Here is a 106076-nt window from a genome sequence, read left to right on the forward strand (position 1 = left end):
GAGCTGGTCATGCTGCCCCTTGGCGATCCGCATGGCGAGCAGTTCGAGGCCGCCCGTCACCGCCGTCAGCAGATTGTTGAAATCATGCGCCAGACCGCCGGTCAGCTGGCCCACCGCCTCCATCTTCTGCGCCTGGCGAAGCTGTTCCTCGGCCTGTGCCAGCGCAAGCGCCTGTTCCTTCTGCGCGGTCACGTCGCGGCCGGTGGCATAGGTCATGTCGCCGGCAGGCGCTGCGTTCCAGGAAATCCAGCGGATCGAGCCGTCCTTGTGGCGATACCGGTTCTGCACCACCGGCTTGCCGCCGTTCGCCGCCAACTCATAGGCATAGACCGTGTCGTCATGGTCCTCGGACACGACGAATTCGTTGACGTGACGGCCGACCAGTTCGGCCTGATCATAGCCCAGAAGGCTGGTCCAGGCCGGATTGACCCGCCGGACCACGCCGTAAAAGTCGATGACCAGCATCAGGTCGGGCGAGGTATCCCACATGCGGTCGCGCTCGGCGGTGCGTTCGGCGACCTCGTCCTCCAGCGTCTCGTTCATCCGCTGCAGCGCTTGCTCGGCCCGCTTTCGCTCGGTGATGTCGATCGACGAACCGACCAGTCCGACGACATGGCCCGCCGCATCGCGGAATGGCGCCTTGGTCGACAGCCATGTCGCGTGCGTCCCGTCCGGGAAGTCGACCTGTTCCTCCAGCACTTCGGTCCGGCCTTCGGTCATGACCCGCCGGTCATTGGCCATGACGATTTCCGCCTGCGCCCGGTCGTCCAGGAATTCCAGGTCGGTCCGCCCGATGATCGCCTCGATCGGCTTGCCGACCAGTTCGACCGTCCCGCGATTGGCGGCGAGCATCCGGCCGCTGCTGTCCTTGGCATAGACGACGCCAGGCACCGCCTCCATGACCGCCGCGAGCATGGCATTGGCGTGACGCAGGGCATCCTCGGCCGCGCGCCGGTCGGCGATGTCGATGACCGAGCCGATATAGCCCAGAAACTCGCCATCCGGGCCGAAACGCGGCGAGGCGGCATCGATCGCCCAGCCATAAGACCCGTCCGCCCGGCGCAGGCGATAGTCGATGCGGAACGAGGTATGCGTCGTATTGGCCTGGCCGAAGATGCGATCCGCCTCGGCCCGGTCGTCGGGGTGGGTGGCGTTGAGCCAGCCATAGCCCAGCGCTTCGTCACATGTCTGACCGGTATATTCGTACCAGCGGCGGTTGAGATAGGTGCAGACACCGTCCGCATCGGTCATCCACATCATGACCGGCGCATGGTCCGCCATGTTGCGGAACCGGTCCTCGCTGTCGACCAGCTCGACACGCGCCCGGGCCAGTTCGGCATCCCGCGCCCGGTCCTCAGTCTCGTTCCGGCCGATCTTCAGATAGCCGATGATCCGGTCGGCGCCGTCCCTGATCGGATGGGTCGTGCCGTTGAGCAGCACGAGCGCGCCGTCCGGCTTGCGATGCCAGCGAAGGTCCGGCGCGCAACCCTCCGCGGCGGCGCGGGCCATGTGCCGGGCCGGAATGCCTTCGGCACGGTCCTGGGGCACGAAAATTTCGTCGATGGGGCGGCCGAGCGCATCCCCGTCGCGCCAGTCGAAGATCGCCTGCGCGCCCGCCGACCAGCTGGTGATCCGCCGGTCGGTATCGGTCGCGATGATCGCATAATCCCGTGCGCTGTCGAGGATCAGACGCATCCGTTCCTCACTGGCCCGCAGCGCCTCATTCTGTCGGTCGAGTTCCTCGACGGAGCGGCGCAGATCGAGTTGCGCCATCACCTGCCGCGCCAGCACGCGCAGCGTTTCCTGCTGCACATCGGTGAATGCGCGCGGGCGATAGTCGAGGACGCAGAGCGTGCCGATCGCCAATCCGTCCCCGGTCTTCAGCAAGGCGCCCGCATAGGCCCGGATATGCGGGGACCCGGTGACCAGCGGATTGCAGGCGAACCGCGCATCCTCGCGCAGGTCGGGCACGATCAGGAAATCCTCCTCCAGCAAGGCATGCGCGCAGAAGGAGCTGTGCAGCGGCGTCTCGCGCACCCCCAGGCCGACCTCCGCCTTGAAGAACTGGCGTCCTTCGCCGACCAGGTTCACGACCGCGATCTGCGTATCGCACAGCCTGGCAGTCAGCGCGGCGAGTTCGTCGAAAGTCGGCTCGCGCGGCGTGTCCATCACGCCATAGCGATCCAACGCCGCAAGCCTGCGTCTCTCGGGCGCGTCGCTGTCGTTATGGTCCATCGATGATCCGGCCATGGCGTTGAGGTGGAACGGGGCGCAAAAATACCGACTTGTGACGCCCGCGCAACTGTAGGCGCGGCGCAACCCTTCGATATCCTTTACGTCAGGCATGATCCCTTTTCGGCGGATCGTGCCCGGCGCACCGCATATGGCGGGGCAGCGGTTACCTTTGGGAAGCCTGTGAGTTACACGGCACCATGGAACAACAAGCACTCGTTTTCGCGCTGATCGGTGTTCTGGGCATCGGCGCGCAGTGGATTGCGTGGCGGACGGGGTGGCCCGCCATCGCCCTGATGCTGGCCGCCGGTGTCATCGCCGGACCGATCACCGGTCTTATCATTCCCGAACACACCTTTGGCGATCTGCTGGAACCGATGATCTCGGTGGCGGTCGCGCTGATCCTGTTCGAGGGCGGGCTAAGCCTCAATTTTCGGGAGCTTCGCAAGACCGAAGGGGCGGTCACGCGGTTGATGATGATCGGCATCCCGCTGGGCTGGGTGCTGGGGTCGCTGGCCTGTTACTATGTCGCGGGGCTGGTCTGGCCGGTGGCGATCCTGTTTGCCGGCATATTGGTGGTGACGGGGCCGACTGTCGTCATCCCCCTGCTGCGCCAGAGCAATATCGCGGCGCGCCCGCGTGCGATCCTGAAATGGGAAGCGATCGTCAACGATCCGTTCGGCGCGCTGTGCGCCGTCATCACCTATGAATATCTGCGCCGCGTCGACGAGGGGGGCACGCTGGCGTCGGTCGTCATCGCGCTGCTGGGCGCGGCGGTGGTGTCGGGGCTGATCGGCTATGGCATGGCGCGGGCCATCGCCTGGGCCTTTCCGCGCGGCCATGTGCCCGAATATCTCAAGGCCCCGGTCCTACTCGTCGCGGTGATCGGCACCTTCGTCCTGTCCAACCTGATCCAGCAGGAAACCGGGCTGCTGGCAGTGACCGTCATGGGCATCGCGATCGCCAATATGCGGCTGGACTCGCTGCGCGACATTCATCCGTTCAAGGAGAATGTGACCGTCCTGCTGATCTCCGGCGTGTTCGTGCTGCTGTCCGCGTCGCTGGATTTCGAGGTGCTGCGCCTGTTCGAGTGGCGCTTCGCCGCCTTCCTGTTCGCGCTGCTGTTCCTGGTCCGCCCGGCGACCGTGCTGATCGCGCTGGCCTTCAGCAAGCTGCCCTGGAACGAGCGGTTGCTGATCGCCTGGATCGCGCCGCGCGGCGTCGTCGCGGTGGCGGTGTCGGGTCTGTTCGCGCTGCGGCTCGACCAGCTGGGCTATGGCAACGGCAATATCCTCGTCACCCTGTCCTTTGCGGTGGTGGTCGCGACGATCGTCGCCCACGGTTTCAGCATCCGCCATGTCGCGCGCTGGCTGAAGGTGACGGGGGCGACGCAGAAGGGGCTGCTGGTCGTGGGCAGCACGCCGTGGAGCATTTCGCTCGCCCGCCAGATCCAGTCGCTGGGCCTGCCCGTGATGATCGTCGACACCAGCTGGCAGCGCCTGTCGGCTGCGCGTCAGGCGGGGATCGAGACCTATCATGGCGAGATCCTGGCCGAGACGACCGAGGAACGGCTCGACCTCACCCAGTTCCAGGTGCTGGTCGCAACCACCGAGAACGAGGCGTATAACGCGCTGGTCTGTAGCGAGTTCGCGCACGATATCGGTCGGGACTCGGTCTATCAGCTGGGCGGCAGCGGCGACCATGAGGATCATCGCCGCCTGCCCGAAGCCCTTCGGGGCCGCGCGATGTTCACCGCCGGGCACGGCGTCGAGGACATCCTGCGGCGCGAAGCGGCGGGCTGGACCTTCCGCAAGACGCGGATCAGCGAGCAGTTCAAGTTCGACCATGCCCGGTCGATCCTGCCGGACGAGGCCGACATGCTGCTCGTGCTGCGCAAGGACGGTCTCATCCGCTTCTTCACCCATGCCGCCCGGCCGGCCCCGCAAAATGGCGACATCGTCATATCCTACGGCCCCTCGCGTCACGGCGATCCGGACGCTAATCAGGTCTTCGAAACGGGAGAGGTAGTCGCATGACGATACCGACAGGGAACATCCGGGCCGCACGCGCCGTCGCGACGGCCCTGGTCGCGCTGGGCATCGCCGCCTGTCAGCCGAGCCGCGAATCGGCCGCGAACGAAGCCGCCGAAACCCCGGCCAATGTCGAGGCCGAAAGCAATATGGCCATGCCGGGCAATGCGGTGGCGGCGGAGGAACCGGAAGAGGCCAAGAAGTCGATCATCCGCCCGGATGTCGAACCTTCGCCCACCCCGACGCCGCCCGCCGAGCCGGTCGAACTGACCGTCCCATTCCCGGCCAAGGGCGCCCAGCCCGATGCGGCCGGGATCGCCCTGCTCGACACGCTGGCCGCCGATCCCGTGCTCGCGCTGGGCGGGCCGATCACCATCTGGGGGCATAGCGACTCCTCCGGCTCGGACGCCTCCAACCTGATCGCCTCGCGCAAGCGGGCCGAGGCGGCGCGGGACTATCTGGTCAAGAAGGGCGTCGCGGCGGAGCGGATCACCGTCATCGCGCTGGGCGAGGCACGGCCGATCGCCCCCAACCGCAAGCTCGACGGCTCAGACGATCCCGAGGGGCGCGACAAGAACCGCCGGGTCGAGATCAAGGTGGACCTGCCCAAGGCCGCACCGGCGGCCGAGGGCAGTGATCCGTCCTGATCATCCGGTCCTTTTGGTGTTCCGATCGATCAGCACGGTCGCCTCGGCCGTTCCGGCCTCGCTGGTCATCTTGCCCGACCGGATGTCGTCGGCGATGGTCAGCAGGCGACCGCTGATGACCGTCCCGGTTTCCGCCTGCTCCTGAACCGCGATGCCGCCCTTCGTATCGGCCACCCGGCTCCAGGCCGCCCGCACGGCGGCCCAGTAATCCTTGGTCTTTGCCCAGTAATCGTCGGCCGCCTTCCCATCAAAGCCGTCGAAGCGTTCATAGGTGTTCAGCACCGATTCCTGAACGATGGGGACGAGTTTGCCGTCCTTGAGGCCCATCTTCATATTGTCCTGCCAATGCACCCAGCCGGTCGGCGTCGGCTGATGCCGGTTGATCGCATAATAGCGGTCATAGACCGGATGGCGGACGGCATCGCGGCGGGCCAGCGGGCGCCAGGTCCAGTTGGATCGCCAGCGGCGGACACCTCCTTGCGTCTCGAACTGGCCCCATCCGGCATAGCGCGGGCTGTCATCGACCTGATAGACGGTCTGCGACCAGCGCCCGGCGCGCATCCGTTCGGGCACGGCTTCCCACATCCATTGGCCCTGACCGGCATAGACCAGCACGCGCGAGGGCTGGTAATCCCAGTCCTGCCGCCAATGCTTGATGACATGGGTCTCGCCGTCATGCTCGACGACCAGCAGATGCTGGAGCGCGATATGGTCGGGCCTGTCCTCGATCACGCGAACCACCTCGTTCCCGCCCGAAATCTTGCGGTCCAGCGGCGTGTAGCCCGCCACCCAGGGTGTCGTTTCCTGCATGTCGAAGCGGACCTTATAGGTTCCGGCCATCGCCAGGATGTCGGCGCGGTCGGCGGCCTTGGCGGCCTGTGCCTCGACGGCGGTCTGCCGCAGCGGACCATCGGCCAGGGCGGGGACGGGCAGCAGCGCGAGCGCCGCGACGATCAGCATCGAACGGTTCTTCATCGGATAGACCCTTTTCAGAAACGGAGGGTGAGCGAGGCGCTGGCGTTGCGGCCCGGCTGGGTGAAGGCGATGGGCGGCACATCGGCGGCGCCCGCGGGCAGGGGGCGCGGCACGCCGAGGCCGCGGACGTCGGACCACCAGGCATAAGTGGCATTGGTCAGGTTGAAGATACCCGCACGCAGCGTCAGCGCGTCCGTCACCCGGGCGAACAGCGTCGCGTCCAGGATCGTGAAGGCGGCGGGCCGGAAACATTCCGTACTGCACAGGCCGGTGGTGTCCCGAGCCGCCTTGCGCGCGCTGTGCGTCATGATGACCTGACCGCCAAAACGCCCATGGTCCGGTTCGCGCCAGCCGATGCCCATCACCAGTTTGAGCGGATCGACGGTGGCGAGCGGCCTGCGGGCGTCGTTGGCGGCAATCTGTTCGCCCTCGGCATAGGACAGGGCGAGTTGCCCGGTCAGGCCATTGCGCGCCCGCCCCTCGAGGCGGGCCTCCGCGCCCTTCACCTTGGCCCGGTCGAGATTGACGAACTGGTACAAGGCGGGGTCGGCGGGCGTGAAGGTGCCGCCCACGACCTCCTGACTGATGAAGTCGCGATAATCGGCCCGGAAGACGCTGGCCGACAGATCGACGACCTCGCTGTTCAGGCGCAGCCCCGCCTCGATCGCCTCGCTGGTTTCCGGGCGCAGGTTCGGGTTGGGGATCGAGGTATAGCCAAAGGCCAGGTTCGAGAAGAACTGGTTGATCTGCCCCGGCTCGGGCGCCCGGAAGCCGCGCGCATAGCTGGCGAACAGCCGCAAGGCGGGGGCGAGGGTCAGGACCGCGCCGATGCGCGGGCTCAGCCGGTCCGCCGATTGGGCGGCGCCGACAAATTGGGGCAGCAGTGGATCGCGGTCGGGCGACAGACGATACCAGTCGTAGCGCAGGGCGGGATGCAGGGTCAGCGGCCCGATGCCGATCTCATCCCCGACAAAGGCCCCGGCCAGGGTGAAGTCGGTCGTCGGAAAGGCGCGCGTCGGGAAGGTCTCGCCCGCAGGCGGAACCGTGCCGTCGCGCAACCCGCGCTGACGCAGCACGCTGATATCGGCGCCCGTCACCAGCCGGTGGGTGATCGGACCGGTCGAAAAGCCCAGCCGTATCTCGCCCGATCCGCCATAGACCCGGTTTTCCAGCGTGTTGAGCCGGGTGCGGTCCGCCAGCGTCACCCGATCCTCGGCGCTGAACTGGCGGTTGTCCGCGTCCTGGACATAGGCTGCCGCACGCGCGAACTGGACGAGCCCGGCCCCGTCATAGGTCCAGTCGAGCCCGGCGCGCCATCGCTTGCCCGTGTCGCGCGCCTGCAACCCCGCGACATTGCGGTTGATCCCGGTCAGCACCTCGGTTTCGATGCGGTTGTCGAGATACTCGCCGGTGGCGCGAAGGCGATGCCCGGGTGCGACGTCCCAGACCAGCTTGCCGAGCAGCGCATTGGCCCGCCCGTCCTGCGGATTGGGTGCGGTCCGGGTGACGCCGGTGCCCTCGACATCGCCCTTGTTCTTCAGTTCGGAAAAGTCGCGCCGCGTATAGGCCAGCATCGCCGATACCGCGCCCGAGCGGCCCGCGACGACCCCCGACTGAGTGAACTCCTCGTCCGCCGAATTATACTGTGTCCGCAGCGAGCCGCCGAACGTCTTGCCGCCCAATATGTCGGCGGGGTCGCTGGTGGTGAAACTCACCGCCCCCGCCAGACCGTCGCTGCCGTACAGGGCGGAGGCGGGCCCCCGCAGAAACTCGACCGACTTGATCAGGCCCAGATCGACATAGTCGCCGCGCCCGACATCCTGCGCGCCGAAGCTGAAGCCATAGGGGACACGGACGCCGTCGACCTGGATCAGGACGCGGTTGCCGCCGATGCCGCGAACGACGAAGCCCTCATTCCCCGCGCGGCCCGTCGTGCCAAGCGCCGCGCCGAAGCGGGTGGGCGCACGCCGTACGCTGATCCCCGGTTCGAAGCGAACCAGATCCTTGATATCGGTCGCCAGTTCGTCCGCAATCTCATCGGCATTCTTGACCGAAACGGTCACCGGCGCATCCTGTGCCTTGATCGGTGCGCGGGTTGCGGTGACGACGACATCACGCTGCTCCGTCGCGTCTTCCTCGCGCACAGGCTGTCCGAGCGCTGCCATCGCGGCCAGCGTCAAAAGCATGAATCACCCCTTTAGATATTAACAATCATTCTCATTAATCAGCGCGGAATAACGTGCGCAACCAAAATATGAGAATGAGTCGCATTACTTATTGTGGGGTTGTGCGTTTCAGTGCTGGGTTGAGGCAGACATCGCATCGCTACGGCCGCGTCTCGCGTGCGGCCATCCCATGGATAAACCGAATTGGTCCATGGACCGTTATCGCAGTTCGCCCGCGCATGGGAGCGCAGCTCACCGCAACTACAGTCATTCAGAACGTGATTTTTGAGAACGGCGTCGAAATGCCGCGGCGATCTGGCGTCGCCCCGTCATTGAGGAGATTGGCAAGTTCGCCGCGCCTTGCCGTGCCCCCTTCGGACCGTGTCCGGATCGAAGGGGGCGACACAATCACGCCAAGGTGAACATGCCTGCAAGCCCTTCGGCCTCGGCCGATGGGGCGACCCAGAGGCGGAAAGCGCCGGGTTCGGTGGTCGGCTTCAGGTCGCGGCCGGTGAAGGACAGGTCGGCGCGGGTGAGGGTGAAGGTCACCTCCTGTGTCGCGCCGGGTGCCAGGGTGACGCGGGTAAAGGCCTTCATCACGCGCACCGGCTGGGTCACGCTGGCCACGACGTCGTGGATATAGAGCTGGACCACTTCGGTCGCCGTCATGCGACCGCTATTGGTGACGGTCGCCCGGATCGTCAGCGGGGTGTCGCCCATCGTCGGGCTGCTCAGGCGCAGGTTCGAATAGACCATCTCGCCATAGGTCAGGCCGTGCCCGAACGGGAACAAGGCACTGTTCGGATGGTCGCGGAAATGCGTCTTGTAGGGCTGGAGTGGCCCCGACGGATTGGGGCGGCCCGTGCTGCGATGCGCATAATAATAGGGCACCTGTCCGCTGGCGCGCGGGAAGGACACGGGCAGTCGTGCCGAGGGCGACACCGTTCCGAACAGTACATCGGCGATGGCGGGCCCATCCTGCGAGCCCAGGAACCACGTCACCAGCAGGGCAGGAGCCTTCGCCACCGCGCCGGTCAGGGCCAGCGCGCGCCCGGTGCGCAGCAGCACGACATAGGGTTTGCCGGTCGCGGCGATCGCTTCGGCCAGCGCCTGTTGTTCGGCGGGCACGGTGATTTCGGTGCGCGACTGCGCCTCGCCCGACATATTCTGCGTCTCGCCGATCGCGAGAACCACGATGTCGGCGTTGCGCGCCGTGGCGACGGCACGCGCCACATCGCTGCCATCGTCCAGGGTCGCATCGGCGAGCGTCTCACGCACTGCCGTGACCAGATCGACGGCCTCGCGGTCGGTGCCATAGACGTTCCATGGCCCGATCAGGTCATGCCCGCCACCCGCAAAGGGTCCGATCAGCGCGATCTTCTTGCCCGAGCGGGGCAGGGGGAGCAGGTCGCCCTCGTTGCGAAGCATGACGATGCTGCGCGCGCCCGCCTCGCGCGCCAGCGCCAGCGTCTCGGGCGTGCGAATCCGTGCCTTTTCGCGCGCCGGGTCGATGCGGCGGAACGGATCGTCGAACAGACCGAGCGCGACCTTGAGCGCGAGCACGCGGCGCACCGCCTCGTCCAGCCGGGCCAGCGGCACCTCGCCCTTTTCGACCAGATCGGGGAGATATTTGAGATACAGGCCGCTCTGCATCGACATGTCGACCCCGGCCAGAAAGGCCAGCCGCGCCGCATCGCGTCCGTCCTTGGCGAAACCGTGCGCGATCAGTTCCTCGTCGCCGGTATAGTCGGAGACGACCAATCCGCCAAACCCCCATTCCTTGCGCAGGACGGTATCGAGCAGCCATGGGTTGCCGGTGGCGGGTATCCCCGACAGATCGTTGAACGACGCCATGACGGTCGGCGCTCCGGCCGCGAACGCCGCCTGGAAGGGCGGGAAATAAATGTCGCGCAACGTCCGTTCCGACACGTCGACGCTGTTATAATCGAGCCCCGCCTCGCCCGCGCCGTAAGCCACGAAATGCTTGGCGCAGGCCGCGACTGCATCCGGTGCGGCGAGGCCGCTGCCCTGAAACCCCTGGACGCGCGCCGCCGCCATCAACCGGCCGAGCAGCACATCCTCGCCCGAACCCTCGACGCCGCGACCCCAGCGTGCGTCGCGGGCGATGTCGACCATCGGCGCGAAGGTCCAGTCGATCCCCGAGGCCGCCGCCTCGACCGCCGCCGCGCGGGCGGTTCGGCGCGCCAGATCGGGATCGAAGCTGGCCGCCTCGGCCAGCGGCACCGGAAAGACGGTGCGCAGGCCGTGGATGACGTCGGCGGCGAACAGCAGCGGGATCTTCAGCCGCGATCGGCGCACCGCCTCGGTCTGCATCCGGCGCGCCATTTCCGCGCCATTGCCGTTGAACACGCCGGTCAGCTCGCCCCGGCGCACCATGCGCAATTGCGTGTCGAAGCTCGACGCCGCGCCCGCCGGATTGAGCGAGGTCGCCGCGCCCCCCGCCCAGGCGGCGGCGAGCAGGTTGAGCTGCCCGGCCTTTTCGGCCAGCGTCATGCGCGGGATCAGCGCCTCGACCGTCGCGGGAAGCGGTCGTTCGGCAACGAGGGAAAGCAGGGCACGTGCCGGACTGGCCGACCATGCCAGCGCCGCACCCGCTCCGGCCAGCCATGCGCGCCGTGAAATCCGCCGATCCTGCCCGTCCATCCTGCTCCCTTTCCACGTCATTTCGATGCCGTCTACGCCGTTGCCCGGATCATATTCCAGGCCGCCGTCCGGATTTCGTTACGCCGACCAATCGACCGATTGATTGTCATGTCGGCTTCATGTAAGCGGTTTCTGTAAGCGGTTACAAGCCCGCGATACAGAGAGGATGCTTCAGCCGGCCATGTCGCCTGCCCGACCCACATCTCCTGCCGCCACTCCGGCGGCGCGCGGTGCCCCTGTCGCCGCTCCGGCGGCGCAAAGGGCCCATGCGACGATCCATGACGTCGCGCGGGTGGCGGGCGTCTCGGTCGCGTCGGTGTCGCGGGTATTCAACGGGCGCGACCACGTCCGCGCGGAGATGCGTACACGCGTCGAGGAAGCGGCCGCGCAACTGGGCTATGTCCCCCATGCTGGCGCGCGAAGCCTGAGCATGGCACGGACCGGCGCGATCGGGGTGGTGCTGCCCGACCTGCACGGAGAATTTTTCTCCGAATTGCTGCGCGGCATGGACCGCGAGGCGAGCACGCGCCGACTGGGACTGCTGCTGACCGTGCTTCACGACGGGCGCGGTCTCGACACGCTGACGGCGCTGCGCGGGCAGGTCGACGGGCTGGTGGTGATGGCGCCGGAACTCGACCCCGATGTCCTCGCCCGGCACATGCCGCGCGGGCTGGCGGCCGTGTTCCTGGCCTGCGCGCCACAGGTCGGCAGCCCGAACCTGCGGATCGACAATCGCGCCGGGGCGGCCGCCGCCGTCACGCATCTGGCGGCGGGCGGGGCGAAGCGGATCGTCCATATCTCCGGCCCCGCGGGCAATCTCGACGCGCAGGAGCGGCGCGCGGGCGCGGAGGCCGCCGCCGCCGAGGCGGGCGTGGCCCTGAGCGTGATCGAGGGCGACTTTCTGGAGGCCAGCGGCACCAAGGTCGGTGAACGCGTCGCGGCGGGAACGCTGGCGGCGGATGCGATCTTCGCCGCGAACGACATGATGGCGATCGGCGCGCTGATGGCGCTGAAGCGCCACGGCATTGCGGTGCCGGAACAGGTGGCGGTCGCCGGGTTCGACGACATTCCATTGGCACGGCTGGTGAGCCCGGCACTGACCAGCGTCGCGATCGATATCGCGGCGATGGGCGTGCGGGCCGTGGCGCAGCTTGCCGCGCAGATCGCGGGCGCGCGCGAAGAATCTTCGGGAGACGCATCCACCGGGGCGGACGAGGTCATCGTCCCGCATCTGATGGTGCGCGAGACAACAAGAGAAACGGACAGGGGATAGGTTTATGACACGGAACGCTTTCAGGCTGGCGCTCGCCGGGGCGACGATGCTGGCGGGGCTGGGCACCGCGACGATGTGGAGCGCGCCCGCCATGGCGCAGGCCGGGCAGGCGGCGCTGCGCGGCGTGATCCGCACCGCGCCCGACAATCCGCTGCAGGACGTGACGCTGGTCGAGGTCGACACCGGCTTTCGCCGTACGGTCGTGCCCGGCGCGGACGGCAGCTATAATTTCCCGTCGCTGCGGGCTGGCGCCTATCGGCTGGAGATCCGCCTTCAGAACGGCACGCGCAATTCGGACCAGTTCACCTTGCGTGTCGGGCAGAATGCCGGGCTCGACCTCGACCTGACCACCGCCCCGGCACCGGCCCAGCCCGAGCCGGGCGACAATACCGCCGGTGAGACCGCGCCGCCGCCCGCCGAGGCGCAGCAGGGCGACATCATCGTCACCGGCAGCCGCATCCGCTCGCTGTCCGGCGGGCAGGTCGGCATCAACATCACGCCGCGCCTGATCGAGCAGTTGCCGCAGAACAGCCGCAACTTCCTGGCCTTCGCCGATCTCGCACCCGGCGTGCGCTTCATCGAAAGCTCGGACGGCAGCTCGCGCATCCAGGGCGGGGCGCAAGGGAGCAACTCGGTCAACGTCTTCATCGACGGCGTCAGCCAGAAGGATTACGTGCTGCGCGGCGGTCTGACCGGCCAGGACAGCTCGCCCGGCAACCCGTTCCCGCAGCTCGCGATCGGCGAGTATCAGGTTCTGTCGTCCAACTACAAGGCGGAGCTGGACCAGGTCAGCTCGGTCGCCATCATCGCGGGCACCAAGTCGGGCACCAATGAATTCCATGGCGAGGGCTTTTTCGACTTCACCAATCAGAATCTGCGCGACCGTCGCCCGACCGAAATCTATCCCGCCAAGATCGCCAAGATTCCCTCGGAGGACAAGCAGTTCGGCGTCGCGCTGGGCGGCCCGATCGTCAAGGACGTCGCGCATTTCTTCGTCAGCTATGAGGGCAAGCGGCGGCAGGTGCCGATCGACATCCTGCCGACCAACGGCGTCGCGGTGTCGAGCCTGCCCGCCCAGTATCGCGACATTTTCGGGTCGTTCAACTCGAGCTTCCGGCAGGACCTGTATTTCGGCAAGATCGACCTCGAGCCGACTGACAAGGACCTGGTCGAACTGACCGGCAAATATCGCAACGAGACCGGCGTGCAGATCGGCAACGGCAATGCCGCCTTCTCCACGCGCACGCTGAGCAAGGTGAACGAGAAGCGCGGCATGCTGCGCTGGCAGCATAGCGAGGACTCGTGGATCAACGACGTGCGCGTCTCCTATGAGGATGTGGCCTGGTCGCCCCAGCCCGCCGAGAACGGCATCGGCCAGCAGTTCCGCACCACGACACGCAACGGCAGCAGCGTGTCGACCTTCGACCTGTTCCGCACCGGGGCCGGGCTCGGCTTCCAGGACAAGGGGCAGAAGGGCTGGACCGTTCAGGACGACTTCACCTGGACCGGGGTCGAGAACCACACGTTCAAGGTCGGCGCGAAGGCGAAATGGGTGACGCTCAACTCGCTGGAGCAGAACCTCATCAATCCGCTCTATCTCTATGACACCACCTTGCCCTCGGCGAGCGGGTTCAACGACCAGATTCCCTATAGCCTGCAATTCGGCGCGAACGGCAGCCTGGGCGATCCGCGCATCCGTTCGAAGAACTTCCAGCTTGGCCTGTATGCGCAGGACGATTGGGACGTGACCGACCGGCTGACGCTGAACCTCGGGCTGCGCTGGGATTATGAGCGGACCCCGGCGTTCCTCAACTATGTGACCTCCGCCGAGAACGTCAACGCGGTGTCGCCCGCCAACTATCCGAACCTGGTCAACGCGGATTACAAGATCGGCGACTATATCTCGACCGGCAGCAACCGGAAGGCGTTCAAGGGCGCATGGCAGCCGCGTGTCGGCTTCACCTATCGCCTGGATGAGCAGGGCCGGTTCGCGGTGTTCGGCGGCTATGGCCGGTCGTACGACCGCAACCAGTTCGACTTCCTGCAGCAGGAACTGGCCAATGGCCGTTTCCAGCGCCGCGAGTTCCTGTTCCAGGGTGCCGACACGATCAATCCGTGCACGCCCGGACCGAACTGCATCCCCTGGAACCCGATCTATCTGACCGACGCCGGTCGCCAGCAGCTGATCGGCAATGGCAGCCCGGGCGGGCGCGAGTTCCGCTTCATCAACAACGACCTGAAGGTCCCCTATTCGGACCAGTTCAGCCTGGGCGTTCGCGGGCGGTTCAACCCGGTCGAGCTGGAGGTCGGTTATACCCGGATCGTCAGCAAGGACGGCTTCGTCTATCTGCTCGGCACGCGCCGTCCCGACGGGTCGTTCTTCGCGCCGTCGCCGACCACGGGCGCGCCGCAGGGACCGAACACCAGCTTCGCGCCCAGCGGTTACGGCGCGATCATCCTGGGCGACAATGGGCTCGAGACGCGCGCGGACTCGGCCTATGCCAAGCTGACCAAGGCCTATTCGGCGGCCTCGCCGTGGAGCATCGACGCCACCTATACCTTCACCGCGGCGGTGGATAACCGGCCGAACAACGACCAGTCGTCCTACTTCCTGCTCGATTTCCCCAAGGCGTCGGATTACCCGATGCTGCGTTCGGGCGTGGTGCCGCGTCACCGCTTCGTGGTGGCGGGCAGTGTCGACACGCCGCTGGGCGTGACGATGTCGGCGAAGTTCCAGATCGAGAGCCCGACCTTCCAGCGCGCGCTGCTCGACACGGCGACGCCTTATCAGCGGACGCTGGTCGGATCGGAAGTGTTCGGACTGGGCGATCGCTGGGGCCGTCGCCAGCTCGACCTGGCGTTCACCAAATATGTGCCATTGAAGTTCATCAGCGATGCGACGCGCATCCGCTTCCGCGTCGACATCATCAATGCGATGAACGATCGCAATTACGTCGACTATAACAACGACCCGAGCGACACGACGCGCACGCCCGGCTCGCCGAGCCTCTATCGCGAGGTGTCGACCTACAGCATCGGCGGCAATCCGCCGCGCACGGTGAAGCTGTCGGCCGGCTTCAACTTCTGATGCGTCCTCCACCGTCACCCCGGCCGGTGCCGGGGTGACGGTACAGAATCGAGAATGACCGCATGACGTTCGATCGACGCGATATCCTGCGCGCCACGGCGCTGGGCGGGGCGGGGTGGCTGGCGGGGTGCACCGCCGGGCCGCTCGCGCCGAAGCGGGCGCCGCTGCTGGCCTTCCCCGGCACGCTGCCCAGGGTCGGCACCACCCCGGCGAGCGCCAGCGATCCGCTGATGGACGATATCCAGCGCCGGACCGTCAGCTATTTCTGGAACACCACCGATCAGGCGACCGGGCTGGCCCCCGATCGCTGGCCGACCCCCAGTTTCGCCTCGATCGCGGCGGTCGGCTTCGCGCTGACCACCTATCCGATCGCGGCGACGCGCGGCTGGATTACCCGAGCCGCCGCCGCGCAGCGCACGCTGGCCACGCTGCGCTTCTTCGCGAACGCCCCGCAAGGGCCGGACAAGGAGGGGATGACCGGCTATAAGGGGTTTTTCTACCATTTCCTCGGCGTCACCAAGGGGCATCGCTTCGCCAGGACCGAGCTGTCGACGATCGACACCGCGCTGTTGCTGGGCGGCGTCCTCTTCGTCCAGACCTGGTTCGACGACGAGGCCGACCCCGCCGAGCGGGAAATCCGCGCGCTCGCCGACCAGCTTTACCGCGCGGTCGAATGGGACTGGATCACGCCGCGCAAGCCCTTCGTCTCAATGGGCTGGCATCCCGAGAGCGGGTTCATCGGCTCCGATTGGAACATCTATAACGAAAGCCTGATCCTGTACGTCCTGGCGCTGGGATCGCCGACCCATGCGTTGCCGCCCACGACCTGGGACGCGTGGACGGCCAAGTTCGACCCGTCCTGGGACGAGAAATACGACAATCCCTTCACCGCCTTCCCGCCGCTGTTCGGGCATCAGTACAGCCAGGTCTGGATCGACTTTCGCGGGCTGATGGATACCTATTCCAAGCGGCGCGGCTTCGATTATTTCGAGAATAGCCGCCGCGCGACCTATGCGCAGCGCCGCTATGCAATCAACAACCCGGCGGGCTGGCGCGGCTATAGCGAGAATGTCTGGGGGCTGACCGCGTGCGATGGGCCGGGGGATTTCGTGCGCGAGATCAACGGGCGCAAGCGCGAGTTCTTCTCCTATTCGGCGCGCGGCCCCGGCGACCGCGACGACGGCACGATCGCACCCACCGCTGCACTGGGCTCGGTGGCCTTCGCGCCCGAGATCGTGCTGCCCGCAGCGCGGGCCATGTACTCGACCTATGGCACCGCCATCTATGACCGCTACGGCTTTCGCGACAGCTTCAACCCGACGCTGACCCTGACCGACGTCAAGCTGCAGCATGGCAAGGTGGTGCCCTATATCGGCTGGGTCGCGGACGATTTCCTCGGCATCGACCAGGGGCCGATCGCGTGCATGATCGAAAACTGGCGCAGCGGCCTGATCTGGAAGACGATGCAGAAAAACCCCTATATCCGCGCCGGGCTGGAACGTGCCGGGTTCAAGGGCGGCTGGCTTTCCCCGGCATAGCCGGTGTCTTTTTAGCGACCCCGGGCCCCCGTGGAGGCATCGGCGTGCCTGGCGGGTCGGTCGGGTTGCTTTATCTCTGGCCTGGGTTGGGTTAGTCCGTTCCCCCATAGGGTGGCAGCAAGCGCATGACGGCTTTCTGATCAACAGCCGGGGGCGGACGACATATGGATTTTGGCAAGGACGAAGGCAGACCGCCCGAGCATGGCCCGATGATGATGGAGCGGGTGCGCGCCCATGACTGGGCCGCCTCGTCGGTCGGTGCCATGGCGGACTGGCCGCAGAGCCTGTGCACCGCTGTCGACATCATGCTCCATGCCGGTCAGGCGATGTGTCTGATCTGGGGGGCGGATCGGATTCAGATCTATAATGATGAATATGCACGGATTTTGGGCGACCGCCATCCTGCCGCCCTGGGGCGGCCCGCCAGCGAGACATGGCCCGAGCGATGGGACGTCCTCCCCCCGTTGATCGACCGCGCCCTTTGTGGCGAGCGTGTCGCCGTCCGCGATCAGCCGGTCACCATGACCCGGGACGGCGTCGACGAGCAAAGCTGGTGGGATTTCGCCTATTCGCCGGTTCACGATGAAAGCGGGCGAATCGCGGGGCTGTTGAACATCTGTTCGGACGCCACCGAGCGGGTTCGCGCCTTGCGCGACCGAGACATGGCGTTCGAGAATCTGCGGGAACGCGAATCTTTCACCGGCAGCGTCCTTGCCAGCTCGACCGATTGCATCAAGGTCCTCGATCTGGAGGGCAGGCTGGCCTTCATGAGCGATGGCGGGCAGCGGGTGATGGAGGTCAGCGACTTCAACGCCATCGTCGGCTGTCCGTGGCCCGATTTCTGGACGGGTAACGGCAATCGGGATGCCAAGGCTGCCCTGAAGGCTGCGCGCGCGGGCCAGTCCTCCAGCTTCATCGGTCGCGCCAGCACCATGAAAGGCAATTGGAAATGGTGGCATGTTGCGGTCAGCCCCATTTTCGACGCCGATGGGCGTTGGGACCGTATCCTGTCGGTCTCGCGCGACATCACCGAATTGCGCGAGAGCGAGGAAGAGCGCGACCGCTTCGTCCGGCTGGTGGAGAACAGCACCGATTTCGTGGCGATGGCCCATCTCGACGGGCGCATATTCTACATGAACGACGCCGCCCGCGGCATCGTCGGGCTGGAGGACGTGGACTATACCTCGCTCTCGATCGCCGATTTCTTCCTGCCTGACGCCCTCGAAATCGTGATGCACGAAGCGCTCCCGGCCGTGGCCGAGCGGGGAAGCTGGTCGGGTGACGTGCTCTTCCGGCATTTCGGAACCGGCGAGCTGATCCCGATGCTCTATTCGGTTTTCCCCATCACCGATGCGAGCGGCGAAATGGTCGGATACGGGACGGTCACCCGCGACATTCGCGAGCGCAAGCAGGCCGAGGAGGATATGCGGTACCTCAACGGCGAACTGGCCCATCGCCTGAAGAACGTGCTCACCGTCATCCAGTCGATCGCGCAGCAGACGTTGCGCAATTCGCCCGATACCCAAACCGCCGGAAAGGCCCTGTCGGCGCGCCTCGTCGCGTTGGGCGGCGCGACGGACATCCTGACCGGCAAGTCGTGGCGATCCGCCGACCTCCGAGAATTGGCGGAGCGCACGCTGGCCCCGCATGGCGGCATCGGCGAGCGGATCGTCATCGACGGTCCGCCGATCGTTTTGCAACCGGAAGCCAGCATGGCCTTTGCCCTGGCGCTGCACGAGCTGGCGACGAACGCCGCCAAATATGGGGCCTTGTCGAACGATTCGGGTATCGCGACGCTGCATTGGTCGGTGGAAGGTGTTGGCGGCGACGCGCGGCTGTCCGTGCAGTGGTCGGAGCGCGGCGGTCCGCCCGTCATTCCGCCACGATGCAAAGGCTTTGGTTCCGTCCTGATCGAACGATCGCTCCGTTCCTATTTCAGGGAATTGTCCGCGACGGATTACCGTCCCGAGGGATTGATGCTGAAGCTGAGGGGGCGCCTGGCGGACGCCGCCCTCTGAAGCGGGTTGCAATCTAGGCCGGTCGCGCGAATGCCGATCCGCCCCCCAGCGCGCGGGCCAGGGCGACGGTAGCGGTCAGGCGTTGGGTCTGCAGGGACAGCGCGCTTTGCTGGTCGCGAAGCAGGTTCTCCTGGGCGGTGGCGACGTCCAGATAGGTCGCGGCGCCCTTGATATAGCGGTCCAGCGCGATCGCGCTGGTGCTGGCGGCGGATCGTACCGCCTGGTCCTGCGCGGCCTGGGCCTCGTCGAGGTGACGCAGCGTGGCGAGGGCGTCCTCGACATCCTGAAATGCCCCCAGGGCACGCGCCCGATAGTCGGCAGCGGCGGCGTTCCAGTCCGCCCGCGCGGCGGCGATATCGGCGCGACGCTTGCCGCCATCGAACAGGTTCAGGATCGCGCCCGGTCCGATCGCCCAGAAGATGTTGGGGGCCGCGACCAGTCCCGCCAGCGCCGTGCTCTGAAATCCCCCCGTGCCGCCCAGCGTGATCTGGGGAAAGAAGGCCGCCTTGGCGACGCCGATCCGCGCATTGGCCGCCGCCATGCGCCGCTCGGCCGCTGCGACATCAGGACGCTTGGCGAGCAGCGCGGAGGGAACGCCGACCGGAACGCTCGGCAGATGGAGCGGGATATCGCGACGCGGGATGGAGAAGATCGAGGCGGGCTGGCCGACCAGGCTGGCGATCGCATGTTCGGTCACGGCGCGATCCGCCTGCAACGCGGCATATTGGGCGCGCGCTTCGCCGAGCAGCGCACCGGCTCGGCCGACATCCATGCCCGTCGCGATGCCGCCGCGAAAGCGGTTGCGGGTCAGCGCATCGGCCCTGGCAAAGGCATCGATCGTCTGGCTGAGCAGCGCCAATTGCTGGTCCTGCCCCCGCAAACGCACGAAGTCGGCCGCCAATTGCCCCTGAAGGGCGAGCTTGACCGCCGCCAGATCGTCGCGGCTGGCCTCGGCGAGCGCACGACCGGAGGCGACCGAGTTGCGCACACGCCCCCACAGATCGGCCTCATAGGATATGTCGCCCCCCAGCGTCGCGGCGGTATAGAAATCCGGCTGAGAGCCGCCACGCAAAGGACGCTCGTCCGACTGCCTGTTGCGCAAGAGGCTGGGCGTCAGTTCGACACGGGGAAACAGCCCCGAACGCGCGCCTGCGAGCGTGGCTCTCGCCATGTCATAGCGGGCCAGCGCCCCGGCCAGCGTGGGATTGTCGCTGTCGATCCGCGCCTCCAGCCGGTCGAGCAGCGGATCGCCGAAGCCGGTCCACCAGTCGGCGGTCAGGGCGGTGGCCGCGGTATCCACCGGCTTCCATATCGCGTCCCCGGCGGTCGGCATCTCCTTATACGCGACGGGTGCGGGCAGGACCGGCGGGTAATAGGCCGGGGCCATCGAACAACCGCCCAGCAGCGCGAGCGTCGCGCCTGCGACCCAGCGGCGGAGCGGTTTAGCCATGACGCGTCTGCCCCACCCGGACCAACTCGCCCTGCGCCAGCGAGTCCGGCGGGTTGTCGACGATCTGTTCGCCGGGGGTGATGCCCGACAGGATCTGAACGGTCGGGCCATTGTCCTGCCCGATATGAACCTGATGCATCACGACATGGCCGCGCGGGTCGACTGTCGCGACCTGGGGTCCGCCGGCACCGAACAGGATCGCGCTGGACGGCACCTGCGCCGCACCCGGCTGTCCGGGCAGGGCGAACCGGGCCTGGGCATAGCCGCCGGGCTTCAACAGCCCTTCAGGATTGTCGGCGAACAGCTGGACACGGAAGGCGCCCGATTGCGGATCGACCGCGCTCGACAGGCCCGCGACCGTCGCGGCGAATGGGCGGCCCGGACAGGCGGGGACGGCCAGCGTCGCGGTCATGCCCGGCCTGATCGTGGCAGAGAGCGATTGCGGCACGCTGACATAGACGCGGATGCGGTGCGTATCGGCGACGCCGAACATCGGCGCCTGCGTGGCGGCACCGGGCCCGACGAGATCGCCGACCTCGGCATTGCGCGCGGTCACGACCCCGGCAAAGGGGGCGCGGACCACGGCGTAGCGCTTCATCGCCTCCAGCCGCGACAGGGCGGCGCGCGTCTCGGCGACCCCGGCCGTCTTGACCGCGAGATCGCCGTTCTTCTCGTCGACTTCCTGCCTGGACACCGACGAAGTGGTCAGCAGATCACTCCAGCGGGCGGCCGTACTGCGCGCCAGCTTCTCATGCGCGACGGCACTGGCCAGCGCGGCACGCGCTTGGCCGATCTGCTGGTCGAGTTCGGGGGTGTCGATCACGCCCAGGGCCTGTCCGGCCGCGACATGGGCGCCGATATCCTGCGACCAGCTGCGCACATAGCCGCCGACACGGGGGAACAGCCGTGCGGCTTCCCAGGCCTCCAGCGTGGCGGGCAGGTCGAGCATGTCGGTCGCCGCACCGCCCTTGACGGGGATCAGGTGGACGGTCGGAATGGCATTGGTCGTGGACCAGCTGGCCGCCGCCGCAACGTCATGGCTTCGGGCCAGGGTTCCCACACTCACGGTGCCGATCGCCAGGACGGCGGCGGCAAGACCTGCGATCTTCAGGCCCTTGGGGCTGGGGGTGTCGGCCGACACAGCGGGGGCCGGGGCGGCGTCATGCATGGATGGCTTCTCCGATGGGCATCAGGGGGGAGGGCGCGGTCGCCTTCCGGCGGCGGTGCGCGATGGCGAAGACGACGGGAACGAAGACCAGGGTGGCGAGCGTGGCGCACAGCAGGCCGCCGATGACGGCCCGGCCGAGCGGCGCATTCTGCTCGCCGCCTTCGCCCAGACCCAGCGCCATCGGGGCCATGCCGATCATCATCGACAAGGCGGTCATCAGCACCGGGCGGAAGCGGGTGGCGCCCGCCTCCATCGCCGCCTGGATCGCATCGCCGCAGTCGGCCAGCCGTTCGCGGGCGAAGCTGACCACCAGCACACTGTTCGCGGTCGCCACGCCCATGCACATGATGGCGCCGGTCAGGGCAGGCACGCTGAGCGGCGTGTGCGTCGCGAACAGCATCCACACGATCCCAGCGAGCGCGGCGGGCAGGGCCGAGACGATCACCAGCGGATCGATCCAGCTCTGGAAGTTCACGACGATCAGCAGATAGATCAGGATGACCGCGCCGGCGAGGCCGAGGATCAGGCCGGTGAAGGCGGTGTTCATCGTCTCCACCTGTCCGCGCATGGCGACCGTGGCGCCCTTGGGCAGCTGGCCTTTGGTCTGGGCCAGAACCCGGTCGATGTCGGCGGCGACCGCGCCCAGATCGCGACCCTGCGGCGTCGCATAGACGTCGAATACCGGCTGCACCGCATAATGCGAGACGAGCGCGGGGCTGGGTTCGCGGTGCAGCGTGCCCAGCGCCTGAAGCGTCTGGAAGCTGCCCGGCGCACTGCCGGTGATCGGCAGATTGTCGAGCTGTTCGATGGTGCTGGCGCGATATTGCGGCGACTGCACCACGATCGGATAGGACACGCCGTTCTTCGGGTTGAGCCAGAAGGTCGGCGCGACCTGCGCGCTGCCCGCCAGATTGACCGACAGGCTGCGGGTCACGTCGTTTTCGGTGATGCCCAGGCGGCTGGCCTGCGCGCGGTCCACGTCGACCGCATATTCGGGATAGTTGGACGCCTGTTGCAGGCGGACATCGGCCAGCCCCGGCACCTTCGACAGCCGGGCGACGAGCATCCGGGCATAGGCCTCGTTGCCCTTGGTATCGGGCCCGGCGACCTGCACGTCGATGGGGGCGGGCGAGCCGAAGTTCAGGATTTGGCTGACGATGTCGGCGGGCAGGAAGGCGAAGGACGAGCCGGGGAAATCCCGGGGCAGCTGTTCGCGCAGCGCCTTGACGAACTCGGCGGTGGGGCGGTGGTCTTCCTTCAGCGTGACCAGGATGTCGCCGTCCTGCGGACCCACGCCCCCGGTATTGGAATAGGCGCGGTTGATGCCGCTGACCGGCAGGCCGATATTGTCGACGATGGTGTCGAGCTGGTCGGCGGGAATGACCTGGCGGATGCGGTTCTCGATATGGTCGAACAGCGCCGCCGTCTCCTCGATCCGGGTGCCGACGGGGGCGCGGACGTGGAGGCTGATCTGGCCCGCATCGACCGCGGGGAAGAAGTTGCGGCCCAGCATCGGCACCAGCGCGAACGACATCAGCACCACGATCAGGAAGCCGATGACGAAGGGCCGCCGCCGGGCGAGCGCGAAGGCGAGCAGGCCGGTATAATAGCCTCGCACCGCCTCGAACCGGCGTTCGAAGCCATGCTGGAACCGGCGCAGCGGGTTGCGGCTTTGCGGGCGTCCGGCCTGTGCGTCGTGGCTGACCATCACCTGGGCGGTGTGCGCCCCGGCATGATCGCGCAGCAGGTAGTTGCCCATGGTCGGCACCAGCGTGCGCGACAGGATGAACGAGGCGATCATCGCGAAGACCACCGCCATCGCCATCGGCGCGAACAGGAAGCCCGCGACGCCCGGCAGGAAGAACATCGGCACGAAGGCGATACAGATGCACAGCAGCGAGACGAAGGCGGGGCCGACGATCTGTTTGGCGCCGTCCAGAATCGCGTCGCGCACCGACTTGCCTTGTTCGAGATGCCAGTTGATATTCTCGATCGTGACGGTCGCATCGTCGACCAGGATGCCGACCGCCAGCGCCAGCCCGCCCAGCGTCATGATGTTAAGTGTCTGCCCGGCCAGCGCCAGTCCGGCGATGGCGGCCAGGATGGCGAGCGGGATCGAGGCGGCGATGATGACGGTCGACCGCCACGAGCCGAGGAACAGCAGGATCATCAGGCTGGTCAGCGCGGCGGCGATCACGCCTTCGCGCATCACGCCCGACACCGCCGCCTTCACGAACACCGACTGGTCGGAAAGCGGCTTGACGCTCAATCCCGGCGGCAGCGTCGCCGCCAGCCTGGGCATCAGCGCCTTGACCTGATCGACGATGGCGATGGTCGAGGCCGACCCGCTCTTCAGCACGGTCATCAGGACCGATCGCGCGCCATCGACGCGCACCTCGTTACGCTGCGGCGGCGAACCGTCGCGGACATGCGCCACGTCGCGCATCATGACGGTGGTCCCGTCGATCGTCTTGATCGGCAGGTCGTTGAGCGCGTCGATCGCGTCGGGACTGTTGTTCAGGCGGAGATTATATTCGTACTGGCCGATCCTGGCGGTCCCGGCGGGCACGATCTGGTTCTGCTGCGCCAGTGCGTTCGCAACGTCGGTCGCCGACAGCCGATGCGCCTGAAGCGCGGCAGGATCGAGGTCGATCTGGATCTGGCGTTCCTTGCCGCCATAGGGGGAGGGGATCGCCGCACCCTGTACCGAGGCCAGCGCCGGGCGGATCATGTTCTGGCCCAGGTCGTAGATCTTCTGTTCGGACAGCCCCTTGCCCGACAAAGCGAGTTGCAGGATCGGCACGGTCGAGGCGTTGTAGTTCAGGATCAGCGGCGGGGTAATGCCCGGCGGCATCTGCTTCAGCACGGTCTGCGAGGCGGACGTCACCTGTGCAGTGGCGGTGCGGATGTCGACGCCGGGGCGGAAGAAGATCTTGACGATGCCGACGCCGGACAGCGACTGGCTCTCGATATGGTCGATGTCGCCGACCGTGGAGGACAGGGAGCGCTCGTAATAATAGATGACGCGCCCCGACATGTCGCGCGGCGGCAGGCCGCGATAGCTCCACACCGCCGCGATCACGGGAATGCGGATGTCGGGAAAGATGTCGGTCGGTGTCTCGACCGCCGCGATCCCGCCCCCCAACACGATCAGGATCGCGAGGACGACGAAGGTATAGGGCTTGCTGAGGGCGAGCTTGACGAGCTGAAGCATGGGCGTCCCGGTAACCGTCAGGGATGGGCGGTGTCGGCGACGGCGCGGGGATCGAGGGGGGTGGGGAACCCGCTGTCCGTCGTCGACGGGGGCTCCATCGCGCCAATCGCGGGCGCAGGCGACTTAAATGAATTTCACGCCGACGCCGGGGGCAACGAGATGCGCACGCACAGGCCCGGTGCCGCATCGGACAGGCTGAGGCGGAAGCCGTGCAGGTGCAGGATCGCCACGACCAGGCTGAGGCCCAGGCCGCTGCCGGGAATGTCCTGCATATCCTGCCCCCGGTGGAACCGGCGCAGCACCGCATCGCGTTCGCCGGTCGCGATGCCGGGGCCGTCGTCCCGAACCTCGATCGCGCGTCCTTGCGCGTCCTCGACCAGGGCAATTACGACACGACCGCCGGGGCGACCGAACTTGATGCCATTGTCGAGCAGGTTGCTCAGCGCCTCGAACAACAGCTTGTCGTCGCCATCCACCGACCATGGCCGGGTCGCGACCGACAGGGTGATGCCGCGATCCTCGGCCAGCGGTTCGTAGAGTTCGGCCACCTGTGCGACGAGGATGCCCAGATCGATCGTGCGGAACCCGGCACGGCGTCGCCCCGCCTCCAGCTCGGAAATGCGCAGCAAGGCGGCGAACCGCTCCAGCACCAGATCGAGATCGGCGGTCGCCTGTCGGATGCCCGCCGTCACCTCCACGGCATCATGCGGCCGGTGATGCAGCGCGTTCAGGGTGGCGCGGACGCGGGTGAGGGGGGTGCGCAGATCATGGGCGATGGCGTCGGTCGCGCCCTTGACCTGGGCGACGACGCGGCCAACCTCCTCGACCGTCGCATTCACCGTCGTCGCAAACTGGTCCAGTTCGTCATGCCGCCCCGCGATCGGCATGCGGACCGAGAAGTCGCCTGCCGCAATCTCCCGGCTGGCGCGTTGCAGGGCCCGGACCCGGCGGAGCGGCGCCCGGCTGAACCAGATGGCGGCGGTGGTGACGCATAACAGGGTCAGCAGGCCGCTGACGATCAATGTTTCCAGGATCGTCCGGCGCAGGTCGCGCAGCAGGCTGATGTCGCGCCCGACCAGCAACGTCTCTCCCTCGCGGGTGCGCAGCGCGACCAGTCGCAAGGGGCCGCGCGATCCGCCCTCGACATCGACGGGCAGGCCGGGCGGCAGGGGGCGCAACAGGCGGATATTGCCGACGACCGGCGTGCCGTCGGCGGCGATCAGCGACAGATAGTTGAAACCGGCGCGATCGCGGCGCAGCTCGTAGCGGATACGGTCGGGCAGCTGGTCGGCCGGGACCTGCAACAGGCGCTGCGCGGCGGCGTGAAGGATCCGATCGCTGCGCGCGGTCAGGTCGCGGGCGGTCGCGGCATAGACGACGCCCAGCATCGCGATCAGCCCGATGACGAACACCGCCCCCAGCGTGGCCGAAAGCCGGAACGTGCTGATCCGGATGACATCGCGCCAGCGCAGCGGCGCGTCAGCCTTCAAAGAGATATCCCTCTCCCTTCACCGTCAGGATCGGGGACGGTCGGTCCGGCCGGTCGATCTTCTTGCGCAGCCGGGCGATATGGACGCTGATGAGATTGGCCCCCGGATCGAAATAATAGCCCCAGACGCGTTCGAAGATGATCCGCCGGGTCATGACCTCGCCGCGATTGCGCATCAGGAATTCGAGAAGGCGGAACTCCATGTGGAGCAGCCGGACCGGCTCGCCATCCACCTTGACCGTGCGGCGGACCAGGTCGCATTCGATCCCGCCTCCGCGCAGCACCACCGCCTCGGCCTGTTCGCGCCGCCGGAGCAGCACCTCGACCCGCATCGCCATTTCGGCGAAATCGAACGGCTTGGTCAGATAGTCGTCGCCGCCCGCGCGAAGCCCCGCAATCCGTTCGTCGACATCGCTCAGGGCGCTGAGCATCAGGACGGGAATGGTGACGTGCCGTTCGCGAAGCCGGGCGACCAGGGTCAGGCCGTCCAGTCCGGGCAGCATCCGGTCCAGCGTGATCGCGTCGAACGCCTCACGGGTGGCCAGGTCCAGCCCGCTATCGCCATCGGCAGCCCGGCTGGCGTCGTGCCCGTGCCGATCCAGTTCCGCCATGATCGCCGCAGCGGTGGCGTCGTCGTCTTCGATGACCAATATGGCTGCCATGGCGCATGGCATAACGCCACAGCCGTGGCGTGGCCAAGGCGCATCGGCGCAGGTGAAATTCATTTAAGTCGGCAGTCGCGACCTTCGGGACGACAGAGGCGCTCTCACGGACTCGGTTCAAAAGGGTTTCGCATGCGCCGTTCCCGCACATGGATGATCGTTATCCCGCTCGGCCTGATCGCCTCTCCTGCCATGGCCTCGCGAAACGAGAGGGACATGAGCAACGACTGTTTCGACGTGGCCGCCCCCATGGCGGAGGCGACACCCTGTTTTGAACCCGGCCGTCACCCCCGCCCCCATCGCCCCCACCATGATCGAAACGCAACCAGCTCGGCTTCGAAAAGACGCGATACGGCAAGCGACGGCGTGCGGCGGAACCCGGCCGAATAGCCGTCGAACGGGCACATGCCCCCGGCGGACGGTCGCCCGTCGAAAGCGAAATAGGGCAGTTGATAGAGGGGCTTAGCGCCCCTTTTCATAAACCTGCCCTTTACGTTATGCCGATAGGGCGAACGGATGGATTGTCGGTTCCCCTGTCATGGAATGTCTCGACCACGGCGTCGCCCGTCCCGTTTTCCGGCATCCGGCCTTCTCGCCAGGATTGCCGCCGATCGGCGCGGAAACGTCATGCTGCTATGGGCGTTTTTCCTGATCCCGCTCGTGGCCCTCGTCGGATCGGCGATCGACCTCGGCACCGAATATGTGGCGCGCAAGCAGATGCAGATCGCATGCGATGCGGCGGTGCTGGCCGGTCGGCGCGCGATGACCAACGGGACCGTCGATGACGGCGTGCGGGCCGAGGCGGCCAAGTTCTTCAACTTCAATTTCCAGCAGGGCATGTTCGGATCGAAGCCGTTCACGCCCTCCATCTCCAGTGCCTCGACGGCGAAGACGACCGTCGTCATCAATGCCGCCACCACGATCCCGACGTCGCTGATGCGGATATTCGGCTTCGTCGAATTGCCGGTAAGCGTCAGTTGCAACGCCTCCCAGGATTTCGTGAATACCGACATCGTCTTCGTGCTGGATACGACCGGCTCGATGCGGGACAAGGCGACGTCCAGCGACTCCCAGACCAAGATCGAGGCGCTGCGTTCGGCCGTCCTGGCGCTGTACGATCAGCTTGCACCGGTGCAGAAGCAGTTGACGGCTTCCGGCATGCGTCTTCGCTACGGCGTCGTTCCCTATGCCAGTGCCGTGAATATCGGAAAGGCGATCCGCGCGGCCAACCCCAATTACATGTTGTCCGGCCCGTGGACCTATCAATCCCGGCAGGTCGTGACCGCGAGGATGAGTTCCAGCGATTGCGATTATTACTACGGCAGCTACAATTCATGGTCCGGAGTCTGCACCTATTTCCGGTATCTGCCCCGGACTTTCGACACGTCGCAATACGTGTCGGGAGCAAGCGTCGATGTGGCACAACTTGTCGGCACTGCCGATTATAGTGGCGATACGCCGGTCAAGGCTACGCCCAAGAACGTCACTTGGGCGGGATGCGTCGAAGAGCGTCAGACGGTGCGTATGGGATCAAGCGCCGCGGCGATCCCGTCGGGCGCCACGGATCTGAATATCGATCTGATACCGAACAGCGATGCGACGAAGTGGAAACCCTATTGGCCGGAAGTGGAATATACGAGTTATATGCTACGGTACAATAGTAATCGCTTCAAACCGCAAGTTGCTTGCCCATCGCCCGCTGCATCTATGCAGGGGTGGACACGGGATGATCTGAATAATTATCTCAATACTCTAGTCCCGGACGGCGGCACCTATCATGATAACGGGATGATATGGGGTGTGCGCTGGGCTTCGTCAGGGGGTATTTTCGGCAGCAATAACCCGGAAAAGTACAATATGATGCCGGTCAAGAAATACATCATCTTCATGACGGACGGACTGTTCGATACCGGCTATACTGGCCTCTATTCGTCTTACGGCGTGGAGCGGCTCGATGGTCGCGTCACGCCCGGTGGCGACTATTCCGACGAAGCCGATCAGCTTGCCCGTCACAAGCAGCGCTTCAACCTGCTGTGCTCGCAGGCCAAGTCCATGGGATATTCCATCTGGGTGATCGGCTTCGCCACGTCGCTTGACGCATCGCTGACCAACTGTGCGAGCATGCCCAGCCAGGCCTCTACCTCGTCAAACCAAGCGGCGTTGATCGAGCGTTTCGTCGAAATCGGCAAGAATATCGGCGCGTTGAGGCTGACCCAATGAAGGTGGGATGTGGGGGTGCGGTACGCCGTATCGGCCGCGATCGTCGGGGCGCCTCGGTCGTCGAGTTCGCCCTGATCTCGTTGCCCGCCATCGTGATCATGTGCGGCCTGTTCGACCTGGGCTACCGCCAATATGTCGCCACGCAGGTGCAGGATGCGCTGGACCGCGCAGCCCGGCGGGTCACGATCGGGACCAGCACGACGTCCGCGCAGTTGACCGCGATGGTCTCCGACAGCGTCAAGGCGATTTCGCGAGACGCCGATGTCGTCGTCGTTCCCACCAGCTACGGCAAGTTCCAGCAGGTGGCCAAGCCCGAACCGATCACCACCGACACACCGCCGCTGGGGCAGTATAATGCCGGGGACTGTTTCCTCGACATCAATGGCAACGGCGTCTGGGACGCTGACGGCGCGCGCGCGGGCACCGGTGGTTCGGACGATGTGGTGCTGTACACCGCGACGGTGACCTATCCCGAAATCGTGCCGATGAGCCGGTTGATCGGCTGGAGCGGGATGACCAGGCTGACCGCCACGACCATGTTGAAAAACCAGCCCTATGCCTCGCAAGCCGAGCCGGTGACACTGTGCCGATAACCTGTCCTGCCAGGCGGCTCGGCCACGTGACCGGCAATCGGCGCGGCGTCGCGATGATCGAGTTTGCGCTTGCCGCGCCGGTGATCCTGTTCGTTGGCCTCGGTGGGATCGAGGTCGGCAATTACGTCATTGCGAACCTGCGGGTTTCGCAGATCGCGATGGCGGTCGCCGATAATGCCGGTCGGGTTCGCACCACGATCGACGAAGCCGATGTGACGGAGATCATGATCGGCGCGATGAAGATGGGGGAACCGCTCTCCCTGGCGTCCAAGGGGCGGATCATTCTGTCCGATCTCGAACAGCGGACATCGACCACCGGAACGGGCGGCAAGGGACCGGTGTCGGCCACCAACCCCAACGGATACCGTCAATGGTTCCGGTGGCAGCGTTGCGCCGGTGCGCTGGCGGCCCCGTCATCGATCGGCGGTCCGATGAACGATGCCGGAGCCCCGATCACCAATCTGGACGACAAGACGAATGACGATCATGGCGCGGTGGAAACCGCGTCGACCATCGACGGCGTCGGCAAGGCGGGGAGCCAGATCGCCGCGGCGGGCGGCACGGCCGTGATGGTGGCCGAGGTCGTCTATGATTACCAGCCCATCGCGCCGGTCAGCCTGATCACCACGGCGTTCGGCAAGCTGAGGATCAAGCGCGTCGTCGCCTTCAACGTCCGCGAGAGAACCAGCTATTCCCTGCGCAATGACGGCAATCTGACCGGAGCCAAACGCGCGGACTGCCAGATATATAGCGCGGCGGCTCCGACGGTGTAAGCGCCGCACCGCAACCGCCCCAGGCGTCCGGTGGGATGAACCCGATCCGCCGGACGCCAAGGTCGAACCCCTAGGCGGCGTGTTTGCTGGATCCCGGCTCGCCTACGTCTTCCTCCGGCTTCATCAGACCGGGGCGGCCCAGCAGATAACCCTGCGCTTCGTTGCATCCCTCCGCGCGAAGGAATTCGAGCTGCGAACTGGTTTCCACACCCTCGGCGAGAATGGGAATCGCCAGGCTTTCCCCCAGCGCCAGCACCGCCCGGATGATCGCGGCCGATTGCGGTGCGATATCCAGTTCGGTCATGAACGAGCGGTCGAGCTTGATCTTGTCGAAGGGGAAGGAGCGCAGCGTCGATAGCGACGAATAGCCGGTGCCGAAATCGTCCATCGCGATCGACACCCCCAATGCCTTCAACTGGCGCAATACATGCGTCGTGCGCTCGGGGTCCGTGATCATCGCGGACTCGGTGATTTCCAGTTCCAGTCGGGTGGGTGCCAGGCCGGTCTCGATCAGTATCTGATGGACGAGCCGGGGCAGGTCGACGTGACCGAGCTGGACGGGGGACAGGTTCACCGCGATCTTCCAGGGAAGGGGCCAGGCCGCCGCTTCCTGGCAGGCACGTCGCAGGACCCATTCGCCGATCGGCAGGATCAGACCCGTCTGTTCGGCAATGGTGATGAACTCGAACGGCGAAACATTCGTGCCGTCGGGTTTCGTCCAGCGCAGCAGTGCCTCGTAACCGGTGATCTCGCCCGTCTCGACCGATGCCTGCACCTGCCAATGGATGGCGAACTGGTCATGGTCCAGCGCATCACGCAGTTCGGTGGCGATACGACGACGGGCGCGGACCGTCTGGTCCATTTCCTCCTCGTAAAAGCAAAAGTCCGTCGCGATGCTCGATTTCGCCCGGTACATGGCGAGATCGGCATTGTTGATCAGCGCCGAAATCTCTTCGGCGTCCTGCGGCCACAGCGCGACACCCACGCTCATGCCGCAGCTCAGCGTCGAGCGGTCATATTCGACGGGCATGGTGATCGCGGTCCGCAGGCGATCGATCAGGTCGATCGCATCCTCGTGACTGTCGATGCCGATCAACGCGACGAATTCGTCGCCGCCCAGGCGGGCGAGGAACTCGCCGGGCCGCGCCAGTGCCTTCATCCGCATGCCGATCGTCGCCAGTAGATGATCGCCCGCGGCATGGCCATGCGTGTCGTTGACTTCCTTGAATCGATCGAGATCGATCGACAGCAAGGCCAGCGGACGCCCCGGTCCGTCTGGGGCCGCCTGGCGATGCGACCATTCCAGAAAGGATGCGCGATTGGGCAAGCCGGTCAGCCCGTCATTGCGCGCCAGATGCGCGATGCGCCGCTCCTGCGCCAATCGCTGACGCACGTCGCGAAGGGCGTAGATCATGAAGGATTTCGTCTCGCTCGTATCGACGCGAAGGGCGATCTCGACGGGGATGGGGGAGCCGTCGGCGGCTTGCAGGGTCCGCTGTGCCAGGGAACCGGGCTCGACCGAGCCGATGTCCGAAACCCAGCGGTGCAGCGATTGGCCCAGGACATCGTCGTTGGTGCCCAGAAGCTCGGTGAAGGCACCGTTCGCGGCGACGATCACGCCGCCGCTTTCCACGATCATGGCATCGACGCTGCCCTCCATCACCTGGGCCAGGCGACGCTGCCAGGCGATATGGGCCGACGTATCGAGGACAGAGGTGGCAAAACCCGTGCCAAGCACCAAAAGCCCGACCGCCGCGACCGCAAATGCCATGACCATCGTCGCGCTCTGGCTGTCCACCTGGCCCGGCTCCGGGGCGACGGGGATGACCGTCAGGGCCGCCATGCCCGTGAAATGGAGCAGGACGATGCTCGTCACCATGAGGGCGGTGGCAGGCCAGGGATTGCCCCGCTTACCGCGCGACAAGGCGCGGCGGAACGCCATCGCCCCGAAGACAACGGAGAACAGGATCGACGCGGTCACATAGGCGGGCGACCATTCCACCAGCCCCCTGGCCGCGAAAGCCATCATGCCGGTATAGTGCATCGCGGTGACCGCCAGGCCGAACAGCATGCCTCCCGCCGCCGGGGCAAATGGCTGGCGACGGGCCGCGACGGCCAGTGCGATCGAACTGCCGAAGATGGCGATAACCAGCGAAAGGGCCGTGAGCAGCGGGTCATAGGCGACCGCCACACCCGGCTGGTATGCCATCATCGCGATGAAATGCGTGCACCAGATGGTCGCGCCGGTCGATACGCCGCCCATGAACACCCAGGCCAGAAGGGTGCCGGGAGCGGCGGAGCGCAGCCGCTGGAGCAGTCTGATCGTGATCGCGGACCCCGTCAGGCAGAATATCGCGGCGAGCAATATCAGACGCAGATCATGGTCATAGGCGAGGCAGGTTAGAAAGCGCATCGGTCCTCCAGACCGGCGGCGATAGAAACATAACTTAAATCAGTGCCTAAAATGGACAGTTAAGGGAAATGGTTAATTTCCCCCGATGGGCGGCGACCGGTACATTCCGAACCGACGGCAAGGGCGATTTCCGGTGGAATGTCATGATGAACGGGAGGGGCATGTCGAGCCCTCCCGTGCCCCTGATCGTTAACTTGAAATATGAAGCAAGACCACATCGACTGGGCGACCGCGCGCGACGACTCTGTCAGGTTCCGCTCCAAAGCCCATCCGGTGTCGGACCTTACGCCTCCCGGATGTCGGGAAAGCTGTAGAGGGAGGGTTCGTCCTCTGCCGTTCCCGTTGCAAACACCGCCATGTCGTCGGGCTGTATCTCCAATTTCGCCCAGCGGTCCCAACCGATATGGATGAAGTCCGGCTGGCCGAAGACCCGCACCGCGCGGGCATATTCGTCGCCGCGAAAGCCCACGAAGTGCAGGGCCATGCCGGTGGCTCAGGCGCCTTCGCGCCGCGCGCCGGTGATCATGCGCCGGGCGATCTCGCGAACCGCCGCGTCGTCCTTGTCCGGCCCGTCCGAAGGATCGCCCAGGTGATCGAGGCTGGCCTCAAGAAAATCGAGCAGGCCGGGATGCCGGGCCTCGACATATTCCATCGTCTTGAACAGCAGGTGCTCGGTCGCGATCTCGCGTCGGCGGGTCTGGGCGGCTGAATCCATTATCCTGTCCTTCTTCGGCGTTTCGGAGCGGGGTGAACGCACGACCTTCGCGATCGGGCAAACGCATCGATATCGGCCATGACTGCGCCGCCGTCCGGCTCCAACGGATCGCACGCATTCAGAAGATGGGACGGGGGCGACGAGAGGGTCAGAAGAGAATGGCGCCGCCCGTGACGAGACGCAGATGGGGCGCGGCCGCGTTGAGGCCCGTTGCCGCCAAGATGTCGAACTGAAGCACTTTGGTCGGCCGCCACGCCGCCGACAGGGCGGCCAGGGCCATCGTCTCATGCTGATCGGGTTCGTCGTCGCGCTCCAGCGACATTTCGGCCGTAGCCGTAACCGCGTCGGTGAATTTGTAGCGCAGGCCGGTGATCTCGTTATAGGCCAGATGGCGCCCATGGCCGGATTGGTTCGCCGCCGCATCGGCTTCCCCCGTCACGGCGATCGCCAGCTTTTCCGTCAGCTCATATTGGACCGGGATGATGATCCCCGTCGACCAGCTTCCCGCACCGATCGGATAGCGCCCCGTCGGCGCGGTGACGAAGGCCTGTACGCCCGCCGAGAAAGGTTTTCCCTTTTGCCCGGCCAAATGCTGGCGGATGGCGAAGGTCACATCGCCGGTGCCCGTCGCGGTGTCGACCAGCGCCGTGGCCTTGTCGCGCGTCCGGTCCCGGCCATAGCCGACCCAGTCGAGTTGAAGCTCGGTGTTCTTGCCGATACCCACGCGGGTCAGGATGTCGGCGGTGACGATACGGTCTTCGCGCAGATCGGGCTGGTCGTCCCGCTGCCAGTCCAGCGTAGATATCTCGAAATGCACCCGCCCCGGCTCGGTCGTGCAACTCGATCCGCCGAGGTTCGGGCGGGTGGGGCAGAAACGGGGTTCGTCTTCGGCCAGGGCAGGAACCCCGATCGACATCATCGCGGCACCCAGCAGCCAACCCCAAGCCTTCACCATCGCCGCCCCCTGTAACTATCTGATCCATAAGCCTTGCATCGGTTTGTCGGCGCGATGCAACGATAAAGCCGTCGCCGGTTTCAAGAGAAACGCGTCGGGCGTGACCGGGGAAAAACCGCCGATCGAACGAAGCCCATTGAGCCGAACATCCGCGCCTTGCGTATTAGCTGCCGGATACCCGACGGTTCGCTGTCGGCCTTTGATCGCGTCCGCCGCTGCGAGAACCCATGGCGGGGGGATGGCGATCATCGTCAACCAGGATCGCACCGGCGGCGAAAGGAAGTGAAGGACCCCGATGATCTCCAAGGCCCGTATCGCATGGCTGCTCCGTCGTATCGCCCGGAAAATATGGTTTCGAGCGGCCCTTATCAGCCTCGCCAGCGTGGTGGTCGCCGCGTTCGCAGGCATTGTCGCACGAGCGCTGCCCTATCATTTCACCGGCGATATCGGTCAAAACGCCGTCGGTACGGTCCTGCAGATCATCGCCTCGTCGATGCTGGCCGTGACCACCTTTTCCCTGACGGCGATGGTCAGCGCCTATTCGTCCGCGACGCAGCTGGCGACGCCGCGCGCGACGCAATTGCTGATCTCGGATCGCATGTCGCAAAATGCGCTGTCGACATTCCTGGGCGCCTTCATCTTTTCCGTCGTCGGCATCATTGGCCTGCAAACGCGGCTTTATGGCGGGCAGGGGCGTGTGCTGCTCCTGATCTCCACGGTCCTGCTCGTGGCGCTGGTGGTCGTAACCCTCTTGCGCTGGATCGCCCATCTCGCCGCCTTCGGGCGGATGTCGGACGTGATCGACCGGGTCGAGGATGCGGCGCGATCCGCGATCGTGACGTTTGCGAAAGACCCCCATCAAGGCGGGCGACCGCCTGTCCCGATCCCCGCGAATGCGCGATCAGTGACCTCGCCGAGCATCGGCTATGTGACGCATGTCGATATCGGACACCTCGCCGCCCTGGCGCGGGATCGTGACATCATCGTGCATGTGGAAGCGATTCCCGGCACGCTGGTACACAAGGGGCGCCCGCTGCTCCGAGCGGTCGGGGGGCACGCCGAACTCGATGACGAATTGTCACGCGCCTTCGTGATCGAGCGGCATCGCGATTTCGATCATGATCCTCGACTGGGGCAGATTGCATTGGGCGAGATCGCCGGACGGGCGCTGGCACCCGCCACCAATGATCCGGGTACCGCCATCGAGGTGTTGAATGCGCTACTCAGAACCCTGAGCGAACTTCCGGCGCAGGCGTCGCCATCGGACGAAGAGTTACCGCCGGTCCATGTGCCGCGTCCCTCCGTGGACGAACTGATCCGGGCCGGTTTCGCGCCGATCATACGCGAGGGCGCCGGGGAAGAGGAGGTAGCCATTCGCGCCTTCAAGGTGCTCCACGCCTTGGGGGAAACCCTGCCTCACGCCCTCCCGACCACGCAGGCGCTTGGGAACGAACTGAAGCAGAATGTCGAGCGCGTGATGTGCGACCAAGCCGCGCTGGCCAGAACGCTGGCCGTCTATCAGGACGATATGCGGGGGCGGTAGTTTCCGGTCGTCCGCCACGGGCGGCTGGCCGATCCGGCAATAGTATTCGTGATTAGTACAATTGCGATGAATGTCGAACCTGTCCTATCGCGTCGAGCAGCGGAATAATTTTGAAAAACGCCGGATAATGCATGACGTCGCGGATGGTTCCTTGAAAACAACTATCCGTCAAAAATCTTAGTTGTTTGAATTTTCGACATATTTGAAGACTGTATACCGGTTTTTAAGGGGCGCTTCCTATCAGGCCGCCTGTCGTGACTGCGGAAATGCCATATATGATCGCCCTGGCGTCATCGGTGTTAAAGATCCGGAGTTGCGACCTTTAGTCGGCTCATCGCCAAATGCCCGCGTATGGCAAGAGGCGAATATCATCGGAACATGATCTTATGCGCTTTTTTGATAACCTTACAATGGTAAGAAAGCTTGCCCTATGTTTGGGAATTATTCTGGCGCTAAGCTTGACGACGAATTTCGTCATATACACCAAAAAGAATCAGGTCCGCGAAACGACGAATATCAACGAGCATACGTACAAGGTCATCATGGCCTCCAACAAGCTCGTCGAGGCGATGATCAATCAGGAAACGGGGCTTCGCGGCTATCTATTGACGGCCAACCGGGATTTTCTGGCGCCCTATGACCAGGGCGCGTTGGATTTCGACCGCGCCATGAAGGAAGCCCGTCAATTGACCGGCGACAATCCGGGGCAGCAGCTTCGCCTGACCGATGTCGGTGCGCTGGCCAAGCGCTGGCGTGACGAGGTGGCGCGGCCCAATATCGCATTGATGGCCGTGCCCGCGACACAGGCGGAAGCGCGCGTCAGCGCGGCGAAGGGACTGGGCAAGGCGCTGATGGACCGGCTGCGTGCACAGGCGGGGGCCGTGATCGCCACGGAAAACCGTTTGCTGGCCGAAAGGCAGGCGTCGGCGGAGGCGGCCTTCGTCATGATTTCCCGCGCCATCTTCGGGGGAATGCTGATCAGCCTGTTGCTGGCCGTCGCCATCCTCATCCTGCTGGTCCGGCAGATCGCCCGGCCGGTGAACGCCGTCACCGACGGCCTGACGGCATTGGCGAGCGGGAACATGGCCGTGACGTCGATCGATGCCGATGCCGACCGACGCGACGAGGTCGGGCAACTGGCGGCCGCGCTCGGCAATCTGCGCGGGCGCTTGCTCGCGGCGGACGAGGCCAAGAACGCGCAAGCCTGCCTCATCGTCGACAGCGTGGGGGCGGCCCTGTCCAGATTGGCGGACGGCGATCTCCTGTCCCGGCTGGATAGCGATCTCGACGGCCCCTTCGCCGCGATCAAGCGCGACTTCAATCGGGCGGCGGACGCGCTTCAAGCCGCCATGGCCCAGGTTTCCGCCTCGACCGGGGGCATCATCGACGGCACCTCGGACATCCGGCAGGCCTCGGACGACCTGTCGCAACGGACCGAGCAACAGGCGGCCAGCCTGGAAGAAACCGCCGCCGCGATGGCCGAGATCACGACCACCGTGCGCAAGACGGCCGAGCAGGCGGGGCTGGCTCGCCAGATGGTCGGCCAGGCCAAGGACGAGGTCCAGCATTCCGGCCGGATCATGGAGGATGCGGTGGCGGCGATGAACGGGATCGAGCGCGCCTCGACCGAAATCTCCGACATCATCTCGGTCATCGACGGCATCGCGTTCCAGACCAATTTGCTGGCGCTCAACGCCGGGGTCGAGGCGGCGCGGGCGGGCGACGCCGGAAAGGGCTTTGCCGTCGTCGCCTCGGAGGTTCGTGCGCTGGCGCAAAGGTCGGCCGATGCGGCCAAGGACGTGAAAGCGCGCATCTCTGTGTCCGCCGAACAGGTCGATGCGGGTGTCGGGCTGGTCAACGAAACGGGTCAGGCGCTGGCGCGTATCGTGACGCGCATCACGGAGATCAACCATCTGGTCAACGACATCGCCGTCTCTGCGGAAAATCAGAGCAGCGGGCTTCAACAGGTCAACATCGCGGTCGGCCAGATGGACATGGTGACGCAGCAAAATGCCGCCATGGTCGAACAGGCGACGGCAGCGGTCCGCAGCCTGGCGGGGGAGGCCGACGAACTCTCCCGGCAAATGGCGCGCTTCTCGATCGCCCATCACGGTGGACGAACCGCGACGAATATCGCCAGCCTGGACGACCACCGTTATCGGCGCGCCGCCATCGGATAGGACGTTCCTCCGGCGGGCAAGAGACGGACGGCCAGCGGATTCCTGCACTTGAGCGCGCCTCGACCGGACGGCGATCTCCACCCGGCCCGCCCGTTCCCCGCAGCGACGGCGATCCCATCGCTGCGGGGGGCTGGCAACGGCACTGCCCGAAATGCAGGATTGATTTCTGAAGCGCTCGATCGCTGAACATGCCGAATGTCGTCGCGCCTAGAAATTGCGAGGGCATGGAGCGAGAGCCCGTTCCTGCAATCCGAGCGGCAGCTTTTGTCCAAACTCGACGTTGGTCGCCGTAGGCATGACCGCACAACCCTGGTCGGCACCGGCCGTCCCGATTGTGAACGGCCCGCAAGACGGCCAAGCCATTCTCCGTTAGAATCAAATATCGGGAACTGGAAAGGGTTTTCAGAATCCAATGCTGCTGAGGACGAAGCCTTCAGCTTAACTATAGCGGCGTGAAAAGAGCGGCACGGGCCATCACAGGCCCGCAGCGGCTATGCGCCGCGAGAACCGCTTGAGAGGCTGCTCATGAACATCGTTCGGTCTTTGCTCCACGCCGCGGCGATGGTGACGGCAGCGTCGCATTCAACCCGAGCCTCTGCATCCGTCGGCTCGGACGCGTTGACTGCGGACAGGGTTCCGGTGACGCCGGGGTAAACCGCCGTCGCGGTAGAGCACTGACGCAGCCTCGCGGCAGATGCACGACAAGCACGCAAGCGATTGCATTAAAGGTAGCCTATTGATAACGGATATCAGTATCAAATAGTACCCCGTAGGGGGGTAACCTCAGGGAGCACCTCATGATCCGCTGGCTCGCCGGCGTGGCATCGCCATGTCTGCTTGTTTCCTCGCCCGTGCTGGCCAGCGCGGTCGAACCCGAACAGGACCGAAGGGACATCGTCGTCACCGGTGAACGATCGGCCTACACCGATGACGAAACCGATGCGGCAACGCGCACCGCCACGCCGGTCAGGGACATACCGCAATCGATCCAGATCGTGACGCGCAGCGTGATCGAAGATCAGAACAGCATCCGCCTCACCGACGTATTGAGCAACGTCTCCAGCGTGCAGCCGACCACCACGGCGGGCAACCGCGGTGAGATCTTCCAGGTGCGGGGCTTTGCGACGCCGCGATACGCGATCGACGGCGTGCTGCTCAACCGCGTGTCCGATCGGTCGGAAGTCTTTCTCGATCTCGCCAATGTGCAGTCGGTCGAGGTCCTGAAAGGCCCCGCCTCGGTCATGTACGGCCAAGGCGATCCCGGCGGCGTCATCAACATCTCGACCCGACGACCGACCGATCGCCCTACCGCCGAAATGGAGATCCAGGGCGGCAGCTTCGACTTCGCACGGGTATCGGCGACGGCGAGTGGGCCGGTTACCGACACGCTGGCGGTGCGGCTCACCGGCGCGGCGCAGACGCTGGAAGGATTTCGCGGCGCCGAAACGGTGGACTCGACCCGCCAGTTCATCGCGGCCTCCGCTCGTTGGTCGCCAGCCACGGCGACCGTCATCAACCTCGACCTCGACCATGCCAGCCAGCGCGGGCCGTTCGAGCGTGGCCTGGTCGTGGGTGCGGACAATCGCATCACGTTGCCGAGAGACCGGTTCTTGGCCGAACCCTGGTCGCGCACGGCGGCGCACCGCTCGCGCGCGTCGCTCGACATCGCGCATGACGCGGCCGAGTGGCTGACGCTGCGGCTCAATGCGCGTTACGTCGAGGCGACCGTCGACGACGATTACGCGATCGACAATCGCGCGCTCACCAGCAACGGACGCACGCTGACCCGGCGCGCGACGGTACGTACCGAGCAACTGGATACCGCCGATATCCGCGGCGAGGCACTGGCGCGCTTCGCCACCGCCGGCATCGGCCACACGGTGCTGGCCGGGGTCAACTATAGCCGCGCTACGCTCGACTTCGTCAATGACCGGGCGAATATCGCTGCGATCGACATCCTCGCGCCTCTCTATACGGCCACGCCGCCCCGCGTATCGCCCAATGCCAGCTTCTTGCGCCGCTCCGATCTCTACGGTGCCTATGTGCAGGATCAGGTGACCGTGACGAACTGGCTCAAGCTGCTCGGCAGCGTCCGCCACGACGAGGTTCGCGATCGCCAAACCGACCGGCGCACATCGGCGCGCGCCGATCGCGACAGCGGCGCGACGACGTTCCGCACCGGCATCGTGCTTCAGCCTGTCGCCGCAGTGTCGCTGTTCGGCGGGTTCGGGCAGAGCTTCCAGCCGCAGACCGGTCAGCGGGTGGACGGCAGCTACCTCGATCCCGAACGGGGTCGGCAATGGGAGGCCGGGGTCAAGTTCGATCCCGCCGGTGACCGGCTGACCGCCACCGTCAGTGTCTTCGACATCCGCAAGCGCAATGTCGCGACCGCCGACCCCGGCAATCCCGGCTTTTCCATCCAGACCGGTGAGCAGCATGTCCGGGGGGCCGAACTCGACATCGCAGGCCATTTAACGCGGCGGTGGCAGGTGATCGCCAACGCCAGCCACCTCGACGCGACGATCAGCAAGGATGAGACCTTCGCGGTGGGCAATCGACTCACCAACGTTCCACGCTGGTCGGCGCGGCTATGGAGCAGCTACGTCCTTGGCGGAGCCGTCGAAGGATTGACGATGGCGGGTGGCGTGACGCGCGTCGGACGGCGCAGCGGTGATCTCGACAACAGCTTCTTCGTCGACGGCTACACGACGTTCGACGCGACGGTCAGCTATACGATCCCGCGCACCGGGCTGGAACTGTCGGTCACCGGCCGCAACCTGACCGACCGTTACTTCATCGAGTCAGCGGTGCAACGCCTCGAAAACTATCCCGGCGCGCCGCGAACAGTGATCGGCTCCGTGCGTGCTCGCTTCTGACGCCCCGCGCACGAGCGTGTCCAGGCGGTCGGATATCGGACTGGACGCAGCCTTCCGAAAAATCTCTACGGTGTCGGCCGCTCGGCTTCGTCATCGTCGTTCTCGCACCGTCAAGTGGTGACCGTGCCATGCATGGCGGCGGGTATATTGGAGGCCTGATGACATCCGCTGACGCGTATCCGGCATCGCCGATATAGTTGCGCCACTCATCGGGGGAGAAGCTATCGAGGAGCGATCCGTCGCGGCGCCATGTTGTCTCATGGGATCGTTCTGCGGCGTTTCGCATCGGCCGCTCCAGCTTGGCGAAGGCCTGTCCGACCGGGCTCAGGTCGGGCGAATATGGCGGCAGGAGGCAGTGCTCGACATAGTTGCTGAAGCCCTGGGCGTTGATCCGTTGGTCGAGCACGCAGGGCGGGTCGATCCGGTCGCAACGCAACTCGCCGACGCCCAGCCCGCCATATACCTTGTTGTAGCGATAGAAGGTCTGCTCCGATACGCCCATAGGGCGGATGACCTCCGCCACCGGCGTGCCCGTCTCCGCCTGCTTCAGCGCAAACGCAATCTGCTCTTCCTGTACCTCGACTTCTTCATGTCCCAGCTCCTTGCCCGCAGGCTTCAAAGGGCCGGAAAACTCTCATTCAGCGTGGATGAAAAAACAGGGAGGACGTCACGTCATTGGGTAAATGCTGTCGACTCGCAATAGCATCGGCTGTATGGGCATCGTTATGATGGGGCAGGAGATCGATCAGGCTGCGGCAATTATGGTTGAGCGGACTGCGAAGAACGATCGGGGCGTCTCATGCCGGTTTCAGCCCACCCTTCGGAGGCGCGCATCGCCATACGCCGAAGCATATGAATTTTTGTCTTTGGAGCTTGATGCGCTGATTGCAGATCGTGACATCAGCGCGGTTCGCGCCGCACCGATGATTCATATGCGGCGCAGATGATGGAGCGGACCGGGCGTATTTTGGCGCTGTTCACCGGTCAGCGTCGTCGACTGATCGCTGAGGCGGTGCGGCTGACCGGCGATACGGCATTGGCGGAAGATATCGTGCAGGAGGCTTGGATTCGCCTGTCGCAGGGCGCCGCAGGAACGAGCATCGACGCCCCGGTCGGCTATGTCAGCCGGGTTGTACGTAACCTGGCGTTGGACGAATATCGACAGAGGCGGCGGCGCGAGCAAGTGACAACGCCGGCCCACGACGACGACCCCGATATGCCGGACGGCGAGGCCGTGGGTGTCGAGCGGGTGCTGATAGCGCGGCAGGAATTGGCGCTGGTGACGGCCGCATTGGCACAGATGCCATCCCGCATGCGTCGCGCGGTCGAGCTTCATCGGGTATCCGGCGCTCCGCTGCGGGAGATTGCCGCCGAGTTGGGCGTGTCGGTCACCACCGCCCATGGGTTGGTGACACAAGGTGTGGAGCGGTGCCGCAAATGCCTGGAGCCGAAGCGGCATTGACCGACGAACCGAAAAAGGGGCCGCGCCGTTCGTCATGTCTCCATGAGCGCCGAGGTGGGGACGGGATGATCGCGGACGAGCATTGTCGGCGCGAGGCGTTGGACTGGATGATCCTGTTGCAGGATCGTCCCGACGATGCCGACGTGCGCGCACGCTTCTGGCAGTGGCGGCAGGCGGCGGCGTGCGACGCGGCCTGGCGCGATCTGGATCATGTCGCCGATGTGCTTCGTCAGGCATATGAGGCCGGCCCCGCATCATCCCCCGATGCGCCGAGCCGGTGGAGAAGGACACTAATGGTCGCGATGGCGGCCTTCGTCGCGGTGATCTTCGCGGGGCAGGTCATGCTGCCGATCGTGCAGGCCGATCTCTCGACGGGGACCGGCGAGGTACGGAGCATCCGTCTGGCCGATGGCAGTCACATGACGCTGGCCCCCGACAGTGCGATCGTGCTCGATGGCGCCCGGCAGGTCAGGGTGTTGCGCGGCACCGGCTTTTTCCAAGTCCGGCACGATGCCGCCCATCCGTTCCAAGTTCAGGTGGGCGATGCGGTGGTGACCGACCTGGGCACCGCCTTCGAGGTTCGACGCGATGACGGTGGCGCGCGCATTGCGGTGCGGGAAGGACGAGTGCGGGCGTCTTGCGAGCATGGTTCGATCGACCCGGTCGACATGCAACCGGGCGACGTAGCGGATCTGGACTGCACGACCGACCGTGTCTGGAAATCGTCCGCTCCACCATCGGCAATAGCGAGTTGGACCCAAGGCCAACTCGTCGTGGCGAAGCGCCCCTTGGGCGAGGTGGTGGCGGCGCTGCGTCCGTGGCATCGCGGGTTGCTCCTGGCGCGGGGGAGCGGCATGGCGCGCCGTGTCACGGGCGTTTACGACCTCCGTCGGCCCAACCGGGCTTTGGCAGCCATCCGCCGGGCGCATGGCGCGACGGTAAGACAGATCACGCCCTGGATCACCATCGTCACCGCCGATTGAGCGGCCTTTCCCCCATTCGAGAAAAAAGCCGAAAAATCCTGTGGAACGTTCGTCTACTTATTGAATGAGAATGATGCGCAATAGCGATTATCATGTTCTTACCAATGGGGGACGACGTGACGAACGGGTATCCGAAATTTCCGGAGCACAAAAATCGGTGCAAACGCATGGGGTTGGCGATATCGCTGGCGGCTTCGTCACTGGCGGCGCTGATGGCGCCGCTAGCGGCACAGGCCCAGCAGGCAAGTGTCAGCGTCAGCATCGCGGCGCAGCCGCTGGGCGACGCGCTGGTGCAATTCGCGCAGCAGGCCCATCTCCAACTGGGCGTCGACGCGACGCTGTTGGCGGGAAAGCGCTCACCCGGGGTGACGGGGCGGATGGACCGGGCGCGGGCGCTCGACCGGTTGCTAGCGGGGAGCGGCCTCGACTGGCGCATTGCGGACGGCGTACTGACGGTACAGCAGGCGCCCGTGCACGCGGCAGGCGGAGCACGGCAGGAACCGCTTGTCACCGACGCCTTGCAGGTGGAAGGCGATGCCGCCCCGCGCAACGTGGCCGAAACACGCGCCCAGCGCGGCCATGACACGGTCTTCGACGCCGATTATTCCAGCGGGTACAAGGACCGTGCGGAGATCGAACGCTACAAGGGCGTCACGACGTCGGATCTGTTGACCGGCATGGTCAACGTCCTGAGCGGCGATGCGCGCAACAGCGGCGCGCTTGATCCCAGCATTCGCGGCATTCAGGGACCGGGGCGCGTGCCCGTGGTGATCGACGGCACCGAACAGGCGCTGACCGTCTGGCGCGGATATAATGGCGCCAGCAACCGGGCCTATGTCGACCCCAATCTGATCTCGGGCCTCCAGGTGCTGCGCGGGCCGACCGACAAGGGCAATATCCGCAGTTCGACCGGCGGCACGGTCGTCATCAACACGCTGGACGCCGACGACGTGCTGCAGCCCGGGCGCATCTTCGGCCTCGACCTGAAGCTGGAGGGTGGCAACAACTCGACCGATCCGCGCCTGCCGACGCTGCTGACGGGGCGCGACTATCGCACCGTGCCCGGCTTTCCCCGGACGTCGCCCAGCTTCGCGCTGAACGATCCCTATCTGCGGGTCGTGCCGCGGACCGGATCGGATAATCATTTCCTGTCGTTCGGCGACCGCGCCGTGCGCGTGGCCGGCGCGGTGCGGATCGAGGGGCTCGACCTCTTCGCGGCCTATGCCTTTCGCGAGCGGGGCAATTATTTCTCCGGCACGACCGGGGCGGACTATTACGAGCAGTCGAGCCTGCCGTCCCGGAACCTCAACCGTATCCGCCGGATGGCGCTGGGCTTCGTGCCCGGCAATGAAGTGCCCAACACCTCCAGCGATCTGGAGTCGGTGCTGCTGAAAGCCACCTGGCACATCGCCGACGACCAGTATCTGCTGGTCAGTCTGCGCGACAGCGTCACTCGCTATGGCGAGATCATGCCGTCGCGCATCCCGATCGACACGGGCAATGTCCAATGGCCGCTCAGCAAGGTCCATGCCCGCGCCTATAATGCCGAATATAAGTGGCAGCCGGACAGCCGCTGGATCGACTTGAAGGCCAATCTCTGGGCCACCGACACAAGGAGCGATACCTATAATTCCGGTGGGATGCCCAATTTCGCGACTTTCGCCGATCCGATCATCATCGACAATGCTCGCGCCAATGCGATGAACGATCGCTATGGCTTCAACGCCAGCAACACCCTGCGTCTCGGCACGAAGCTCGACCTGACGCTGAGCGGCAACTGGCAGCATGAAAAGCTGGCGTCGCAGGACATCTACGACCCCGCGAGGTTCCAGGGCTGGCGGCAATTCCCGCGCGCCGGGCGGCGTGAGGAGTTCCTGGTCCGGCTGGACGGCGAGTGGCGGCCCGCCAGCTTCCTGAAGCTGAACGCCGGCCTGAGCTATGCCGGATATTGGGCGGTGGATGATTTCACCCGCAGCCAGATCGCCAAGGGCAATACGAACCTGAAGACGACCCTTTACAAGGGCTATACGTCCTCATTCCAGGTCAGGGGCATTGGGGAGGCGTTCTTTAGGCGATTCTACACGCAGAGCTTGTTCGCAGGCTTGCCCACTGCGGACGTCGAGGAATTTATCGCAATGGATTTGCCGGACTATCTGGCAAATCCTTACTCGATCTCGTTCGATCAAGCTGGCCCGGTCTGGGTCCCTGATGCCCAGGGGCGTTACCGGCGGGCGGACAATCCCTGCGTGAACGGGACGATAAATACGATTCCGGGCAATACCGGCACCTGCGTCCTGCAGAGTATCACGGATACCGTACCCGTGACCGCGCCGCGTCGTTCCGCCCATCACTGGGCCCCGAGCCTGTCGGCCACCGTCTATGCCGACGAACATACTCGCGCCTATGCCCGCTATATCGAGACGTGGCGCTTCCCAAGCATGTTCGAAAGCACGCTGGGTTTTTCGGCGTCGTTCAACCCAGCGGCGCCATTGCGGCCCGAACACGCCAAGCTCTACGAGGTCGGGCTGGTCCGCGATTTGCGCAGTCTGTTGCGGCTGAACCGGGAGGACGAGCGTGCCGACGTCAAGCTGACCTTAAATCGCAGCCACATCACCGATGTGGTCGAGCGGTCCACCCAACTGCAATTCAGCAATATCCAGGAACAGACGATCGCCGGGATCGAGGCGGAGGCGCGGATCGATACCGGCGGATTCTATACCCAGCTCGGTGCGGCCTTCATGACGACAAACCGGGTCTGTGACGAAAGCGCCGCTGCGCTGGCCGACCGCAAGAACGGCAGCATTCCCGAATGCGTCAAATATGGCTTCCCGGACGGCTTCCTGCTGACCCAGGCGACGCCCGAAGAGACGGTCAACTGGACGATCGGCGGGCGCTTCTTCGACAAGCGGCTCGAGATCGGCGGACGGCTGACCTATTACAGCCGCTACGACAATCCGCTGTTCCAGAAGATCGCCGACCTCCCGCGCGAGCAGCAGCTCGACGTCTATTCGCTCAACGTGCCGTTCAGTTGGGGCGAGATCATCACGGCCGACGCCTATGTCCGATACCGGCTGAACGACCGCTTTTCGGCCGAGCTGGTCGGGACCAACCTCAACGATCGTTATTATGCGGACCCGCTGACCCGTTCGATGATGCCCGCCCCGGGGCGCACCGTCCGGCTGAGCCTGACAGGCCGCTTCTGACGATCCCGCTATTCGACCCCGCCGCGCATGTCCTTCCTGAAAACCGGACAGTCACGGCGGGGCCGGATCGATGCGCCCGAAGCGATCGGGCGCACAACCGCAGGAGTAATATCATGACCTCCACTATAATGAAGACCATTGTTCTCGCCGGCCTCGCCACGGTCCTGACCGCCGGTACGGCGCAGGCCCAGTTCGCCGGTGGTTCCAGCGACACCGGCAAGGTGACCGTGGGCGAGAGTGACGTGCAGGGCGGCCCCCATGTGGCGGGGCGGGCTGGGATCGGCGTGCCGGGGACCAACGGACGCCGCGTCGATTTCCAAGGGCTCAGCCTTTACGCCGCGCCCGACCTGAATGGGGTGCGCCATCTGAACATGGCGACCAGCGATACCGCCGATCACAGCAGCTATGGTGACTTCCGCTTCGCCCGCGTCGGCTCTGCCGATCTGTGGTTCGGCGAATGGTCGCAGACGGGCAACGCCACGGCGGGCGATCACACCGTCTATTATGTCGGAAACACCAGCGGTACGACGGTTCCGACCAGCGGCACCGCGACCTATTCGGTCAAGGGCATCAGCGACTATGCCAACAAGGGCGTATTGACCGGCACACTGACCGCCAATTTTGCGTCCGGATCGACGGGGACGCTGCGTGGCAGCCTGTCCAACGCCTCGACCGGGGCGGGCGTCAATATCGGCACGGCGCGGATCAACGGGGCCGCATTCGCGGGCGGTAATGCCGTCGCCACCCAGTCGGGTGCCACCGTCGCGTCGGGCGGCGCGGTGAGCGGTCGCTTCTTCGGCGCCAGTGCCGCGGCGCTGGCCGGGACCGTCAAGTTCGACGGTGCGCGTCAGCACGACACCGCCTTCGGCGGCACGAAGAACTGACGCGAAGGGCTGGGGCTCCCGTCTCTCCCTTGCGGGAGCCCCGGCTTCGTGCCGATCTGATGCGCCACGCTGTCTCCACCTGTCTCCTGACGCTAGCCATGCTGTGGGTGGCCGCGCCCGCTTCCGGCCAGAGTGCGCGTAGCGAGGATAACCGCCTGCGCCTCGACCCCGGTATCGATCGCCGGACCACGTTTTCGGAACGCGAGGCGATCGAGGGACCTGAGCCGCCGGATCGTATCGCCATCGACGGACAGGTCTATTCAGTCGGCCATAACCCGGACGATCTGGGCCGGGCGCTGTACCTTTCGGTGGCGCGCAAGAACTGGGCGGATGTCCGTCGCTTCCTGCCACCATATCTGGCGCTGGCTCGCCATGATCCAATGCTGGTCGCCTGGGCGCGCGGCGGCCTGGCGCGCAGCGACGGGCGGCTGACCGAGGCCGAACGGCAGTACCGCGCCCTGCTGGCGATCCAGCCCGACTTCCTGCCGGGGCAGCTGGAGCTCGGCCGCGTGCTGTTCGAGAACCGCAAGGACCGGGAGGCCCGCCACCTGTTCCGCGTGATCCGCGACCAATTAGTGGGGCAGGGCGAGCAGGCCGCCGGGGTCCGCCGGACGGTCGACACCTTCCTCGACGCGCTCGACAGGCGGGGTGGCTGGCAAGGCATGATCGCGGCGGGGCCGGGATATAGCAGTAACCTCAACCAGACCTCCGCCAGCCAGACCTGCCTGCTGTTCGGCGCGGATGGCGCCTGCCTGATCGACCGCACCTTGCCACCGGCGATCGCCTCCGTCGGCCTCAATGTCGAGGGGAGCATCAGCCGCCGGATCGCGCTGAAGGGGCAGGGCGGGCTGTTGGCCCGGGCCTTCGTCTATGGCGACACCTGGCCGGCGCATGGCGATTACAACCAGGCCACACTCAGCGCGCAGATCGGTTACGACCATCAAACCGCGCGGCGCAGCCTGACCCTGTCGCCGACCTTCGATCTGTCCAGCTTCGGCAACCGGGTGCTGTTCACCGCACCGGGCTTGCGTGCCGAGGCAATGCTGACCCCGTCACCCAGCACCGCGTTGCGTCTGGACGTAGTGCGCCGGGTCTTCAATTATCGGCGGAGCTTCGACGATCTCGACGGTGCGCTGACCGAGGCGTCCCTGACCGGCTGGTGGTCACGCCCACGCGGCTGGACACTGTTCGCCGGCGTCGAGGCGGGCGACAAGCAGGCGGGGAAACGCGCCAATGCCTATCGCCATGTCGGGGCGCGACTGGGGGTGGTGCACGGCTTTGCCGATTGGGCCGAACTGACGCTGATCGGGTCAGTGCGGCAGCGCGATTACGCGGCCTATAGCGAATTGCTGGAGGCCGTCCGCCACGACCGCGAGGCGAACCTGACCGCCGTCCTCCGCCTGCCGACGCTGCGTCTCGCCGGGCTGACGCCCAACATCCTTCTCCAGCACAATCGGGTGAAGAGCAATGTCGACTGGCTCTATTCCTTTCATCGCACCGCCGCGAGCATCAGGTTGGAACATGCCTTCTGAGGTCGCGCCCACCGGCTATCGCCAGCCGGTGCAGGCGCGGGCGTTCGGAACCGGGGCGATGGTGGCGACCGGACTGCTGGGGATCATGTTGCTCAGCATCCGGGTGATCGCGCCGCCGACCCAAGTAGCCGACGCCGGGCCGATGGCGGTGTTCGTCGCGGAGGCGCCGCTCGATCAGCCTGCGCTTGATCGAGCGGCGCCTCCGCCTGCACCGACGCCTGCGCCGCCGCTTCCCGCTCACAGGCCATCCCTTCCGACGGCGGCACCGACATCCCCCACGGTTCCCACGGTGCCCGTGATCGCCGACCCGTCATCGTTCGGACAGCCCTTTGCCGCGCCGCTGGCTCAGCCGGCGGACGCGGTTGCGTTCCCTCCCTTGCCGCAATCCGGCACGAAGCCGATCGAAAGCCCTGGGACGACCGCCCCGGCCGCTTCGGCGGCGGCCGCAGCAGCGGCGGACTGGCGTGCACGGCTGCTCGGCCATCTCAAACGCTATCGTCGCTATCCGCGCCAGGCAGAGGCCGCGCGGCAACAGGGCGTCGTTCGCATCGCCATCACCCTGCACCGCTCGGGCGAGGTGATCGCCGTCGAACTGGTCCATGGCAGCGGCTACCCGCTGCTCGACATGGAAGCGCGGACCACGGTGCGCCGTGCCGCGCCCTTGCCCGCGGTCGAGGACGCCGTTCCCGGCGATCCGGTCACCGTCGAGGTGCCGATCGAATTCGCCCTGCACCGCTGACCCTTTCCCCTTCTTCCAGGAGTATCGCCATGACCCCGATCGCATCCCAATCCCAGCCGAGCGCCCCGATGGCCGCGCTCGCCCGGCCGATATCCCGTTCGCAGCGGCTGATGCAGGCCACGCGGAGCGCGCATGACGGGCTGGACAACCGCATCATCTCGGCCGAGCCCTTTCAGGACCGCGATCATTATGTGCGCCTTTTGGAGATGCAGTATCGCTTTCATCGGGCCATCGAGGGGCTCTACTCACGGTCACTGCCGCTCCCGGCGACGCTGGACCTGCCCGCTCGGCGGCGTCTGGACCGCGTGCGGCAGGATCTGGAGGATCTGGGTCGATCGCCACCGGAGGACAACGGGTCCCGGCCGTTCCACACGACCCGGGTCGACGCCGCCATGGCGATCGGCTGGCTGTGGGTCGCAGAGGGATCGACGCTCGGTGCGGCGTCGCTGTTGAAGCGCGCGGCGGCCCTGGGGCTCGACGAGACGTTCGGAGCGCGTCACCTGGCCGGGCACCCGGACGGACGCGCCAGGTCGTGGAAACATTTCACGGCGGCGGTCGATGCGCTCGACCTGGACCAGGTGGGTGACGCGCTGATGCTCAACGGGGCGCGCGACGCCTTCCTCTATGTACGGAGACTGGCCGATGACAGCTTTGCGTGATGGGGGCCGGGTGAGTCGGGCAATCCGGTTCGGCTGGCTGGCACTGGGGGTATTCTGCGTCGGACTGGGCATCGTCGGCGCGTTGCTGCCGCTGATGCCGACCACGATCTTCCTGATCCTGGCGGCGGGATGTTTTGCCCGTTCCTCGCCCCGGCTGGAGGCGTGGCTGCTGGACCATCCGCGTTTCGGCCCGACCTTGCGCGCGTGGCGGCGGGACGGCGCCATGAGCCGTCGAGCCAAGGCGATGGCTGTCGGCGGTATGGTGACGGGCTATGTAATCTTTCTCGCGGTCGCGGATCCCCCTGTCAGCGTGCTTTCCGTCGTAGCGCTAATCATGTCGGGCTGCGCCGCTTACATTTGTGTCCGGCCGGCCATGTTGTCTTGATAAAGCGGACCATATCTTCGCGCCTCTGGGCACGATCAGGAGGTGATAAAATACGCCAGCCGGCTGTAGCGCGAAACCGAGACACTGGCCCGGTGCGCTGTGCTTGGCAGGTCTCGTCTCGGCGTTCATTGGATCAGCCCCCTTGGGAGCAAAGCTGTTCAAGTCGCAGCACGAGGTCAAGCCATCATGGCGGTGATTTGAAAGCCCGGTCACCATCGAGACGCTGATGACGATGAAGCGTCCGACTGAAGGAATCTGTGAGATCAGATCAATATCCCTCGTGCCGACACGCTCGCACGGTGCCGTTTAGCCGATCGCGCAAATGTCAGGTCTTGTCAGAAGTCGACGCTTTGGCGATGCGACGGGAATGACGGCTTCGGCCCAACCCAAGCCGTTCCAATTGCCACTGCTGAGATATGACCGGACAGCGGAAGTCGGGGAGCGATAGCTGCGGCGTAAACGTCCACTTGTGGGTCGGGGCGTTCTGCGTAGCGCATCCAACGTCAGTATCGCCACGATCAGTTTTTGCTAAGGTCGAGACCCAATCAAAGCCAGAAGGTCAGCGCGTGGCGAGGGCTACGCCTGAGAGAAAGTTGGCGGCGAGCTTGTCATAGCGGGTGGCGACGCGACGGAAATCCTTGAGGCGGCAGAAGGCGTTCTCGATGAGGTGCCGGCCGCGGTATCGGTCCTTATCATAGCGCGAACCGGGTCAGAGTCGGTTAGGCCGTGGACGTGCTGGAAAGCACCAAATTCGAGCGACGCCAACCTCTGGGCCATGCCCTGCAGTTGTCGTTCGTCTACGCCGTCAAAATAGGCGTCGACCATGGATCACGCCGATCAAAGTTGCTGACTGGCAAATCTGCGCCGCGCTGCCGCAAGCTTCTGGTCGTAAACGACGGCATGCGGGTGGTAGCGTTGGCGAGCTTCGTCGGGCTCGCGGGTCCGCTTATACTCGCGTGACGCGCCGTCGAAGAACGGCCGAAGCGCCTCGGGTACGACCCGTCGGAAGTAGAAAATGCCGGTGCGAGGATCTTTGAAAGGCGTGGCCATACGGATCACTTTGTACGCATCCTTTGTACACAAGGATGGGTAAAGCGTCCATGAAGACCGTCAAATCCGCGCAAATCCGCCATTCTGGCGGGTGCTGGTGACCCCTACGGGAATCGAACCCGTGTTTCAGCCGTGAAAGGGCCGCGTCCTAACCGCTAGACGAAGGGGCCGCCGGGTGGCGTGGAGGGGCCTCTAAGGGAGGGTGCGGAAACCGTCAAGCGCTTTTTTCAGTCGGCCCATGCGGCATCCTCGACATGGAGTTCGGCGACGTCGCGGCCGGACCAGTCGTCGACCTTGGCGCGGCCGACCAGCCACAGGCGGCGGGTGCTGCCGGCGCCGAGCAGAGCCTGGCCCAGCGCGGTGTCGGCCTGGCGGAACGCCATGGCTTTCAGGCTGCGGCCATCGGCGCCCGCGACGATGGCGCGGACGTGATTCGTGCCGACCAGATCGGCGCGGATCACGCGGAACGGTCCGGCGGCGATGCGCGGGGCGGGCCAACCCATGCCATAGGGGCCACCGGCCTCCATCGCGCCCACTAAGCCCGGATTGACGCCGCCGGGCGCCAGTACGGCATCGACCAGCAGCGCGCGGCCTGCGCTGGCCCGCACGACGGCGTCGGCAAGGCGTTCCTCAAGAAACTTGGCCAGTTCGGCGATCCGGTGCGCCTCGACCGTCAGGCCCGCCGCCATGGCGTGGCCGCCGCCCGCGATCAGCAGGCCATGCTCCTTGGCCGCCAGGATCGCCGCCCCCAGGTCGACGCCCGAGATCGAGCGCCCCGAGCCCTTGCCCATCCCATGTTCGTCCACCGCGATGACGATGGCCGGACGGTCGAGCTTTTCCTTCAGCCGTCCCGCGACGATGCCGATGACGCCGGGATGCCAGCCTTCGCCCGAAACGAGCGCGACATGCCGGTTGCGGTCGACGGTGGTTTCGGCGGTGGCCTGTACACCCGCCTCGATCGCGCGGCGTTCGTCGTTGAAATGGTTGAGCTCCTCGGCGATCGCGCGCGCTTCGGCGGGATCGTCGGTGGTCAGCAGCCGCACGCCCAGATCGGCGCGACCGACGCGACCGCCCGCATTGATGCGCGGCCCCAGCGCAAAGCCCAGATCGGAGCAGGTCGGCGCGCGGGTCAGCCGGGCTGCGTCGGTCAATGCGGCCAAACCGATATTGCGCCGCTGCGCCATGACCTTCAGGCCCTGCGCCACGAACGCCCGATTCAATCCCCGTAACGGCGCGACATCGGCAACCGTGCCCAGCGCCACCAGATCGAGCAGGTCGAGCAGGCGCGGTTCGGCCCGGTCGGCGAAAAAGCCTCGCGAACGCAAGGTACGAATCAGCGCGGCACCCAGCAGGAAGCATACGCCGACCGCCGCCAGATGGCCGTGGGCGGCCCCCTCGGTCTCGTCCAGGCGGTTGGGGTTCACCACCGCATGGGCGCGGGGCAGTTCGGTCGCGCATTTGTGGTGGTCGACGACCAGTATCTCGATCCCGGCGTCTTGCGCGGCGGCCAACGGCTCGAACGCCTGCGCGCCGCAATCGACCGTGACGATCAGGTTCGCGCCCTCTGCCTGGAGGCGCAGCAGCGCCGCTTCGGTCGGGCCATAGCCCTCGGTCATCCGGTCGGGAATATAGGCGCGCGGGGACAGGCCCAGGTCACGGAGCAGGCGGACTAGCACGGCGGCCGAGGTCGCACCGTCGACATCGTAATCGCCGAAGATCGCGATCGGCTCGCGCGCAACCACCGCATCGGCGAGGCGGGCAGCGGCGCGGTCCATGTCGCGAAAGATCGACGGATCGGGCATGAAGCCCCGGATCGAGGGGGTACGATGCGCCTCGATCTCGTCGGGCGGGCACCCTCGGGCGAGCAGCAGCTGGGAGACCAGATCGTCATAGCCCAAGCCGTCGCGAGCATCGGCGGCCAGCGCACGCCAGCGCCAGGGCTGGCCCAGGATCGACTGGGCGATGCCGAGAACGTCGGTCATCGGCGGAACTTGAAATCAGGGAAATTCACGCGGAGGCCATGCCACGGAGCGCAGCGTCGCGACAAGAGCGGCGGGAAGGGCGGCGGGGGTCAGCTGACCCAGTTGCCCTCGCGAAACCATTTGGTGATGACATATTTGGTGCCCTCGACCACGGGCATCCCCTCGTGCAGCGTCATCTCGTTGGGGCTGCCGTCCGGCTTCATGTTGTTCCACGCCAAGAGCAGGCCCTGGCGCGGTGCGACGCGGATGCCCGCCTGGGGGAACCAGGTCGCGCCGCCTTCGGCCACGTCGTTGAGGTAGATCATCGCGGTCCAGGTCCGCTGCCCGCCATGGACGCGCACCTTTTCCCAATAGCTTTCGCTTTCGTGGAAATAGTCGTGATGGGCGCGGAACTGCTGGCCGGGGGCGTAGCGCTGTCCCTGCATCGTCTCGCCCTGTTCGGGTGCGATGCCGAGCAGCGCGGCGATCGATTCGTCGATCGGCTGTACGTCGGGCGACCAGCGCGCCATGTCGCAGCTTTCCGACGTGCGGAACCCGTAATCGGGGCGGTCGGACAACAGGGTGGAAGGCCGCCGATTGGCGTCGATCATCGCCATCAGCGTGGCGCACTGGCCGGGCGTCAGGAAGTCGGGATAATAATAGATTTGCGCCGTGTCGGTCGCCACGCGCGTCACCGCCGGGTTCGCATCGAGATGCTCGGCGACCGTCACCGCGAAACGGGCGCGCAAGGGCGAGGCGGCGGGGTGGCCCTTCGGCTTCCTCTGGAAGAACGACATGGTCGCGGATGTGCGACGATGCTTGCCGAAAGACAAGAGGGGAGGGACGCTGCGCACGTCCCTCCCGCCCCGCTCACCAGAAGATGTCGTACACCACGTCGACGACCATCCCGCTGCGCAGGTCGACCAGCACCGCGTCATTGTAATAGCGCACCCAGCGATACGAGCCATAGGCGGGCGGCAGGCGATAGGCGTAGGGATCGTCCAGCCAGTAATTCTCGCCGAAGAACATCGGCTCCAGGATCACCCCGCTGGAGAAACGCTGATAGCCATAGCCGCCGTTGGGCCCGTAATAACGCGGCAGGTGATAGGCGCCCCGGTTCATCGAGCGCCAGCCCATCCAGTCGTAACGCCGGTCGCCGCGCCAGCCGCGATTCCATTGATTCGCCCAGGCACGACGTTCGCCGAAGCCATAGGCCTGGTCGTTCTGGTCGCGCCAGTCGCCGAAGCTGCGCCGCCAGCGGTCGCGATCGTCACGCTGGCGCCGCTCGTCGTCGCGCCAGCGCCGATCCTGTTCACGCGCCCGATCTTGCGCCCAGTCTTGCCGCCGATCTTGCCCCCGATCTTGCCATCGCCGCTGGTCCTGCCACTGGCCCCGGCGGTCATCACGCCATGAGCCGGGGCCGCGATCCTGCCGGTCGACCCGTATGCCGCTGGGGCCCGGATCGGGTTGCGGCCTCGGATCGGGCCGCGACTGATCGCGCCAGTTGCCACGATTGCCGCCCCAGGAGCGCTCTTCGCCCGGCACCGGTGCGGGCGAGGGCTCGGGCCGCCAGCGGTCGCCACGTCCGCCGCCATCGCGCTGCTCGAACCGGGGAGCGGGCTGGGGCGCGCGGGGTGCCTCGGGATGGTCCGGGCGGAAGGCCGGGCGGTTTTCGGGGAAAGCTTCGCGGTTGTTGAAAATCGGGCGTCCTTCGCTCCGCTCGACTCGACCGGCGGGGCCACCACCGGGGCCGCCTTCGGGGCGACCTTGCGGGCCGCGATCCATCATCGCCTGCGCGCTCGCCATGCTTGGCATCGCCCCCGCCACCATCGCGGTCGCCGCCAGCAGAGCCGCCATCCAATGCCTGTTCATGTCCCTACGTCCCATGCGTCGGCGCACGAGCCGACCCTGATCATGAAGGGTTTATGGCATGACGGCGTTGAGCGATTGCTGAACTGGCCTGTCAGCAACGGGAAAGAATTGGCCCGATGCGGCTTCACTCGTCCCGCATCGCGCCGGGCACCAGCGCAGGTACGGCGCGGGCGGCATCGCCGGGATCGGTGCCGGGCATGGGGGCGGCCGGGATGGTCTCCTCACCCCGTGCCGCACGGGCGGCGCGCTGGATCGCCTCGACCAGACGCGGATAAACGCCGCAGCGGCAGAGATTGGTGATCTGCGCGCGGATCAGTTCTTCGGACGGATCGGGATTTTTCCGGATCAGCGCGGCGGCGGCCATCACCATGCCGGGAATGCAATATCCGCACTGGCTGACATTGGCGGCCAGGAACGCCTGTTGAACGGGGTGCGAGCGGTCGCGCGACAGCCCCTCGATGGTGGTGACGACGCTGCCCTCGATCCGGCCGATCGGCACCTGACAGCTGCGAACCGCGCGGCCGTCTATGTCCACCGTGCACGCGCCGCAATCGCCCGTGCCGCAGCCATATTTGGTGCCGGTCAGGTTCGACGCATCGCGCAGCGCCCAGAGCAGCGGCGTGTCGGGCGGCAGGCGATAGCGGACGGGCTGGTTGTTGACGGTGAAGCTGGACATCGCGGAAGCGGGCTTAGCCGATGCCGGGGCAGGGGGCTACCGATCCAGCATCGGCGCGGCGCGGTCGAGGGCGAGGTCCGCGTCGGAAAACCGGATCGGGCTGCGTATGCCCGGCACGGTCGATCCATCGGGCCGTTCGGGCTGGATGGCCAGACCGCGCGCCAGGACCTGCGGGTCGGCAAAGGCCTGTTCGACCGTGTTGATCGGTCCCGCCGGCACGCCTGCCGCCTCCAGGGCCGCAAGAAGTGCGTCACGCGGCCAGCGGGCGGTGGCGGCTTCGATGATCGGCGTCAGCGTGGCGCGATGTTCGCAGCGCAGGGCGTTGGTCGCATAAAGCGGATCGTCGCCGTCGATCCCGACGACGTTCGCGAAACGGCGGAACTGTGCGTCGTTGCCGACCGCCAGGATGAACCAGCCATCTTTCGCCGGGAACGCCGCATAGGGCACGATGTTGGGATGCGCATTGCCCAGCCGGGTCGGCGTCTTCCCCGAGGCAAGATAGTTCATTGCCTGGTTCGCCAGCACGCCGGTCATCGTGTCGAGCAGCGCCATGTCGATCTGCTGCCCGCGCCCCGTTCGCTCGCGCATATGAAGCGCGGCCTGGATCGCGATGACGGCATAAAGCCCGGTCATGATGTCGGCGAGCGCCACGCCGATCTTCTGTGGTGCCCCGCCGGGCTCGCCGGTCAGGTCCATGATGCCGCTCATCCCCTGCACGATGAAGTCGTATCCGGCGCGCGGCGCATAGGGGCCGTCCTGGCCGAAGCCGGTGATCGAGCAATAGATCAGGCGCGGATTGACCGCCGACAGGCTGTCATAGTCCAAGCCGTAGCGGGCGAGGCCGCCGAGCTTGAAATTCTCGATGATGATATCGGCGTCGGCGATCAGCGCGCGGACCTTGGCCTGTCCCTCGGGTGTGGCGAAGTTGGCGACGACCGAGGTCTTGCCGCGATTGGCGGCGTGGAAATAGGCGGCGTCCTGCGTCCCGTCGGGATTGGGGATGAAGGGCGGCCCCCAGCGGCGGGTATCGTCTCCCTCGGGGCTTTCGACCTTGACCACCTCCGCGCCGAGATCGGCCAATACCTGGCCCGCCCAGGGACCGGCGAGGATGCGGGCCAGCTCGACGACCTTCAGGCCAGTGAGGGGGGCGGGTCTGGTCATATCTTAATCCTCCCCAAGCATAGCTTGGGGAGGGGGACCGTCGCGCCAGCGACGGTGGAGGGGCGGAACGGACCGGCCAAGCCCCTCCACCACGCCCTTCGGGCGCGGTCCCCCTCCCCATCAAAGATGGGGAGGAATGGGGTGGTGATCAAAACGCCGCGATCCCGGTGATGGCGCGGCCCAGGATCAGCGCGTGGACGTCGTGCGCGCCTTCATAGGTGTTGACCGTCTCCAGGTTCATCAGGTGGCGCATCACCTGATATTCGCCCGAAATGCCGTTGCCGCCATGCATGTCGCGGGCGACGCGGGCGATATCCAGCGCCTTGCCGACATTGTTGCGCTTGACGATCGAGATCATCTCGGGCGCGAACCGGCCTTCGTCCATCAGCCGCCCGACGCGAAGCGACGCCTGCAAGCCCAGCGCGATCTCGGTTTCCATATCGGCCAGCTTCTTCTGGTAGAGCTGCGTCGCGGCCAGCGGCCGTCCGAACTGCTTGCGGTCCAGGCCATATTGGCGCGCGGCGTGGAAGCAGAATTCCGCCGCCCCCAGGGCCCCCCAGCTGATCCCGTAGCGCGCGCGGTTGAGGCAGCCGAACGGCCCCTTCAGCCCCTCGACATGCGGCAGCAGCGCGTCCTCGCCGACCGCCACGTCGTCCATCATCACCATGCCGGTGATCGAGGCGCGCAGGGACAGCTTGTTCTCGATCTTCGGCGCGGACAGGCCCTTCATGCCCTTTTCCAGCACGAAGCCCCGGATCGCGCCGCCATGCGCCTCCGACTTGGCCCAGATGACGAAGACATCGGCGATGGGCGAGTTGGAGATCCAGGTCTTGGCGCCCGACAGGACATAGCCGCCCTCGACTTGTCTGGCGGTGGTGCGCATGCCCCCGGGGTCGGAACCGGCATCGGGTTCGGTCAGGCCGAAACAGCCGATCCACTCGCCGCTCGCCAGCCTGGGCAGATAACGGCTCTTCTGTTCGTCCGAGCCGTAGGCATGGATCGGATACATGACGAGGCTGGACTGCACACTCATCATCGAGCGGTAGCCGCTGTCGATCCGCTCCACCTCGCGCGCGATCAGGCCATAGGCGACATAGGAGGCGCCGACGCCGCCGAACTCCTCCGGGATGGTGGGGCCGAGCAGGCCCAGCTCGCCCATCTCGCGAAAGATGTCGGGATCGGTATGTTCGTTGGCAAAGGCGTCGATGATGCGCGGGGCCAGCCGGTCGTCGGCATAGGCGCGCGCGGTGTCGCGGATCATCCGCTCGTCATCGGTCAGCTGGTCGTCGAGCAGGAACGGGTCCGCCCAGTCGAACTTGCCCATCGGGGACATTGTTTTCTCTCCTTATGTCTCCGCTTCTCGGGAAGGCGGCACGCTTTGTCCACCCCCGGCCGTGACTTGCGACCATCCGTGCGAATACAAAAAGCCCCTCCCGCCATGAGCGGGAAGGGCCAGTCTTTCCAACGCGTAGGGGGTTTGCGTCAGAGCTTGAAGCTAAGCGTCGCGCGCAGGTCGCGACCGGCCAGCGGGGCGAAGTCCTTCAGGACGCTGGCGTGGCGGCGGGCATCGACATCGAAGATGTTGTTCGCCGACAGGGTCAGCGTCGTCGGATTGACCGTACCCCAGGGCTTCAACTGGACCGAGGCGTTGACGAGCGTGAAGCCGTCGGTCGGTGTTTCCAGCCCAAGCACGCGGCTCTGCTTGAAGCTGCGTTCCACCTCGACACGCGCGTTCACGCTGTCCGAATGCGCTTCCAGCCCGCCGAGCAGGCGCAGCGGCGGGATACGCGGGGCCGGGCCGGTGCCGATGATCTGGGCATGGACATAATCGCCCAGCAGGTCGGCATTGATCGCATAGCCGCCGATCGTGGCCAGCCGCAGCGAGCCCTCCGCCTCGATGCCGTAATAGCGGGCATCGGCCTGGGCATAGGTGAAGCAGGGCAGGTCGACCTCGCGGCCCGAGGGCGCAGCGGCGGCTTCGCACGGACCCTGCTGGACCAGCGCGTCATAGATATAGTTAGAGAAGCGGTTGTAATAGGCCGAGGCGTCGAAGCTATAGCCTTCGCCATGCCCGTGAACGGTGGCTTCGATGCCCCAGCTCGACTCCTTCTTGAAGTCCGGATTGCCGAGTTCATAGGCTTCGGTCCCGGCGTGCGGGCCGTTGGCGAACAGCTCCTCGGCAGAGGGCGCGCGTTCGGTGCGCGACAGGTTCAGGCCCGCCCGCCAGTCGGGCGCGAAGCCGTAGCTGGCACCGATCGAGCCCGAAAAGGCATCGAAGCTGCGCTGGCCCCGGAAGAACCGGTTGTCGCTGACCGCCGTGCGTGCGGTCAGCGAGGTATGCTCATAGCGCGCCCCGGCCTCCATCTTGAAGGCGCCGCGATCCAGCTGTTGCAGCGTGAACAGGCCCACCTGCGCGGTGTTGTTGCGCGGCAGGAACGCCTCCTCGCCGCGCACGTCGAAGTCGCGGTTGAAGAATTGCACGCCCGACGCGCCCTGCCAGCCATTGCGCTTGGTCTGGACCAGTTCCAGGCGGCTTTCGATGCCCTTGTTGTAAAAGGCGGTGCCGACCTCGCCGCTCTCCTCCAGCTCGAAATGGCGATATTCGGCGGCACCGGCGCGCAGGCGAATGCGGTCGAGGAAGCCGCCGCCCGTTTCGATCTCGCCGCGCAGGTCGAGGCGGTTCTGGACCAGGCTGAGACGCGGGGCTTCGGGTTCCTCGCTGCCCGGCGTCAGGGCGTAGCGGACCGGCACGCCGTACAGGCTGTCATAATGGCTGTACGCGATGCCCAGCGAGCCGGTGTCGGTGATCAGCGACCCGCCGACCCCCGCCGTCCAGGTTTCGCTGGCGGTGTTGGGCAGGCGGCCGCGCAGGTTGGCGACACCCGCAAAGTTGAGCGGGTCATTGGGGGCCTTCGCCGCCGAGGCCTGCGCCTCGGCACGGGCACGCGGCGATAGGACATAGCCGCCGATCTTCAGATCGTCGGTCTTCAGATACGAGCCATCGGCGTGCAGCACGAACTGCTTGCCGACCGCGACATCCGCCGCGCTCGCGACCGAACGTTCGGTCGCGGCCGAGCCATAGGTCGCCATGCCCGACAGGCGATAGCCCTTTTCCGGCACGACACGCGGAATGCGCGTGTCGATGACGTTGACCACGCCGCCCACCGCCGATGATCCGAACAGCAGCGCAGAGGGACCGCGCAGCACCTCGACCCGCTCGGCGAGCAGCGGGTTGATGACGACGGCATGGTCGACGCTGGTGTTCGACACGTCGATCGAACCGATCCCGTCGGTCAGCACGCGGATACGCTCGCCCTGGAAACCGCGCAGCACGGGGCGCGAGGCATTGGGGCCGAACGACGTCGCCGACACGCCCGGCTGCCGCGCCAGCGTCTCGCCGATGGTCGGTCGGATCGAGCGTTCCAGCTCCGCGCCGGTGACGATCGAGGTGCCCGACAGCACATCGGCCTCCGACTGCTGGACCGGCGCGGTCACGACGATTTCGCGGCCACGATTGGTAGTCGTGGCATTGGTGGTCTGCGCGGTGGCGGGAGCGGCCAGCAGGCTGGCAAGCGCGGTGGCGGACAGGCCGGACAGGAGGACGGGCTTGAACAAGGGACGGCTCCGATTTGTGATGCCATGCCGACTACAGTCTTGTTACAACATATCAAGGAAAAATTCATGCGCCTGTCATCCGTTCGCTGCGTCCTGGCAGAGCAGGACGCGCAACCGGCATGGCTCCGCCTCCACCGCGATGTCGGCGATCAGGTCGCGGCCGAGCGGAATGTCCGCCTCGGGCAGGGCGGCCAGCCAGCGGGTCAGGGCGGGGCCGGGCATGGCGTCGAGTGTCAGGGCGATCACCGATCCGCTGAACGTCGCAGAGCACCAGGGTTCGACCATGGCGACGGTCAACCGCACCACGCATCCGGCGCGCGCTGCATGGGCGACCAGCGTGCGGGCCAGCCGTTCGCCACGATCGGCGGGGCGGCGGCAGGGGGTGGTGCGCGGCGGCATGGCGCGCTCGATCCGGGCATGGACGGTCATGCGGTCTGTCCTTTGATGAAGGCGGTGACGCGCGCGATCATCTCAGGCCCCGGCTCGCGCCCCTTGCGCAGGTCGCTGACCAGCCGGGGATCGTTGACCGCCAGCCGCCCGAACTTCGTCTCGGGCATGAGGCTGGCTTTCAGATAGCGGTCGATCATGCGCAGCAATTCCATGGACATTCTCCCAAAGTCCGATTCCTGTTCCGTTGTTCATGATCTGTTCCGATTCCCAACTTGTCTAGGAAAAATCCTATGCCTATATTCGATCCTATGGCGGAGGCGGATATCAGGGCGACATTACAGGCGCTTGCGGCAGACGCCCGCGTGAGCCTGGCGGCATTGTCGCGGATGATCGGGCGCAACGACGCCTATCTCCAGCAGTTCGTGCAGCGCGGCACGCCGCGCGTGCTGGCGGAAGGCGACCGGCGGCAGCTGGCGGAGTTTTTCGGCGTGGCCGAGACGCGGCTAGGGGCGCTTCCCGCCACTGGACCGATGCTGGTGCCCCGGCTGGCCGTCGCGGCGTCGGCGGGGCCGGGGGCGACGGTCGATGACGAGGTGATGATCGGTGTCGAGGCGATCGATCGCGGGCTGGCCCGGCGGCTGGGCCTGAGCGACGGGGCGGCCTCGGTGATCCGCGTACGGGGGGATTCGATGGCGCCGGGGCTGCTCGACGGGGATCATCTGGTGGTCGACCAGCGCGACGTCCGGCCCAATGCGCGCGGCGGGCTTTACGTGATCCGGGTCGGCGATGTGCTCATGGTCAAGCGGGTTAGGCTGGGAGCAGGGGGACTGGTCGCCACCAGCGACAACCCCGCCGCGCCGCCGGTGCCGGACGGTCCGATCGCGGTGATCGGTCGCGTCGTCTGGCAGATGCGCATGCCTTCCTGATCCTCCCCGCCCGCGGGGGGGGGGGGACCGTCGCGACAGCGACGGTGGAGGGGGATTGCGACGAGGGACGACCTTTGTGGAAGCCCCCCTCCGTCAGGCCTTCGGCCTGCCACCTCCCCGAACCGGGGAGGATTATGATTTACCGACCGCGCCACCAGACCAGCAGCGCCACAGCGACCCCGATCGCCAGACCGATCAAAACCCCTATGGTGACTTCGCCGGTCGCCAGCCCCGCGACGATCCCGCCGACCACGCCCAGCGCGATGAAGATGCCCCCGGCATGAGCGGAAGACTGGGAAGGGCGCGGTATTTGCGGGTCGGTCATGGCGCCATTCCTGCCATGCGCGGGGGCGCGAAACCAGCCATCCATGGTCGAAATCGGGTTAACCATTTCAGGGGGTGGTTTAATTCATAGCCCGCGCTTAGGGGTGCCCTCCGAAGTTTCACAGCGCGGTTCCGGGGGGAGATTCCATGCGCGATTTTCGCGACGCCTATGTCGCGCCATTCCTGACCGATCGAGACGTGGCGGACGCCGCCGAGATGATGGAAACCTTTGGCCTGGCGGCGAGCGGCGAAGCCGCCGCGCGCGCCGATCGCAGCCGCGATCAGGGCAATCACATCCATTTCTGCCGCTGGCGCCAGATCGAGCGGCTGATCGACCTGTTGTCGAGCGAAGAGGCCATCGGCACCGTTCACTAGGTGGACTGTCCGGCGAACCCGAAGCGCTTCGCGACGACCGGATCGGCAAATCTGTCCAGATGATGGTGCTTTGGGGTGTCGCTGTCGCATCCGCGCGGCTAGGGATTGGCGCATGATGGTCCGCGTCGGGCGGCCGCGCCGCTCGGCCGCCATCATATGCTTGGCAATGGGTCTTGGCGGCGCGGGCTGGCCCGCCGTTGCGGCTGCGCAGGTCGCAAGCCCCGTCACCTCGCCGGCGGCACAGACGATACCGGGCAGCGACCTGCCCGACGATCCGACCATGCTCGACCCCTCGGCTCCGCTGGCGCCCCTGCCGGAGATCGGCGTCGCCTGGCCCGACCTGGCGACCGCGCCGGGCGATCCGATGGCGACCATGGCCGCCACCGTCGATGCCGCGGCCGAGCGGCGCTATCGCTGGCGGGTCGATGGGATCGACGGCGCGGGCGAGCTGGTCCGCCAGCGTTTCGAGCAGCTTTCCACCCTCGATGCCAATGACGGCGAGCCCGCCAATGCCGCGCAGCTCGACCGGCGCGCGCGCGAGGATGCCCAGCTGCTGATCAATTTGCTGCGCGGGGCGGGCTATTACGACGCGCAGGTGACGACCCGGATCGAGCCGGGCAACGAGCCGACCGTGTTGCTGGAGGCGGTGCCGGGCAATCTCTATCGCTTCGCGGGCGTCACGCTGGACGGGGTGACGGCGGCGGGCGACAAGGCCGCGCCGCTGGAAAAGGCGTTCGGGATCAAGCCGGGCGATCCGGTGAATGCCGATACCATCGTCGCGGGCGAGGCGCGGCTGAAGACCGTGGTGGGCGAGGAGGGCTTCCCCTTCGCCAAGCTCGGCGATCCACAGATCGTGGTCGACCGCGCCGCGCGCACCGCGACGCTGGACCTGACGGCCGATCCGGGTTCGCCCCGCCGCTATGGCCGGATCGTCATGGCGAACGACAAGCTGTTCGACGCCAGGCATGTCCAGGAGATCGCCCGCTTCTCCCCCGGCCAGCCCTACGACTCCGCCGAACTGGACGATCTGCGCCGTGCGCTGGTGCAGACGGGCCTCGTGTCGTCGGTCGAGGTGAAGCCCGTGCCCGGCGACACGCCCGAGACCGTGAACATCGCCGTCGGGCTGGAGCCTGCGCCGCCGCACACCATCGCGGGCGAGCTGGGGTATGGCACCGGCGAAGGCGCAAGCGCGACAGTGAACTGGACCGACCGCAACCTCTTCCCGCCCGAAGGCGCACTGACCCTGCGCAGCGTGCTCGGCACCCGCGAGCAGCTGGGCGCGATCGTGTTCCGCCGTAACAATTTCCAGGGCCGCGACCGGGTACTGACCGCGCAATTCTCGGCCGCGCACATCCTGCGCGACGCCTATGAGGCCAAGACGCTGTCGCTGTCGGCGGGACTGGAGCGCCAGACGAACATCTTCTTCCAGAAGACCTGGACCTGGTCGCTGGGGGGCGAGTTGCTGACCTCCGACGAGCGCGACGTGATCGAGAGCACGGGGCAGCCGCGCAGGCGAACCTTCTTCATCGGCGCACTGCCGACCAGCCTGAATTACGACGGCTCGGACGATCTGCTGAACCCGACGCGCGGCTTCCGGCTGGGCGGGCGGATCAGCCCGGAGGTGTCGCTGCAGGGCAGCGTGTTCGGCTATACCCGGACCCAGATCGATGCGAGCCTCTACCACCCGTTCGGCGACCGGGTGGTGCTGGCCGCGCGGACTCGGCTGGGCACGATATTGGGCGCGCCCCGCGACCAGATCGCGCCGTCGCGGCGTTTCTATGCGGGCGGCGGGGCCTCGGTGCGCGGCTATGGTTTCCAGGCGATCGGGCCGCGCGACGCGAACAACGACCCGATCGGCGGGCGCAGCCTGGCGGAATTCTCGATCGAGGCGCGGGTCCGCACCTTCGGGAATTTCGGCGTCGTGCCTTTTCTGGATGCGGGCAACATCTCCACCTCGCCGTTGCCGCGTCTGACGGGCCTGCGCTTCGGCACCGGGCTGGGCGTGCGATATTATTCCAATTTCGGGCCGATCCGCCTCGACGTCGGCACTCCGCTCAATCCGCAAAAGGGCGATAGCCGGGTCGCGGTCTATGTCTCGCTGGGACAGGCGTTTTGACCGAGGATGTGGAGCCCGCACCCGACGCGCGGCGGGGCTTCCGCTGGGGCCGTGCGGTCATTATCGCGGTGGCCGCGCTGGTCGGTATCGTGCTGGCGGCGCTGGGCATCGTCGATACCTCGATCGGGCATCGCTGGGTTGCGGACCGGATTGCGACCATCCGCACGCCGACGGGGCTTCGTTTCTCCGTGGGGCGGATCGACGGGTCGCTTTATGCCGACATGCGGCTAGTCGACCTGCGCGTCTATGATCTGGACGGGCTGCTGGTGCAGGTGCCGCAGGCGCGGCTCGACTGGCGGCCCCTGAACTGGGCGCGGGGCACGCTCGACATCCGCCGGGTCGAGGCCGCGACGGCGACGCTGTTCCATGTGCCGCATACCCGGAGCACGGGGCGGCAGACCCCGATCCTGCCCGATTTCGATATCCGCATCGACCGGCTGCGGCTCGACCGGCTGGTCCTCGCGCCGCGCGTGCTGGGCCGCGAGCGGGTGGCGAAGGTCGAGGGGCGGGCGGATATTCGCGACGGCCGTGCGGTCGTCACGCTGAACGGGGTGGTGGCGGGCAGCGACCGGCTACGCCTGCATCTCGACGCGCGGCCCGATCACAACCGTTTCGATCTGGCGGTCGAGGCGCGGGGTGCGAAGGACGGCGTGCTGGCCAGGGCGGCGGGCGTCCGCGCGCCCGTCTCGCTCGACGTCGCAGGGGCGGGACGCTGGACGCGTTGGGACGGTGTGGCAAAAGGCCGTATCGGCGGACAGCGTGCGGTCGATCTGCGTCTGTCGGCCCAGGCGGGCCGATACGCCCTGTCGGGACAGATCGCGCCATCGCTGGTGCTGCATGGGCGTCTCCAGCGGCTGACCGCGCCGCGCGTTATTGTCGCCGGACAGGCCGATTTTGCCGACCGCCAGCTGAACGGCGCACTGGTCCTGCGCTCGCCCGCATTGCGTGTGAAGGCGCGGGGCGTGGTCGATCTGGGCGCGAACCGGTTCGAGGGGCTGCGCGTCGACGCCAGGCTGGTCCGGCCCGAGGCGCTGTTCCGCAACATGAGCGGACAGGCAATCGCCATGACCCTGCGGCTCGACGGGGCGTTCGACCGGGCGGCATTCGACTATCGGCTGGCGGCGACGCGCTTCGCCTTCGACCAGACCGGGTTCGAGCAGGCCGTCGCGACGGGCAAGGGCCGATTGCAGGGCCGCTGGCCTCTGACCCTGCCGGTGCGCTTCACCGCGACGCGGGTGACCGGTGTGGGCGAGGCGGCGGGGGGCATCCTCCACCGGCTGTCGGCGACGGGCGACCTGCGCATCACCCCCCGTGAGATCATAGGGCAGGGGCTGGCGCTCCGCTCGGACAAGTTGGCGGGGCGGCTGAACCTGCGCATCGACCTGACCAACGGGCGTTATGATGTCGGGCTGGACGGCGCGCTTCAGCGTTACCTCATCCCCGGCCTCGGCATCGTCGATGTGAAGTCGCGGCTGTCCGCCGTGCCCGGCCCGGACGGCCATGGCACGCGTCTCGTGGGGCGCGGCGAAGCGCAGGTCCGGCGGCTCGACAACGCCTTTCTCCGTTCGCTGGCGGGCGGGCTGCCGCACCTGACCACCGATCTGGAGCGCGGCACCGACGGCGTCTTCCATTTCCGCCGCCTGGTGCTGACCGGCCCCGACATCCGCCTGACCGGCGAGGCGATCCGGCGGCGTGACGGTACCTTCCATTTTGTCGGCGGCGGGCGGCAGCGGAGCTATGGTCCGGTCCAGATGGTGCTGGACGGGCGGATCGATCGGCCGACACTCGACCTGCTGCTCGCCTCGCCCAACGCGGCGATGGGCCTGCGCGACGTGCGGCTGCATCTCGACCCCAATGATCAGGGCTTTGCCTTCCGCGCCGCAGGAGGCTCGCGGTTGGGGCCGTTCCAGGCGGGCGGGGCGATCCTGCTCCCGCGCGGGCAGAATGCGGTGATCCAGATCCAGCCTCTGCTGGTCGCGGGGGCGCGGGCGACGGGCGCACTCACCGTCGTGCCGGGCGGTTTTGCGGGGCGCATGGACATCGGCAGCGGCGGCCTGTCGGGTGAACTGCTGCTCCGCCCAGTCGGCGAGGTGCAGCGGATCGAGGCGCATCTGGCTGCACGTCAGGCGCAGATTTCGGGGGTGACCATCCGACAGGGCCGCGTCGACCTGATCGCGCTGCTCGATCCGGCCGGAGCCTCGGTCGAGGGCACGGCCAATGCGCAAGGGCTGCGGCGCGGCGCGTTCAACATCGCGCAACTGACCGGCACCGCCCGGATGCGCGGCGGCAACGGCGAAGTGCGGGTCGGCATTTCGGGATCGCGCGGCCGTGCCTTTTCGATCCAGACCGTGACGCAGGTTGCGCCCGACCGTTTCTCGACCACGGCGCAGGGGACGCTCGACCGACGGCCGTTGCAACTGCTGTCGCCAGCCGTCGTCACCCGTGACGGCGACGGCTGGGCGCTTGCGCCGACGCGGTTGAGCTTTGCGGGCGGCGAAGCGACGCTGGCGGGCCGGTTCGACCGGGACTCGACTGCGATCCAGGCCAGCCTGACCCGGATGCCGCTCGCCGTGCTCGATATCGGCTATCCGGGGCTGGGGCTGGGCGGCACCGCGACCGGCACGCTGACCGTCCGCCAGGCGACGGGCGCGCCGACTGGCAAGGCGGACCTGACCATCCGGGGGCTGACCCGGGCGGGCCTCGTCCTGACCTCTCGCCCGATCGATATGGGTGTGGCGGGGGTGCTGTCCGCTGACCGATTGGGCGTGCGCGCGGTCATGGCCTCGGGCGGCAGGATCATCGGGCGCGGCCAGGCTTTGATCGTACCCGGCGGCGCAGGCGACTGGGCCAGCCGGATGCAGGCGGGACGGCTGATCGCGCAGCTTCGTTATGCCGGACCCGCCGATACGCTGTGGCGGCTGACCGGGGTCGAGATGTTCGACCTGTCCGGCCCGGTCGCGATCGGCGCGGACGTGACGGGATCGCTGAGCCAGCCGGTCATCCGGGGCGCGGTGAAGGCGGTCGGCGCGCGGATCGAGAGTGCGACCACCGGGACCGTACTGACCGACGTGCAGGCCAGCGGCCGGTTCGGCGGATCGCGCCTCGTCATCGATCGCTTCGCCGCGCAGGCGGGCAAGGACGGGCGGGTCAGCGGCACCGGCCAGTTCGACTTCGCCGCTGCCAAGGGGGTCGGCCTCGACCTGTCGCTCAACGCCACCAATGCGACGATGATCGCGCGCGACGATATCGGTGCGACTGTGACCGGGCCGCTGACCTTCCATTCCGATGGCGCGGGCGGCACGATCGCGGGCGATGTGGTGCTGAACCGCAGCCGCTATCGGCTGGGCCGCGCGACGGCGGCGACCGCCGTGCCGCAGCTCAACATCCGCGAGATCAATATTCCGGGCGGCGGCGAGGAGGACGATGTCCCGCGCAAGCCCTGGACGCTGGCCGTGAAGGCGCGCACGCCCGGCGGGCTGATCGTGTCGGGCCTGGGGCTGAACAGCGAATGGTCGGCGGACCTGAAGATCGGCGGCACGCCCGACAATCCCGCGATCACCGGCCAGGCGACGCTGATCCGCGGCGATTATGAATTTGCAGGCCGCGAGTTCGATCTGGCGCGCGGCATCATCCGCTTCGGCGGCGAGGTACCTGCCAACCCCGCGCTCGACATCGCGGCTAACGCCAATGTCCAGGGGCTGAGCGCGACGATCCGTGTGACCGGCACCGCGCTGAAGCCCGAGATCGGCTTTTCCAGCACGCCCGCACTGCCCAATGACGAGCTGCTCTCGCGCCTGCTCTTCGGCACCTCGATCGCCAGCCTGTCCGCGCCGGAAGCGTTGCAGCTCGCCGCCGCCGTCGCCGCGCTGCAGGATGGCGGCAACGGGTTGAACCCGATCAACGCGGTGCGGCGCGCGGCGGGGCTGGACCGGCTTCGCGTGCTGCCCGCCGACGTCCAGATCGGCCGCGCCACTTCCGTGGCGGCGGGCAAGTACATCACCCGGCGTTTCTATGCCGAGATCATCACCGACGGGCAGGGCTATTCGGCGACGCAGATCGAGTTCCAGGTGACGCGCTGGCTGTCGCTGCTCTCCAGCATCTCGACGCTGGGGCGGCAGAATGTGAATGTGCGGATATCCAGGGACTATTGAGACGTTGGCCCGCGCGAATGCGAACAGGAGTTTGGCCCATGGAAAAGACCGCCTTCATCGACAAGACCGGCGGGCCCGAGGTCATCCAGTGGCGTGACGAGCAACTGCCCCCGCCCGCGCCGGGCGAGGTGCGGATGCGGCACCATGCGGTCGGGCTGAACTATATCGACACCTATCACCGCAGCGGGCTGTACCCGATCGACCTGCCGGGCAAGCTGGGCTCCGAGGCGGCGGGCGTGGTCGAGGCGGTGGGCGAGGGCGTGACCGACTTCGCGGTCGGCGACCGGGTGGGCGTGTTCGGCCCGGCACGCGGGGCCTATGCCACGGCGCGCAACGTCGCGGCCGATCTGCTGGTGCCGCTGCCCGATCATGTCGACGACCGGACGGCGGCGGCGATCCTGCTGAAGGGCGCGACGACCGCTTTCCTGATCGAGGATTGCGCCAAGGTGCAACCGGGCTGGACCGTGCTGGTCCATGCGGCGGCGGGCGGGGTCGGGCATCTCGCGGTCGGTTGGTTGAAGGCAATCGGCGCCACCGTGATCGCGACCGTCGGGTCCGAAGCCAAGGCGGAGAAGGCCCGCGCGGCGGGGGCCGATCATGTCATCCTCAACCGGCAGGAAGACGTCGCGGCCCGCGTGCGCGAGATTACCGGCGGCGCGGGTGTGCCCGTGGTGCTGGACGGCGTGGGCAAAGCGACCTGGGAGGCCTCGCTGAACAGCACGGCGCGGCGCGGGCTGGTGGTCAGCTTCGGCAATGCCTCGGGCGCGGTGGACGGCGTCAATCTGGGCATCCTGGCCTCGAAGGGCTCACTGTTCGTCACCCGGCCGACCCTGTTCGACTATGCGGTCACGCCGGACGAGAAGCGCAGCCTGATCGCGCGGGTCTTCGCGACGCTGGACAAGGGCGCGATCACGCCGGAGATCGGCCAGTCCTTCGCGCTGACCGATGCGGCAGAGGCGCACCGGGCGATCGAAGCGGGGGAGACGGTGGGAAGTACGGTTCTTATTTCGTAAGGGAGGCGTAGGCTTCGACTTCGGGTGTTTTGGTGTGATCCGCCCAAACCCCGTTCAGGCTGAGCGAAGTCGAAGCCCAAGGGATACACCCCGCCCCAAATCCCCGCTAACCTGACGCCAGTTCCGTATCCGGAGACCCCGATGATCGCGCTCCTGCCCCTCGCGTTGCTCGCCGCCCAGACCACCCCCGCGACCCCGCCAGCCCCCGCCACCGCCGAGGCGCCCAAGCCCGTCATGGTCCGCATCGCGATGCAGACCAGCCTCGGCCCCGTGGTGATCGACCTCGACCGCACCCATGCGCCGATTACCACCGTCAATTTCCTGCGCTATGTCGACCAGCACCGGCTCGACGGCGTGACCTTCTATCGCACGGTCCGCGTCGCGCCCGATTTCGGCTTCGTCCAGTTCGGCATCCAGAACGAGCCGAAGCGCATCCTGCCCCCGATCGCGCATGAGCCGACGACCAGGACCGGCATCAAGCACACGGACGGCACCATCTCGATCGCACGCCTCGCCCCCGGATCGGCGCGCGGCGACTTCACCATCATGGTCGGCGACCAGCCCTCGCTCGACGCCGATCCGTCCAAGCCCGGCGACAATCTGGGCTATGCCGCCTTCGGCCATGTGGTCGAGGGGATGGACGTGATCCACAAGATCCTCGACCAGCCCGCCGACCCCGCCAAGGGACCGTTCAAGGGCGAGATGCTGGCCGCGCCGGTGAAGATCCTGTCGGCCAAGCGGGTGGCGGCGGCGAAGTGACATGCTGCTGATCGTCGGCACCGTGCGTCTGTCGCCGGACAAGCTCGACGCGGCCCGCCCGGTCATGCGACGCATGGTCGAGGCCAGCCGCGCCGAGCCGGGATGCCTGGACTATGGCTATGCCGAGGACGTTCTCGATCCGGGCCTCATCCATGTGAAGGAGTTGTGGACCGACCAGGCGGCGCTGGATCGGCACTTCGCCGCGCCGCATCTGGTGGAATGGCGCGCGGCTTGGCCTGGGCTGGGGATCGGAGAGCGTGATCTGCGAGTCTATCGGGTGGCCGAACCGCACAAAATCTAGCGTCCGACGGCGGAGCGGTCAGAGGTTTCCGTCCGCCGATAGAGCCTTGATGATTTTCGTAACAAGGCGGAGATACTGCTCTTGTTCGTGCTCCGAGAGTTGCGTCATCGCCCGCGCATTGATGCGGGATACCGCCGCCCGTATCGTCACCAGCTTATCCTGTCCCAACGGCGTGAGTTCGATAAGCGCACTTCGCCGATCGGCAGGATCGGGCTTGCGTCGTAGCAGGCCATCCCGCTCCATGCGGGAGAGCGTGGCGGCCATCGTCGCCTGTTCGACAGCCGCCGCCCGAGCAAGCGTCGCCTGAGTCATCGGCCCTCCAGCCTCAAGCGCAAAAAATACAGGTAATTGGCCTGAGGCGACCCCAATGGGTTTCAATTCCCGATCGATCGAACGCGCAAACAGGCGTGCTGCCCAGTTGGTCACGTACCCGACCGACGCCAGTGCATTCAATTCAACATTCATAGCTTGCTATGCTTCCCTTATTTGAATAGCTAGCTATGTACTGGTGTTGCGGAGGGGGGTCTATGCGGTCGGTCTTGAGAACGGTACATGCCACGGCGGCCGTTATCGCTATGGCGATGATCGTTGCGTTCCTCGCTGTGACCCTGTCTACCTTAGGTGGTGGCGCAGTGGCCGATGCCGGAACTTCGAAGGCAGTTGTTTGGTACGGCGTGAAATGGTTGGTCGTAGCGCTGGCGGCAGCGGGGATGACGGGAAAAGCGATGTGCCGGGGGAGGCCCGGTGGGCTGGCAGCCGTCAAGTTCCGGCGCATGAAGATCGTTGCCGCGAACGGTATCCTCATTCTCGTGCCATGCGCCTATCTGCTTTATGCCCGCACCCAGGTCGCGCCCGTGAATGGCTGGTACGCCGCACTTCAGATTGTCGAGATCGCAGCGGGAATCGTTAATTTGGCGCTGCTCGCGGCAAATATGAGGGATGGGCTTCGGATGAGAGCCCGCCGAATCCAATAAACGTCAGTTTGAACAAAGCCGTCGATCGTCCAGCCAATCCCAAAAAAGAAAGGGGCCTTGCGGCCCCTTTCCCCGTAGTGACATCGTGCAGGGGCTGGATCAGCCGCTGTAATACATGTCGTATTCGACCGGGCTGGGGGTCATTTCCCAGCGCATCACTTCGTGCATCTTCAGCTCGATATAGCTCTCGATCTGGTCCTTGGTGAACACGTCGCCCTTCAGCAGGAAGTCGTGGTCGGCGGCCAGCGAGTCGAGCGCTTCGCGGAGCGAACCGGCGACGGTCGGGACCTGGGCCAGCTCGGCGGGCGGCAGGTCGTACAGGTTCTTGTCCATCGCCTCGCCCGGATGGATCTTGTTCTGGATACCGTCCAGACCCGCCATCAGCAGCGCCGCATAGGCAAGATACGGGTTCGCCAGCGCGTCGGGGAAGCGCACTTCGACGCGCTTCGACTTCGGGCCGGTGCCGTACGGGATGCGGCACGAAGCCGAGCGGTTGCGCGCCGAATAGGCGAGCAGCACCGGCGCTTCATAGCCCGGCACCAGGCGCTTGTAGCTGTTGGTGGTCGGGTTGGTGAAGGCGTTCAGCGCCTTGGCATGCTTGATGACGCCGCCGATGAAGTACAGGCAGGTCTCCGAAAGCCCTGCATAGCCGTTGCCGGCGAACAGCGGGGTCTTGCCTTCCCAGATCGAGAAGTGGGTGTGCATGCCCGAGCCGTTATCTTCCTTGATCGGCTTCGGCATGAAGGTCGCGGTCTTGCCATAGGCCTGCGCGACCTGATGCACGACATATTTGTAGATCTGCATGCGGTCGGCGGTCTGGGTTAGCGTGCCGAAGGTCATGCCCAGTTCGTGCTGCGCGGCGGCGACTTCGTGGTGGTGCTTGTCGCAGGGCAGGCCCATTTCGAGCATGGTCGAAACCATCTCGCCACGGATGTCGACGGCCGAGTCGACCGGCGCGACGGGGAAATAGCCGCCCTTGGCGCGCGGACGGTGGCCGAGATTGCCGCCCTCATATTCGCGGCCGGTGTTGGTCGGCAGCTCGATATCGTCGATCTTGAAGTAGGACGATGCATAGTTCGTGTCGAACTGCACATTGTCGAACATGAAGAATTCGGCTTCCGGACCGACATAGACGGTGTCGCCGATGCCGGTGGTCTTCACGAACGCCTCGGCGCGCTTGGCGGTCGAGCGCGGATCGCGGGCGTACAGCTCGCCGGTCGACGGCTCGACAATGTCGCAGAACACGATCAGCATCGGGGTGGCCGAGAAGGGATCGGTGTACACGGCGTCGAGGTCGGGCTTCAGGACCATGTCCGACTCGTTGATCGCCTTCCAGCCCTCGATCGACGAACCGTCGAACATCAGGCCGTCGGTCAGCTCATCCTCACCCAGGATCGAGGCGACCATGGTCAGGTGCTGCCACTTGCCCTTGGGATCGGTGAAGCGCAGGTCGACCCACTCGATCTCTTCGTCCTTGATCTGCTTCAGGATATCGCTGGCCGTATTCGCCATGTTCCGTTCTCTCTCTGCTTGGCCGCCCTCCGGCGAAAGGCCGGGGCCGGTGATACGTGTTTAGTGGGACCGAATGTCAGCCCGGTGACGGATAAGTATGGGTTGCGTCAGATCGCCGCGTCGTCGCGTTCGCCCGTCCGGATGCGCAGTGCGGTCTCGACGGGGATCACGAAGATCTTGCCATCGCCGATCCGGCCGGTCTGCGCGGCGGCAGCGATCGCCTCCACCACGCGTTCGGCCAGGCCGTCCTCGACCACCACTTCCAGCTTCACCTTCGGCAGGAAGTCGACGACATATTCGGCGCCGCGATAGAGCTCGGTATGGCCCTTCTGGCGGCCGAAGCCCTTCGCCTCGGTGACGGTGATGCCGGACACGCCGATTTCGTGCAGCGCCTCCTTCACCTCATCGAGCTTGAACGGCTTGATGATCGCCTCAATCTTTTTCACGAGCCTGACTGCCCCCGATGTTGTTCGAACCCTCGCCCGACCCTGCGCGTAGCAGAGATCGTGCCAACTGCCTTTCCCTCGTAAGAGGGTAAGAAATCGATCAGAATTGCGCCCGAAAAGCAGGCATGGTGCCAAGTGCTGCTCAAATTATGGGCAGCGGTCACAGGATGCCTCGGACCGCTTCGGGAGGCCGTCCGATCACGACGCCGTTGGGCGTCTCGACCAGTGGCCGCTCGATCAGGATCGGATGGGCGGCCATCGCGGCCAGCACGGTCGCGTCATCCGCGTCGGCCAGCACCTTGGCCTCGGCCTCCGCCTTGCGCAGCCCGTCGCGCGGCGACAGCCCGCCCTTGGCATAGAGCCGCGCCAGTTCCTCGGCGCTCGGCGGCGTCTTCAGATATTCGATCACCGTCACATCCGCCCCGGCCTCGTTCAGCAGGGCCAGCACCTCGCGCGACTTGGAGCAGCGCGGGTTGTGGAGGATCGTCGCCTTCATCGCCGACGCTTTTGGCATGGGTGGCGGGGAATGTGGAGGGGTAATCCCCGCTTCCGGGCATGAAAAAGCCCCCTCCCGACCGGGGAGGGGGCCAAGTTTTCATCCCCTGCAGGGGGAGGAGTAGGAGGTTACGCGCCCTGCTTGGCCAGCCATTCCTCCAGCCACTTGATCGTATAGTCGCCCTTCTGGAACTCGGGGTCGTCGAGCAGCGACTGGTGGAGCGGGATGGTGGTCTTCATCCCCTCGATCACGAACTCCTCCAACGCGCGGCGCAGACGGCGCAAGGCGCCTTCGCGGGTCGTGCCGTAGACGATCAGCTTGGCGATCATGCTGTCGTAATAAGGCGGGACCTTATAGCCCTGGTAGAGGCCGCTATCGACGCGGACATGCATGCCGCCCGGTGCGTGATACATCTTCACCGTGCCCGGCGAGGGGGCGAAGGTGCGCGGGTCTTCCGCGTTGATGCGGCACTCGATCGCATGGCCGCGGAACTGCACGTCCTGCTGGCGCAGAGTCAGCGGATGGCCCTCGGCGATGCGGATCTGCTCGCGCACCAGGTCCAGTCCGGTGATCATCTCGGTGACGGGATGCTCGACCTGAAGGCGCGTGTTCATTTCGATGAAATAGAACTCGCCGTCTTCCCACAGGAATTCGATCGTGCCCGCACCGCGATAGCCCATATCGGCCATCGCCTTGGCGACGACGCCGCCCATGCGGGCGCGCTCCTCGGCCGTGATGATCGGCGAGGGAGCTTCCTCCAGCACCTTCTGGTGGCGGCGCTGGAGCGAGCAGTCGCGCTCGCCCAGATGGATCGCCTGGCCGTTGCCGTCGCCGAACACCTGGAATTCGATATGCCGGGGATTGCCCAGATATTTTTCCATGTAGACGGTCGAGTCGCCGAACGCGGCCTTCGCCTCCGAACCGGCCTGCTGCATCAGCGTTTCGAGCTGGTCCTCGGAGGACACGACCTTCATGCCGCGTCCGCCGCCGCCCGAGGCCGCCTTGATGATCACCGGATAGCCGATCTTGGTGGCCAGCGCCTTGGCCTCCTCGAGATCCGAGATCGCGCCGTCCGAACCGGGGACGAGCGGCAGGCCGAGCGCACCGGCGGTACGCTTGGCCTCCACCTTGTCGCCCATGATGCGGATATGCTCGGGCTTCGGGCCGACGAAGATCAGGCCGTGCGCCTCGACGATCTCGGCGAACTTGGCGTTTTCCGAGAGGAAGCCGTAACCCGGATGGATCGCGTCCGCGCCCGAAATCTCGGCGGCCGAGATGATGTTCGGGATGTTGAGATAGCTGTCGGCGGCCGCGGGCGGGCCGATGCACACCGCCTGGTCGGCGAGGCGCACATGCATGGCATCGGCGTCGGCCGTGGAGTGCACGGCGACGGTCTCGATCCCCATCTCGTGACAGGCGCGGTGGATGCGAAGCGCAATCTCACCGCGATTGGCGATCAGGAGTTTCTTGATCTGCGCCAAGGCGGCTTACTCGACGACGACCAGGGGCTGGTCGAACTCGACCGGCTGGCCGTTCTCGACCAGGACGGCGGTGACGGTGCCCGCCTGGGTCGCGGTGATCGGGTTCATGACCTTCATGGCTTCCACGATCAGCAGCGTGTCACCGGCGGCGACCTTCTGGCCGACGGCGGCGAAGGGCTTGGCACCCGGCTCGGCCGACAGATAGACGGTGCCGACCATCGGCGACTTCACGGCGTTGGCCGACACGGCCGGAGCCGAGGCACCGACTTCCGCTGCGGCGGGTGCGGCAGCGACGGGCGCGGCCACGGGCGCAGGGGCCGGCGCATAGCCCATCTGGGCGACGGCTGCGGCCTTGCGCGCGACGCGGATCTTGCGGTCGCCATGCTCGACCTCGATTTCGGTCAGGGCGGTGGCGTCGAGCAGCTCGGCGAGCTGACGGACGAGGTCGACATCGACCTTCATCGCTTGTTCGGTCTTTTCGGTCATGGGACGCGCTCCTGTCAGAACCGGGCCGCGGCTTCAAGCGCGAGCAGATAGGAATGCGCGCCAAAACCCGCGATTGTGCCTTTTGCGGCACGCCCGATGAAGCTCTCATGGCGGAATGGCTCCCGCGCATGAGGGTTGGATAGGTGAACCTCGATCACCGGGGTCGTCACCGACTTGATCGCGTCATGGATCGCGATCGACGTATGGGTGAAGCCCCCGGCATTGAGCAGCACGGCTTTCGCCTCATAAGCCTGGGCCTCGTGCAGCCAGTCGATCACATGGCCTTCATGGTTGGACTGGCGCATGTCGATCGCCAGGTCCAGCTCGCGCGCGCGATCCTCCAGCAGCCCCGCAATATCGTCCAGCGTGTCATGGCCATAGATATGCGGCTCGCGCAGGCCGAGCAGGTTCAGGTTCGGCCCGTTGAGGACATAAACGGTCGCGGGCATCGGCACTCCCATGGTTGCGGCTCGGGATGGCCGGGCCTAGATCGAGGGCCTTCCTTAACCGCATGCCCTATCCCACGTCGAGCGGGCAGCGACTTGCATGGTAAGTGACACATATGCCCCATACCGATGGAACCGTGACGATCACCGTGAATGGCGAGCATAAGCGGGTGGCGGCGGGCCTGTCGCTGGCCGATCTGGCGAACCAGCTGGGGCTGGTGCCCGAAAAGGTGGCGGTGGAGCGCAATCTGGAGGTGGTGCCGCGCTCGACGCTGGCGCAGGTCGAGGTCGAGGATGGCGACGAGATCGAGATCGTGCACTTCGTCGGCGGCGGCGATCATGCGGTGACGGTCGCGGACGATGATTCGTGGGAAGTCGCAGGGCAGCGTTTCCGCTCGCGCCTGATCGTCGGGACCGGCAAGTACAAGGACTTCGCGCAGAATGCGGCGGCGGTCGAGGCGGCGGGGGCGGAGATCGTCACGGTCGCGGTGCGCCGGGTGAACGTGTCGGACCGCAATGCGCCGATGCTGACCGACTTTATCGACCCGAAGAAGATTACCTATCTGCCCAACACGGCGGGCTGCTTCACCGCCGAGGATGCGATCCGCACCCTGCGGCTGGCGCGTGAGGCGGGCGGCTGGGATCTGGTCAAGCTGGAGGTGCTGGGCGAGGCCAAGACTCTCTACCCCGATATGTATGAGACGCTGCGCGCGACCGAAATTCTGGCCAAGGAAGGCTTCAAGCCGATGGTCTATTGCGTCGACGATCCCATCGCAGCGAAGAGGCTGGAGGATGTCGGGGCGGTCGCGATCATGCCGCTGGGCGCGCCGATCGGCTCGGGGCTGGGCATCCAGAACAAGGTGACGATCCGCCTGATCGTGGAGGGGGCGAAGGTGCCGGTGCTGGTCGATGCGGGCGTCGGCACCGCCTCGGAAGCCGCTGTCGCGATGGAGCTGGGCTGCGACGGCGTGCTGATGAACACCGCGATCGCCGAGGCCAAGGACCCGGTGCTGATGGCCCGCGCGATGAAGGCGGGGGTCGAGGCGGGGCGCATGGCATACCGCGCCGGGCGCATGGGCATGCGACGCTACGCCGACCCTTCCAGCCCGCTTGCCGGCCTGATCTAACTTTAATTTCACGGAACTTGCCGCGTAACGAACCGTTGTGTTTCCGAGTGTTCAACGGGATTTGTCAATCCCCAGTAAATGGAGGCCGCAATGGGTGAGCTGACCGACAAGATCAAGGGCAACGTCAACGAGCTGGTTGGCAAGGCCAAGGAAGCCATTGGCGAGCACAACAACAACGACAAGCTCGTGGCCGAGGGCGAAGCCCAGCAGGTCAAGGGCAAGGGCGAACAGATGAAGGGTTCGGTCAAGGGCGCTCTTGGCGACAACATCTGAACCTGCTAGTCGTTTTCTGACTAAAGCAATCAGCAACGAACTCGCCGCCCCGGTTTACGCCGGGGCGGTTTTATTTTTTCTGTGCTCTGCGAGGTCGTGCAATCGATTTTATGATAGCGTTACTTTGAGTGCAGGATGAGGTCTTGGCTGGCTGAAGCTCTTGCAAGCAGAGCGAATGTCTCAACTCGGCTGCGTTCGTGGCCTTCCACCCCGAGGTCGAAGGCCCATGCGCAAGCTGGCACCTGCAACGATGCCTCCCGCCAGGACGGGCCTATCGCTGGGCGATTCGTGACAGCGTGCTGGCGGGCGTGATGACTTCGATATCCGTCTTCAGGTGCAACAGGCGCACGCCCGTCTCCGCCATGGCGCGGGACAGGGCAGGGTCGAAGTCCTCGGTCCGCGTCACCGTCTCGCTCCAGCAGCCATAAGCACGCGCCAGCGCCGCGAAGTCCGGATTGGCGAGCGCGGTCGCCGCCACGCGGCCGGGATATTCGCGCTCCTGATGCATGCGGATCGTGCCATATCCGCCATTGTCGACGACGATCACCAGCATCGAGGCACCATGCTGCACGGCGGTCGCCAGTTCTTGCCCGTTCATCAGGAAGCAGCCATCGCCCGCCAGCGCCACCACCATCCGCTCCGGATGACGCAGCGCGGCGGCGGTGGCGGCGGGCAAGCCATAGCCCATCGCGCCGCAGGTCGGGGCCAGCTGACACCCCGGCTCGTAGCGCCAGTAACGATGCCACCAGCCCGAATAATTGCCCGCGCCGTTGCAGAGGATCGAATCGGCGGGCAGGACCTCCCGCATCGCCGCGACACATTGGCCTAGGTCGAGCGTCACGCCGTCGCGCGGGGTCGGATCGGTCCATGCGCGATAGGCGGCATGGGCTTCCGCACCGGAGGGATGCGGCGCGGCGGCTTCCGTCGCCAGAAGTTCCAGCATCCCCAGCGCCCGGTCCACATCGCAACACAGGGCCAGATCGGTGCGATAGGTGCTGTGCAACTCCTCCGGGTCGGGATGGATATGGATCAGCGTCTGGCCCGGATGATCGGGCGTGATCAGGCTATAGCCATCGGTCGTCGCTTCCCCCAGGCGTGCCCCGAGCACGATCAGCAGGTCGGCCTGCTTCACCCGGGCGACCAGCGCGGGATTGGGGCCATAGCCCAGATTGCCGGCATAGACCGCGCAGTTGGCCGACACGGCATCCTGCCGCCGGAATGCCGCGACCAGCGGGATGCCCGCGGCTTCGCCCCATTGTTCGGCCAGTGCCACCGCATCGTCATTCCAGTGCGCGCCGCCGATGATCGCGACCGGGCGCTCGGCCTTGGCGATCAGGTCCTGCGCGGCCATGACGTCCTCGATCCGCACATCCTGCGAGGGGCGTTCGATGCGGGGGCGGGGCGTGCCCTGGGCCATGTCGCACAGCATGTCCTCGGGCAGGGCTAGGACGACCGGCCCCGGCCGCCCATTCATCGCGGTGGCGTAGGCACGGGCGACATATTCTGGGATGCGCGCGGCATCGTCGATTCGCGCCGCCCATTTGGCGAGTGGGGCGAACATCGCCTGGAAATCGACCTCTTGAAAGGCTTCGCGGTCGCGGGTGCCCCGATCGACATCTCCGATGAACAGGATCATCGGTTGCGAGTCCTGCCGCGCGACATGGACCCCGATCGCCGCATTGGTCGCGCCCGGCCCGCGCGTGACGAAGGCCACGCCCGGTCGTCCTGTCAGCTTGCCATCGGCGCACGCCATGAAGGTCACGCCGCCCTCCTGCCGACAGGTCACCAGATCGATCGCGGGCGTGTCATGCAGTGCATCGAGGACCGCCAGGAAACTCTCGCCCGGCACGGTAAAGATACGGTCGCACCCCTGTTCGAGAAGCGCATCGACAAGCAGGCGTCCGCCGGTTTTTAAGGTCATGGAGGCCAGCCTAACGCCGCTTCATTGCAAAGCGCAAACGCTGGCCCGCGCAAAGCGCAAACGCTGGCTTGACCCGGCTCCGTGGCTCCGCCTAACGCTTCCTCCATCACAGGGAGGACGCCCATGCAGAAGCTCTATTCCGACGCGGCCGCCGCGCTCGACGGCCTGCTCCATGACGGCATGACGATCTGCGCCGGGGGCTTCGGCCTGTGCGGCATCCCGGAGCGGCTGATCGACGCGATCGAGGCCGCCGGGGTCAAGGACCTGACCATCGCCAGCAACAATGCCGGGATCGACGGCGTGGGGCTGGGCAAGCTGCTCCGCTCGCATCAGGTCAAGAAGATGATCTCGTCCTATGTCGGCGAGAACAAGGAGTTCGAGCGGCAATATCTCAGCGGCGAGCTGGAGGTCGAGTTCTGTCCGCAGGGCACGCTCGCCGAGCGTTGCCGGGCAGGGGGCGCTGGCATCCCCGGCTTCTACACCAAGACCGGCGTCGGCACGAAAGTCGCCGAGGGCAAGGAAGTGAAGAGCTTCGACGGAGAGGATTACATCCTAGAGCGCGGCATCCGTGCCGACCTGTCGATCATCAAGGGGTGGAAGGCCGACGAGGCCGGGAACCTGATCTTCCGCAAGACCGCGCGCAACTTCAACCAGCCGATGGCGACGGCGGGGCGCATCTGCGTCGCCGAGGTGGAGGAGGTGGTGCCGGTCGGTTTGCTCGATCCCGACCAGATCCATTTGCCGGGCATCTATGTGAAGCGGATGATCGTCGGCGCGCCGTATGAGAAGAAGATCGAATTCCGCACGGTGCGCGAACGGGTTTGATTTTCGGGGGGGCGGGGGATGCGGAGAGCGCCAGCCCTCCCCCCGACTCCCTCCCGCCTGCGGGAGGGGGAGCGCTTTTGGCGGAGGTGTGGTTCGTGAAACGCATGAAGATTGAGCAAGACAGTCGCCAAATCACCTCTCCCCTCCCGCAAGCGGGAGGGGTTGGGGGAGGGCTACCCGGTCTGAGGCTAGGCGCCGCACTCGCCGCCGCCCTTGCCCTATCCGGCTGCGTCGTAGCCGTTGGCAACAACAGCCCCGCACCCCCACCACCCGCGACCAACCCCAAACTCGCAGGGATGCAATATCTCTACGGCTCGGCCGAAGCCGATGCGATCTCGCGCCAGGCGTGGAACGCGCTCGTCACCTATGCCGCCGACCGCATTCGCCGCCCGCAAGCCGACAGCGTCGTGCTGGCGCAGGGCGCGAGCCTCGAAAACCCCCGCTTCGTGCCATGCGCGGGCAAGCGACCCGCCGCCGTCTTCGATGTCGACGAGACGGTCCTGCAAAATCTCGGCTTCGAATATGACGATTTGAACGGCCGTTCGGGTCGCGATTTCAACACCCGCTGGCGCGCCTGGGAGCAGAGCGATGGCCATGCCGTCCTGCCCACGCCCGGCGCGGCGGCGGCGATCGCCGATCTGCGGACCATGGGCGTAACCGTGATCTTCAACACCAACCGCGACGATCCGGCGGGTGCGGCGCGCGTGATCGACGCGGCGGGGCTTGGCCCGGCGGTGCATGGCGACACGCTGTTCGTGCGCCCCGACACGGGCAGCGGGGACAACAAGGACCCGCGTCGCTGGCAGATTGCACAGCGTTACTGCGTGATCGCCATGGGCGGCGATCAGCTGGGTGATTTCAGCGAGTTGTTCAACGCATCTGCCACGGTGGCGGAACGGCGCGTCCGGGCCGATGGCTCGCGCATCGCGGCCCTTTGGGGGCGCGGCTGGTTCGTCTTCCCGAACCCCGTTTACGGCAAGGCGCTGAAGGGCAGCGCGGACGACATCTTCCCCGCCGACCGGCGGTGGCACCCGACAGGAGAGCAGTGATGGCCTGGACCCGCGACGAAATGGCCGCCCGTGCGGCCAAGGAGCTGAAGGACGGTTTCTACGTCAATCTCGGCATCGGCATCCCGACGCTGGTGGCCAACCATATCCCCCAAGGGGTCGAGGTCACGCTGCAATCCGAAAACGGGATGCTGGGCATCGGGCCGTTCCCCTATGACGACGAGGTCGATCCCGACCTGATCAACGCGGGCAAGCAGACGATCAGCGAGCTGCCACACTCGGTCTATTTCTCGTCGGCGGACAGCTTCGCGATGATCCGGGGCGGGCATATCGACTTGACCGTGCTGGGCGCGATGGAAGTGTCCGAAGGCGGCGACATCGCCAACTGGATGATCCCCGGCAAGATGATCAAGGGCATGGGCGGTGCGATGGATCTGGTCGCGGGCGTCAAGAAGATCATCGTCGTCATGGAGCATAACGCCAAGGACGGCAGCCCCAAGTTCATCCCCGAATGCACCCTGCCGCTGACCGGCCGCAACGTCGTCGACATGATCGTCACCGATCTGGCGGTGTTCCAGCGCCCCGATCACGACAGCGCCTTCCGCCTGATCGAATGCGCGCCGGGCGTCACCGCCGATGAGGTGGCGGCGAAGACCACGGCGAAGTTCGACCGCTGATGGCCTATGCCCTGGTCACCGCGAACCGGAATTATTCCAGCTGGTCGCTGCGCTGCTGGTTGCTGATGAAGGCGTTGGGGATCGACTTTGCCGACCGGATCGAGCCGTTCGCGGCGGCGGAGAATTACGAGGCGTTCCGCGCCTTTTCGCCGACGGGGCAGGTCCCGGTGCTGATCGATGGCGAGCGGACCGTTTGGGACTCGCTGGGCATCACGCTATATCTGGCCGAACGGCATCCGGGAGTCTGGCCCGAGGACGAGGCGGCGCGGGCCTGGGCGATGTGCGCGGTGGCGGAAATGCATGGCGGCTTCGGCGCGCTGCGGGCCGAGCGAACGATGAATATCGGGGTGCGGGTGGACGCCAAGCCAGCATCACCCCGGCTGGAGCGCGATGTCGCACGGCTGGCGGAATTATGGGGCGAGGGGCTGTCGCAATTTGGCGGGCCCTGGCTGGCTGGCGATCGGTTCTCGGCGGTCGATGCCTTCTACGCGCCGGTCGCGTTCCGGGTGCGGACCTACGGCATCGATGTCGGTGCGACGGGGGCGGCCTGGGTCGAGACGGTTCTGGCGCATCCGGCGATGCGCGACTGGGAAGCGCAGGCCTTGGCCGAGACGTGGCGCGACCCGGATCATGAAATCGATCTGGCGGAGTGCGGGGGCGTGACGGCGGACTATCGCGCCAAGGGGTAAGGGCGGGGCGTGGCCTTCGACTTCGCTCAGGCTGAACGGAGGTTGGGAAGGGCCGCCTCGCTCGCTCCGTTCAGCCTGAGCGAAGTCGAAGGCCACGGGAATCCCACCGAAATCGAAATAACATTGCGCCACACCTTTGCGTTGCGCATCTTTTCGGATAACAGCGCCCGCATCATGGCCCAACGACCCCAGACTCTGTACGAGAAGATCTGGGCCGCGCACGTTGTCGAACGGCGGCCCGATGGCACCTGCCTCATCTATATCGACCGTCACCTCGTTCACGAGGTGACGAGCCCGCAGGCATTCGAGGGGCTACGTGCCGCCGGGCGCAAGGTGCGTCGTCCCGAACTGACGCTGGCGGTGCCCGATCACAACCTGCCGACGACGCCGCGCAAGGACGCGAACGGCAACCTCCTGCCCATCGCCGACCCGGAAAGCGCGCAGCAGCTCGACGCGCTTCGCCGCAACACCGCCGAGTTTGGTGTCGACTATATCGACGCAACGGCGGCGGCGCAGGGCATCGTCCATGTCGTCGGGCCGGAGCAGGGCTTTACGCTGCCGGGCACGACTTTGGTGTGCGGCGACAGCCATACCTCGGCGCATGGCGCGCTGGGCGCGCTGGCCTTCGGCATCGGCACGTCGGAGGTCGAGCATGTGCTGGCGACCCAGACGCTGCTCCTCTCGCCGTCCAAGACCATGGAAGTGCGCGTCGACGGCGTGCTGGGTCACGGCGTGTCGGCCAAGGACGTCGTGCTGGCGATCATCGGCAAGATCGGCGCGGCGGGCGGCACCGGCCATGTCATCGAATTCACCGGCAGCGTGATCCGCAACCTGTCGATCGAAGGTCGCCTGACCATCGCCAACATGTCGATCGAGGGTGGCGCGCGTGCTGGCCTGATCGCGCCGGACGAGACGACCTTCGCCTATCTGAAAGGCCGTCCGATGGCCCCCAAGGGCGCGGATTGGGACAAGGCGGTCGCCTGGTGGCGAACGCTGCCGACCGATCCGGGCGCGGTCTATGACAAGGTCGTGACGCTCGATGCCGCCGACATCGCGCCGAATCTGACCTGGGGCACCAGTCCCGAGGACGTGGTGCCGATCACCGGCGTCGTGCCCGATCCCGACAGCTTCGCCGATCCGTCGAAGCGCGAAGCGGCGCGCAAGTCGCTGGACTATATGGGGCTGACCCCCGGCACCGCGATGCAGGACGTGCCCATCCAGCATGTCTTCATTGGCAGCTGCACCAACAGCCGTATCGAGGACTTGCGCGCCGCCGCCGCCGTGGCGCGCGACCGCAAGGTGGCGGACGGCGTCCGTGCGCTGGTCGTCCCCGGCTCGGGGCTGGTGAAGCGTCAGGCCGAAGAAGAGGGGCTGGACCGGATCTTCGTGCAGGCGGGCTTTGAATGGCGCGAGCCGGGCTGCTCGATGTGCCTGGCGATGAACCCGGACAAGGTGCCCGCGGGCGAGCGTTGCGCCTCGACCTCGAACCGCAATTTCGTCGGTCGCCAGGGTCCCGGCGCGCGCACCCATCTGCTGTCCCCCGCCATGGCCGCCGCCGCTGCGGTGACCGGGCGCCTTTTCGATGTTAGAGAGTTGAAGAGCCACGGTTTCGATCGTGAAGGCATCTGACAGGGACGATAGGGGATACGCATCATGAAGCACGTATTGGTCATGCTCGTCACCGGCGCCGTTCTGTGCGGCGCGGCGGCCTATGCCGCAGGCATCGCGTCACGCCCCGCCGTGGCCGAGCAGCGTCCGCAGCGCGCGGGCTGAACGCGCGGGTTTCGAATACAGGGATGATGGAATGAACCCGGTTACGACCGTCTCCGGCACTGCCTATCCATGGGGCGCCAAGAATATCGATACGGATGTCATCATCCCGGCACACTGGCTGAAGACGATCACCCGCGCCGGGCTGGGGCGCGGCGCGTTCGAGACGGTGCGTGCGCAACCGGACAATATCTTCGACGATCCGCGCTATGCGGGCGCGCCGATCCTGATCGCTGGCGACAATTTCGGTTGCGGGTCCAGCCGCGAGCATGCGGCCTGGGCCTTGGCGGACATGGGCATCCAGGCGGTGATCGCGCCGAGCTTTTCCGATATCTTTTCGGGCAACGCCTTCAAGAACGGGATCGTCCCGGTCGTCCTGCCGCAGGACGCCGTAGACCGGTTGGTCGAGGTGGCGAAGGACCAGCCGATTACGGTCGATCTGGAGACGATGACCGTCACCACCCCGTTCCAGGACCGCTTCGCGTTCGAACTCGATCCGTTTCGCCGCGAATGCCTGATGAAGGGGCTCGACGAAGTCGGCCTGACGCTGGCGCGCGACGAAGCGATCGGCAGTTTCGAAGGGCAGATGGCCGAGGGGCGGCCCTGGATCGCGGGTCGTCAGCGCCTGGACGCCGCCACGGCGGGAACCGCCTGACGAAGCCTGGTGCCGGCGTCCTGGCGAAACCGTCAGGACGCGGCGACGATGACCCCGGCGATCAGCGCCCATAGGGCAAGCGAACCGATCAAACCGTTGATGATGCCCAGCATCGGATTGTCGTGGCGGTCGGGTGGCATGACGTGGGAATGGGTCACGATGCTCTCCTAAGTTGCCGGTGATATCCCCGTTTTCCGGGGGTTTATCCCGTTTTCGTTATAGTTACACTACGCATCGACCAAGACCTGGTTCCCATTGTTTCCCCGGCGCAACGATCCTTCGGGGCGTCGTGCAACACCTGGTCGGCGCATCGGTTGCACGCGGGCGCGACGCCCCCTATCTCGGACGTTATGTTTGGATGGCCCATAGGGCTGGGGGATGGCGAACCGATGGACAGTTTCGACGATCGCAGGAAGGGCTTCGAGGCCAAATTCGTGGCCGATCAGGACATGATGTTCCGCATCACGGCGCGGCGCAACCGGCTGGTCGCGCAATGGGCGGCCGAGCGGATGAAGCTGACTCCTGCCGAAACCGACGCCTATGCCAAGGCGGTCGTACAGGCCGATTTCGAGGAAGCGGGCGATGAGGACGTCATCCGCAAGCTGCTGGGCGACCTGACCGCCGCCGGGATCGACGTTGACGAGGTCGAGGTCCGCCGCGCGCTGGACGAACAGCTGGTCGAGGCGCGTCGCCAGTTGATGGAGAGCCGCTGACCATGCCGATGGCCGCCGATGACATCGCCACGATGATCCGTACCGCCATTCCCGATGCCGAGGTCCAGATCACCGACCTTGCCGGGGACGGCGACCATTATGCCGCGCATGTCGTGGCCGCCAGCTTTGCGGGTATGAGCCGGGTCGCACGCACTCGCGCCGTCTATGCCGCGCTGGGCGGACGCATGGGGGGCGAGCTCCATGCGTTGCAACTGACCACCGCGGTTCCGGCCGCCTGATCCCATTCCCTCAAGGATGAATGATATGACCGACGATACGAATGCGCGGATCGATGCGCTGGTGAAGGACAATGCCGTCCTGCTGTTCATGAAGGGCACGCCGCTCTTTCCGCAATGCGGCTTCTCCAGCCGTGCGGTGGCGATCCTGAACCATCTGGACGTGCCGTTCGAGAGCGTCGACGTGCTTCAGGACCAGGGCATCCGCCAGGGCATCAAGGCCTATTCGGACTGGCCCACCATCCCGCAGCTTTATGTGAAGGGTGAGTTCGTCGGCGGTTCGGACATCATGATGGAGATGTATGAAAGCGGCGAACTGGCCGAGCTGGTCCAGGACGTGAAGACCGCGTGATAGGTCGACGATTGTAAGATTGGAAAGGGGGCTGGATTACGATCCGGCCCCTTTTTTATTCCTCCCCTGCAAGGGAAGGGGGACCACCGCGAAGCGGTGGTGGAGGGGTGTCCCCGCTGGCCGTGATACCTCTCCGTCAGTCCTGCGGATTGCCAGCTCCCCTTGCAGGGGAGGAATGGATCGACCCTATTGACTACGCCTGTAATCGAAATAGGATTACGCTTGTAGTCAATAAGAGGGCGAGTCGATGGCCGAGCGTATCAGCGATGCCGAACATGCCGTGATGGAGGTCCTGTGGGAGGAGGCTCCGCTGACCGCGCAGGATGTCGCGGAGCGGGTCGATCCCGAACGCGGCTGGAGCACCAACACCGTCAAGACGCTGCTCGGCCGTCTGCTCGCCAAGAGCGCCATTGCGCATGAGGAGCAGGGGCGGCGCTATCTGTATCGCCCACTGGTCGCGCGCGACGATTATGTCGTGGGTGAATCCCGCCGCCTGATCGACCGGCTGTTCGGCGGTCGCCTGACCCCGCTGGTCGCGCATCTGGCCGAGCGGGACGAGCTGACCGCACAGGACATTTCCGAGATCGAGGCGCTGCTCAAGGACCTGAAGGCATGAGCGGCGCGCAACTCGGCTGGGCGGTGGAGGCGATGATCGCCTCCACCCTCCTGATGGCGCTGGTCCTGCTGGCCCGCCGCCATGTCCGCCAGGCCTTCGGGCCGCAGATCGCCTATGCGCTCTGGGCCTTGCCGCTGCTTCGCCTGCTCCTGCCGCCGCTGCCGCGCGGACTGTCCGAGCAGGCGACCCCGCCGCTGGCCGCCGCGAGCGAGCGCTTCGCGACCTATGTCGTGCTGCCCATGACCGCGCAGATCCCCGCCACGGTGGATGCGCCCGGCATCTGGCAGAGGGTGGAGCAGGGTGTTGCACTGTTCTGGATCATCGGGGCGGCGGGTTTCCTCGGCTTCCAGCTCTTTCGCCACTGGCGCTTCCGCACGCGGTTGCTGGCCGATGCCGAGCCGCTGGAGGCGGTGGAAGGCGTGCGTGTGGTCGCCAGCGACGGCGCGCCGGGCCCGCTCGCCTTCGGCATCTGGCATCGCTACGTCGCTTTCCCGCGCGATTTCGCCGAGCGTTACGACACCGATGAGCGCGATCTGGCGCTGGCGCACGAGCTGGGCCACCATGCCCGCGGCGACCTGATCGCCAACTGGGTCGCGCTCGCCGTGCTGGCGCTCCACTGGTTCAACCCGCTGGCGTGGCGGGCCTTCCACGCTTTTCGTGCCGATCAGGAGCTGGCCAACGACGCTCGCGTCCTGAAGGGGCGCAGCCGTGCCGACCGGCATGTCTATGCCTGCGCCATCGTGAAGGCCGCGCATGGCCGCGCACTGTCGGGCGCCTGTCACCTGCACACCATCGATGATCTGAAAGGGAGGCTGAAGATGTTGACGACTTCTCCGAAATCGCGTCGCCAGCTGGCGATGGGCGGGGCCACCGTGTCGCTGCTGGTCCTGGCCGGGCTGGGGGCGACTGCCTCGGGCACGCCGGCGGCGGCGGCGCTGACCAAGAAGGTCGAGCGGACGCTGGGCGTCGACCTGACCAGCACGGTTGCGGTCCTGCCCGCCGTCGTTCAGACCACGCCGGAGGCGCCCGAAGCGCCTGCCGCGCCGTCCGCACCTGTGGCTCCGGCTGTCCCTGCAAAACCCGTGGTCGCGATCGCTGCGACGGTTCCGGAGGTGCCCGCCGTTCCCGCTGCACCTGCGACTCCCCAGGCCGCCGCGGTTCCCGCCGCGCCGCAGGCACCTGCCGCGCCCCGTGTCCGCGTCGTGACGCTGCGCAACGGGCACAAGGTCAAGTTCATCGGCGACAATGGCATGGTCCCGATGGTGCCCATGCCTCCAATCCCCATGGTCCAGGCGCGTGCCTGTGGTACCGGCAACAGCGATACCCGCACCAGCTATATGACGGTCGACGGCAAGACCCGGCGGCAGGTGACGATCATCTGCACCGACCGGATCGAGCGGGATGCTCGTCAGGCCTCACTCGCCGCCGTCCATGCCCAGCGCACGGCGCAGGTGAACATGCAGATCGCGCTTGCCAGCATCGAGAGTGCCCGCGCCTCGATCATCCGCGACCGCAACCTGTCCGAGGACGCCCGGCGTGACGCACTGAACGGCCTGAACGAGGCGACGGCCGAGTTGAAGGCCGACATGGCGAACCGCGATCGCGACTGACAGGACTACGACTTTACCCCAACTCGACCTCTGTGCCCGTCCGACGGGGACAGGGGTTGCCCTTTGTCCGCCGCTTGCCCACATGGTCGGGAATGGCTGAGCACCCGACCGGCATTCCGATCCTGCTTGAGCCGCTGGTCACCCGCGTGCTCGCCCCTAATCCGTCGCCCTTCACCTATACGGGCACGCAGAGCCATGTCGTGGGCGACCGCGACGTGGCGGTCATCGATCCGGGGCCGGACGATCCCGCGCATCTGGACGCGCTGACCCGCGCGATCGCCGGGCGGCCGGTGGTGGCGATCCTGATCACCCATCATCATCGCGACCACAGCCCGGCCAGCCGCGCGCTCGCCCGGCTGACCGGCGCCCCGATCGTCGGGGCGGCTCCGTTCGCCGCCGACTATCAGGGCGGCCAGTCCGACGCCGCCTTCGACCGCGACTATGCGCCGGACCGGGTCCTGGCGGAGGGCGAGGAGGTGTGCGGCGACGGCTGGACGCTGAACGCCATTGCGACGCCGGGCCATACCTCCAACCATCTCGCCTTTGCGCTGCCCGAGACCAGGGCGCTGTTTTCGGGCGATCACGTCATGGGCTGGTCGACCAGCATCGTGTCGCCGCCCGATGGCGACATGAGCGCCTATTTGGCCAGCCTGGAAAAGCTGATGGAGCGCGACGACCGGGTCTATTACCCAGGGCATGGCGAGGCGGTCGAGAATCCGCAGCGGCTGGTGCGCGGGATGCTGGGTCATCGCAAGCAACGCGAGGGGCAAATCCTGCGCCTGCTGGCGGCGGAAGAGAGGTTGCCGATCGCGGCGATGACCGCCCGCATGTATGTCGGCCTGAACCCCAAACTAATTCCGGCGGCGGAACGATCGGTGCTGGCGCATCTTTATGACCTGCGAAACCGCGGGCTGGTTCGCGAGGAAGGAGCATCATGGATCAGCGCGTGACGCCGCCTGCCGACACGCCGCAGCCACCGTCACGGGCGCGCGGCGGGGTCGGCCTGTTCCTGACCAAGGTGGCGGGGGTGCTGCTCCTGCTGGTGCTGGCCGGACTGATCATGGTGTGGGGTGTCCAGCGCTATGTCGAGGATCGGCTGACCCCCGACCCGACCACCATCGCGCGCGCCAGCCTAGACGGCCTGCGCGAACAGAACCGGCTGTCGGCCTTCGCGGCGCGGTACGTCGCGGTCGTCAGCTCGCGCCAGTCGCAGCTCGGCTTTTCGACCGAGCGGACGCTGATCATGCCGGGCATGGTCCGTTACGAGGTCGATCTGGGCAAGCTGCGCCAGCAGGATGTGCGCTGGGATGCGAATGCCCATGTCCTGTCGGTGACGCTGCCCCCCGTTGAGATCGACGGGCCGCAGGTCGATCTGTCGGCGATCCGCGAATATGGATCGGGCGGCCTGCTGACCACCTTCACCGACGCCGAGCAGCGGCTCGACGCCGCCAATCGCACGGCGGGGCAGGTCGAGCTGATGCGACAGGCGCGTGCGCCCGCGCCGATGAAGCTGGCCCGCGATGCGACGCGGCGTGCGGTCGAGCGCAGCTTCGCCATGCCGCTGCGCGCGGCGGGGGTAGAGGGCAGCGTCAAGGTCCGCTTCTCCGACGAAGCGGCGGCTGACGAACGCTGGGACACGACGCGCAACCTACAAGAGGTTCTTGGCAATAGCGGCTGACGTGGCCAATTGTCGGCGCGAGCCCATGCGCCTAGGGGGAATGCCATGACCATCCAGACGAATCTGACGGGCCTCGACCTGCGCGCCGAGATCGACCGGCTCCGCAAGGAGCGCAACGCCGTCATCCTCGCCCATTATTATCAGAAGCCCGAGATTCAGGACCTGGCCGATTTCGTCGGCGACAGCCTGGACCTCAGCCGCAAGGCACAGGCGACCGACGCCGACGTCATCGCCTTTTGCGGCGTGCGCTTCATGGCGGAGACGGCCAAAATCCTGTCGCCCGACAAGATCGTCGTGCTGCCCGACATGGCCGCCGGGTGCAGTCTGGAGGACAGCTGCCCGCCCGAACAGTTCGCCGAGTTCCGGGCGCAGCACCCGGATCACATCGCGCTGACCTATATCAACTGCTCGACCGAGGTGAAGGCGCTGTCCGACATCATCGTGACGTCGTCCTCGGCGGAGCAGATCCTGGCGCAGATCGATCCCGCGCAGAAGATCATCTTCGGCCCCGACCGTAACCTGGGCGGCTATCTGGCGCGCAAGACCGGCCGCGACATGCTGCTGTGGCCGGGCGTCTGTATCGTGCACGAGGCGTTCAGCGAAACCGAACTGCTGAAGCTGCGCGCCCAGCACCCCGACGCGCCGATCGCCGCGCACCCCGAATGCCCCGCCGTGATCCTGGACCATGCCGATTATGTCGGCTCGACGCGCGGCATCCTGGAGTTCGCGCAAGGCCTGACCAGCGATACGCTGATCGTCGCGACCGAGCCGCACATCATCCACCAGATGCAAAAGGCGATGCCGGGCAAGACCTTCATCGGTGCACCGGGCGCGGACGGCAACTGCAACTGCAATATCTGCCCCTACATGGCGCTCAACACCATGGAGAAGCTGTACCTTGCGCTGCGCGACCTGACCCCGCGCGTCGAGATCGAGGAAGGGCTGCGGCTTCAGGCCAAGAAGAGCCTGGACGCGATGCTGACGCTCGCCAGCGGCACGGTCGGCACGGGCGATCTGGGCCCGCGTTCGTGACGGAAAGCGTGATCGACGGGTTCGACCTCGACAGTTTCGTCCAGGCGACACTGGCCGAGGATCTGGGGCCCGGCGGCGACATCACCTCGGCGGCGGTGATCCCGGCGGAGGCGCGGTTCATCGGCACCATGGCCAGCCGCGATGCGATCACCGTCGCAGGGCTGCCCATCGCCGAGGCGTTCTTCCGCCACCTCGACGCCGATGTCGTCATCGAGCGGCTGGTCGAGGATGGCACCAGCGTTCCGGCGGGCACCGATCTGTTCCGCCTGTCCGGCAAGGCCCGCGCGATGCTGACCGCCGAACGGTCCGCGCTGAACACCGTCCAGCATCTGTCGGGCATCGCGACGATGACGGCGGCTTATGTCGCAGCGATCCAGGGCACCGGGGCGACGCTGCTCGACACGCGCAAGACCATTCCGGGCCTTCGCCTCCTGGAGAAATACGCCACCCGCATGGGCGGCGCGCAGAATCATCGCATGGGCCTGTGGGATGCGGCGATGATCAAGGACAATCACGTCGCGGTCGCGGGTGGCATCGGCCCGGCGGTCACGGCGGCGCGAGAGGCGGGGATTGCGCGGATTATCGTCGAGGTCGATGCGCTCGACCAGATCGAACCGGCGCTGGCGGCGGGGGCGACCCATTTGCTGCTCGACAACATGATTCCGGCGCAGCTGGCCGAGGGTGTCGCGCTGGTCGCGGGCCGGGTGCCGACCGAGGCGTCGGGCGGCGTACGTCTCGACACCATTCGCGCCATGGCGGAATCGGGCGTCACCTATGTCAGCGTGGGTCGCTTGACCCAATCGGCCCCGGCGGCCGATATCGGACTGGATTTCGCCGCCGCCTGAGGCGGGCTTGGAAGGGGAAGATCGTGCGACCGAAGTCGGTGATATTGGGCGAGCGGCTTTCGTTGTTCGCCATCCTGTTGCTGGTGGTGCTGGCGATCATCGGCTGGGCCGACACGGTCGCCCAGGCCGGGGTGGCGATCGCGATCATCGCCAATGGCCTGCTGATCGGGCTGTTCCTGCTCGGCACGCTGCTGACCACTCGCATGGCCAGCCGGGTCGGGCTGGGGCTGCTGGTCGTGCTGACGATCCTGAACCTGCTCGGTTTTCTCTATCAGGTGTCGGTCGGTGCGCTGGCCGAGGGCGTGTTCGGCGTGCTGACGGCGGTGCAGGCGGCGACGTCGCTGGTCGCGGTCGTGATGCTGATGCGGCCCAATGCCCTGGCCTGGTATCGCGCGATGGCGGAGGTAAGCGAAGCATGAAACACGTAATCATCGGGATGGCGTTCTTGGCCACGCCGCAGCTGCTGTCGGCGCAGACGCTGCAATGCACCGCACCGCGCGGGGCCCAGCCCATCCGCCCCGACCTGCCCAGCCAGAGCCAGCCGACCCGCGTGCTGCCGATCGGCGGCTACACGCTGGCCATCACCTGGAGTCCGCAATTCTGCCGCGACACCAAGGGGAATAGCAGCTTCCAGTGCGGCGGCACCAACCGCTTCGGCTTCACCCTGCACGGGCTGTGGCCCGATGGCGTGGACAAGGACTGGCCGCAATATTGCCGCCCGACCGCGATCATCCCGCAAGCGGTCGTCCGCCGCCATATCTGCGCCACCCCCTCGGCGCAGCTGATGCAGCATGAATGGGCCAAGCATGGCACCTGCATGAGCGGATACAGCCCGGCGCGCTATTTCCAGCGGTCGAACGCGCTATATTACGGGTTGCGCTTCCCGAACATGGACGGGCTCTCGCGCCGGAACAGCCTGACCGCAGGTGTTCTGGCGACCGCCTTTGCCGCCGCCAATCGGGGGATGACCGCCGACATGATGCGCGTGACCGCCACGCGCGAAGGCTGGTTGGACGAAATCTGGATCTGCCTGAACAAGGCATTCCGCCCCGCCCGCTGTCCGGCGCATCAGGGCGGATTGTCGCCCAACGCACCGCTGAAGATCTGGCGGGGCAGCCGCTGACCGCGCTTACCCCTCCAGCACCACGCTGGAGGGGTGATGCTTGTCCAGATGCTTGCGGATGATCCGCAGGTTGCGCGTGTTCGACCGGAACAGCACATCGGCGGCGTCGCCGATCAGCGGCACGAAGCCCAGCAGCGCGTCGAAGCCGACATTGCCCATCATCCGTGCCATCTGGAATTTGGACAGGCCCAGATTGCGCGCTTCCCAAATGATGTAGCTACCCAGCGCCGCAGCAGCGATGTCGCCGACGATCGGGACCAGACCCAGTATCACGTCCAGCCCGATCGGCCGGTTGAGGCCGGGCAGCACGACGACCCGCTCCAACAGGCGCTCCATCGCCTCGATCCGCTGGCGGCTGGCGGCAATGCTCTTGTCGAGCGGCAGAGCGTCGAATGCCGTGGGGGCGATGCGGGACGTGTTGGCCATGCCGTTCAATTGGTGATGGCGCGCAATCGGTTCAATGGATGCCAGGCGCGGCTGTTGGTCTGGAATTGCCGCAACCGGGGCGTGGTGAGCGACCAGCGCAGCGGGCGGGCCAAGGGGATGAAGGGCGTGTCGGCATTGATCGCCGCATCCGCCGCCGCGATCGCCGATCCGCGTTCCGCCAGCGTGGGGGCCAACCGTGCCTGCTCGATCGCCGCCATCGCCGCCTCTCCACAGGGCGCGCAGGCGGTCGCGAGATACCAGCGCGCGCTGTCATAGGGGGCGACCGCATCGATCAGGCGGAGGTCGGCCGGATCATCGAGCGCCACCCGTTCGGGCGTGATGCCGATCGCCAGCAATGTCGCGCCAATCTGGCCATAGAGCAGGTTCGCCCCCGGCCCCCGCGGCAAGGCGATGCGCAGCCGAACCGGCTGACCCCAGGCGGCGACCCGAGCCCGCGCCCCGCTGCGCCGCTCGTCCAGATTGAGAAGCGCCCAGCCGGGGATTTGCGGCGGGGCGTCCGAGTCGAGCGTGTCGGGCAGCAGGCGGTCGGCGGCTTCCCAATTGGGCGCGACCGCCGCCAGCATGGTAGCCCGGTCGAACGCAGCCGACAGCGCCTGGCGGTTGGCCGGGTCCGCCAGGAAGCCGTCGCGACGGACAATGCTCAGCCCGAAAAGACCGGCCGCCGGATCAACCCGGATGGCGGCTTGGTTGATCCGGACGGCGTCGAGCAGCGGCCACGTCTCGAACCGACCACCGAGCAACAGGTCGGACCGGCCGCCAGCAAAACGCAGGATGGCGCGTGCCGATGTCTCGGCGATCAGGCGGACATCCTCTTCCGGCGCGGGCGTGGCATCGTCCTCGGGCTCGACACGACGGGGATCGGGGATGGGGCGTAGCAGCGGGGGCGGCCCCGCCCGGATGATGCGGAAGGGCCCGGTGCCGCGACGCCCGCGATCAACGATCGCCATTTCGGGCTGGGCGAACAGCTTCAAAAGGTCGGGGCGGGGGCGCGACAGGCGGATTTCGATGACCTGCGGCGTCATCACCACGATCTCGTCGATCGCCGTCAGGAAGGGGGCCAAGGGGTTGCCCGAATGGGGCGACACCAGACGACGCAGGATCGGCACGACCTGCTCGGCGGTGACGGGTGAGCCGTCATTCCATTTCGCCTCGCGCAGGCGGAAGATGAAGCTGCCGCCCTCGTCGATGACGATCCAGCGTTCGGCCAGCCCCGGCTCGATCTGGCCATTGGCGTCGAAGCGCACCAACCCCTGTGCCAGCGCATCGCGCAGCACGCGGCGCGACGTGTCGTCATCGGTGAGGGGAAGCCCGCCGGACCGGGCGGAAGGGTTGGTGGATTGGACGGTGCTGACGACCACAGCCCCATGATCGGCATGGCGCTCGCAGGCGGTCGTCGCCATCAGGGCGGCCGCCAACCCGATGGTGCGGACGGCGGGACTCGAACCCGCACTCCATAGGAAGCCGATTTTAAGTCGGCAGCGTCTACCGGTTTCGCCACGTCCGCGCACAGGCCAACGAAGATACCAGGATGCCGCGAAGGTCAAGGGCGCAGCTGTCGTAAAGTCGGAATAGCCGCGCCCCCGTCACCTCAAGACCGGAATGCGATCACTCCGCGTCGACGTTCAGACGCGCGCGCATTTCCTTGCCGGGTTTGAAATAAGGAACGCGCTTGGCGCAGACATCGACGGTTTCGCCGGTACGGGGATTGCGGCCGGTACGAGCACCGCGCGCACGGGTCGAAAAGGCGCCAAAGCCGCGCAGTTCGACGCGACCGTCATCCGACAGCCGCTTGGTAATCTCATCAAAGAAAATCGTGACGATCAGTTCAACTTCACGCGGGTTCAGTCCCGGATTACGCTGACCGATTTTTTGCACCAGTTCCGAACGGATCATCGTCTAGTCCCAAGCTTAAGACGGATCGTTCTTAACCTGTGTTTCTCGCTGCTGAAAGTAGTTTTATTATACGATTAAAGACACACCAGTGTCTTTTGGCCGAAGCCGGGACATGTTTCCGAAAAAACATGCCCCGGTCCAGTGACTTACTTCTGGGTGCGCGCCTTCAGCGCTTCGCCCAGAATGTCGCCCAGCGACGCGCCCGAGTCGGACGAACCATACTGAGCCACCGCCTGCTTCTCTTCGGCGATCTGCATCGCCTTGACCGAGAAGGTCGGCTTCTTCGAACGATCGAAGCCGGTGACCATCGCGTCGAACTTCTGGCCGACCTGGAAGCGCTCGGGGCGCTGCTCGTCACGGTCGCGACCCAGATCGGTGCGCTTGATGAAGCCGGTCGCACCATCGTCGCCCGCCTGGACTTCGAGGCCCGCGTCGCGGACTTCGAGGACGGTCACGGTGACGACCTGGTTCTTGTTCAGGCGATCGCCAGCCGCAGCCACGCCGCCGGCGACGGGGCCGCCGCGCTCGAGCTGCTTCATGCCGAGCGAGATACGCTCCTTCTCGGGGTCGATATCCAGAACCACGGCCTGAACGACTTCGCCCTTGCGGTGCAGGTTGAGGGCATCCTCACCCGACACGCCCCAAGCGATGTCCGACATGTGGACCATGCCGTCGACATCGTTGTCCAGGCCGATGAACAGGCCGAACTCGGTCGCGTTCTTGACTTCGCCCTCGACGGTCGAGCCGATCGGATGGGCAGCGGCGAACGCTTCCCACGGATTGGCCTGAGCCTGCTTGAGGCCGAGCGAGATGCGGCGCTTTTCCTGATCGACCTCGAGGACGACCACATCGACTTCCTGCGAGGTCGACACGATCTTGCCCGGATGGACGTTCTTCTTGGTCCAGGACATTTCCGACACGTGGACCAGGCCTTCGATGCCCGGCTCCAGCTCGACGAACGCACCATACTCGGTAATGTTCGTGACGCGGCCCGACAGCTTCGCGCCGACCGGGTACTTGGCGCCGGCGCCATCCCACGGATCGCTCTCGAGCTGCTTCATGCCGAGCGAGATGCGCTGCGTGTCCTTGTTGATGCGGATGATCTGCACCTTCACGGTGTCGCCGATCGCGATCATCTCCGACGGATGATTGACGCGCTTGTACGACAGGTCGGTGACGTGCAGCAGGCCGTCGATGCCACCCAGGTCGACGAACGCACCGTAATCGGTGATGTTCTTGACGACGCCGTCGATGATCTGACCCTCGGCCAGGCTCTGGATCAGGCCCGAACGCTGCTCGGCGCGGGTCTCTTCCAGGACCGCGCGACGCGACACGACGATGTTGCCGCGCTTGCGGTCCATCTTCAGGATCTGGAACGGCTGCGGGATGTCCATCAGCGGGGTGACGTCGCGGACGGGGCGGATGTCGACCTGGCTACCGGGCAGGAACGCCACGGCGCCGTTCAGGTCGACGGTGAAGCCACCCTTTACGCGGCCGAAGATCACGCCTTCGACGCGGGCCGACTTCGAGAATTCGAGCTCCAGCTTGTCCCAGGCGGCCTCGCGGCGCGCGCGGTCGCGGCTGAGCATCGCTTCGCCGTGCATGTTCTCGACGCGGTCGACATAGACCTCGACTTCGTCACCGACCTTCAGGTCGGCCTTCTGGCCGGGGGCAGCGAATTCGCGGAGGGGCACACGGCCTTCCGACTTCAGACCGACGTCGATGACGGCCATGTCGTTTTCGATCGCGGTGACGGTGCCATGCACGACGCGACCCTCGAAGCTGTCGGCACCGCCGAACATGTCATCGAGCATCGCCGCGAAATCGTCGCGCGTGGGCTGGGGGTTGGTTGCCATAAAAGGGTTAGGTTCCTGAGAGTTTTTCGCCTCCGGCTCGGGGCAATTCCCAAGACCTTCGACGATGGCCGCGCCGACCCCATGTCGACGCCACCAGGCCCGAAGATGATGCTGAAACACGGAAAAGCGGCGGTCCGCGACAAATGCGGAAAGGACGCTGGGGCAAGGCCCCGCGTCAGCCTCTCCGCGGAACAGGGTCCGCGAGCGGGGGGCGCCTTAGCGGAAAATGGGGTTTTGCGCAAGGTGAGGCGGATCCTCCTCGGCACGGGGGGGATCGTCACGAGGCGGCGGTGGAGGGGGCGTGCCGCGAATGACATCGCTTCGCGGCGGCCCCCCTCCGTCAGCGCGCCTTGGCCGCCACCTGGGCGTCGACGAACTGGATCGCGCGGGCGACCGCCGCTTCGATCGTCAGGCTGGAGGTGTCCAGCGCCGCCGCATCGGCCGCCTGGGTGAGGGGGGCGGTCGCCCGGCCGCTGTCGCGTTCGTCGCGGGCGCGGATATCGGCCAGCACCTGCTCGAACGACACGTCCGAGCCGTTCGCCGCCAATTCGTTATGCCGCCGTCGTGCCCGGACCTGGGAACTGGCCTTCACGAACAGCTTGGCGTCCGCATCGGGCGCGATGACCGTGCCGATGTCGCGCCCGTCGAGGATCGCGCCGCCCGGCTGGTTGGCGAAGCGCTTCTGCCGCTGGAGCAGCGCCGCGCGGACCAGGGGATGCACCGACACGACCGAGGCGAGCTTGCCCGTCTCGTCATCACGCAGGGCGGGATCGGCGAGCAGGCTGTCGTCGAAGCTGCACGCCGCGACGGCATCGGCCTCACGCGTCGGGTCGAGGTGCATCGCGCGCACTGTCGCCGCCACCGCGCGGTAGAGCAGGCCGGTGTCGAGATGCGGCAGTCCGTAATGCCTGGCCAATGCGCGGGCGATGGTGCCCTTGCCGCTGGCGGCGGGGCCGTCGACGGCGATGATCATGCCATCGCTCCCAGCTTTTCCAGCGTGTCGAAGAACACGGGGTAGCTGGTCGCGACCGGTGCGGCATCGTCCAGCGTGATGGGATCGCGGGCGTTCAAGGCCGCGATGGTCATGCTCATCGCGATCCGGTGGTCGAGCAAGGTCGCGATGGTCGCGCCGCCGGGGATCGGATCGCCGCCGGTGCCGGTGACGGCCATGCCGTCCTCGAACTCCTCGCAGGTCACGCCGCATGCCCCGAGGGCGTTCGCCATGGCGGTGATGCGGTCCGATTCCTTGACGCGCAGTTCCTCCGCGCCGCGCGCGATGGTCGTGCCGGTCGCGAAGGCGGCCGCGACGAACAGCACCGGATATTCATCGATCATGCTCGGCGTCAGCTCGGGCGGAACCTCGATCGCCGACAGGGCTGCGTGACGGACGCGCAGATCCGCCACCGGCTCGCCGCCGACGATGCGCGCGTCCAGCTCGGTGATGTCGGCGCCCATCATCTTCAGCGCTTCGATGATGCCGGTGCGGGTCGGGTTCATGCCGACATTGGTGATCGTCACGTCGGCACCCGGCACGATCGATCCCGCGACCAGCCAAAAGGCGGCCGAGGACGGGTCGCCCGGCACGACGATATTCTGCGGCTTCAACTCCGCCTGCCCCCGAATCGTAATGATTCGCCCTTCGGGGGAGGGGGTGACGGTCAGCTCGGCGCCGAAGCCCGCCAGCATCCGCTCGCTATGGTCGCGGGTCGCGATCGGCTCGATCACGGTCGTCTCGCCCGGCGTGTTCAGACCCGCCAGCAGGATCGCCGACTTCACCTGCGCCGAGGCGACGGGCAGGGTGTAGCGGATCGGCACGGCCGGGTTGATGCCCCGGACCATCAGGGGCAGGCGGCCGCCCGGCGTATCCTGAAACTGCGCGCCCATCTGCGACAGCGGCTCGATGACGCGGCCCATCGGGCGCTTGGACAGCGAGGCGTCACCGATAAAGGTCGCGGTGATCGGATGGCTGGCGACCAGACCCATTAAAAGCCTTGTCGAGGTGCCCGAATTGCCCATGTCGAGCGCGGTCTCGGGTTGGAGCAGGCCGCCGACGCCGACGCCGTGGATCACCCACACCCCGTCGTCCTGCCGAACGATGTCCGCACCCATCGCACGCATCGCGGCGGCGGTGGCGAGCACGTCCTCGCCCTCCAGCAGGCCCTCGACGCGGCTTTCGCCGACCGCGAGCGCGGAGAGCATCAGCGAGCGGTGGCTGATCGATTTGTCGCCCGGAACGGCGATGGTGCCGCGAAGGGCGGCGGCGGCTCGCACGGTGCGAGGCTGGGGAAGGGGATGCGCCATGATGGCGCGGGCTTTTGACAGGGGCCTTGCGCTGTGGCAAGGCGCGCCCACTTTTCGCTCCGGCGGAAAACCCAATTCCGAAAGGTATGAACGGCATGATCAAGCCGGAATGGGGCACGAAGCGTACGTGCCCGAAATGCGCGACGCGTTTCTACGACCTCGAAAAGGACGACCCCGTCACCTGCATCAATTGCGGGACGCAGTGGGAGCCCGAGCCCATCCTGAAGTCGAAGCAGCCCCTGCCGTTCGAGCAGGTCAAGCCCGAGAACAAGGAAGCCGACAGCGATCTGGCGGGCGGCGACGACGAGGATCTGGACATCACCGGTGAGGACGAAGAGCCCTCGCCCGACGATGAAGTCGATCTGGGCGGCGACGACGATCTGGGCGTGGAAACGTCCAGCGAAGACGACGAACACTGAGTTGTCCGAACCGGCTCGGCGGGTGCTTGAAAAAAGTGCTTGCCGAGCCACGGCGGCCCCGCTAGTGGGCTGCCTCCACAGCGGAACGGGGCCGTAGCTCAGCTGGGAGAGCGCTGCAATGGCATTGCAGAGGTCAGGGGTTCGATCCCCCTCGGCTCCACCATTCCGCCGGAACAGCCGCATGGATACCATGCGCTGCCAGGCCAGCCCGCATCCCGCCGGGCGCGCGCCGAAATCGATGGGGCCGTAGCTCAGCTGGGAGAGCGCTGCAATGGCATTGCAGAGGTCAGGGGTTCGATCCCCCTCGGCTCCACCATTTCCATGATATCGCCGAATTTTGACCGCCCCTGATCGTCAGTGGGTGGTTTTCGGCGTCTTGGGCTGGTCGGGCGTTTTTCATTCCTCCCCTGCAAGGGGAGGGGGTGTGGGGACTTTGCCTTGCCCCCGGCAAGCCAAGATTGTGCTGGGGGCACAATCTTGTCCCCATACCGCGAAGCGGTGGTGAAGGGGTGTCCCCACCGGCGGTGATACCCCTCCGTCAGTCCTGCGGACTGCCACCTCCCCTTGCAGGGGAGAAATTTGCGTCCAGTGAAACACCTGACACCCCAACAAAAAAGGCCCCGACTTGCGTCGGAGCCCAGGGGGTCCTCGGGGGGATGAGGATCAGACGGCGGCGAGGCGTCGCTGCATCTGGTGGACCGGGTTGCGGGGGTCGCCGGTGACGTCGGCCAGGCGGAAGCGGGCGACTTCGCGGGCCAGCGTCTCGGCTTCCTGAGCCAGAGTGCGGGCGGCGTCGGTGGCCTGTTCGACCATGGCGGCATTGCGCTGGGTCACGCCGTCCATCTCGGCGACGGCGGTGTTGACCTGTTGCAGGCCGATCGACTGCTGGGTGGCCGAGGCGGCGATCTGCGACACCAGGTCGCTGATCTCGCCGATCCGGCCAATGATCCGTTGCAGCGCCTCACCCGCTTCGTTGACCAGTTCGACGCCCGCGCCGACCTGGTCGGAGGAGGCGAGGATGCGCGTCTTTACATCCTTGGCCGCTTCGGCCGAGCGCTGCGCCAGGGCGCGCACTTCGCTGGCGACGACCGCGAAGCCCTTGCCCGCTTCACCCGCCCGGGCGGCCTCGACGCCCGCATTCAGCGCGAGCAGGTTGGTCTGGAACGAGATGCCGTCGATGACGCTGATGATCTCGCTGATTTCGGATGACGAGCGTTCGATGCCGCCCATCGCCTCGACCGCGCGGCGGACGATCTGGCCCGATTCCTCGGCCTCGGTCCGGGCCTCACCGACGATCCGGTTGGCGCGCGAGGCGCCGTCGGCGGTCTGGCGGACGGTCGAGGTGATCTGCTGCATGGCGGCGGCGGTTTCCTCCAGCGAGGCGGCCTGCTGCTTGGTGCGGTCGGACAGGTCGTCCGACGCCTGGCGGATGTCGCCCGAGCCGACGCGGATATGCTCGCCCGACTGGGTGACGACGCCCAGCGTCGCGCACATCTGGGCGCGCATCGCCTCGAAACTGTCGGCCAGCGCCTGATATTCGGACGGCAGCCCGTCGAGCGAGGCGGTCAGGTCGCCCTTGGCCATCCGGTCGAACACCGCGCCGCAGCGTTCGATCACCGCACGACGGCCCGCCTGCTCGGCCTCGAAATAGGAGGCCAGCGCGATGTCCATGTCGATCAGCGAGGCCTTGACCAGCGCGGTCGCCGCCCGTGCCCGGCGCCGTGCGCCGAACGGCCAGAACAGTCGCCCCAGGATCAGCTTGGGCAGGACATATTCCAGCATCCGGGCATAGCCGCTGATATACCAGGTCGGCGCCAGCCCAATCCGCGCATGGACCTGTCCGATATGGGTCGAAGCGGCGGCATAATCGCGATCGAGCGGGCGGGAGAACAGCTTGCGCCAATGCTCCATCTGCTTGTCGCGGGCATGGTCCATCCGCGCCTGCGATGCGAATAGCCCCCGGATCTGCGAGGTATCGGCGATGTGCCGGTAAAGCGCGGTCAGGGCGGCGGGCGCATGCCGCTCGATCGCGCGCTTGATTGTCGGGAAGGTCGCGTAGCTCCGCGCGCTATAGTCGAAAGCAGCCAGCCGCTGCTCGAAATCAATATGTTCCGATCCGCTCACAGCACATCCTCCATATCCCTCCTGGATAGGCAAAGAGGGTTAAGAAGCTGTCGAGAAACGGATTTTTCTGTATAATCCAGATTACATTAGGGAACGAAACCGGGGCCGCGGATCGCGGCCCCGGAACGCTGGTCAGGCCGCCAGCCCGTGATGACGCAGCAGGGCATCCGGCTCCGGCGCGCGGCCCCGGAAAGCGCGGAAATTCTCGGCCGCCGGGCGGCTTGCGCCGCGCGCCAGCACCTCGCGACGGAATCGATCGCCTGCCGCCTGGCCTTCCTCGGCAAAGGCGGCAAAGGCGTCGGCCGACAACAGCTCGGCCCAGAGATAGCTATAATAGCCTGCCGCATAACCGCCCGCGAAGATATGGCTGAAGCTGTGCGGGAAGCGATTCCACGCGGGCGGACGTATCACCGACACTTCGTCGCGAACGCCGTTGAGCACCTCCATGACGCGGCCGCCCAGCGCCGGATCGTAATCGCGGTGCAGCCGCAGGTCGAAGGTCGCGAACTCGACCTGACGGAGCAGGAACAGCCCCGCCTGGAAACGCCGCGCCGCCAGCATCTTGGCGAACAGCTCGTCGGGCAGCGGCTCGCCCGTCTCGACATGCGCCGACAGCGCGGTCAGCGTGTCGCGGTCCCACGCGAAATTCTCCATGAACTGGCTGGGCAGTTCGACCGCATCCCACTCGACACCTGAAATCCCACCGATCGAGGGCAGGTCGACCTCGGTCAGCAGATGGTGCAGCACATGGCCGAACTCATGGAGCAGGGTGACGACATCGCCATGCGCCAGCAGGGCAGGGGTGTCGCCGGTCGCCGGCGGGAAGTTGCAGGTCAGATAGGCGATGGGCCGGTGGAAACGGTCGGCATCGCGGAAGCGCGGACGGCATACGTCCATCCAGGCCCCACCGCGCTTGCCCGCCCGCGCATGGAAGTCGCAATAGACGCCCGCGACGATCTCGCCGCTCTGGTCCTGCACATCATAGTAGCGGACATCGGCATTCCACACCGACACGTCCCGCCGCTCGACCAGGCGGATGCCGTACAGCCGTTCGATCAGCGCGACGGTGCCCTCCATGACGCGGGGCAGGGGGAAATAGGCGCGGATCGCCTCGCGATCGACGCCGAAGCGTTCGCGGCGCATATGCTCGGCGACATATCCCGTATCCCAGGGCTCCAGCTTGGCGATCCCGAACTTCTCGGCGGCATAGGCGCTCGCCTCGGCCAGTTCGCGCTCCGCCAGCGGTCGGGCACGGGCCGCGAGATCGGACAGAAAGGCCAGCGCCTCGTCCGCCGACTGCGCCATCTTGGTCTCGACCGAGCGGGCGGCGGCGTTGTCGAAGCCGAGCAGCCGAGCCGCTTCGTGGCGCAGTTCCAGGATCCGGTCGATGCGGGCGCTATTGTCATGAGTAGGATCGGCCGCCTGGTCCGAGGCGCGGGTGGCATAGGCCTTGGCGACCCGCGCGCGCAGATCGCGATTGTCCGCCTGGGTCAGGATCGCCTGCACGCTGGGTTCGCGCAGCGTGACCAGCCAGCCGTCCAGTTCCTTCTCTGCGGCATAGGAGGCCAGGATCGCCTTGGCATTGTCGGTCAGGCCGGACAGCAGGGTCTCGTCGGTGACATGCTCGCTCCAGGCTTCGGTCGAATCGAGCACGGCATTGCCGAATTCGGTGCTCAGCCGGTTCAGTTCGACGCCGATCTCGCGGAACCGGGCCTTGGCCGCGTCGTCCAGGCCGACGCCCGACAGGGTGAAATCCCGCCGCGCCAACACGACCGCACGCGCCTCGGCCTCGGTCAGCGGCGCCAGGTCGACCCGGTTGAAGGCGGCGAATAGGCGCGGGTCCTGGCCCGCCTCCATGCCATATTCGGCCAGCATCGCCTGCGCCTCGGCATAGGCGGCGCGCAGCTCGGGGGTGTCGGCGACCGAATGGAGATGCCCGGCAGGCGACCAGCCCCGCGCGATCGCGAAGCCCGCCCGCTCGCTCGCCAGCACGACATCGCCAAAGTCGCTGGCGTTCGATCCGCCGATCCGGTCGGCGGCGGCGCGCGCGTCGGCGATCATCTGCTGGACCGCGGGCACCAGATGCTCGGGGCGGATCGCGGCGAAGTCGGGCAGGTCGGTATCGGCGAGCATGGGATTGGTGGTCATTCGGCATCCTTGCGCTTTATCGTGGGGATCATCTCGGCAGCCGCACGACGTTCGGCAAGACCCTTGCGGTCGATCGGACCGATCCGTGCGGTCGCCATGGCGGGCACAGGAAGGGCGCTGGGCAATCCAAGTCACTGTTACCGCTCCCAATTGCATTTCCTGCAATTATCATTGCCGAGGTTGCAATTGCGAACATGGGTGCTGCGGTGCACAAGGATCGGGCCTTTCAGGCATCCTCTCCTAAAAACTTTCCGGCCGGTCGCAAGACCGGCCTTTTTTTTGGCCGCGATTTCCCCTACGGAACGCTCGTATCGTCGGCCAACACACGAACAGAATTATAAATCGGGAGCGGAAGCCGCCGGAAAGACCGGCACCGGCTGGACGATCGGAGTGGGGGTTGAGCGATTCGGGTAGGCTCCCCCCATTTTCCCTTCCCTCCTGAATCCATAAGGGCCCATGAATCCGCAAAGGGTAGCGTCG

Annotated in this window: 90 protein-coding genes, 4 tRNA genes and 3 pseudogenes (1 of these 97 only partly in view); 51 read left to right on the forward strand and 46 right to left on the reverse strand. The window is 66.3% G+C overall.

Going from position 1 to position 106076, the window contains the following annotated elements:
* Positions 1–2346 carry the 5' portion of a PAS domain S-box protein gene (locus tag ACWKSV_RS00490; protein WP_083706579.1) on the reverse strand. It extends 1005 nt beyond the left edge of the window, so the window shows 2346 of its 3351 coding nt (coding positions 1–2346); its start codon is at positions 2344–2346; the stop codon falls past the left edge of the window.
* Between the two features lie 86 nt (positions 2347–2432).
* On the opposite strand from ACWKSV_RS00490, the gene ACWKSV_RS00495 reads away from it, so the two are divergent.
* Together ACWKSV_RS00495 and ACWKSV_RS00500 are read left to right on the forward strand one after the other, a co-directional pair.
* Complete coding sequence (locus tag ACWKSV_RS00495; RefSeq protein ID WP_076715426.1) at positions 2433–4268, forward strand: cation:proton antiporter; 1836 nt, start codon at positions 2433–2435, stop codon at positions 4266–4268.
* On the forward strand, positions 4265–4909 hold the full coding sequence (locus ACWKSV_RS00500; protein ID WP_076715427.1) for an OmpA family protein: 645 nt from the start codon (positions 4265–4267) through the stop codon (positions 4907–4909). The genes ACWKSV_RS00495 and ACWKSV_RS00500 overlap by 4 nt, the downstream gene beginning before the upstream one ends.
* Here ACWKSV_RS00500 and ACWKSV_RS00505 read toward each other — a convergent pair whose 3' ends face one another.
* The 3 genes from ACWKSV_RS00505 to ACWKSV_RS00515 all read right to left on the reverse strand — a co-directional run bounded on the left by ACWKSV_RS00505 (position 4910) and on the right by ACWKSV_RS00515 (position 10713).
* On the reverse strand, positions 4910–5884 hold the full coding sequence (locus ACWKSV_RS00505) for a DUF6607 family protein (protein ID WP_076715429.1): 975 nt from the start codon (positions 5882–5884) through the stop codon (positions 4910–4912).
* 14 nt (positions 5885–5898) lie between these two features.
* Positions 5899–8070 (reverse strand): TonB-dependent hemoglobin/transferrin/lactoferrin family receptor, encoded by a 2172-nt coding sequence (locus ACWKSV_RS00510; RefSeq protein WP_076715430.1) that lies wholly within the window; start codon positions 8068–8070, stop codon positions 5899–5901.
* Between the two features lie 387 nt (positions 8071–8457).
* Positions 8458–10713: a glycoside hydrolase family 3 N-terminal domain-containing protein gene (locus tag ACWKSV_RS00515; protein WP_076715432.1), complete on the reverse strand. Its 2256-nt coding sequence runs from the start codon at positions 10711–10713 to the stop codon at positions 8458–8460.
* Between the two features lie 166 nt (positions 10714–10879).
* Between ACWKSV_RS00515 and ACWKSV_RS00520 the strand changes: the two genes are divergently transcribed.
* The 4 genes from ACWKSV_RS00520 to ACWKSV_RS00535 all read left to right on the forward strand — a co-directional run bounded on the left by ACWKSV_RS00520 (position 10880) and on the right by ACWKSV_RS00535 (position 18630).
* Positions 10880–11986, forward strand: coding sequence for a LacI family DNA-binding transcriptional regulator (locus ACWKSV_RS00520; RefSeq protein WP_237243548.1), 1107 nt, complete (start codon positions 10880–10882; stop codon positions 11984–11986).
* Positions 11987–11990: 4 nt separating this feature from the next.
* The gene (locus ACWKSV_RS00525) at positions 11991–15074 is read left to right on the forward strand and encodes a TonB-dependent receptor (RefSeq protein ID WP_237243549.1); all 3084 of its coding nucleotides are present in this window, start codon (positions 11991–11993) and stop codon (positions 15072–15074) included.
* Between the two features lie 62 nt (positions 15075–15136).
* On the forward strand, positions 15137–16612 hold the full coding sequence (locus tag ACWKSV_RS00530; protein WP_076715434.1) for a glucoamylase family protein: 1476 nt from the start codon (positions 15137–15139) through the stop codon (positions 16610–16612).
* 164 nt (positions 16613–16776) lie between these two features.
* Complete coding sequence (locus ACWKSV_RS00535; protein WP_191864759.1) at positions 16777–18630, forward strand: PAS domain-containing protein; 1854 nt, start codon at positions 16777–16779, stop codon at positions 18628–18630.
* 13 nt (positions 18631–18643) lie between these two features.
* Here ACWKSV_RS00535 and ACWKSV_RS00540 read toward each other — a convergent pair whose 3' ends face one another.
* From ACWKSV_RS00540 to ACWKSV_RS00560, 5 genes are all read right to left on the reverse strand, one after another.
* Positions 18644–20080, reverse strand: a complete 1437-nt coding sequence (locus ACWKSV_RS00540; RefSeq protein WP_076715437.1) for an efflux transporter outer membrane subunit — start codon at positions 20078–20080, stop codon at positions 18644–18646.
* Entirely contained in the window at positions 20073–21248 is a 1176-nt protein-coding gene (locus tag ACWKSV_RS00545; protein ID WP_076715438.1) for an efflux RND transporter periplasmic adaptor subunit, read from the reverse strand. Before ACWKSV_RS00545 ends, ACWKSV_RS00540 begins: the two co-directional genes overlap by 8 nt.
* Positions 21241–24462, reverse strand: a complete 3222-nt coding sequence (locus tag ACWKSV_RS00550; protein ID WP_191864760.1) for an efflux RND transporter permease subunit — start codon at positions 24460–24462, stop codon at positions 21241–21243. The genes ACWKSV_RS00545 and ACWKSV_RS00550 overlap by 8 nt, the downstream gene beginning before the upstream one ends.
* 134 nt (positions 24463–24596) lie before the next feature.
* Positions 24597–25952, reverse strand: coding sequence for a sensor histidine kinase (locus tag ACWKSV_RS00555; RefSeq protein WP_191864761.1), 1356 nt, complete (start codon positions 25950–25952; stop codon positions 24597–24599).
* Positions 25942–26613, reverse strand: a complete 672-nt coding sequence (locus ACWKSV_RS00560; RefSeq protein WP_056439238.1) for a response regulator transcription factor — start codon at positions 26611–26613, stop codon at positions 25942–25944. The genes ACWKSV_RS00555 and ACWKSV_RS00560 overlap by 11 nt, the downstream gene beginning before the upstream one ends.
* A gap of 627 nt (positions 26614–27240) precedes the next feature.
* Between ACWKSV_RS00560 and ACWKSV_RS00565 the strand changes: the two genes are divergently transcribed.
* Genes ACWKSV_RS00565 through ACWKSV_RS00575 form a run of 3 tightly spaced genes read left to right on the forward strand, consistent with a single transcriptional unit; the run spans position 27241 to position 30199 of the window.
* Positions 27241–28833, forward strand: coding sequence for a Tad domain-containing protein (locus ACWKSV_RS00565; RefSeq protein WP_237243550.1), 1593 nt, complete (start codon positions 27241–27243; stop codon positions 28831–28833).
* Positions 28830–29426 carry a TadE/TadG family type IV pilus assembly protein gene (locus ACWKSV_RS00570; protein ID WP_076715444.1) on the forward strand — a complete coding sequence of 199 codons (597 nt, stop codon included), beginning with the start codon at positions 28830–28832 and terminating at the stop codon, positions 29424–29426. The genes ACWKSV_RS00565 and ACWKSV_RS00570 overlap by 4 nt, the downstream gene beginning before the upstream one ends.
* Before the next feature lie 26 nt (positions 29427–29452).
* Positions 29453–30199: a TadE/TadG family type IV pilus assembly protein gene (locus ACWKSV_RS00575; protein WP_237243551.1), complete on the forward strand. Its 747-nt coding sequence runs from the start codon at positions 29453–29455 to the stop codon at positions 30197–30199.
* Between the two features lie 70 nt (positions 30200–30269).
* On the opposite strand, the gene ACWKSV_RS00580 is transcribed toward ACWKSV_RS00575, so the two are convergent.
* The 4 genes from ACWKSV_RS00580 to ACWKSV_RS00595 all read right to left on the reverse strand — a co-directional run bounded on the left by ACWKSV_RS00580 (position 30270) and on the right by ACWKSV_RS00595 (position 34282).
* On the reverse strand, positions 30270–32612 hold the full coding sequence (locus ACWKSV_RS00580; protein ID WP_191864763.1) for an EAL domain-containing protein: 2343 nt from the start codon (positions 32610–32612) through the stop codon (positions 30270–30272).
* 283 nt (positions 32613–32895) lie between these two features.
* Positions 32896–33096 (reverse strand): hypothetical protein, encoded by a 201-nt coding sequence (locus ACWKSV_RS00585; protein WP_076715447.1) that lies wholly within the window; start codon positions 33094–33096, stop codon positions 32896–32898.
* 9 nt (positions 33097–33105) lie between these two features.
* Complete coding sequence (locus tag ACWKSV_RS00590) at positions 33106–33327, reverse strand: hypothetical protein (protein ID WP_056439254.1); 222 nt, start codon at positions 33325–33327, stop codon at positions 33106–33108.
* A 148-nt stretch (positions 33328–33475) separates the two neighbouring features.
* Positions 33476–34282 carry a transporter gene (locus tag ACWKSV_RS00595; RefSeq protein ID WP_076715449.1) on the reverse strand — a complete coding sequence of 269 codons (807 nt, stop codon included), beginning with the start codon at positions 34280–34282 and terminating at the stop codon, positions 33476–33478.
* 295 nt (positions 34283–34577) lie between these two features.
* On the opposite strand from ACWKSV_RS00595, the gene ACWKSV_RS00600 reads away from it, so the two are divergent.
* The 3 genes from ACWKSV_RS00600 (at position 34578) to ACWKSV_RS00610 (ending at position 40881) form a co-directional block, all read left to right on the forward strand.
* Positions 34578–35825, forward strand: a complete 1248-nt coding sequence (locus ACWKSV_RS00600) for a DUF2254 domain-containing protein (protein WP_083706581.1) — start codon at positions 34578–34580, stop codon at positions 35823–35825.
* A 458-nt stretch (positions 35826–36283) separates the two neighbouring features.
* Entirely contained in the window at positions 36284–38005 is a 1722-nt protein-coding gene (locus ACWKSV_RS00605; protein WP_076715450.1) for a methyl-accepting chemotaxis protein, read from the forward strand.
* Positions 38006–38802: 797 nt separating this feature from the next.
* A complete protein-coding gene (locus ACWKSV_RS00610) occupies positions 38803–40881 on the forward strand; it encodes a TonB-dependent siderophore receptor (RefSeq protein WP_083706583.1) in 2079 nt (692 codons plus the stop codon).
* 169 nt (positions 40882–41050) lie between these two features.
* On the opposite strand, the pseudogene ACWKSV_RS00615 reads toward ACWKSV_RS00610, so the two are convergent.
* Positions 41051–41317: pseudogene (locus ACWKSV_RS00615) on the reverse strand (IS630 family transposase); the annotation flags it as partial.
* Positions 41312–41472, reverse strand: a pseudogene (locus ACWKSV_RS00620) (transposase); the annotation flags it as partial. The pseudogenes ACWKSV_RS00615 and ACWKSV_RS00620, both read right to left, overlap by 6 nt.
* 92 nt (positions 41473–41564) lie before the next feature.
* Here ACWKSV_RS00620 and ACWKSV_RS00625 point away from each other — a divergent pair.
* The 9 genes from ACWKSV_RS00625 to ACWKSV_RS00665 all read left to right on the forward strand — a co-directional run bounded on the left by ACWKSV_RS00625 (position 41565) and on the right by ACWKSV_RS00665 (position 50728).
* Positions 41565–41828, forward strand: a complete 264-nt coding sequence (locus ACWKSV_RS00625; RefSeq protein ID WP_156884214.1) for a hypothetical protein — start codon at positions 41565–41567, stop codon at positions 41826–41828.
* Between the two features lie 20 nt (positions 41829–41848).
* Positions 41849–42343: a sigma-70 family RNA polymerase sigma factor gene (locus ACWKSV_RS00630; protein ID WP_483666827.1), complete on the forward strand. Its 495-nt coding sequence runs from the start codon at positions 41849–41851 to the stop codon at positions 42341–42343.
* Positions 42344–42408: 65 nt separating this feature from the next.
* Positions 42409–43326 carry a FecR family protein gene (locus ACWKSV_RS00635; protein ID WP_237243553.1) on the forward strand — a complete coding sequence of 306 codons (918 nt, stop codon included), beginning with the start codon at positions 42409–42411 and terminating at the stop codon, positions 43324–43326.
* A gap of 167 nt (positions 43327–43493) precedes the next feature.
* Complete coding sequence (locus ACWKSV_RS00640; RefSeq protein WP_076718008.1) at positions 43494–46529, forward strand: TonB-dependent receptor; 3036 nt, start codon at positions 43494–43496, stop codon at positions 46527–46529.
* 113 nt (positions 46530–46642) lie between these two features.
* Complete coding sequence (locus ACWKSV_RS00645) at positions 46643–47413, forward strand: Slam-dependent surface lipoprotein (protein WP_237243554.1); 771 nt, start codon at positions 46643–46645, stop codon at positions 47411–47413.
* Between the two features lie 59 nt (positions 47414–47472).
* Positions 47473–48945, forward strand: a complete 1473-nt coding sequence (locus ACWKSV_RS00650) for a surface lipoprotein assembly modifier (RefSeq protein ID WP_076715458.1) — start codon at positions 47473–47475, stop codon at positions 48943–48945.
* Entirely contained in the window at positions 48935–49684 is a 750-nt protein-coding gene (locus ACWKSV_RS00655) for an energy transducer TonB (RefSeq protein ID WP_076715460.1), read from the forward strand. The genes ACWKSV_RS00650 and ACWKSV_RS00655 overlap by 11 nt, the downstream gene beginning before the upstream one ends.
* 29 nt (positions 49685–49713) lie before the next feature.
* Positions 49714–50343, forward strand: a complete 630-nt coding sequence (locus ACWKSV_RS00660; protein ID WP_076715462.1) for a biliverdin-producing heme oxygenase — start codon at positions 49714–49716, stop codon at positions 50341–50343.
* The gene (locus ACWKSV_RS00665; RefSeq protein WP_076715463.1) at positions 50327–50728 is read left to right on the forward strand and encodes a YbaN family protein; all 402 of its coding nucleotides are present in this window, start codon (positions 50327–50329) and stop codon (positions 50726–50728) included. The genes ACWKSV_RS00660 and ACWKSV_RS00665 overlap by 17 nt, the downstream gene beginning before the upstream one ends.
* A gap of 545 nt (positions 50729–51273) precedes the next feature.
* On the opposite strand, the pseudogene ACWKSV_RS00670 reads toward ACWKSV_RS00665, so the two are convergent.
* From ACWKSV_RS00670 to ACWKSV_RS00725, 12 genes and pseudogenes are all read right to left on the reverse strand, one after another.
* Positions 51274–51425, reverse strand: a pseudogene (locus ACWKSV_RS00670) (IS5/IS1182 family transposase); the annotation flags it as partial.
* 140 nt (positions 51426–51565) lie between these two features.
* Positions 51566–51778 (reverse strand): DUF6538 domain-containing protein, encoded by a 213-nt coding sequence (locus ACWKSV_RS00675; RefSeq protein WP_076715465.1) that lies wholly within the window; start codon positions 51776–51778, stop codon positions 51566–51568.
* Between the two features lie 95 nt (positions 51779–51873).
* Positions 51874–51948: transfer RNA gene (locus ACWKSV_RS00680), tRNA-Glu, on the reverse strand.
* A gap of 57 nt (positions 51949–52005) precedes the next feature.
* On the reverse strand, positions 52006–53760 hold the full coding sequence (recJ, locus tag ACWKSV_RS00685; protein WP_076715466.1) for a single-stranded-DNA-specific exonuclease RecJ: 1755 nt from the start codon (positions 53758–53760) through the stop codon (positions 52006–52008).
* Positions 53761–53849: 89 nt separating this feature from the next.
* Complete coding sequence (locus ACWKSV_RS00690) at positions 53850–54536, reverse strand: prolyl hydroxylase family protein (protein WP_076715468.1); 687 nt, start codon at positions 54534–54536, stop codon at positions 53850–53852.
* A 73-nt stretch (positions 54537–54609) separates the two neighbouring features.
* A complete protein-coding gene (locus tag ACWKSV_RS00695) occupies positions 54610–55611 on the reverse strand; it encodes an RcnB family protein (RefSeq protein ID WP_076715469.1) in 1002 nt (333 codons plus the stop codon).
* 124 nt (positions 55612–55735) lie between these two features.
* Positions 55736–56287, reverse strand: a complete 552-nt coding sequence (locus ACWKSV_RS00700; protein ID WP_184105304.1) for a (2Fe-2S)-binding protein — start codon at positions 56285–56287, stop codon at positions 55736–55738.
* Positions 56288–56323: 36 nt separating this feature from the next.
* A complete protein-coding gene (locus tag ACWKSV_RS00705) occupies positions 56324–57448 on the reverse strand; it encodes a CaiB/BaiF CoA transferase family protein (RefSeq protein ID WP_076715471.1) in 1125 nt (374 codons plus the stop codon).
* Between the two features lie 148 nt (positions 57449–57596).
* Positions 57597–58781 carry an acyl-CoA dehydrogenase gene (locus ACWKSV_RS00710; RefSeq protein WP_076715472.1) on the reverse strand — a complete coding sequence of 395 codons (1185 nt, stop codon included), beginning with the start codon at positions 58779–58781 and terminating at the stop codon, positions 57597–57599.
* 149 nt (positions 58782–58930) lie between these two features.
* Complete coding sequence (locus ACWKSV_RS00715; protein WP_076715474.1) at positions 58931–61063, reverse strand: TonB-dependent receptor; 2133 nt, start codon at positions 61061–61063, stop codon at positions 58931–58933.
* A gap of 75 nt (positions 61064–61138) precedes the next feature.
* Positions 61139–61492 (reverse strand): hypothetical protein, encoded by a 354-nt coding sequence (locus ACWKSV_RS00720; RefSeq protein WP_156884216.1) that lies wholly within the window; start codon positions 61490–61492, stop codon positions 61139–61141.
* Positions 61489–61665, reverse strand: coding sequence for a hypothetical protein (locus tag ACWKSV_RS00725; protein ID WP_168371576.1), 177 nt, complete (start codon positions 61663–61665; stop codon positions 61489–61491). Before ACWKSV_RS00725 ends, ACWKSV_RS00720 begins: the two co-directional genes overlap by 4 nt.
* 78 nt (positions 61666–61743) lie before the next feature.
* Between ACWKSV_RS00725 and ACWKSV_RS00730 the strand changes: the two genes are divergently transcribed.
* Positions 61744–62379 (forward strand): S24 family peptidase, encoded by a 636-nt coding sequence (locus tag ACWKSV_RS00730; RefSeq protein WP_237243555.1) that lies wholly within the window; start codon positions 61744–61746, stop codon positions 62377–62379.
* A gap of 139 nt (positions 62380–62518) precedes the next feature.
* On the opposite strand, the gene ACWKSV_RS00735 is transcribed toward ACWKSV_RS00730, so the two are convergent.
* Positions 62519–62704 carry a hypothetical protein gene (locus ACWKSV_RS00735; protein ID WP_156884217.1) on the reverse strand — a complete coding sequence of 62 codons (186 nt, stop codon included), beginning with the start codon at positions 62702–62704 and terminating at the stop codon, positions 62519–62521.
* Between the two features lie 146 nt (positions 62705–62850).
* Between ACWKSV_RS00735 and ACWKSV_RS00740 the strand changes: the two genes are divergently transcribed.
* From ACWKSV_RS00740 to ACWKSV_RS00765, 6 genes are all read left to right on the forward strand, one after another.
* On the forward strand, positions 62851–63078 hold the full coding sequence (locus ACWKSV_RS00740) for a hypothetical protein (RefSeq protein ID WP_056439331.1): 228 nt from the start codon (positions 62851–62853) through the stop codon (positions 63076–63078).
* 112 nt (positions 63079–63190) lie between these two features.
* Positions 63191–65194, forward strand: a complete 2004-nt coding sequence (locus ACWKSV_RS00745; protein ID WP_083706590.1) for an autotransporter assembly complex protein TamA — start codon at positions 63191–63193, stop codon at positions 65192–65194.
* Complete coding sequence (locus ACWKSV_RS00750) at positions 65191–69345, forward strand: translocation/assembly module TamB domain-containing protein (protein ID WP_076715478.1); 4155 nt, start codon at positions 65191–65193, stop codon at positions 69343–69345. The genes ACWKSV_RS00745 and ACWKSV_RS00750 overlap by 4 nt, the downstream gene beginning before the upstream one ends.
* 38 nt (positions 69346–69383) lie before the next feature.
* Positions 69384–70358 (forward strand): quinone oxidoreductase family protein, encoded by a 975-nt coding sequence (locus tag ACWKSV_RS00755; protein WP_191864851.1) that lies wholly within the window; start codon positions 69384–69386, stop codon positions 70356–70358.
* Between the two features lie 141 nt (positions 70359–70499).
* On the forward strand, positions 70500–71117 hold the full coding sequence (locus tag ACWKSV_RS00760; protein ID WP_191864852.1) for a peptidylprolyl isomerase: 618 nt from the start codon (positions 70500–70502) through the stop codon (positions 71115–71117).
* Between the two features lies 1 nt (position 71118).
* Complete coding sequence (locus ACWKSV_RS00765) at positions 71119–71418, forward strand: putative quinol monooxygenase (RefSeq protein WP_076715481.1); 300 nt, start codon at positions 71119–71121, stop codon at positions 71416–71418.
* An 18-nt stretch (positions 71419–71436) separates the two neighbouring features.
* Here the strand turns inward: ACWKSV_RS00765 and ACWKSV_RS00770 are convergent, their stop codons facing one another.
* Positions 71437–71883, reverse strand: coding sequence for a MarR family winged helix-turn-helix transcriptional regulator (locus ACWKSV_RS00770; RefSeq protein ID WP_076715483.1), 447 nt, complete (start codon positions 71881–71883; stop codon positions 71437–71439).
* 110 nt (positions 71884–71993) lie between these two features.
* Here ACWKSV_RS00770 and ACWKSV_RS00775 point away from each other — a divergent pair, with 110 nt between their 5' ends.
* Entirely contained in the window at positions 71994–72392 is a 399-nt protein-coding gene (locus tag ACWKSV_RS00775) for a hypothetical protein (RefSeq protein ID WP_156884218.1), read from the forward strand.
* A gap of 99 nt (positions 72393–72491) precedes the next feature.
* Here the strand turns inward: ACWKSV_RS00775 and glnA are convergent, their stop codons facing one another.
* The 6 genes from glnA to aroQ all read right to left on the reverse strand — a co-directional run bounded on the left by glnA (position 72492) and on the right by aroQ (position 77262).
* A complete protein-coding gene (gene glnA, locus ACWKSV_RS00780) occupies positions 72492–73904 on the reverse strand; it encodes a type I glutamate--ammonia ligase (RefSeq protein ID WP_042490094.1) in 1413 nt (470 codons plus the stop codon).
* 107 nt (positions 73905–74011) lie between these two features.
* Positions 74012–74350 (reverse strand): P-II family nitrogen regulator, encoded by a 339-nt coding sequence (locus ACWKSV_RS00785; RefSeq protein ID WP_007405799.1) that lies wholly within the window; start codon positions 74348–74350, stop codon positions 74012–74014.
* 160 nt (positions 74351–74510) lie between these two features.
* Positions 74511–74846, reverse strand: coding sequence for an arsenate reductase family protein (locus ACWKSV_RS00790; RefSeq protein WP_076715486.1), 336 nt, complete (start codon positions 74844–74846; stop codon positions 74511–74513).
* 128 nt (positions 74847–74974) lie between these two features.
* Positions 74975–76327, reverse strand: a complete 1353-nt coding sequence (gene accC / locus ACWKSV_RS00795; protein WP_076715487.1) for an acetyl-CoA carboxylase biotin carboxylase subunit — start codon at positions 76325–76327, stop codon at positions 74975–74977.
* A gap of 6 nt (positions 76328–76333) precedes the next feature.
* The gene (gene accB / locus ACWKSV_RS00800; protein ID WP_076715489.1) at positions 76334–76813 is read right to left on the reverse strand and encodes an acetyl-CoA carboxylase biotin carboxyl carrier protein; all 480 of its coding nucleotides are present in this window, start codon (positions 76811–76813) and stop codon (positions 76334–76336) included.
* A gap of 14 nt (positions 76814–76827) precedes the next feature.
* Positions 76828–77262 (reverse strand): type II 3-dehydroquinate dehydratase, encoded by a 435-nt coding sequence (aroQ, locus tag ACWKSV_RS00805; protein ID WP_076715490.1) that lies wholly within the window; start codon positions 77260–77262, stop codon positions 76828–76830.
* 113 nt (positions 77263–77375) lie between these two features.
* On the opposite strand from aroQ, the gene thiS reads away from it, so the two are divergent.
* Positions 77376–78386, forward strand: a complete 1011-nt coding sequence (gene thiS / locus ACWKSV_RS00810) for a sulfur carrier protein ThiS (protein WP_076715492.1) — start codon at positions 77376–77378, stop codon at positions 78384–78386.
* A gap of 90 nt (positions 78387–78476) precedes the next feature.
* Entirely contained in the window at positions 78477–78659 is a 183-nt protein-coding gene (locus ACWKSV_RS00815) for a CsbD family protein (RefSeq protein ID WP_056439483.1), read from the forward strand.
* 271 nt (positions 78660–78930) lie between these two features.
* Here ACWKSV_RS00815 and ACWKSV_RS00820 read toward each other — a convergent pair whose 3' ends face one another.
* Entirely contained in the window at positions 78931–80580 is a 1650-nt protein-coding gene (locus tag ACWKSV_RS00820; RefSeq protein WP_083706592.1) for a thiamine pyrophosphate-binding protein, read from the reverse strand.
* A 123-nt stretch (positions 80581–80703) separates the two neighbouring features.
* Between ACWKSV_RS00820 and ACWKSV_RS00825 the strand changes: the two genes are divergently transcribed.
* From ACWKSV_RS00825 to leuD, 6 genes are all read left to right on the forward strand, one after another.
* On the forward strand, positions 80704–81405 hold the full coding sequence (locus ACWKSV_RS00825; protein WP_483666828.1) for a CoA transferase subunit A: 702 nt from the start codon (positions 80704–80706) through the stop codon (positions 81403–81405).
* Positions 81406–81701: 296 nt separating this feature from the next.
* Positions 81702–82454, forward strand: a complete 753-nt coding sequence (locus ACWKSV_RS00830) for an HAD family acid phosphatase (protein ID WP_237243556.1) — start codon at positions 81702–81704, stop codon at positions 82452–82454.
* Positions 82454–83089 carry a CoA transferase subunit B gene (locus tag ACWKSV_RS00835; RefSeq protein WP_056439489.1) on the forward strand — a complete coding sequence of 212 codons (636 nt, stop codon included), beginning with the start codon at positions 82454–82456 and terminating at the stop codon, positions 83087–83089. The genes ACWKSV_RS00830 and ACWKSV_RS00835 overlap by 1 nt, the downstream gene beginning before the upstream one ends.
* Positions 83089–83778, forward strand: a complete 690-nt coding sequence (locus tag ACWKSV_RS00840; protein ID WP_076715495.1) for a glutathione S-transferase family protein — start codon at positions 83089–83091, stop codon at positions 83776–83778. Before ACWKSV_RS00835 ends, ACWKSV_RS00840 begins: the two co-directional genes overlap by 1 nt.
* 174 nt (positions 83779–83952) lie before the next feature.
* Complete coding sequence (leuC, locus tag ACWKSV_RS00845; RefSeq protein ID WP_076718016.1) at positions 83953–85407, forward strand: 3-isopropylmalate dehydratase large subunit; 1455 nt, start codon at positions 83953–83955, stop codon at positions 85405–85407.
* Positions 85408–85582: 175 nt separating this feature from the next.
* Positions 85583–86203: a 3-isopropylmalate dehydratase small subunit gene (gene leuD / locus ACWKSV_RS00850; RefSeq protein ID WP_076715496.1), complete on the forward strand. Its 621-nt coding sequence runs from the start codon at positions 85583–85585 to the stop codon at positions 86201–86203.
* A 32-nt stretch (positions 86204–86235) separates the two neighbouring features.
* Here the strand turns inward: leuD and ACWKSV_RS00855 are convergent, their stop codons facing one another.
* A complete protein-coding gene (locus ACWKSV_RS00855; protein WP_257787196.1) occupies positions 86236–86361 on the reverse strand; it encodes a hypothetical protein in 126 nt (41 codons plus the stop codon).
* A 231-nt stretch (positions 86362–86592) separates the two neighbouring features.
* Here ACWKSV_RS00855 and ACWKSV_RS00860 point away from each other — a divergent pair, with 231 nt between their 5' ends.
* From ACWKSV_RS00860 to ACWKSV_RS00910, 11 genes are all read left to right on the forward strand, one after another.
* The gene (locus ACWKSV_RS00860; RefSeq protein ID WP_056439368.1) at positions 86593–86916 is read left to right on the forward strand and encodes a DUF1476 domain-containing protein; all 324 of its coding nucleotides are present in this window, start codon (positions 86593–86595) and stop codon (positions 86914–86916) included.
* A 2-nt stretch (positions 86917–86918) separates the two neighbouring features.
* A complete protein-coding gene (locus ACWKSV_RS00865) occupies positions 86919–87155 on the forward strand; it encodes a BolA/IbaG family iron-sulfur metabolism protein (protein ID WP_042490079.1) in 237 nt (78 codons plus the stop codon).
* 25 nt (positions 87156–87180) lie between these two features.
* The gene (gene grxD / locus ACWKSV_RS00870) at positions 87181–87504 is read left to right on the forward strand and encodes a Grx4 family monothiol glutaredoxin (RefSeq protein WP_056439494.1); all 324 of its coding nucleotides are present in this window, start codon (positions 87181–87183) and stop codon (positions 87502–87504) included.
* 247 nt (positions 87505–87751) lie between these two features.
* Positions 87752–88120, forward strand: coding sequence for a BlaI/MecI/CopY family transcriptional regulator (locus tag ACWKSV_RS00875; RefSeq protein WP_056439369.1), 369 nt, complete (start codon positions 87752–87754; stop codon positions 88118–88120).
* Positions 88117–89730 carry a M56 family metallopeptidase gene (locus ACWKSV_RS00880; RefSeq protein ID WP_191864853.1) on the forward strand — a complete coding sequence of 538 codons (1614 nt, stop codon included), beginning with the start codon at positions 88117–88119 and terminating at the stop codon, positions 89728–89730. The genes ACWKSV_RS00875 and ACWKSV_RS00880 overlap by 4 nt, the downstream gene beginning before the upstream one ends.
* A gap of 92 nt (positions 89731–89822) precedes the next feature.
* A complete protein-coding gene (locus ACWKSV_RS00885) occupies positions 89823–90680 on the forward strand; it encodes an MBL fold metallo-hydrolase (protein ID WP_076715499.1) in 858 nt (285 codons plus the stop codon).
* Positions 90665–91408, forward strand: a complete 744-nt coding sequence (locus ACWKSV_RS00890; protein WP_076715501.1) for a DUF4230 domain-containing protein — start codon at positions 90665–90667, stop codon at positions 91406–91408. Before ACWKSV_RS00885 ends, ACWKSV_RS00890 begins: the two co-directional genes overlap by 16 nt.
* A gap of 45 nt (positions 91409–91453) precedes the next feature.
* Positions 91454–92440 (forward strand): quinolinate synthase NadA, encoded by a 987-nt coding sequence (gene nadA / locus ACWKSV_RS00895; protein WP_076715502.1) that lies wholly within the window; start codon positions 91454–91456, stop codon positions 92438–92440.
* Positions 92437–93285 carry a carboxylating nicotinate-nucleotide diphosphorylase gene (nadC, locus tag ACWKSV_RS00900; protein WP_076715504.1) on the forward strand — a complete coding sequence of 283 codons (849 nt, stop codon included), beginning with the start codon at positions 92437–92439 and terminating at the stop codon, positions 93283–93285. The genes nadA and nadC overlap by 4 nt, the downstream gene beginning before the upstream one ends.
* Before the next feature lie 23 nt (positions 93286–93308).
* Complete coding sequence (locus tag ACWKSV_RS00905; RefSeq protein ID WP_156884219.1) at positions 93309–93704, forward strand: hypothetical protein; 396 nt, start codon at positions 93309–93311, stop codon at positions 93702–93704.
* Positions 93701–94408 (forward strand): ribonuclease T2 family protein, encoded by a 708-nt coding sequence (locus ACWKSV_RS00910; RefSeq protein WP_076715507.1) that lies wholly within the window; start codon positions 93701–93703, stop codon positions 94406–94408. Before ACWKSV_RS00905 ends, ACWKSV_RS00910 begins: the two co-directional genes overlap by 4 nt.
* A 6-nt stretch (positions 94409–94414) precedes the next feature.
* On the opposite strand, the gene ACWKSV_RS00915 is transcribed toward ACWKSV_RS00910, so the two are convergent.
* From ACWKSV_RS00915 to aroA, 7 genes are all read right to left on the reverse strand, one after another.
* Entirely contained in the window at positions 94415–94834 is a 420-nt protein-coding gene (locus tag ACWKSV_RS00915; protein WP_076715508.1) for a DUF4112 domain-containing protein, read from the reverse strand.
* A gap of 5 nt (positions 94835–94839) precedes the next feature.
* Complete coding sequence (locus ACWKSV_RS00920; protein ID WP_076718018.1) at positions 94840–96255, reverse strand: ABC transporter substrate-binding protein; 1416 nt, start codon at positions 96253–96255, stop codon at positions 94840–94842.
* A 20-nt stretch (positions 96256–96275) separates the two neighbouring features.
* Positions 96276–96359 (reverse strand) — tRNA-Leu (locus tag ACWKSV_RS00925).
* A 101-nt stretch (positions 96360–96460) separates the two neighbouring features.
* Entirely contained in the window at positions 96461–96748 is a 288-nt protein-coding gene (locus ACWKSV_RS00930) for an integration host factor subunit beta (RefSeq protein WP_056439404.1), read from the reverse strand.
* Positions 96749–96894: 146 nt separating this feature from the next.
* On the reverse strand, positions 96895–98604 hold the full coding sequence (rpsA, locus tag ACWKSV_RS00935) for a 30S ribosomal protein S1 (RefSeq protein ID WP_056439406.1): 1710 nt from the start codon (positions 98602–98604) through the stop codon (positions 96895–96897).
* 340 nt (positions 98605–98944) lie between these two features.
* The gene (gene cmk / locus ACWKSV_RS00940; protein ID WP_076715510.1) at positions 98945–99577 is read right to left on the reverse strand and encodes a (d)CMP kinase; all 633 of its coding nucleotides are present in this window, start codon (positions 99575–99577) and stop codon (positions 98945–98947) included.
* On the reverse strand, positions 99574–100905 hold the full coding sequence (gene aroA / locus ACWKSV_RS00945; RefSeq protein ID WP_076715512.1) for a 3-phosphoshikimate 1-carboxyvinyltransferase: 1332 nt from the start codon (positions 100903–100905) through the stop codon (positions 99574–99576). Before aroA ends, cmk begins: the two co-directional genes overlap by 4 nt.
* Positions 100906–101000: 95 nt before the next feature.
* Here aroA and ACWKSV_RS00950 point away from each other — a divergent pair, with 95 nt between their 5' ends.
* From ACWKSV_RS00950 to ACWKSV_RS00960, 3 genes are all read left to right on the forward strand, one after another.
* On the forward strand, positions 101001–101324 hold the full coding sequence (locus ACWKSV_RS00950) for a TIGR02300 family protein (protein WP_056439502.1): 324 nt from the start codon (positions 101001–101003) through the stop codon (positions 101322–101324).
* Between the two features lie 87 nt (positions 101325–101411).
* Positions 101412–101487: transfer RNA gene (locus ACWKSV_RS00955), tRNA-Ala, on the forward strand.
* Positions 101488–101564: 77 nt separating this feature from the next.
* Positions 101565–101640, forward strand: a tRNA-Ala gene (locus tag ACWKSV_RS00960).
* A gap of 347 nt (positions 101641–101987) precedes the next feature.
* Here the strand turns inward: ACWKSV_RS00960 and ACWKSV_RS00965 are convergent.
* Both ACWKSV_RS00965 and ACWKSV_RS00970 read right to left on the reverse strand, forming a co-directional pair.
* Positions 101988–103448, reverse strand: coding sequence for a globin-coupled sensor protein (locus ACWKSV_RS00965; protein WP_076715513.1), 1461 nt, complete (start codon positions 103446–103448; stop codon positions 101988–101990).
* Between the two features lie 132 nt (positions 103449–103580).
* Entirely contained in the window at positions 103581–105596 is a 2016-nt protein-coding gene (locus ACWKSV_RS00970; protein WP_191864854.1) for a M3 family metallopeptidase, read from the reverse strand.
* Between the last annotated feature and the right edge of the window lie 480 nt (positions 105597–106076).

Source organism: Sphingomonas sp. SphC10, from assembly GCF_057004845.1.

Bases quoted from the DNA above. Each gene is read 5' to 3' on its own strand.
- ACWKSV_RS00495 (WP_076715426.1), top strand. From the start codon at position 2,433: ATGGAACAACAAGCACTCGTTTTCGCGCTGATCGGTGTTCTGGGCATC.
- ACWKSV_RS00500 (WP_076715427.1), top strand. From the start codon at position 4,265: ATGACGATACCGACAGGGAACATCCGGGCCGCACGCGCCGTCGCGACG.
- ACWKSV_RS00505 (WP_076715429.1), bottom strand. From the start codon at position 5,884: ATGAAGAACCGTTCGATGCTGATCGTCGCGGCGCTCGCGCTGCTGCCC.
- ACWKSV_RS00510 (WP_076715430.1), bottom strand. From the start codon at position 8,070: ATGCTTTTGACGCTGGCCGCGATGGCAGCGCTCGGACAGCCTGTGCGC.
- ACWKSV_RS00515 (WP_076715432.1), bottom strand. From the start codon at position 10,713: ATGGACGGGCAGGATCGGCGGATTTCACGGCGCGCATGGCTGGCCGGA.
- ACWKSV_RS00520 (WP_237243548.1), top strand. From the start codon at position 10,880: ATGCTTCAGCCGGCCATGTCGCCTGCCCGACCCACATCTCCTGCCGCC.
- ACWKSV_RS00525 (WP_237243549.1), top strand. From the start codon at position 11,991: ATGACACGGAACGCTTTCAGGCTGGCGCTCGCCGGGGCGACGATGCTG.
- ACWKSV_RS00530 (WP_076715434.1), top strand. From the start codon at position 15,137: ATGACGTTCGATCGACGCGATATCCTGCGCGCCACGGCGCTGGGCGGG.
- ACWKSV_RS00535 (WP_191864759.1), top strand. From the start codon at position 16,777: ATGGATTTTGGCAAGGACGAAGGCAGACCGCCCGAGCATGGCCCGATG.
- ACWKSV_RS00540 (WP_076715437.1), bottom strand. From the start codon at position 20,080: ATGGCTAAACCGCTCCGCCGCTGGGTCGCAGGCGCGACGCTCGCGCTG.
- ACWKSV_RS00545 (WP_076715438.1), bottom strand. From the start codon at position 21,248: ATGCATGACGCCGCCCCGGCCCCCGCTGTGTCGGCCGACACCCCCAGC.
- ACWKSV_RS00550 (WP_191864760.1), bottom strand. From the start codon at position 24,462: ATGCTTCAGCTCGTCAAGCTCGCCCTCAGCAAGCCCTATACCTTCGTC.
- ACWKSV_RS00560 (WP_056439238.1), bottom strand. From the start codon at position 26,613: ATGGCAGCCATATTGGTCATCGAAGACGACGACGCCACCGCTGCGGCG.
- ACWKSV_RS00565 (WP_237243550.1), top strand. From the start codon at position 27,241: ATGCTGCTATGGGCGTTTTTCCTGATCCCGCTCGTGGCCCTCGTCGGA.
- ACWKSV_RS00570 (WP_076715444.1), top strand. From the start codon at position 28,830: ATGAAGGTGGGATGTGGGGGTGCGGTACGCCGTATCGGCCGCGATCGT.
- ACWKSV_RS00580 (WP_191864763.1), bottom strand. From the start codon at position 32,612: ATGCGCTTTCTAACCTGCCTCGCCTATGACCATGATCTGCGTCTGATA.
- ACWKSV_RS00585 (WP_076715447.1), bottom strand. From the start codon at position 33,096: ATGGCCCTGCACTTCGTGGGCTTTCGCGGCGACGAATATGCCCGCGCG.
- ACWKSV_RS00590 (WP_056439254.1), bottom strand. From the start codon at position 33,327: ATGGATTCAGCCGCCCAGACCCGCCGACGCGAGATCGCGACCGAGCAC.
- ACWKSV_RS00595 (WP_076715449.1), bottom strand. From the start codon at position 34,282: ATGGTGAAGGCTTGGGGTTGGCTGCTGGGTGCCGCGATGATGTCGATC.
- ACWKSV_RS00600 (WP_083706581.1), top strand. From the start codon at position 34,578: ATGATCTCCAAGGCCCGTATCGCATGGCTGCTCCGTCGTATCGCCCGG.
- ACWKSV_RS00610 (WP_083706583.1), top strand. From the start codon at position 38,803: ATGATCCGCTGGCTCGCCGGCGTGGCATCGCCATGTCTGCTTGTTTCC.
- ACWKSV_RS00625 (WP_156884214.1), top strand. From the start codon at position 41,565: ATGCTGTCGACTCGCAATAGCATCGGCTGTATGGGCATCGTTATGATG.
- ACWKSV_RS00635 (WP_237243553.1), top strand. From the start codon at position 42,409: ATGATCGCGGACGAGCATTGTCGGCGCGAGGCGTTGGACTGGATGATC.
- ACWKSV_RS00640 (WP_076718008.1), top strand. From the start codon at position 43,494: ATGGGGTTGGCGATATCGCTGGCGGCTTCGTCACTGGCGGCGCTGATG.
- ACWKSV_RS00645 (WP_237243554.1), top strand. From the start codon at position 46,643: ATGACCTCCACTATAATGAAGACCATTGTTCTCGCCGGCCTCGCCACG.
- ACWKSV_RS00650 (WP_076715458.1), top strand. From the start codon at position 47,473: ATGCGCCACGCTGTCTCCACCTGTCTCCTGACGCTAGCCATGCTGTGG.
- ACWKSV_RS00655 (WP_076715460.1), top strand. From the start codon at position 48,935: ATGCCTTCTGAGGTCGCGCCCACCGGCTATCGCCAGCCGGTGCAGGCG.
- ACWKSV_RS00660 (WP_076715462.1), top strand. From the start codon at position 49,714: ATGACCCCGATCGCATCCCAATCCCAGCCGAGCGCCCCGATGGCCGCG.
- ACWKSV_RS00665 (WP_076715463.1), top strand. From the start codon at position 50,327: ATGACAGCTTTGCGTGATGGGGGCCGGGTGAGTCGGGCAATCCGGTTC.
- ACWKSV_RS00675 (WP_076715465.1), bottom strand. From the start codon at position 51,778: ATGGCCACGCCTTTCAAAGATCCTCGCACCGGCATTTTCTACTTCCGA.
- recJ (WP_076715466.1), bottom strand. From the start codon at position 53,760: ATGACCGACGTTCTCGGCATCGCCCAGTCGATCCTGGGCCAGCCCTGG.
- ACWKSV_RS00690 (WP_076715468.1), bottom strand. From the start codon at position 54,536: ATGTCGTTCTTCCAGAGGAAGCCGAAGGGCCACCCCGCCGCCTCGCCC.
- ACWKSV_RS00695 (WP_076715469.1), bottom strand. From the start codon at position 55,611: ATGAACAGGCATTGGATGGCGGCTCTGCTGGCGGCGACCGCGATGGTG.
- ACWKSV_RS00700 (WP_184105304.1), bottom strand. From the start codon at position 56,287: ATGTCCAGCTTCACCGTCAACAACCAGCCCGTCCGCTATCGCCTGCCG.
- ACWKSV_RS00705 (WP_076715471.1), bottom strand. From the start codon at position 57,448: ATGACCAGACCCGCCCCCCTCACTGGCCTGAAGGTCGTCGAGCTGGCC.
- ACWKSV_RS00710 (WP_076715472.1), bottom strand. From the start codon at position 58,781: ATGTCCCCGATGGGCAAGTTCGACTGGGCGGACCCGTTCCTGCTCGAC.
- ACWKSV_RS00720 (WP_156884216.1), bottom strand. From the start codon at position 61,492: ATGACCGTCCATGCCCGGATCGAGCGCGCCATGCCGCCGCGCACCACC.
- ACWKSV_RS00725 (WP_168371576.1), bottom strand. From the start codon at position 61,665: ATGGAATTGCTGCGCATGATCGACCGCTATCTGAAAGCCAGCCTCATG.
- ACWKSV_RS00730 (WP_237243555.1), top strand. From the start codon at position 61,744: ATGCCTATATTCGATCCTATGGCGGAGGCGGATATCAGGGCGACATTA.
- ACWKSV_RS00735 (WP_156884217.1), bottom strand. From the start codon at position 62,704: ATGACCGACCCGCAAATACCGCGCCCTTCCCAGTCTTCCGCTCATGCC.
- ACWKSV_RS00740 (WP_056439331.1), top strand. From the start codon at position 62,851: ATGCGCGATTTTCGCGACGCCTATGTCGCGCCATTCCTGACCGATCGA.
- ACWKSV_RS00745 (WP_083706590.1), top strand. From the start codon at position 63,191: ATGATGGTCCGCGTCGGGCGGCCGCGCCGCTCGGCCGCCATCATATGC.
- ACWKSV_RS00755 (WP_191864851.1), top strand. From the start codon at position 69,384: ATGGAAAAGACCGCCTTCATCGACAAGACCGGCGGGCCCGAGGTCATC.
- ACWKSV_RS00760 (WP_191864852.1), top strand. From the start codon at position 70,500: ATGATCGCGCTCCTGCCCCTCGCGTTGCTCGCCGCCCAGACCACCCCC.
- ACWKSV_RS00765 (WP_076715481.1), top strand. From the start codon at position 71,119: ATGCTGCTGATCGTCGGCACCGTGCGTCTGTCGCCGGACAAGCTCGAC.
- ACWKSV_RS00770 (WP_076715483.1), bottom strand. From the start codon at position 71,883: ATGAATGTTGAATTGAATGCACTGGCGTCGGTCGGGTACGTGACCAAC.
- ACWKSV_RS00775 (WP_156884218.1), top strand. From the start codon at position 71,994: ATGGCGATGATCGTTGCGTTCCTCGCTGTGACCCTGTCTACCTTAGGT.
- glnA (WP_042490094.1), bottom strand. From the start codon at position 73,904: ATGGCGAATACGGCCAGCGATATCCTGAAGCAGATCAAGGACGAAGAG.
- ACWKSV_RS00790 (WP_076715486.1), bottom strand. From the start codon at position 74,846: ATGAAGGCGACGATCCTCCACAACCCGCGCTGCTCCAAGTCGCGCGAG.
- accB (WP_076715489.1), bottom strand. From the start codon at position 76,813: ATGACCGAAAAGACCGAACAAGCGATGAAGGTCGATGTCGACCTCGTC.
- aroQ (WP_076715490.1), bottom strand. From the start codon at position 77,262: ATGCCCGCGACCGTTTATGTCCTCAACGGGCCGAACCTGAACCTGCTC.
- thiS (WP_076715492.1), top strand. From the start codon at position 77,376: ATGCCCCATACCGATGGAACCGTGACGATCACCGTGAATGGCGAGCAT.
- ACWKSV_RS00815 (WP_056439483.1), top strand. From the start codon at position 78,477: ATGGGTGAGCTGACCGACAAGATCAAGGGCAACGTCAACGAGCTGGTT.
- ACWKSV_RS00820 (WP_083706592.1), bottom strand. From the start codon at position 80,580: ATGACCTTAAAAACCGGCGGACGCCTGCTTGTCGATGCGCTTCTCGAA.
- ACWKSV_RS00825 (WP_483666828.1), top strand. From the start codon at position 80,704: ATGCAGAAGCTCTATTCCGACGCGGCCGCCGCGCTCGACGGCCTGCTC.
- ACWKSV_RS00830 (WP_237243556.1), top strand. From the start codon at position 81,702: ATGCAATATCTCTACGGCTCGGCCGAAGCCGATGCGATCTCGCGCCAG.
- ACWKSV_RS00835 (WP_056439489.1), top strand. From the start codon at position 82,454: ATGGCCTGGACCCGCGACGAAATGGCCGCCCGTGCGGCCAAGGAGCTG.
- ACWKSV_RS00840 (WP_076715495.1), top strand. From the start codon at position 83,089: ATGGCCTATGCCCTGGTCACCGCGAACCGGAATTATTCCAGCTGGTCG.
- leuC (WP_076718016.1), top strand. From the start codon at position 83,953: ATGGCCCAACGACCCCAGACTCTGTACGAGAAGATCTGGGCCGCGCAC.
- leuD (WP_076715496.1), top strand. From the start codon at position 85,583: ATGAACCCGGTTACGACCGTCTCCGGCACTGCCTATCCATGGGGCGCC.
- ACWKSV_RS00860 (WP_056439368.1), top strand. From the start codon at position 86,593: ATGGACAGTTTCGACGATCGCAGGAAGGGCTTCGAGGCCAAATTCGTG.
- ACWKSV_RS00865 (WP_042490079.1), top strand. From the start codon at position 86,919: ATGCCGATGGCCGCCGATGACATCGCCACGATGATCCGTACCGCCATT.
- grxD (WP_056439494.1), top strand. From the start codon at position 87,181: ATGACCGACGATACGAATGCGCGGATCGATGCGCTGGTGAAGGACAAT.
- ACWKSV_RS00875 (WP_056439369.1), top strand. From the start codon at position 87,752: ATGGCCGAGCGTATCAGCGATGCCGAACATGCCGTGATGGAGGTCCTG.
- ACWKSV_RS00880 (WP_191864853.1), top strand. From the start codon at position 88,117: ATGAGCGGCGCGCAACTCGGCTGGGCGGTGGAGGCGATGATCGCCTCC.
- ACWKSV_RS00885 (WP_076715499.1), top strand. From the start codon at position 89,823: ATGGCTGAGCACCCGACCGGCATTCCGATCCTGCTTGAGCCGCTGGTC.
- ACWKSV_RS00890 (WP_076715501.1), top strand. From the start codon at position 90,665: ATGGATCAGCGCGTGACGCCGCCTGCCGACACGCCGCAGCCACCGTCA.
- nadA (WP_076715502.1), top strand. From the start codon at position 91,454: ATGACCATCCAGACGAATCTGACGGGCCTCGACCTGCGCGCCGAGATC.
- ACWKSV_RS00910 (WP_076715507.1), top strand. From the start codon at position 93,701: ATGAAACACGTAATCATCGGGATGGCGTTCTTGGCCACGCCGCAGCTG.
- ACWKSV_RS00915 (WP_076715508.1), bottom strand. From the start codon at position 94,834: ATGGCCAACACGTCCCGCATCGCCCCCACGGCATTCGACGCTCTGCCG.
- ACWKSV_RS00920 (WP_076718018.1), bottom strand. From the start codon at position 96,255: ATGGCGACGACCGCCTGCGAGCGCCATGCCGATCATGGGGCTGTGGTC.
- ACWKSV_RS00930 (WP_056439404.1), bottom strand. From the start codon at position 96,748: ATGATCCGTTCGGAACTGGTGCAAAAAATCGGTCAGCGTAATCCGGGA.
- rpsA (WP_056439406.1), bottom strand. From the start codon at position 98,604: ATGGCAACCAACCCCCAGCCCACGCGCGACGATTTCGCGGCGATGCTC.
- cmk (WP_076715510.1), bottom strand. From the start codon at position 99,577: ATGATCATCGCCGTCGACGGCCCCGCCGCCAGCGGCAAGGGCACCATC.
- aroA (WP_076715512.1), bottom strand. From the start codon at position 100,905: ATGGCGCATCCCCTTCCCCAGCCTCGCACCGTGCGAGCCGCCGCCGCC.
- ACWKSV_RS00950 (WP_056439502.1), top strand. From the start codon at position 101,001: ATGATCAAGCCGGAATGGGGCACGAAGCGTACGTGCCCGAAATGCGCG.
- ACWKSV_RS00970 (WP_191864854.1), bottom strand. From the start codon at position 105,596: ATGACCACCAATCCCATGCTCGCCGATACCGACCTGCCCGACTTCGCC.